Raw genomic sequence first — 95502 nt, 5'->3', positions numbered from 1 at the left:
GCAGCCTGTGACCCGCCGCCTCCCCAGGAGAGGCAGACCAAGCCCGGTGACGACGAACGGCCCCGGTCCATCCATGCGGACCGGGGCCGTTCCAGGCCCTCCGCTCGGATCCCCGTGCGCGGTTGAGCCCGTTGGACGAAGCGCCGTGCCCACGCCGGAACTCCGGCGACCAGGTCAGGGGAACGCATCGAGGCCTTGACCTCTACTGACGCGTTCGGCGGATCTCCGCACCTGTCGGAGCCTCCGGCCGGTGACGGGTGTCGTGGATGGAGCCGGTGGGGTTGGCGTGTGCGAGGATGGCGCTGGTCAAGGCCTCCGCGAGTTCGGAGGGGGCGTGTGGGTTGGTCAGCAGGACGAGGTCGAGTTCGCCCAGTTCGGGTAGTCCGGCACCCTTGGGAAGCTCGACCAGATCGGCGGGCAGCAGGCTGCGGGCGAAGATCGCAACGCCGAGGCCGGCGCGGGTGGCGGCCAGCACGGCGTTGACCCCGCGCGCCGTACAGACCACACGGTGTTTGACGCCTGCCTGCTCCAACGCCTGCACCGCCAACGCCCGGCTGGGGCTGGGCGCCTGGTACACGATCAGCGGCACCCGCTGTCCCTCGTCCCACCGCAGGCCGCTGCCCTCGACGGCAGCCCAGACCAGCCGGTCCCGGCGCACCAGCCGGCCCCGTCCCTCTCCGGCGGTGGTCTGGAGGAAGGCGACGTCGACGTGGCCGGATTCGACTCGGCGTTGCAGTTGCACGCCCTGCTGGACCACGGTCAGGTCCAGCGTGACGCCGGGGTTGAGGTGCCGGAAGTCCCGCAGAATGCGCGGCAGTTGGCTCAGCGCGAGATTGTCGGTCACTCCGAATCGCAGCCGGCCCCGCACTCCGCCGCCGGTGAAATAGTCCGCCGCCTGAGCGTGTGCGGTGAGAATCGAGCGGGCGAAGCCGACCATCGCCTCTCCATCGACGGTCAACGTCACGCTGCGAGTGTCCCGGACCAGCAACGGCCGACCAACCGCTTGTTCAAGCTTGCGTATGTGCTGACTCACTGTGGGCTGACCGAGGCCCAGCGCCGCCGCAGCCCGGCTGAAGCTCAATGACTGCGCCACTACCAGGAAAGTCCGCACCTGCTCGGGAGGAAACATACGACCCGACGCTAGGCCAGCTCATCATGATTCGCAATAAGACTTATTTGATCAATTCCCTTTCGTAAATTGATCGCGGTGCCCAACGATGGAGACACAGCCCCGTTCCTGAAGGAGGAGTTTCGTCGTGACCAGGGCGGCCGCCAGGCCAGAGCCCCCCAGCCCCCGGCCGAAGCCACCTATCCCGCGACGTACCAGGCTTGCCGCGTTGCGTTCCCGGAACTTCCGACTCCTGCTGCTCGGCCAGACAGTGGCGACCACCGGGATGTGGGCGCAGCGCATCGCCCAGGACTGGCTGGTGCTCAGCCTCACCGGAGATGCCACTGCCGTCGGAGTCACCACTGCTCTGCAACTGGCCCCCATGCTGGTCTTCGGCCTGGCCGGTGGGTGGATCGCCGACCACTACCCGAAGCGCCGGGTGTTGCAGGCCACCCAGGCCGCGACCGGCGCCCTGGCCGCGATCCTCGCCGTGCTCACCCTCACCGGCCACGTCACCGCCTGGCACATCCAGCTCCTGGCGGCGGCTCTCGGCATCATCGCGGCGATCGACCAGCCTGCTCGGCTGGCGTTCGTCACCGACCTGGTCGAACGCGATCACCTGCACAGCGCCATCAGCCTCAACTCCTCGACGTACCAACTCGGCGCCCTCACCGGCCCGGCGGTGTCCGGCGCACTGATCAGCGCCGTCGGTCCCGGCTGGGCTTTTGCTCTCAACGCCGTCTCCTACGCTGTCCCGCTCATCGCCTTCGCCTGCATCGACCCGGACCGGCTCCCGCATCCGCGCCCCGCGGCGCGCGCAGCCGCACTCGTTCCAGGTGGGATGCGCGGACTGGTACGGCGACCGGAGATCTGGCGGCCCATCGCGCTGGCCGGCGCGTTCAGCATGTTCACCAGCAGCCTGCCGGTCACACTGTCCGCCTACGCCCGCACCCTCGACATCGGGCCCTCCGGCTACGCGACGCTCACCTTCGTCGTCGCGCTCGGCTCCATGCTCGGCGCGCTGATCGCCGCCGGTCGAACCCGCACCACCATGAACGGACTGACCTGGACCGGGTGCGCGGTGGCCACCACGTATTTACTCGCCGCCGCCATGCCGACACCGTGGAGCCTCGCGTGCGCCCTCGCCGGGATCGGCATGACTACGACACTGTTGTTCACCGCGGTCAACGCCACCGTGCAGGTCGCTGCCGGGACCGAGCTTCGCGGCAGGGCGATAGGCGTCTACCTTCTCGTGTTCTTTGGCTGCGGCGCGCTCGGCGGACCCCTGATCGGCGCCATCAACCAGCACCTCGGCCCCCGGATCGGCCTGGCGCTCGCCGGAGCGGTTCCCGCCGCCGCCCTGCTCCTGCTGTCCCTCTCGTACTTCGTACGCCGTCCTGCTGCGGTGCCACCGTCCGACGCGTCCCGGCGCCCGTCCGGCACCGGCCGGGAACCCACACCGCACACCCGATCGCAACTCCCCTGACCCGCCGGCAGCCTCGGACTCCGGGGCCTCGACTCGCCGGCCGCTGTGGCGCATCACCGGTCCCGCGCTGCCGGGCTCGTGCCGTTGCCTGGCCGGGTGGCTGGGGGCTGAGGGCGGAGGCGACGGACGGACGGCAAGGTCCCTGGCCGGACCGGCACATCGTGCGAGCTCCCTCGATGACGGAGCCGGCTGCCGTACCGGGGTGACCCTTGACCTTGATGGAAAGATCGGTTTGACTGAAAAGTCAAACCGATCTTGTTTGCCCTTGGGGGAACAATGCATCGACGCGTAATCCGCGCGTTGGCGACCATGACAGTGGCGGCGGCCCGAAGGACTTCGGGCCGGACGAGACGCTCGTCGTCGTGATGCACTCCGCCAACGGCGACCTGAACAAGAGCTATGGAGGCGGCGTCGGGGTCATCCGCGGACCGGTCGCACCTTGCGAACTCGTTCCAGCCGAGTTCAGCGGCGCAGACCGCGAGTGATCCGGCCTCACGGCACCCGTTTGCACCGTCCTCAACCGCGACATCCTGAACGCCCGATCGGTGCCCACCCGATGGATGATCGAGCGGCACGGTCTCGGTTACGGTCGCCCGCATTCCAGGCCGTCCGGCCGGCGATCGTGCTGCCCGCCTGACGTCGCCGTCACCGGGGTGCGGGCTCGGGGACGCAGCATGGCATGGGCCAGCACGCCCAGCGCGCCCGCGACCAGCACGGACAGCGCGGCCAGCGTCGCGGACCGCCAGTCGTCGCCGGCCAGCGTGCCGAAGAAGACGGTGCCGGTGATCGTGCAGCCGAGCACGCCCCCGGTCTCCTGAACGGTTCCGAGCACCCCGGCCGTGGCTCCCGCCCGCTCGGGGCGTACGGCCGACAGCACCGAGGAGAGCAGCGGCGACATGATCAGTCCCATCCCGGCTCCGACCACGAGGAGGGCCATGGCCACCTGGTACGGCTGCGCCGCGCGCGCCACGACGTCGTACAGGAGGCACAGCCCGAGCAGCAGTACGGGTGCGCCGAAGCGTCCAGGTCGGAGGGAGGTGGCGAAGAAGCCCGCGTTGAGCGCGGTGCACACGGCTCCGGCGGCGAGCGGGTCGAGGCCGAGGCCGTCCTGCAGGTAGAGGGCGAGCACGAACGACAGCCCGGCCGAGGTGCCGAACAGCAGCGCCACGGCGACCAGGCCCCAGGCGAACGCCCGGTCCGCGAACACGTCGAGGTCGAGCAGCGGGGTCCGCCCCGAGCCCGCCAGCCGCCGCTGACGGCGGACGAACGCGGCCAGGATCGGGCCGGAGGCGGCCAGGCACCACCAGGCCCACGGCGGCCAGCCCTGTTCGCGGCCCTCGATCAGGGGCAGCACGATCGCCACCTGCCCGGCGGTCACGAGCCCGGCCTCGCCCAGGTCGAGCCCGGCTCGGGGCGTGTGGGATACGGCTCGCCGGGGCGGCGACGGCAGGGGCAGGGGGAGCAGCCGTCCCGCCATGGCCAGCGCTGCGGTGCCGAGGGGTACGTTCACCAGGAAGCAGGCCCGCCAGCCCAGCCCCAGCGGATCGCCGGCCACCAGCACGCCGCCGACCACCTGGCCGCTGACCCCGGCCAGGCCGACAGCCGTGCCGTACCAGCGGAAGGCCGTGGCCCGGTCGGCGCCCCGGTAGAGATCCCCGAGCAGCGTGAGGACCTGCGGCGCGAGCAGCGCCGCGGCCACGCCCTGCGCGACCCTGGCGGCCACCAGCCAGGCCGCGTCTCCCGCGAGCCCGCACCCCGCCGACGCCAGCGTGAACAGCGCCAGCCCGGCGCGGAACATCCGCCGGTGCCCGTACAGGTCGCCGAGCCGCCCGGAGGTGATCAGCCCGGCCGCGTACGCCAGCCCGTACCCGGCGACCACGAACTGCACCGCGGCGTCACCGGCCCGCAGGTCGGCGCGGATGGACGGGACGGCCAGGTTCGCGACGAAGAAGTCCAGCGTGGTCACGAACACCGCGACCAGCAGCACGGGCAGTGCCGCCCAGCGGCGGGTAGTCATGAAGGCTCCAGGGGACCGGGGGGAGGGACGTCGGCAAGAACACCGCGGTGCGGTGATCGGTTGACCCTCACCCTGGGGCGGCGGAGTTATGGATTCCTTCGGACCGGCTACGGGTTTGCGTTCGAGCGCGCTCGAAGCCGTAGCGTCGCCGGCATGACGACAAAGACCTGGATCATCACCGGCGCGTCCCGGGGTTTCGGACGCGCGTTGGCGGCGGCGACCGCGAGGGCCGCGCGCAGGGGTGCCCGTCGGTCGGAATGACACGCCTCGGTGCGCGTTCTAGAGTCGGATCATGCGGGCAGCCTTCACTCCGGACGTCATTGATCACGATGCGGCGGCCGCGTTCGTCGAGAGGTTCGCGGACGGCTGGCGGACGCCCGATCTGCGCAAGCACGAGGCTCTGTGGAGTGATCAGATCGTCCTCGTTCAGCCGCTGATGGGCACGCTGCGGGGACGTGACGAGTGCCGCGTCGCGTTCGCCCGGCTCTTCGAACTCGTCCCGGACATTCACGCGACCGTTCACCGCTGGAGCGCCACCGATGACGCGATCTTCATTGAGTTCACTCTCAGCGGGACGTTCGGCGGCCGGGAACTGGCCTGGACGGCGGTCGATCGCTTCGTCCTTGTGGACGGGCTGATCGCCGAGCGGATCTCGTATTTCGACTCGGCTCCGCTCGCCCTGGCGATGGCCGGGCGGCCGCGCGGCTGGCGACGGTTGCTGGGCACCCGCTTCATCCCCCGCTTCCAGCGCTATGTCCAGGACTCCAACGCCTGAACGAGGACTTCCTCCCTGGGGATTCGCGGCCTGGGGAGGCGTGCCTGCGCTGAGCGGGGCCGCCGCGCCGGCACGTGCGAGACTGGGGCCATGGCGACCGGGGTAGGAGGCGCGCAGAAAGGTCGGGCGGGCAGGGGCGCGGGCCGGCTCCCGACGATGAAGGATGTCGCGGACCATCTGGGGGTTTCGCGTCAGTTGGTCTCGCTCGTGATGAGGGGCGTTCCCGGGCCGAGCGAAGAGTCGAGAGAACGGATCCTGGCCGCGGCCGATGAGCTTGGCTACCGGCCGAATGCGTCGGCGCGGCTGCTGCGCCAGAACCGTACGCGTCTGATCGGCGCGCTTTTCTGGATGCGCAACCCGTTCCAGGTGCGTGTTATCGAGCGCCTGTTCGTTCGTGCCGCGGAACGAGGGTTCGGGCTGGTTCTGGGCCCGGCGACGTCGGATCGGCCGACCGACGTGGTGGTCGCGGAGCTGATGGAGGAGCGGGTCGAGGCGCTGGTCGCGTTCAATCCGGATCCGGCGTCGCGCGCCCTCGCGGATGCGCGCGAGCTCGTGCCTGTGGTGTGGCTCGGGGAATGGGTGGACGAGCTCGATGTCGACAACGTCCATGTCGATGAGATCGAGGGGCTTCGTCTGGTGGTCGAGCACCTCGTGGAGCTCGGGCATCGCGACATCATCTATGTCGGCGGACGAGGTGGAACCGTGGGCCGTCTTCGTGCCGAGGCGTACCGGAGCGCGATGGCCGCGGTTGGACTCGCGGAGCGCGCCGAGGTGCTTCAGAGCGACTTCTCCGAGGAGGACGGTGCCAGTGCCGCGCGGCATATCCTGGGACGAAGTCACCGGCCTACGGCTGTGGTGTGTTGCGGTGACCAGTGTGCGGCGGGTGTGCTGGCGGTGCTCGCGCGGGCGAACGTCAACGTGCCGGGCGAGATCTCGGTAGTCGGTTTCGATGACAGCTATGTGGCATCGCTGTCGTATCACCAGCTGACGTCCGTTCAGTCGGGCCGGGTTGGATCGCGGGCGAGTTCGTGAGGGCTCTGCGCGCTCACACGGCGCAGCGGCCGGTGGCGGTGTCGTCGCGCTCGGCCGACCGGGCGCAGGCGTTCGCGACCGAGCACGGAATCGAGTACGTGCTGGGTTCCACCGAGCAGCTCGTTCACCACCCGGAGGTGGATGTCGTCTACGTGGCGACCCCGCAGAGCGCGCATCTCGCGACAGGGCTGGCGGCGATCGCGGCGGGCAAACACGTACTCATCGAGAAGCCGATCACCGTCACCGCGGCGGAGGCGCGCACCCTCGCGGAGGCCGCGCGGGCTGCCGGTGTGCTGGTGATGGAGGCGATGTGGAGCCGGTACCTGCCGCAGACCTCGGTGATCCGCAAGCTCCTCGCCGACGGAGTGCTCGGGGACGTGCGGGCGGTACTGGCCGACCACGGGCAGGCGATCACCGCGGATCCGCAGCACCGGCTCAACCGTCCCGAGCTGGGTGGCGGGGCGTTGCTGGATCTGGGCGTCTACCCGGTGCAGTTCTCCTCGATGGTGCTCGGTGCCCCCACGTGGGTCGTCGCGGTCGGCGGGATGACGGATACCGGGGTGGACGCGTACTCGACGCTCGTGCTCACCCACGAGCAGGGTGCGCTGTCGACGCTGTACTCGTCCATCCAGGCGCGCACTCCGATGACCGGAGCGATCGCCGGGACCGAGGCGACGCTCAGCATCGACGGCCCCTTCTTCACGCCGACCTCGTTCACCCTGTCCGGTGCCGACCACTTCTCGCCGACGCTGCGGTGGAGCGACCCGACCGGGTTGCGCGGCTTCGACGGGCTCTCCTGGGAGGCGACCGCCCTGGCCCGATTCGTCGGCGAGGGCCGCACCGAGTCGCCCGTGCACACGCTGGAGGAGACCGTCTCGATCATCGCCACCATCGACCAGGCCCGCGCCCAGCTCGTAGGGTCCTGAGACCATCCGCGACCCGAGGGAGAGCCTGCCCATGACGGATCTGATCACCGCGCTGGAGCAGCAGGAACAGGAGCTGGTTTTCGACGCGTTCGACCACGCCGACGCCTGGCGGCTGGGCTCCCGCATCACCGCGATCGCGCAGGAAGCCGGGCACAAGGTCGGCATCGACATCCGCCGGCCCGGTCTGATCCTGTTCCGCGCCGCGCTGCCGGGCATCACCCCTGACCAGGACGTGTGGATCGCCCGCAAGGCCGCGGTGGTGCTGCGCATGGAGAGCAGCAGCGCCCTGGTCGATGCTCGCCTGTCCGCTGCCGGTGTGGATCCGGCGGCGGTCGGATGGCTGGGTGCGGACTACGCGGTCACCGGCGGATCGTTCCCCATCCGGGTCCGCGGGGTCGGTGTCGTCGCCGCCGCGACCGCGTCCGGCCTGTCATCGATGGAGGACCATGACCTCATCGTCGCCGGGATCCGGGCTCACCTCGCGGAGGAGGCCGGAAAGTGAGTGACGAGAAGATCCCCCAGCGGGTGCTGCGGCCTGGTCAGTCCGCGCGCATCCGCGTCTGGGACCGCGCGACCCGCACCGTGCGTACCGTGTTCGAGTCCCGCGACCGGCTCTACGAGGCGCCGAACTGGACGACGGACGGGCAGTTGCTCGTCAACGGTGACGGCAGGCTCTGGCTCCTGCCCGCCGACGGCCCCGCTGACGGTTCCGCGCCGCCACGTCAGGTCCCTGTGACGGGCCTGCCCGACGTCAACAACGACCACGTGCTCGCCCCCGATGGCGTCACAGTGTTCGCCTCCGCGAACGACTGGCACATCTGGGAGGCCCCTCTCGCCGGCGGGGCGGCTCGCCGGGTGACCGTCGAGGACGGGGGGATGCACTTCCTGCACGGCATCAGCCCCGACGGGCGGCGCCTCGGCTACGTGCGCCTGGAACCGGAAGGCGACAACTGGTGGGCGTCGGCCACCATCCACACCGTCGGGCTGGACGGGCAGGACGACGTCGCGGTCACCACCGACCCGGGCCCGGCGGACGGGTGCGAGTGGACGCCCGAGGGCGAGTGGATCGTGTTCAACACCGAACAGTTCTCCACCGCCCCGGGGCACGCGCAGCTGGCCCGGGTGCGGCCGGACGGGACCGGGCTGGAGCAGCTCACCTTCGACGAGCGGGTGAACTGGTTCCCGCACGTCGCGCCCACCGGCGATGTCGCCGTGTACCTCAGCTACCCGCCCGGCACGACCGGGCACCCCGCCGACCTCCCCGTCGAGCTGCGGCTCGTGTCGGTCGGCGCCTGGCAGGAGCCGGAGACGCTGGTGGCGCTGCACGGTGGGCAGGGCACGATCAACGTCCCCAGCTGGGCGCCCGACGGGTCGGCGTTCGCGTTCGTGGACTACCCCACAGGCTCCCGGAACGACCTGGAGAACCTCTAGCCTTGGGGTTCTTCCGCCGGGCAGCGGGTGCCCCGCGCGGGCACGGTCAGCGAGATCAGGTAGTCGTCCATGGCGGCCGTGGTGCACTGGGTCATGCCGTAGACGCCGTGGCCCCATCCCTCGTACGTGAGCAGCGTGGCCTTGGAGCCGAGCTGGCGGGCCACGTTGGCCGACCATTCGTACGGTGTGTCGGGGTCGTGCATGGAGGTGCCCACCAGCAGCGGAGCGCTACCCGTGTACCGCAGCCGGTGCTGCGGGTTGTTGACCGGGTGGCCCTGGCAGATCGGCATGTCGCCCATCGGCATCGGGTTGTACCGCAGGTCCGGAGCCACCGCGTTGGAGCTGCGCATCACGTCGGCGTACTCGTCGTAGTTCCGGAGCGACAGGTTGAAGTCCTCGCAGAGGATCGCGGTGGGGAGTTCGGCGAACTCGCCGCCCACGGGCCCGTTGCCGGGAGGCCCCGGCATGTCGTCCGGCACCGGCCCGCCGTCCAGGGCGAGGAGCACCTTGGCCTCCTGCCTCCAGGCGGGCGCCTCGTTGAGCACCACGCCCAGCCAGAGGAGGTTGTGAGCGCTCACCGGGCGGTCGGTGACGCCCGGCCAGTACAGCTCGCCGCGGTCCGCCTTCTCGAGCAGTCCCTTCCACAGCGCCCGGACGTCGCGCCCGTGCAGGACGCAGTCCGTGCTCCGGTCACACCAGGCGACGAACTCGGCGAAGCTGTCCTGGACGGTGGCCGCCTCGGTCACCTGGAACGCCTTGACGTTCAGGCTGTGGTCCATGTTGCTGTCCAGCACCATGGCCCGGATCCGGTTCGGGAAGAGCTCGGCGTACATCTGCTGGGCGAGCGTTCCGTAGGAGACGCCGTACGAGGTCAGCTTCTCCTCGCCGAGCGCGGCGCGGATGGCGTCCATGTCACGCGCCACGTTGGCCGAGTCGATGTGGTCGTACAGGGGGCCGGTGAGCTTGCGGCAGTCCGCGCGCAGCTTCTTGTTGAAGGCGACCCACTTGTCGTAGTCGGCCTGGCTGGTCATGACCGGGTACGGCATCTCGTTGTACACCGAAGCCGAGCAGGTCACCGAGCCGCTGCGGGCAACGCCCCGGGGGTCGTAGCCGACGATGTCGAACCGCCGCTGGACGTCCTCGCTGAAGCCGGAGGGGCGGAGGATGTCGTTCACGCCGGAGTTGCCGGGTCCGCCCGGGTTGGTCAGCAGGGATCCGATCCGCGCGGAGGGGTCGGCGGCCTTGCGCCGGGCGAGGGTCAGGTTGACGGTGGGTCCGTTCGGGTTGGACCAGTCGATCGGCACGGCCAGCAGGCCGCATTCGACGGTGGGCTCCTCCTCGCACGGCCCCCAGGTGATGCCGCGCTTGCCGACGGCATCCGTGACATCCTCTCCGGTCACCGTCGCGTTGGCCATCGGAGCGGTCAACAACGTCGCGAACACCACGAGGGCGGTGGCTAACAGGGAAGTTCTTCTTGGCACAGGGCTCCTATCGTTGATCGGCCGGCTCGGTGACGCCGTTGGCTCCAAAGATCATGAGCCTACTTTCTACAGACTTGCGGCGCTACATCCATTTTTACGCATATCATATTCATTAGTAGCAGCGTAAAGTCGTAGGTCAGCGCCAGTCGCTGATGAGGCGCTGGAGGTCGGCGGCGGCCTGCTCCGGGTCGTATCCGGGAAGGACTTCGCGCAGGAGGGCGTTGACCTGGCGCTCGGCATCGGCGCCCGCCAGGGCGAGGGTCGCCACGACCTCCTCGGCCAGGTCCTGGCTGCTCATGCGCAGGGCGCGGTGGGCGAAGGAGAGGTTCAGCACGCGGCCTTCGGGGTTCACGGACGCCTCGACGTGACCTGACCGGCCCTTGGCCGTGCCGACGATCTTGTCGAGTTCCTCCTGGGCCGCCTCCAACGCGGCCACAGTGACAACGAGGCGGTCGTCCGGACGGGCGCCTGGCTGCTGTCGGAGGTGGTGGAGCTGGCCGCCCCGATGATGGAGGAGCTCCCGGCCCTCCTGTCCAGCCCGATCCGCAACGTCCGATACTTCGCGATCGCCGTCGCGCTGGCGAACGCCGACGAACGGCACGGGCCCATCATCGCGCAGGTCATGAACCTGAGCCTTGATCCCGACAGCGCCGTCCGCTGGAAGGTCCTGGAGTTCCTGACCGACGCCTCGATCGAGCAGCTTGCGGCAGGGGAGTCATGCCTGCCCGTCGGTCAGGTCAAGGAGCTGGCCGAGTGGCTGATCCTCCAGGACGGCGAGGAGCCCGACCTGGCCGGCATCGTCATCCGGCTGGAAGCAGGTGACCCGAGGACCCGGCTGTTCGCCGCGGCGGCCGCCGCGAGCCTGTCCGACGAGGAGGACACGAGCCTCCTGGAGCACGCGCTGATGGTCGAGGAAGGGGAGATCCGCTCGTTCGCCCAGGAACGGCTGGAGCGACTGCGTGAGGGCGGTTCTTGAACCACGTTCGCTCGAGGATCGCCGGGTCGACCGGGTGATGCCGGTGTGCATGGCAAGGGCGACAGGAAGCCGTCGGGGCGCCTGATTTCGCTCCGGGACGGTCCGGACGTTGGGCTCCCGCACAAGCCGGGCAGCGTCGTTCGTCGGGAGCACCGAAGATGCCCGGACGGCGGAGGCTTACGGTTCGTTCATGCCGCATCTCGCGCTCGACGACCTGTACCGCCTCGCCATCCCTTCCGATCCCCAGGTGCGTCCCGACGGGGGAGCGGTGGCGTACACCCTGACGACCGCCGTCCGGGACTCTGACGAGAACCGCACCGAGATCTGGCTGGCCGCTCCCGGCACCGAGCCCCGGCGCCTCGCCACGGGCAGTGCCGCGCGGTGGTCGCCGGACGGCCGGACGCTGGCGTTCCTGCGGCCGGTGGACGGCAGGCCGCAGGTCCACCTGTTGCCGATGGACGGCGGCGAGCCGGCACCGGTGACCTCCGCGAAGCTCGGCGCCGGCGCGCCCGTCTGGTCTCCGGACGGCTCCCGCATCGCGTTCGCCGCACCCGTCGGAACGGGTGAGGACGGCGGGATGCCCGACCCGAACGCCCCTGTCGTGACCGGCCGGCTCGACCACAAAGCCGACGGCGCCGGGCTGCTGCGCGGCCTGACCAGGCACCTGTTCGTCATGGACCTGGCCGGAGGCGAGACCGTCCAGGTCACCCAGGGCGACTTCCACGCGGGCGAGCCGTCGTGGTCGCCCGACGGCCTGCGCCTGGCGTTCGCCGCCGCCATGGACGCCGACCGTGACCTGGAGGCGGGCGGGGCCGCGTACGCCGTCGAAGCGGCCAAGGGTGGTGTGCCTGAGCGGCTGACGGATCCCGGCCTCATCTGCGGCGGCGTCTGGTGGCTCGGCGACCGGCTGGTCGTCGCGGGGCTGAAAGGCGCCGTGGCGGGGCACGAACGGCTGTTCGCGCTCGGCCCTGGCGGGTGGGCCGAGGTGGAGACGGCCCTCGATCGGAATGTCATGACCGGCGCCCCCGGCTACCCCGGCGGCACCCCGGCGCTGCTCGGCGAGGACCTGCTGTTCTGTGCGCGCGATGGTGGCTCGACGCACCTCTACCGTGTCTCCGACGGGGCGCCCGGCGAGCGGGTGGTGCCCGGTGAGGTCAACATCTCGGGGATCAGCACGGCGGCGGGGGCGGTCGCGTACGTCGCGGCGACGCAGCACAGCGCGGGAGACGTCTACCTGACGACCCCAAGCACGAAAAAAGTGACGTCGGGCGAAATATCGGATATATCTGGCGCGTCAGCGCCGGATATATCCCGGCTCACCGACTACGGCCTCGACGACGTCGAGTTGTTCACCGCCCGCCGCCGCACGTTCACCGCCCCCGACGGCACCCAGATCGAGGGTTTCGTCCTGCGCGACGAGACCGCGCGGACGCCCGGCCCCCTGCTGCTCGACGTGCACGGTGGCCCGCACAACGCCTGGTCGCCCGTCTTCGACGGCATCCACCTCTACCACCAGCTCCTCGCCGCCCGCGGCTGGACCGTCCTCACCGTCAACCCGCGCGCCAGCGACGGGTACGGCGAGGACTTCTACACCGCCTCCCTCGGCGCCTGGGGGGTGAGCGACGCCCAGGACCTGCTCGCCCCCATCGACGTCCTGGTCGCCGACGGCGTCGCCGACCCCGACCGGCTCGCCGTCACCGGCTACAGCTACGGCGGCTACATGAGCTGCTGGCTGTCGGCCACCACCGGCAGGTTCAAGGCCGCGATCCCGGGCGGCTGCGTGAGCGACCTGACGAGCCTGAGCGGCACCTCCGACCTCGGCCACCTGATGAAGGTGCACGAGTACGCCGGTGACCTGGCCGCCCAGTCGCCGATCACGCACGTCGCGGAGGTCACCGCCCCGACGCTCATCCTGCACGGCCAGGACGACGACCGCTGTCCCGTCGGCCAGGCCGAACAGTGGTTCACCGCGCTGCGCGAGCGCCGGGTGCCGGTCGAGCTGGTGCGCTATCCCGGCGCGAGCCATCTGTTCATCCTGAGCGGGCGCCCCTCGCACAGGTACGACTACAACGAAAGGATCATCGCGTGGCTGGAGCAATGGGTCAGCGGCTCGCCGAGCTGATCGCCGAGTACGAGGTTCCCGGCTCGGCGCTGGCGTACTGGCACCAGGGCGAGCTGCACGAGTTCGCGGCCGGCACGCTGAACGTCGACACCGGCGTCGAGGCGACCACCGACGCGCTCTACCAGATCGGCTCGGTCACCAAGGTGTGGACCGCGACTCTGATCATGCAGCAGGTCGAGCAGGGCCGCCTCACGCTGGACACGCCGGTCGTCGAGGTGCTGCCCGAGTTCAGGGTGGCCGACCCCGAGGTCACCAAGAACGTGACGATCAGGCACCTGCTCTCCCACACCAGCGGCATCGACGGCGACCAGTTCATCGACACGGGCCGCGGCGACGACTGCGTGGAGAAGTACGTGGAGGCCTGCGCGACCCTGGCACAGAACCACCCGCTCGGCGTCACCCAGTCCTACTGCAACTCCGGGTTCGTCATCGCGGGCCGGGTGCTGGAGCGACTGACCGGCAAGCGCTGGGACGACGTCCTGCGCGAGGGCATCTGCGAGCCGCTCGGCCTCACCCACACCTGGACGCTGTCGGAGGACGTGCTGCGCTTCCGCGCCGCGATGGGCCACGAGGACGGCGAGACCACCCCCGTGTGGGGCCTCATGCGGTCGATGGGCCCGGCCGGGCTGATCTGCGCCCGCCCGGCCGACGTGGTCGCCTTCGGCCGCGCCCACCTGGCGGGCGGCCTGCTGGAGAACCCGGCCGCCATGTGGGAGCCGCAGGTCGACATCCCCAACCCGTACACGCTGGGCAGGCAGTGGGGCATCGGCTGGATCATCGACGAGTGGAGCGGGCACAAGGTCATCTCCCACGGCGGCAACACCATCGGCCAGCACGCCATGCTGTGGGCCGTGCCCGGCACCGGGACCGTCGTCTGCGTGACCGCCAACGGGGGCCGCAGCGGCGAGTTCACCCGAGCCGTGGCCACGGAGTTGTTCGCCGAGCTCGACGGCCTGACCGTGCCGCCCGCGCCGTCCCTGCCGGAGACGCCGGCCGGCGTGGACGTCGCGCCGTACGCGGGCGTCTACGAGCGGGCCGGCGCCCGGATCACGGTGAGCCTGCTCGACGACGGCAAGGCCCGCCTGCGCCTGGAGGCCACCGGCGAGCTGGCCGCCCTGCACGAGCCCGAGGAGTCCGACTTCGTCCCGGTCGACGAGAACCTGTTCCTGTTCCAGGCGCCGGGCACCCGCGACTGGATGGCGGCCGTGTTCTTCGAGCTGGCCGATGGCACTCTGTACATGCACATGGGCGCCCGCGCCACTCCCAAAGTCGGCTGAGGAGATGGACATGGACCTGCGGGATCACCTCGCCGAGGCGGCGCGCGAGCATGGCGTGCCCGGCGCGGCCGTCGCGGTGTGGCACGACGGCGAGCTGCACGAGGCCGCCACGGGCGTGGTCAACACGGCCACCGGCGTGGAGACCACGAAGGACAGCGTGTTCCAGGTCGGCTCCACCACGAAGGTGTGGACGGCGGCGCTGGTCATGCAGCTCGTGGAGGACGGCCTGGTCGAGCTCGACCAACCGGTGGGGGAGCACCTGCCGGACTTCGCGTTCGGCGGCGTCACCGTCCGGCAGCTGCTCATGCACACGGCCGGCTTCGACGGCGACGTGTTCGAGGACACCGGGCGCGGCGACGACTGCCTGGACACGTTCCTCGAGCACCTGCGCACCGCGGGGCACGTGCACGAGCCGGGCGAGCTGTTCTCCTACTGCAACGCCGGCTACTGCGTGCTCGGCGCGCTGGTGGCCAGGCTGCGCGGCGGCACCTGGGAGCAGGTGATGCGCGAGCGCCTGCTCACCCCCTTGGGCGCCACGCACGCGGCGCTGTTCGGTGAGGAGGCCGTGCTCTTCCGCGCGTCGGCGGGGCACGTCGGGCCGGACGCCGCCGTCTACCCCCGCTGGCAGATGCCCCGCTCCAACGCTCCGGCCGGCTCCACCATGTGCCTGGCGCCGCGCGAGCTGGTCGTGTTCGGCCGGGCTCTGGCGGCCGGCGGCCTGGCGCCGAACGGCACCCGGCTGCTGTCGGAGGAGTCGGTGGCCGCGATGCTCACACCGCAGATCCACGTGCCCGGGGTGGGCGGCGCGCTGGCCGACCGCTGGGGTCTCGGAGTGGAGCTGTTCGGCTGGGGCGCGTTCGGCCACGACGGCGGCACGCCCGGGCAGAGCACGTTCTGGCGCGTCGTTCCCGAATCGGGCTTCGTGATCGCGATGAGCGGGAACGGCGGCTCGTTCTTCGGCCTCATGGACGACGTGGCGCGGCCGGTCATCGAGGAGGCGACCGGCCTGACGATGCCCGCGCGGCCCCTGCCGCCGCAGGCGCCGAAGCCCGTGGACGGCGCCTCGTACGCGGGCCGCTACACCGGCCCGCAGCTCGGCTACGAGGTCGCCGCCGCCGGAGACGGCCTGGACGTCACGCTCATCCCCGGCCCGCTCATGGAGAGCATGGGCTCCACCCGCACGACCACCCGGTACGTGCACCTTCACGGCGAGTCGTTCATCGCCGTCGAGGCCGAGGGCGGCCGGTACGATGTGGTCACGTTCGTGATGCGGGACGGGACGGCCGCCTACCTGCACAACGGCCGTGCGGTGGCCCGTGCCTGACCTGCGGGAGGCCTTCGACGAGGCGGGCGTGCGGGGCTTCCTGCACGCCCGAGACGTGGACGGCGACGCCGAGATCGGGCTGGACCCAGACGAACCCGTCGTGCTCGCCTCGGTCTTCAAGATCGCGATCGCGCTGGAGTACGCCCGGCAGGCCGCCGCGGGCGAGATCGCCCGCGGCGAGCGGCTCACCGTCACCGCGGCCGACAAGGACGGCGGCATCGGCACCTCCGGCTGCCTCGACGACGTGTCGCTCACCCTGCGCGACCTGGCCCATTTCATGATCACGATGTCCGACAACGCGGCGACCGACGTGCTGCTCCGCCGCGTCGGGCTCGACCGGGTCAACGGCACCCTCGCCACGCTCGGGTTGAGCCGCACGCGGCTCATAGGCGGGTGCGCGGAGCTTTTCCGGCAGGTCACCGAGGACATCGGCGCGGACTGGGACGCCGCCACCGAGGACGAGCTGCGGGCCATGGCCGTACGCGACCCGGCCCGCACCACCGCCGGCACCCCGCGCGAGATCACCACGCTGCTGAGCCTCATCTGGCGCGACCAGGCCGGCCCTTCCGAGGCGTGCGCCGAGGTGCGGAAGGTCATGGGCGAGCAGATCTGGCCGCACCGGCTGGCCGCCGGCTTCCCCGACGAGGTGAAGGTGTCGGGCAAGACAGGCAGCCTGTGGGGCATCCGCAACGAGTCGGGCGTCGTCGAGTACCCCGACGGCAAGCGGTACGCCGTCGCCGTGTTCGTACGAAGTGACGTCATCCGGTCCCGCCTGCCCGCCGCGGACGCCGCCATCGGCCGTGCCGCCCGCCTGGCCGTCGACCGGCTCCGCTGATGTCGGTTTTCGTGGACTATCGTGACCGTGTGAGGAACCGTCCCCGTGCCAGCCTGGGACGGATCCTGCAGGACCTCGGCACCACCGTCCTCGACGTGGCGGCCTCACCCGGTGACCTGTTCTCGCTGGCCAACGCCGTCTGCGCGCTGCTCGACGCGCCCGTCACCATCGAGGACAGGTCGTCCCGCGTGCTCGCCTTCTCCGGCCGGCAGGACGAGGCCGACCCGGGCCGGGTGGAGACCGTCCTCGGCCGTCAGGTGCCCGAGCGCTACCTGCGGATGCTCGACGAGCGCGGCTTCTTCAAACAGCTCTACCAGAGCCGCGCGCCCGTCTACATGGAGCTCGACGACGAGGGTGTGATCAACCGGGCCGCCGTGGCCGTGCGCAGCGGCGACGAAATTCTCGGCTCGATCTGGGTGGTCGTACGCGAGCCGCTCAGCGAGCAGCGCGAACGCGCGCTCGCCGACGCCGCCAAGATCGTCGCGCTGCAGCTGCTGCGCGAGCGGGCCGGGGCCGATACCCAGCGGCGCCTGCGCGCCGACCTGCTGTCCACCGTGCTGGCCGGCGGCGGCGACGCGCCCGAGGCGGCAGGGCGGCTCGGCATCGCCACCGCCCGGCTCTGCGTGCTGGCCGCCCAGCTCGTCACGGACGACGCCGCCGCCGATCCCGCCCGCGGCGAGAGCGATCGGCAGCGGTTCTGCGACGCGCTGGCGCTCCACGTCGCCGCCATCCACCCCAAGGCCGCCGCCGCGCTCGTCGGCTCCGTCGCGTATGCCGTGCTGCCGCTGCACTCGATGGGAGACGAGGAGGCGCGGGCCGTACGCGTGGCGGAGAGCTTCCTGGCCAGGGTCGGGCCCCGCCATGCCGCCAACATCGGCGTGGGACGCCTGGCCGCCAACCTTTCCCAGGTGGCCAGGTCGCGCGCGGACGCCGACCGGGCGCTGCGCGTGCTGGGCGCCCGCGGCACCACCGGCCAGGTCGCCGGCTACACGACCGTGCACTTCGAGTCGCTGCTGCTGCAGGTCGCCGACGTGGCCGCGGCCGAGGAGCAGACGCCCACCGGTCCCTACCAGCGGTTGCTCGACCACGACGCCGAGCACGGCACCGAGCTGGCCCCTACCCTGCGGGCCTACCTCGACGCGTTCGGCGACGTCAACGCGGCCAGTGCCCAGGTGCACGTGCACGCCAACACCTTCCGCTACCGGCTCAAGCGCCTGGTCGAGATCAGCGGCCTCGACCTGTCCGACCCCGACGCCCGGCTCACCGCGATGCTGCAGATGCGGATCTTCGGTCGCTAGCACGAGCCTTCCCGGCTTTTTCGTGTGCGGGCACATAGAACCGGATCTGCGCAGGCAGGAAGGTTGTGCACACCCCCCGTGCTCGTCTGGAGTCCTCATGACAAAACCAGCAGTCGCGGCCCTGGCCGGGCTCGCTCTGCTCACGGCCGCGTGCGGAGGCACGACGAGCGGTCCCGAGCAGCAGGGCAAGCCGGCCACTGGCGGCACCTTCACGTTCGCGATCCCGGCCGATCCCGGTGTCCTCGACCCGGCCACGGGCGTGCTGACCGTCACCAACAACGTGCTCGCGCTGGCTTACGACACGCTCGTCTCCGTCGACGAATCAGGGAAGATCATCCCCGAGCTGGCCGAGAAGTGGGACGTCAAGCCCGAATCAGTCACCTTCACCCTGCGGAAGGGGGTCACCTGCTCGGACGGCTCCCCGGTGACCCCCTCGAACGTGGCCGACAACGTCAACCACATCGCCGACCCCGCCGCCAAGTCGCCGATCTACGGCGTGCTGGTGCCCACGGGCATGAAGGCGAAGGCCGACGACGGCGCCGGCACCGTGACCCTGTCCATGCCCGAGCCGTTCAGCTTCATCCTGGAGAGCACGCGGACGATGTTCATCGTCTGCGGAAAGGGGGTGAAGGACCGTGCCTCGATCGCTCGGGCCACCTCCGGCAGCGGGCCTTACCAGCTCACCGAGGCCGTCCCCAGCGACCACTACACGTTCAAGGTCCGCCGCGACTACGCCTGGGGTCCCGCCGGCGCCACCGCCAAGGACCTGCCGGAGACGGTCGTGATGAAGGTCGTGCCGAACGAGCAGACCTCCGCCAACCTGCTCATCGCCGGCTCCCTCAACGGCGCCCTCTTCAACGGTGCCGACCGGTCCCGCGTCGAGGCGTCCCCGGGCGTGACCAAACAGTCGATCACGGTGGGCAACGGCCAGTTCTTCTATCACCAGGGCGAAGACCGGCCGGCCCGCGACCCGGAGGTCCGCAAGGCCCTCACACGGGCGCTCAACCTCCAGGAGCTGGTCGGCATCGCCTCCGGCGGCACCGGCAAGCCGGCCACCGGCCTGGTCCTCGCGCCCCGTCCCTGCCCGGGCGACTCCGTAGCCGGGCACGTGCCCGGCTACGACGCCACGGCCGCCGCGGCCGCGCTCGACGCGGCCGGGTGGAAGCTCGGCGCCGACGGTTTCCGGGCCAAGGACGGCAAGCGGCTCAGCCTGCGCTACATGTACGCCACCACCCGCGGCCCCGGCTTCCAGGCCGCCGCCGAGTACATGGCGGAGGCGTGGAAGAAGCTCGGCGTCGAGGTGAAGCTGAACGGCGTGATCGACACCAAGCTGTCGGAGTCGCTCAACGCCACCCAGGACTGGGACGTCGTGTGGCTGCCGATCGGCGTCACCCTGCCCAGCCAGCTCGTCGGCTTCCTGTCGGGGCCGTCCGCCCCCAAGGGCGCCAACTTCGCCCACCTGGCCAACAAGCGCTACGAGGAGCTCGTCTCCAAGGCGAGCAAGCTCCCCGCCGCCGAGGCCTGCCCGGTGTGGCTGGAGTCGGAGTCGGCCCTGTTCGAAAACGCCGACCTGGTGCCCGTGGTGGACAACACGGCGCTGCTGGCCGGCAAGGGCGCCACGTTCCGCACCACGGCCGGGAGCCTGGTGCCCACCTCGATCCGCCTCACGCAAGGAGACTAGTGAGCGACCCCCGGACCACGCGGCGCCCGGGCAGCAAGGCGGGAAGCACGACCGTGCGCAGGACGCTGCGTACGGCCGTGCGCCGGATCGTGCGGTTCGCCGTGTCGCTGGCGGCGCTGCTGGTGGCGGCGTTCGCGATGATCCACCTCATCCCGGGCGACCCGGTGCGCGCCTCGCTCGGGCCGGCCGCCCCGATCGAGCTGATAGAGGCCCGTACGGCCGCGCTCGGTCTCGACCGCCCCCTGCCTGAGCAGTTCGTCACGTACGTCGGCCATGTCCTGACCGGGGACTTCGGCACGTCCTTCCTGACGGGGGAGGCGGTGGGCGACGTCATCGCGGCCCGCCTGCCGAACACCCTGACTCTGGCCCTCCTGGCCACCGCCGTGGCGCTGATCGTGGCGGTGCCGCTGGGCATGTGGGCCGCCGTACGCACCGAGAACGGCCGCAACCGCGGCACCGACCTGGCCTTCGGCACGGTCACCGGCACCGCCGTGGCCGTGCCCGAGTTCCTGTACTCGATCGCGCTGGTGGCCGCGCTGGCCGTCGGCCTCGGCTGGTTCCCGCCCGCGGGCAAGGCCGGGCCGCTGACGTACGTGCTGCCCGTCGCAGCTCTGTCGGCCGGGCCGATCGCCATGATCGCCCGGATCACCCGCGTCGAGACCCTGCGAGAGCTGGGCACCGACTACGTGCGCCTGGCCCGCGCCAAGCGGCTGCCCGCGGCCCGGCTCCACCTGCGGCACGTGCTGCCCAACACGCTCACGGCCACCCTGACCGTGGGCGGCCTGCTGCTGACCTCGCTGATCGCGGGCAGCGTCCTGGTCGAGTACGTCTTCGCCTGGCCCGGACTCGGCCTGAAGATCGTCGAGTCGATCACGCAGAAGGACTACCCGGTCGCGCAGGCGGTGATCCTCGTGTACGGCGCCATCGTGCTGGTCGTGAACCTCGTCGTGGACCTGGTGCTCGGGGCGCTCGATCCCACCTCGGAGATCAAGGAGGTCTCGGCCTGATGTGGGCCAGGACGGCACCGGACGGCCCCCGGGCCGTGGACGGCCACGCGAAGAAGGGGCCGAGGTCCCGGGGCGGCCTGTGGCGCAGTGCCCCGGCGCTGATCGGCGGCGTGCTGGTGCTGCTCATGGCAGTGCTGGCCGTGGCCGGGCCCATCATCTGGGGCGAGGCCGCGGAACGCATCGACGCCGGCGCCATCCTCCAGGGCGCCTCCGCCGAACACCCGCTCGGCACCGACAACCTGGGCCGCGACCTGCTCGCCCGGGTCCTGGTGGCGGGCCGTTACTCGCTGGCCCTGGCGCTGGCGGCCACGCTCATCGGCGCCGTCGGGGGCATCCTGCTCGGCGCGCTCCCGTCCGTGCTGCCCCGCCGGGCCGCCCGGATGGTCACCGGCACGGTCAACGCCCTGGTGGCCTTCCCCGGCCTGCTGCTGGCCATGTTCACGGCGGTGGTCAGCGGGCTCGGCGCGCGTGGTGCGGTGCTCGGGATCGGCGTGGCCATCGCGCCCGGCTTCGCGCGGCTCACCCAGACGCTGGCCGCCTCGGTCGCCGGCGCCGACTACGTGGCCGCGGCCCGCATGCTCGGCGTGCCCCGCCGCCGCATCCTCGCCCGGCACATTCTGCCCAACATCGCCGAACCGCTCATCCTCAACCTCGCCCAGTCGCTCGGCGGCGCGCTGCTCGGCCTGGCCGGCATGTCGTTCCTGGGCCTCGGCGTGCAGCCACCGGAGTTCGACTGGGGGCGCCTGCTGTTCGACGGGTTCGCGCGGATCTACGTCACGCCCGTGGTCGCGGTCGGTCCAGCGGCGGCCGTCGCGCTGGCCGGCATCGGCTTCAACCTGCTGGGCGACACCCTGGCCAGGGCCGCCGCCCGATCCTCGGCCGGGCAGCGCGACGGCGTCGGCCCTGAGCCACCGGAACCGGCCGGGCAGCCGGACCCGGACGCCGTCCTCGAGGTCCGCGACCTGACCGTCTCGTTCCCGGGCGGTTCGACCCCCGTACGCGAGCTGTCTCTGACCGTGACGCCGGGGGAGATCGTCGGCCTGGTGGGAGAGTCCGGCAGCGGCAAGAGCCTGACCGCCGCCGCCATCGGCGGCCTCGTTCCCTATCCCGGATCAGTGACGTACGGCCGGCTGGTCCTCGGCGGCGCCGACGTCGCCACCATGTCCGGCAAGGAACTGGGCACCGCGCTCGCCATGGTGTTCCAGGACCCGATGGCCTCGCTCAACCCCGCGCTGAAAGTCGGCGGCCAGCTCGCCGAGGTGGCCGTCGTCCACCAGGGCGCGAGCCGCGCGGACGCCCGCCGCCGCGCCGTCGACCGGCTGCGCCACGTCCAGCTGCCCGACCCCGCCAAGCACGCCGTCCAGCATCCGCACGAGCTGTCCGGCGGCATGCGCCAGCGCGCGGTCATCGCGATGGGCCTCATGGGCACGCCACGCCTGATCATCGCCGACGAGCCCACGACCGCCCTCGACGTGACCGTGCAGCGGCAGATCCTGCGGCTGCTGCGCGAGGTCGTCGAGGAGACGGGCGCGGCCCTGCTGTTCATCTCCCACGACATCGCCGTCGTCGGCGAGCTGTGCGACCGCGTCGTGGTCATGTACGCGGGCCGGGTGGTCGAGGAACTGCCCGCCGACCGGCTCGCCGACGGTGCCGCGCACCCCTACACCAAGGCGCTCATCGCGTCCCTGCCCGATCTCGACACCGACCGGAGCCGCCCGTTGGCCGGCATCCCCGGCACCCAGCCGGCCCCGGCGCAGGTCGGCGCGGGCTGCGCGTTCGCCGACCGGTGCTCGCTCGCCACCGAACAATGCCGGACGGAACGTCCCGAACTCGTGGTCCATGGCCCGCGGCAGCGGGTCGCCTGCTGGGAGGTCACCTCGTGAGGATCGAAGGGCTGACCGTGCGCTACGGCGGCTTCACCGCGGTCGACGACGTCACCCTGGAGATCCCCGACGGCCACGTCGTGGGCCTCGTCGGCGAGTCGGGATCGGGCAAGTCGTCGCTGGCCAGGGCCGTGAGCGGGCTCGTGCCCTACACGGGCGGGATCGAGGGAGCGCCGCGGATCCAGATGGTGTTCCAGGATCCGTACGCGTCGCTGGACCCGCGCATGACGATCGGCGAGACGGTCGGGGAAGGCATCGAGAAGCGCCGCCGTGCCACGGAGGTGCCGCGGCTGCTCGGTCTCGTCCAACTGCCCGCCGAGCTGGCCGGGCGTTACCCGCGCGAGCTGTCGGGCGGTCAGCGGCAGCGGGTGGCGATCGCCCGTGCCCTGGGCGGCGACCCCGCCCTGCTGGTCGCCGACGAGATCACCGGCTCGCTCGACGTGTCGGTCCAAGGGGCCGTGCTCAACCTGGTCCGCGGGCTGCGCGACGAACTCGGACTGTCGATGTTGTTCATCTCGCACAACCTGGCTGTCGTCCGGTACGTCGCCGACACGATAGCCGTCATGCACCACGGCCGGATCGTCGAGCACGGACCCGCCGAGCAGGTCGTCGGCGAGCCGGCGCATGACTACACGCGCGCGCTGCTGGCGGCGGTGCCGCGACTCAGAGGCTGATCCACGCGGTGGAGGCGGTCACCTCGTCGAGCACCTCCGGGATCGGCGCGACGCCCGGTCCGGAGAGCGATCGCCACCGCGGCGTGCCCGGCCGGCCGACTTCTGACCCCCTTACGTCTCAGGGCCGAGCGCTGTCCGGGCCGGGACCGCGCTCGCCGCTTCCTTGAGCTCGACGAAGATCGCGTACGTTTCGGTGTCGCCGATGTTCTGCCCGGCGTGCTCTTGTGCGCTCAGCCACCGCACCTGCCCCGCCTCCAGCGCGAGCTCGACCTGATGCCCGCCCGAGGTGAGGCGGCGGGTGAAGGACGACAACGTGACCATCACGCTGTCGGGATGCTCGTGCGGGGAGGTCGCATCCCCTGGCCGGTCCCGGTAGCGGAGCACCCTGACCCGCTCGTTCTCGAAGACCACCGTGTACAGATCCGGATTCGTCACCGCGGGATCGGCGCTCATGAACACCTCGCAGAGGCTTCGGCTCATCAACGACTACATGGGATGACGGTACCATGATGGGCATGTCAGTACCATATGAGCTGACCGGCCGCCGACAGCAGAAGGCCCGCACCCGCCGATCCCTGGTCGAGGCCGCCCGCTACCTGCTGGCCGAAGGCGCCGACCCCACCGTCGAAGACGCCGCCGCCGCGGCCGGGATCTCCCGCACCACCGCCTACCGGTACTTCCCCAACCAGCACGCCCTGCTGGCCGCCGCCCACCCCCAGATCGAGCAGGCATCCCTGCTGCCCCCAGATCCGCCTGCCGACCCGGTGGCCCGGCTGGACCTGGTGATGACCGCCTTCACCCAGCTCACCGTCGACTGGGAGCCGCAATTGCGTGCCTCGCTGCGCCTGTCCCTGCAACCCGAGACCGGCCAGCCGGCACTGCGCGGTGGGCGGGCCATCGGCTGGATCGAAGACGCCCTGGCCCCGCTCCGCGACACCCACCCCGGCCTGGACGTCCGCCGGCTGGCCGTGACCATCCGCTCGGCCACGGGCATCGAATCGCTGATCTGGCTCACCGACATCGCCGGTCTCACCCGGCAGCAGGCGGCGGACACCATGCGGTGGTCAGCCCGGGCACTGCTCACCACGGCCCTCGACGAACACCGTCCCCGTTCCTGAACCCTGCGACCCGGTCCCGGTCACACATGGCTCAGGCGCCTGCCGCCAGGGTCATCCCGACGAGCAGCGGCACGGAGGTGAAGCCGGCGAGGGTGATCGCGTCCACCGTGTTCTGCGTCAGGACGGCTGTCCCGTGCGGCGCAGGTACGCCTCGATCCGGTCGAGCGCTCCAACCCAGACCTGCTTGACGAAGAAGTCGCGGATCTCGGGCGCCGGGAAGCCGCTCTGCACGACCGTGAGCAGGGTGCCGCCCTCGTGCTCCTCGAAGGTGACCTCGACAGTGGTGGTCATGGTCATGCCGTCGGGAGTGCTGCCGGTGGACTCGGTGAGCAGGCGGTGCGGGCGGTCGATCTCCAGGAAGGTCTGCGTCTCACGGAACAGGTTGTCGGCGTCCGGTCCCCAGACCGCGGTCTGCCGGCCTCCGACGCGCAGGTCGACCTCGATCTCGACGATGCCGGGCTCCTCGTCGAGGATGCTGAACCAGATCTTCTGCTTCTCGGCGTCGGTGTAGGCGTCGAAGACCTCCTCGGGGGTCGCGGGCAGCACGCGGGTCTTGCGCAACTGGATGGCCTCGGTGTCGTTCCGCGTCATCGCTCGGTGTCCTTCCCGGTGTTCGCCTCAGGGGCGTTCTTGAGGGTGAAGTAGGCGTCGAGGCCGTCGAGCCGGCGCTCCCACAGGCGCTGGTAGAACGTGATCCACGACATGGCGTCCTCCAGGCGCTCGGCTCCCAGCCGGCACTGCCGCGATCGGCCGACCTTCTCCGTCGTGACCAGTCCGGCGTTCTCCAGGACGTGCACGTGCTTCTTCATGCCGGTGAGCGACATGCCGAAGGGTTCGGCCAGCTCGCCGATCGTGGCGGGACCCTGGCCGAGCCGGATGAGTATCTGCCGCCGGGTCCCGTCCGCGAGGGCGGAGAACGTGCGATCGAGGACCTCTTGCTGAACCATATGGTTTACTTTACGACACTGAACCGATTGGTGCAATAAGCGCGGCGATCCGGAAAGCGGCGCCTACGCCGCGGCGGCCCGGACACCGAGGATGACGAGCGCCACCGTCGCAGGCGCTGACGCACCTCAACGCGGCGGCCGCCCGTGAGGCGATCCTGCCTTCGGAAGAACTAGATCAACTCGTGCCGGTGGGCGGCCGTGGCGGCTTGGACGCGGCTGCGTACGCCGAGCTTGGCGAGGATGTTGCTCACGTGCGCGCCCGCCGTCTTGACCGAGATGAACAGCTCCTCGGCGATCTGCCGATTGGTACGGCCGTCGGCGACCAGGCGCAGCACGTCCCGCTCGCGCGGCGTGAGGCCGAACTCGCGCTCCTCGGCCGGCTCGGCCTCGACCTGCACGGCGAGGGGGATCCGGGCCAGGCGCGCCAGCCGTTCGATCCGGGCGCTCAGGGGACCTGCCCGCAGGCGGCCCGCCTCCCGGGAGGCGTCGGTCAGATGGGAGGAGGCCGCGGAGCGGTCTCCCGTCTCCGCGGCGTGTTCCGCGGCCCGCAGCAGGGCCAGAGCCTGGGGGTATGGCTGGCGAAGAGCTCTCCACGCGGCCGCGACGCGGGCCCAGAGGTCCGGCTGTCCGGTCGCGGCGGTGCAGGCGAGGCGGTGGGCCTCCTGGACGGGCCCGATCGCCGGCAACGCGGCCGCGGTCTCGGCCAGGCCGGGTACGGGCAGGGACGCGCCCGCCTCGATCACCGGCCACAGGTAGCGCGGGCTCGTTCTTCCGCTGCCCAGCGCCTCCTCCACGAGTCGCGCGGCGTCGGCCGTGCGCCCCTGCGCTCTGCGCAGATCCACTTCCAGGCGCACCAGCAACAGGTGGTCCTGGGCATAGGACGTGCCTCTGGTGAAGACCTCGCGGGCGTGGGTCGCGGCGTGCTCGGCGCCTGCGAGGTCGCCTCTGGCCAGCGCGATCGTGCCGGTCAGCACCATCAGGTACGCGCGAAGGCTGGGTGTCGGGGTGACCCGCAGGGCGTGTTCGACGATCTCGGCGGCCTCGTCCCACCGGCCCAGCGCGATCAGCGCCTCCGCGAGGTTGCCCGCGTGGATCGGACCCGCTGTGCGGGCGAGACCCGCCCGCGTGGCGGCGGCGAGTCCCTGGCGGGCCGCCTCGGCCGCCTCCGCGTACCTGCCGGCGCCCTGCAGGACGTCCGCCTCACAGCGACAGGCGTGCAGGAGCGCGCCCTCGTCACCGATGCGGCGGGCCGTCGCCTGGGCGGTGATCAGGTGAGGAAGCTGCGCGTCGAGGTCGCCGGCGCGGGCCCGCGCGTACGTCAGGTTGACGGTGGCCATGACCTCGGCCCTGGCATCGCCCGCGGCCCGCGCCGCTTCCAGCGCCTCGCGGGCGGCGACGCGGCCCTCCTCTTCCAGCGGGACCGTGAGGAGGCGATTGGCGAGCAGATTCAGTACGGTCGCGCGTGCCGGATGCGCGCCCGGTGTCAGACGGGCGGCTTCGCGTAGGTCGTCCAGGTCGCCCGGCAGGCCGAGGAGGTGGCGCAGCTCGCCGCGGTGGGCGATCAGCCAGCCGGCCCGCGCGGGCTCGGCATCGGTCGAGAGCGCTGTCTCGACCAGCTGGACGGCGGTCGAGTTCTCGCCTGCGGCGATGGCGGCGCGTATCGCTTCGTCGAGCACGCCGGCCTTGGAGGTGGCCGGATCGGGTGCCTGCTCCCACAGCTCCAGCACGCGAAGCAGCATGTGCAGGTGTTCCGCGTGTGCCAGGGACGCCGCGGCCTCGGCGGCGGCGCGGCGGGCGGCCGCCAGTGTCCTGGCCGGATGGCGTTTGGCGGCGTGCCAGTGCAGGGCGGACTCGTACGCCGCCCGGCCCAGCGGGGCGAGCTCCGGGTCCGTCTCCAGGGCTTCGGCATAGCGTACGTGAAGGTGCCCGCGTTCCCCGGGAAGCACGTCGTCGTGGAGCACCTCCTGGATCAGCGTGTGACGGAACGCGTACACCTCCTCCTCGATCAGCAGGAGGTTCGCGCTCACCGCGGGGCGCAGCGCGTCGGTGAGGCCGGCGTCGTCCAGCCCCGTGACGGTGCGCAGCAGCGCGTGGCCGATCCGGGCGCCGCCGACGGCCGCGGCGTGGACCACCCGGCGGGTCTCCCGCGGGAGCCCGTCGAGCGGCGTGATCAGCAGGTCGCGAATGGACGCGGGCACCGGCGCGCCCGCCCGGGCCGACAGCGCCTCGACGAACAGCGGGTTGCCCTCGCTGCGCCGGACGACGTCCTCGATGACCGCGGGGGCCGGCTCGCCGCCGAGCAGGCCGCGAAGCTGCCCGACCACCTCGCCCCTGCTGAGCCGGCCGAGCTCCATCCGGGTCGTCCACGGCCGGCGATCCCATTCGGCCAGCACGGGGCGGAGCGGATGCGTCCGGTGCAGGTGGTCGCTCCGATAGGTCACGACCATGAGGAACGCCGCCGCCGCCTGCTGGTTCCTGATGAGGAAGTCGAGCAGCTCCCGGCTGGAGCGATCGCTCCAGTGCGCGTCCTCGGCGACGATCACCAAGGGCCGGTCCTCGGCGAGGTTCTCGAACAGGGTGAGGAACTCTTCGAAGAGCCGTGCCTGCGTCAGAGCGGGATCGCCGTCGCCTGCGGGCCGGCCCAGGAGCGGCAGCAGCCTGCCCAGCTCACCGGGCTCGCCACGGGGCAGGAGGCGGAGGAGGCCGTCCGCGCCGATCTCGCGCAGCAGGCGGCGCAGCATGGCGGTGAACGGCGCGAACGCCAGGCCGTTCTCGCCCACCTGGGGGCAGTCTCCCGAGAGCAGCCACGCCTCTCCTGCCAGCGGCGCCGCGAACTCGGCGATCAGCCGGGTCTTGCCCACCCCGGCTTCGCCGCCGAGCAGCACGGTGGCGGGAGAGCCTTCCCGGGCATGCGCGTAGGCCGCACCCAGGGCGGTCAGCTCCGCGTCCCTGCCTACGAAGACCATGGGACACAGGCTCTCAGATCGGGATGAAACCTAGGGATGCCGGATAGGGCATTCGCCCGATGTGTCCGGCGGCCGTTCTGGCGAGGCTGGCCCGGTGATCCCAACCGGTGCGCAACCGCTGCTCAGCCGTCCAATGGTCATCCTGGGGATGACCTCGGTCGCTGCGATGACGAGCTTCTATCTGCTTGTTCCGATCGTTCCGCTGTACACGGCGTCAGGTGGTTCGGGGGACATGGGCGCCGGGTTGTCCACCGGCGTCACCATGCTGGCGACGGTGCTCATGGAGCTGGCCATGCCGGCGTTGCTGGCCCGGTACGGCTACCGCGTCGGCATGGCGCTGGGCGTCCTCCTCCTCGGCGTTCCCCCGGCCCTGCTGGTCCTGTCCTCCGCGTTGCCGATGGTGCTGGCCACGAGCCTGGCGCGCGGGGCCGGCCTGGCCATCGTGGTCGTGGTGGGCCCCGCCATGATGGCCGAGCTGGCCCCGGCCGAACGCCGGGGCGAGGCGCTGGGCGCGTACGGCGTGGCCGTCGGGATCCCCGCGATCCTGGGGCTGCCGACCGGCTTGTGGCTGGTTCCGCTCGTCGGCTACGGACCGGTCTTCCTCGCGGGGACGGGGCTGGCGCTGCTCGCGCTCATCGGGATTCCCGGGCTGCCCGCGAGGGCCGCTCCGGTCGAGCAGCACGGGGGCGTCCTTCGCGCTCTGCGCCACGCCGGTCTCGCCCGGCCCGTCATCGTCTTCGCGACGATCACGCCGGCGGCCGGCGTGCTGCTGACGTTCCTGCCGCTGGCCGTCCCCGCCGGCTCAGCGGGGACGGCCGCGACGGCGCTGCTCGCACACTCCTGCGCGATGCCGCTCGCACGGTGGGCGGCCGGCCGATACGGCGACCGCCACGGCCAGTCCGTCCTGCTGATGCCGGCCGTGCTCGCCGCGGTCATCGGGATGGCCGGGCTGGTCTGGCTCGACAACCCCTACGCGGTGATCGCGGGGGCGGCGCTCTTCGGCGCCGGTTTCGGCGCCGCCCAGAACGTCACCCTGGTGCTGATGCTCGCGCGGTCCTCCTCCTCCGCGTTCGGCCGGGTGAGCGCGCTGTGGAATCTCGCCTACGACGGCGGGATGGGGATCGGCGCCGCCGGGTTCGGGCTCGTGGCCGGGCCCGCGGGATATCCGGCGGGGTTCGCGCTGATCGTCGCGGTGCTGGCTCTCGCCGTTCTCCCCTCCTGGCTCGACACCCGATCGGAAAGGAAGCTCGTCAATGAGCGATGACCTGCGGCGCGCCGTGCAGAAGGTGCTGCCTGGCGTACGGGCCGACCTCGAAGCCCTCATCCGCATCCCCTCGGTGAGCGCCGACCCGGCCGCGGCCGAGGACCTGCGCCGCTGCGCGGAGCTGACGGCACAGCTCTTCCGCGCCGGCGCCGCGCAGGAGGTGGAGATCCTGGACGACGTCCCCGGCGGCCGGCCGGTGGTCCTCGCCCGTTGTCCCGCACCACCCGGCCGTCCCACCGTGCTGCTCTACGCCCACTACGACGTGCAGCCCGCCGGCGATCCGGCCCTGTGGTCGAGCAGGCCGTTCGAGCCGCGCGAAAGCGGCGGGCGCCTGTACGGCCGCGGATCCGCCGACGACAAGGCGGGAATCGCCACCCACCTGGCCGCGTTGCGCGCGCACGACGGGCGTCCGCCGGTCGGGGTCGTCGTCATCGTCGAAGGAGAGGAGGAGATCGGCTCCCCGACGCTCGGCGCCTTCCTCGACCGGCATCGTGACAGGCTCGCCGCCGACGTGATCGTGCTCGCCGACTCGGAGAACATCGACGTCGGCGTCCCTTCGTTCACCACCACGTTGCGCGGCATGGCCAACTGCGTCGTCGAGGTGCGGACGCTGGCGGAGAGCGTGCATTCCGGCACGTACGGCGGGGCCGCTCCCGACGCGCTCACCACGCTGTGCCGCCTGCTCGCCACCCTCCACGACGAGGACGGCCACGTCATGGTGGACGGCCTGGTCACCGGCCGCCCGCCGCGGACGGGCTACCCCGCGGAACGATTCCGGGCCGAGGCGGGCGTGCTCGACGGCGTCCGGCTGCTCGGCTCGGGCGGCATCCCCGAACGGGTCTGGACCGGACCCGCGGCGACCGTCCTGGCCATCGACGCGCCCGCCGTATCCGGAGCCGCCAACGCGCTCACCGCATCCGCCCGGGCCAAGGTGAGCCTGCGCATCGCGCCGGGCGACGACGCGGTACGGGCCCGCGCCGCCCTGGCCAGGCACCTCAGCGACCACGCACCCTGGGGCGCGCAGGTCGAGGTCACCGAGGCGGAGATCGCGCAGCCGTACGCGGTCGACACCCGGGGTCCGGCCTTCGACGCGGCACGCCGCGCCTATCGGCGGGCCTTCGACGCCGACGTGGTCGATCTCGGAGGCGGCGGCGCCATCCCCTTCGTCGCGGAATTCGCCGCCGCGTACCCGGAAGCCGCCGTCCTCATCACGAGCCCCGGAGGCGATCCGGCCGCCCGCGCCCACAGCACCGACGAGAACCTGCACCTGGCCGACTTCGAACGCGCCTGCCTCGCCGAGGCACTCCTGCTCGCCGAACTCGCGGACTGGAGCTCCCGCGCTCAGGAGCAGCTGTCGCGGTACGCAAGGTCCGGGACGTAGGCCCTCCATTCAGCGGTGGTGAGGGAGCCGCCCGCCCGCCGGCAGATCGCCCGGATGACGCCGGCGGGCTCGACGACGTGCGTCCGCGCCACCCCGTTGAGATCAAGGGTGACGACGCCGGCCCCGTCGGCCGTGAAGGCGATCGACTGGAGCTGCCCCATCTCCGGATCCCGACCTCCCCCGAAGTCACGCAGCGTACCGAGGCTCGTTCCCGTGACCGGATCGAACAACCGCACCCTGCCGTCCGTCGCGCCGACCGCGACGACGTCGTCACGCGGAGAGTGGGCGGCGATCGACAGATCGCCGGACTCGTCGCGGACGACCGGCCCGAGACGTTTGCCGGCGGTGTCCCACAGCGTCAGGCGGCCTCGGGAGTCCAGGACCACCACGCCGTCGCCCTTGTGGAGGAAGAAGATCCGGCGGCCGACGGTGTCCTTTCCGCCGGCGCTGAAGGGCCCGGTCACCGGCCGTCCGGTGGCGGCGTCGAGCAGGCGCTGCCCGGCGCCGGCGAACGCCAGCCGCTTGCCGTCGGGGGAGAAGGCCACGTCGTTCGTCTCCGGGAGCGCCGTGCTCCAGAGCTTCCGCTTGGCCTTCCAGTCCCATACCTGGGCGGCGTACTTGAGCACGGCGCGGCCGTCGTCCGGGCTGCGCAGGACGAGCGCGAGGCGGGTGCCGTCCGGGCTGAAGCCCACCACGCGGGGCTCCAGATCTCCAGGGTCGATCTGGCCCAGGGCGGCTCGCGTGGCGACGTCCACGATCTTCACCGTACCCTGGTCCACCGCGGCCAGCAGCTTGCCGTCCTTGCTGAAGTACGCCTCCTCCATGGCGGGCAGAGCGCCCACCGCTTTGCCGCTGCGCACGTCGCGTAGCTGGGTCCGGTCGCCGGTCTGGGTCACCGAGAGCTGCCCGTCCGGGCTCAGTCTGCCGAAATTGGTCGAAGAGTCCGCCGGGGTGACGGAGAGGTCGGAGACGTCGACGGAGAAGACCCGGTCCTCGACGAGGTAGCGGAATGTCCGGCCGTCGAAGGCGCTCTGGGGCTGCTCGCCGTCAGTGTCCGTGTTGCCCAGCAGCGCCACCGCGGTGAGCAGCTGGGCATCGGCCATCCGCCAGAACTGGACCTCCTTGCCGGTGATCGAGGCGAGCAGCTTCCCGTCCCCGCTGACCGTCACCGCGCCGCGGTTCCAGGTTCCCTGTGTGCCGGCGCCGTCCTTGACGCCGATGTCCACGACGGACCTGTCCTCGACATTGGTCAGGCGCACCGACTTCGCCCGCGGCGTCGCCTGCCACCTGCCGTCCGCGCTCGCCGTCGCGCCGACCGTGGAAAGCCGCGTGCGCTCGCCGGTCCGCGGATTCCACTGCCGGTACCTGTCGGGATCACGGATCACCACCGTCCGCTCGTCCGCGCGGATGATCTCCGCCCAGCCGTTCACGAGGTCGAGCGGGCGATCGAAGACCCAGGTCCCGATGGCCGTCCCGCTGGACAGCTCCCAGGCCCGGATCCGCTTGTCCGTCAGGACGACGAGCGTACGGCCCGAAGGGGCCAGGGCCACCGCGGTCACCTGGTCTCCGGTCAGGCCCAGCCGGTTGATCCCACCGATCCGCTTTCCGGTACGCACGTCCCACACCTGGGCGGTGTCCTGGCTGACGTCGGCCAAGGCACGCCCGTCCGCACCGAGGGCCCGGACCGTGTCGCCGGCGCTCACCCGATCCGTGAACGTCGCCGACTCGCGCTGCGCGAGCGCCGTGATCAGCCCTGCCCTGGTGAGCGGCGTGCGGTCCAGGCTCCACGCCGCCACGCTCAGCCGCATCGCCAGCATCGGATCCGTGACGCGTACCTGCGGCACGAGCCCGGCCAGCCGGGTCGCCTCCGACCTGCCGAGCGACGCGGTGACCTCCTCGGCGCGCCGATCGGCGACCAAGCCCTGCTGGACGGCCAGCCCTCCGGCCACCAGCGAGATCACCAGCAGCCCGCCGAGGGCCAGCGACACCAGCCGGGCACGCTTGGCGCCGCGTCTGGACAGGTCCGCACTCGCCTGGAGGAAACCTCGCTCCACCGGGGCCAGCGTGATGTCGCGCCGCGAGTTGGCCGCCCACTGCAGGGCGTTGTCCAGACTGCTGCCGCGGAACAGGTCGCCGTCCCGCCGGCCGGCCCCGTCCCACCGGCGCGCCGCCATGAGGATCTCCCGGTGGACCGCCAGCCCGTCGCGGTTGTTGCCGATCCAGTGCCTGTACCTGGGCCAGGCGTGCGGCAGGGCCGGCCGCGCCAGCCAGATCTCCTCGCCGCCCGTGGCCAGGAGATACGTGAACACCTCCAGAATCCGGTTGATCGCCGCCGTCTCGTGCTGTCCTCTTCCCTGGAGGAGCTCGGCCCGGGCCGCCCGCCGTCCGATCAGCTCCCCATGCTCGTCCACGGTGACCAGCCGCAGGAAGACCTCGGCCACCAGCTCGCGCTCGGCGGGCCCGAGCATCGCGTACGCCTCCTCCGCCAGCGCGCCCAGCGCGGGATCGTCGGCCGTCACCGCGATCCGGGTGGCCTCGCGGCCGCCCACGGCGAGCAGCCCGGCGACATCCAGCTGCCCGCCGCCGCTGACCAGGCCGAGCAGCAGCTCCCGGGAGGTCGGACGGTCGAGCGGATCCTTGGCCAGGGCGGCGGCCACCAGCGGGTGCAGCGACTCCGGCAGCACGCTGAGATCCGGGCTGGCGGACAACACGCGGTGCATGACCCCGCCCAGGCTCTCGGCCTGGAACGGGTCTTCGCCGGTGGTGGCGAACATCATGATGCCGGCCCAGGCGAACACGTCCGCCGGCGCCCCCGCCCGGTGCCCGGTGAACACCTCCGGGGCCATGTACGTGGGCGTTCCCGCGACCAGGCCGGTCTCGGTGAGCGACATCTCCATCGTCCGGGAGATGCCGAAGTCGATCACTCGCGGGCCGTCCGGCCCGAGCAGCACGTTGTCCGGCTTCAGATCACGGTGGATCACGCCCGCCTCATGGACGGCGGTCAGCGCGGTGGCGATGGCGGTGGCCAGCCGGTGCAGGTCACCGCCCACGAACCGGCGGCCGTCGAGGACGACCTGACGCAGGCTCTGCCCTTCGACGTACTCGCTGACGATGTACGGGCGCGTCCCCTCCAACTGGGCGTCGAGCACGCGCGCGGTGCAGAACGAGGCCACCCGCTGCGCGGCCGTCATCTCCCTGCCCAGCTGAGCGGCCTGGTCGCTGTGCAGGACCTTGATCGCGACGCGGCGGGCGTCCTCCGTGTAGGCCTCGTAGACCACCCCCTGGCCGCCCGCGCCCAGCCGCCCCGCCAGCCAGTACTGCCCCAGCCGCTGCGGATCCCCATCCAGCAGTTTCGTCGCCATGCGTCATCCCCGTTTGTCAGTGACTATGCGGGATTCGATGCGTCCGGCCCGGACAAAGTTCGATCACGACAGCTCGCTCGCCCACTGCCGCACCGCCGACCCCCGGCGACGGCGGAGCGACGGCGCGGGTGCGCATCCGCTGCGATGTACACCTCTTGCTGCCATTTGTTACGGATGTAACATGGCGGCGTGACGGATCATGCGAGCGAGTCGGGATGGTTGCTGGTCAGCGTGTCCACGGCCGGGGCCGCGCCGACGCTTCGTGTGCAGGTGTGGCGCAAGCTGCGTTCGCTGGGGGCGTTGTATCTGCAGCAGTCGGTATGTCTGCTGCCCGAGCGGGAGCAGACGTTGCGGCAGGTGCGGCGGTTGCTGGATCGGGTGCGCCAGCAGGGCGGCACGGGCCGCATGCTGCGCCTGACTTTGACCGACGCGGCGGAGGAGCGGCAGGTCATCGGGGAGTTCAACGCCGCCCGCGACGCCGAGTACGCCGAGGTGCTGGAGCGCCTGCCCGCCTTCCGCGACGAGCTGGCCACGGAGCGGGCGCGGGGCCGGGCCACCTACGCCGAGGTCGAGGAGTCGGAGGCGGACCTGGAACGGTTCCGCTCCTGGATGGCCAAGATCGACGCGCGGGACTACTTCGCCGCCCCGACCGGCGCGGCGGCTCGGGCGGCGGTCGAGGAGGCGTCCGCCGACCTGGCCGCCTTCGAACAGGCGGCGCTGGCGGCCGAGGCCCCGATCGGCATCGGGCCGTCTGATGCGCGTGAGGGTGATGAGGCATGACCGGCTCGTGGGGCTGGGACCTGTTGATCGGGATCGTGGTGGCGCTGCTGGTGGCCTGGGTGGTGCTGATCGGCGCGCTGGCGATCGTCCGGCCCCGTGGCGGCCTGTTGCGTGAGGCGTTGCGGCTGCTGCCGGATGTGCTGCGGCTGGTACGCCGCCTGGCGGCCGACCCCGATCTGCCGCGCGGGGTACGGGTCCGGCTGGCGCTGCTGCTGGCGTACCTGGCCCTTCCCATCGACCTGGTGCCCGACTTCATCCCCCTGCTCGGCTACGCCGATGACGCCATCATCGTCACCGCCGTCCTGCGCTCTGTCGTACGCCGCGCCGGGCTGCCCGCCGTACGCAGGCACTGGCCCGGCACCGACGACGGCTTCGCCGTTCTGGCTCGACTTACCGGGCTGGACAGAGCATCCACCGGCCCTCAAGAAGCGGAATGACGGCGCGATCGTGGGCGGGGGTTGCTGTCGTTCCCGCTCGCGGTGGTGCGGCGGCGGCCTGGTCCTCTCGACTCCCCGGCGTCACGGGATGACCTCGGGGTCCTTGACGTTCGCCTGCCAGCGGGCGGCCCACCGGTCGCGTAGTGCGGCGAAGTCGCCGTCGTCCAGGCCGTAGGTGCTGACGATGACGTTGACCTGGGCAGGTTGGGGATCGGCGGGGTCGGCGCCGACCGAGACGAGGTGGCCCTCGTCGGTCACGATGCCGGCCTCGTGCCGGCGGGTGCCCGGGCCGATGATCTCGATCACCTGCGCCCCGGTGGCCTGGCCTGCCAGGTAGATGGTACGGCGGCGCCCCGACGGAGCTCTGTCCAAGTAGAAGCGGAGCTGCTCCAGGTAGAACCGCCATCCCTCGGCGACTCCGCCGTACAGGTCCTGCCAGTCCGCGCCTTCCAGGTCGGGCACCACGAGCCGTACCACCGTGCGCGTACCGTCGGCGGTCAAGGTCAGCTCGGTGCCGTCGTCGAAGGCGACGCGCTCGGGCGGATGCAGCTCGGAGTCGTCGATGAAGGACCGGATCTCCTCCGCCAGGCCCGTGGCAGGCCTGGCCGGAGCGGTGTGGCTCGCGTCGTAGTCGTAGCCGAACCACTCGTGCAATCCCTCCGGCGTGCTGATGGCGCGCCAGACCGCGTCCTGGCGCGCGTCGACGGTCAGCTCGACCAGCGGACGCTTCTGGTGATTCATGGCCTGTCCTCTCGTTCTTGATCGCTTACGGGCGTGGGGTGGCCGCCGATGATGAGGCGGTACCGGCGAGTCGCCTCGGGTGAGTCGTAGGAGGCCACCAGGTCGGCCACACGGGCGGCCAGGTCGGTGGCGAACCGGCTGATGTCGGCCGGTTCGGCGAAGCCCACATCGGTCTCGATGGTGAAAGTGACCAGCCGCTTGCCCTCCTGCGCGGCCCGCTCGCGCATCTCGGCCACGTCGCCGAACGTGCGGGCGGTCACGGCCAGGAGCGTGTCGGCCGCGAAACGGTCCTGCTCGCCGGGAGAGGGCGCGCCGACCACCTCCGGCGCCACCACCACGGTCCGCGCGGTCGCGCGCACGACCCGCTCCTGGCGGCCGCGCCGCTGACGCAGCTCCACCACCTCGACCAGCCCGGCCTTCTCCAGCTCGCGGAGGTGGTAGTTGACCCGCTGCCGGGTTTCCCCCAGCCGCGCGGCGACCGTCGTGGCGGACGCCGGCTCGCGCAGTTCCTCCAGCACCCGCTTGCGCAGTGGTGACAGCGATCCGCGTACCACATCGAGTTCCGCACCCATGGACGCATAGTGGATTTGAAAATTCCGTTTGTCAAATGCCTTCGACGAGCTCCCCCTCCCGCCCCGCACGTTCGCTATCGCCAGTCGGTGTCCGCGATCGGTTTCCGGCCGACGGCGATCCACATGACGATCCCCATGATGATCACCGTGTAGGCGCCGAGCACGGCGAGCCCGGCCCACCAGGGGAGCGGGAAGTAGCCGGCCGACGGCGCGTAGTGCGCGGTCACCTGCGCGTACTCGGTCATCGTCTGCTGGACGGCGAAGCCGGCGGCGGGGGTGAGCCGCAGCAGCCACTCCGAGACGGGGTCGGGCGGCAGCGGGAGCGTGGCGACCGTGTAGGGCAGGGCGATCGATGACAGTCCGATGAGGATCGCCGTCCAGCCGCGGCGCAGCCGCAGACCGAGTCCGAAGGCGAGGACCGCGCAGAGGGCGAGCACGACGGCGAGGCCGGCGACCACGCGGGCGCCGGTCGGCATGGACACCGGCACCAGGATGCCGTTGCCCTTCAAGATCGCCGTTCCCGCCGGCACGACGACACCGACGGCCACGAGACCGGTGACGAAGGTCGCCGCGGCGACGACGGCCGCCCGGGCGGCGATCACCCGCCGGGACGGCGCCTTGAGGGCCGGGCTGACCCTCGGCGCGGACGACTATCTCGCCAAGCCCTTCCACTTCCCGGAACTCGTCCTGCGCATCCACGCCCTGGCCCGCCGCAAGCCCGACGCGCGGCCCCGGACGCTGCGCGCGGCCGGGATCGAACTGGACCCGGTCCGCCGCACCGCCGTTCGCGACGGGCGGCAACTGGACCTCTCGGTGAAGGAGTTCGCCGTGCTGGAGGCGCTGCTGCGGACGAGCCCCGGCTTCCTGAGCGCCGAAACCCTGCTCGACCAGGTGTGGGACGAGAACGCCGACCGGTTCACGAACACCGTCGCGGTGACGATGGGCCGGCTGCGGCGCAAGCTCGGCGACCCGCCGGTCATCGCGACGACGCCCGGAGTCGGCTACCACATCGCCTAGCCGGTGCGCACTCCTCCCGGCCCTAAGGGCCCGTGGCGAATTCGGCGACCAGTTCGAAGCGGCCGCCCCTTTGTGATCCGGCGGTGAGCCGGCCTCCGGTGCGTTCGGCCAGGCCGGTCAGCCCTGACCCGCCCGGGCCCGGTCGCGGAGCTGAGGGCGGGGCTTCGGCGGCTCCGTCGTTGACGACGCGCAGCCGGACCGTGTGGCCCACGGAGACGATGGTGATGGTGCAGGTTCGGGCGGCGCTGTGCCGTACGACGTTGGTGACCGCCTCGCGCAATGCCGCGGCCATCGCCGTGTCCACCTCGGGTGGCAGGGGTCCGGTCTCGACGGTGGCGACGGTCCGTATCCCGGCGGTCTCCAGGACGGTGTGCGCCGCGGCCAGTTCCTGGTCAAGGCTCAGCCCCACGGTCGCGTGGGCCACTGATTCCAGTTCGGCCCGTGCGCGCTCGACCAGTTCGGGCAGCGTGGCCAGTTCGGCGCGGGCGCGTACCGGGTCGATGTCCAGCAGCCGCTCGCACAGCTCTCCCTTGAGCGCCACCGCCGACAGGCTGAAGGACAGCAGGTCGTGCAGGTCGCGGGCGACCCGGGTGCGCTCCTGGATGAGGGCTTCGCGGGTCAGGTCCCGCTCGGCCTGGTGCAGCAGGACCACCAGATTCGACAGCCGGATCAGACCATAGGAGACCCAGGTGAGGATGGTCAGGGATATCAGGTTCGCCGCCATCCCCGCCAGGTTGGGTACCGGCGGCGGGTAGAAGAGGAGTGCGATGTACAGCGCCACCGCCACACCGGTGAGGACCAGGGAGCGCGGCGGCCGCATGCGGGTGAGCACCAGCCCGAGGAGGAAAGGCCACAGGCAGGTGAGGAAGACGAGCTCCCAGAGCAGGTAGCCGAACGGTATGACGGGGACACCCAGCAGCAGCCCGAGAAGGATCATCTGCTTGCGTGACGGCTTCATCAGCAGCTGGACCGCTCCGGCCGCGGCCATCAACGGCACCGTCAGGAGCAGGGTCCACGGCCGATGGTAGGTCATGACGGAGACGACCGCGTGCAGCGTGGCCTGGCAGGCGATCAGCGCGGCCAGCATGAGGCGCGCCACCTTCGGCGACTCAATCGGCGGCGGCAGAGGGGGCGAGACGCGGTAGCCGGCGGCCGTCGCGCGGATGTCGGCCAGCGCCTGCCGGGCGGTGCCGACGGCCACGTGGAGCCGGTCGCGTGCGATGTCCGGTTCGGCGTCGACGGCTTGCGCGAGCCGCTCCGAGACCGCTCGCAGGTGCTCGCCGACGACCGCGCCCAGTTCGCCGCCGAGCCGTCGCCGTTCCCGCTGCAGCTCCAATCGCGCCAGATCCCCGCGCGCCGCGTCGAGCCTGGCCGCCATCACCGTCAGGGCGTACAGGCCGAAGACGATCAGACCGTTGGTGGCGGTCTTCAGCGTTCTCATGATCGTCGTCAGCACGTCGTCGCCGGCCCACAATCCGGCCACGCCCGTGGCGACCAGGAGGAGCCCGAACAGCGGCCAGGCCACCCGCCCCCGGAACGAGCACAGCACCGCGACCGCCAGCGGCCACGGCAGCCACTCCCAGTGCGTGCCCGCGACGGCGAACGGCACGGCGTACAGGATCACCAGCGCCGCCAGCAGGCCGTTGCGGACCCGGCGGCGATGCGGCCCGGTCAGCAGCGCCACCAGCGGCGGGTAGGGAGCCATCGTGACGAGCACGACCGGCCACGCCAGCCCTTCCTCCAACGCCACCATCAGCCGGAAGGTCATGATCAGGCCGAGGGCGGCCCACATCATCGCGCGCACCAACCGCAGCCGCGTATCCCGAGTGTCGTCCAACTCGTCGTCCACCGGGTCGTCCTTCACTGCAGCGTCGGGAAAATGGAGATTTGTGGGACCAATCATCCGGTACCACCTGCCTGACACCACACCCGGCTGCCGGAAGGCCTGGTGGTACTGTTCGGCGTGATCAGGATTCTGCTCGCCGAGGACGTGGAGCTGCTGCGTTCGGCGCTGGTGGGACTGCTGTCCTTGGAAGACGACCTCCAGGTGGTGGCGGAGCTCGCCTCTGGCGCGCTCATCGTGCCGACCGCGCTGGAGGTCCGGCCTGACGTGGCCGTGCTCGACATCGACCTGCCCGAGGTGGACGGTTTGACCGCCGCCGAACGGCTCCGCGAGCGGCTGCCCGGGTGCCGGGTGCTGATCCTGACCGGTCTGAACCGGCCGGGCCAGCTCCGCCGGGCGCTCGCCGCTCAGGTGGCGGGGTTCCTGCCCAAGGATGTCCGGCACGCCGAGCTGACCGGTGCGATCAGGACCGTGGCCTCGGGCGGCCGGGTGCTGGACCCGGCGCTCACGGCGGCGGCGCTGGAGGCGTCGGCAAGCCCCATGTCGCAGCGGGAGACGATGGTGCTCCGCCTGTCGGCCACGGGCGCCTCCCCTGGGGAGATCGCCGAACAGCTGTTCCTCACCCCCGGGACCGTCCGCAACTACCTCACGTCCGCGGCGGCGAAACTGGACGCCCGCAATCGCGTCGACGCCATCAGAATCGCCACCGAGGCGGGCTGGATCTGAGGCCGCCCGTCGCTATGAAAAATTCACATCTCAACAGGTGACGGACACGCTATCGAGCGACCCGTCAGATTTGAAAATCTCCTCTCCGGCAAGCGCCGTACTCCGCAGGTGACGCCTGCGTGAGCATGAAGGAGATTCCTGATGTCGATGGAAAAGGTGGAGTTCGGCAGCGACGGGTACCGGCTGACCGGCGACCTTCACCTGCCCGAGCCCGGGACCGGCCGCGGCGCGGTGGTGCTGACCGGGCCGTTCTCCGGGGTGAGGGACCAGGTCACGGGTTACTACGCGGAGCGGTTCGCGCAGCGTGGATATGTGGCCCTGGCCTTCGACCACCGCAACTGGGGTGACAGCGAGGGCGAACCGCGTCAGCACGAGGACGCCTCCGCGAAGGTCTCGGACCTGCGCAACGCGGTCGGCTTCCTGGCCTCCCGGCCGGAGGTCGACCCCGACAAGATCGCGCTGTGCGGGGTGTGCCTGGGCGGGATCTACTCGGTGCAGCTCGCCGCGTTCGACCCCCGGGTCAAGGCCGTCGCGTTGATCGCGGCCGCCTACAACAACCCCGCGCTGATCCGTGACCGGTTCGGCGCGGAGAACTTCGCGGCGCTGATGGCCCAGTTCGCGCAGATAGCGCAGCGGCAGTCCGACACCGGCGAGATCGAGTACTGGCCCGCCGTCAACCCCGAAGGCATGCCCGCGGGGAACCCCGGCCCGGAACCGTTCGAGTATTACGGGACGGAGCGAGGGGCCCGGCCCGGCTGGGAGAACCGCTGCACCGCGCTGTCGGTGCTGCAGGAGCTGGCGCTGGACGTCGACTCCTACCTGCCGCTGGTCTCCGCTCCTCTGCTGATCGTGCACGGCACCGGCGACCAGGCCATTCCCGTGGCCGACGCGCAGGCCGCCTTCGCGGCGGCGCCCGAGCCCAAGGAACTCTTCCTGCTCGACACCGGCAACCACATCGAGTTGTACGACGACGACCGTTACGTAATCCCTGCCATTGATTGGACTGTCTCGTTCTTCGACAGGAGCATGTGATGCGTTACCGACTGCTTGGCCGCACCGGTCTGCGGGTGTCGGACATGTTCCTGGGAACGATGACCTTCGGACAAGAGTGGGGATGGGGCGCCTCCGTCGAGGAGTGCCGCAAGATGTTCACCGCCTACGCCGAGGCGGGCGGGAACGTGATCGACACCGCCAACCGGTACACCGAGGGCAGCAGCGAGCGGATCGTCGGAGAGCTGCTCGGCTCCGACCGCGACCGCTTCGTGCTGGCCACGAAGTACACCCTGACCATGGACGGCACCGACCCCAACGCCAGTGGCAACCACCGGAAGAACCTGGTCCGTTCGGTCGAGGCCAGCCTGCAACGGCTGGGCACCGACTACCTCGACCTGTTGTGGGTGCACATCTGGGATCCCAACACGCCCGTCGAGGAGACCATGCGGGCCCTCGACGATCTCGTACGAGCGGGCAAGGTGCTGTACGTCGGGATCTCCGACGCGCCCGCCTGGCTGATCGCCCAGGCGAACACCATCGCCGAGTTCCGCGGGTGGACCCCGTTCGCCGGCCTCCAACTGCCCTACAGCCTCGTCAAACGCGACATCGAGCGAGAACTGCTGCCCATGGCCGCAGCCCTGGAACTGTCGGTGGCCGCGTGGTCGCCGCTGGCCGGAGGCGTCCTGTCGGGCAAGTTCACCAGGAGCGGCGCCGAGGGCCCCTCCCGGGTCGAGCGGGCCACCGTCTCCGAACGCGACCTGGCCGTCGCCCGTACGGTGGACGCCGTGGCCGACGAACTCGGCGTGTCCTCGTCGCAGGTCGCCATCGCCTGGACGCGAGCGCACCGGCCCTGGATCCACCCGATCCTCGGCGCCCGCACCCTGGACCAGCTGACCGACAACCTCGCCGCGATCGACCTGGACCTGCCCGAAGGGGCGGTGAACCGGCTGGAGGAGGCCGCCGCGATCGAGCTGGGCTTCCCGATGGAGTTCATCCTGGACACCACGGCCGACTTCGTCTACGGACCCAGCGGGAAACAGGTCGACGGCCGCCACGCGGCAGGTCCCGTTCGTTCCCGCTGACCGATCCCCAATGAAGAGGAGCCTCCCATGAGGTCTGTTCGTCATGCCCTGCTGACCGGCGTCCGCCGGCTCTCCCTGGCCGCCGTGGTGGGTGCCGTTCTGACCACCGTGCCTGCCACCGGCGCGAACGCCGACGATTGCGACCAGGCCTGCCAGATCGACTGGGCCTGGACCGCCCAGCGGCAGAACGCCCTGCCTCGCACCGCCTTCTACGATGCGCCCGACCCGCTGCCGTGGGCACCGGGCGGGACCCTGATCCGCGCGGAGACCACCTCCGACTACGTGGTGGAGGACAAGCCGGTCGAAGCCGTCCGCGTGCTGTACCACTCGCGTACCTCCCGGGGCCGGGACGTGGCGGCCTCCGGCGTCGTCCTGGTGCCGCAGGACCGCCCGCGACCGGCCGGTGGCTGGAAGGTGGTCGTGGACGCGCACGGTGCCAGCGGCATCGCGGCGGGCTGCGCGCCGTCGCTGATGCGCGACCTCTACCACGGCAACCAGATGGTCCGGTTCCTGGAGCAGGGGTACGCGGTGGTCGCCCCGGACTACGCGGGCCTGGGCACGACCGGCCGTCCGGAACTGCTGAACAAGGCCGCCGCGGCGGAGGACATCGCCGGAGCGGTCCGGTCCGCGCGCCAGGCGGTGCCAGGCCTGTCGGGCGAGTGGGTGCTGTGGGGCCACTCGCAGGGCGGCGGCGCCGCACTCGCCTTCGCCGAACGCCAGCTGACCCGCCCGGTGCCGGGCTACCGGGGCGTGGTCGTCACCTCGCCCGCCGCCGACCTGCCCACCCTGGCCGCCCACGTCGCCACGACCGTCCCGTACGGCGGATTCGCCCCGCTGCTGGCTCAGGGCGCCGCGTACAGCGACCCGACGATCGACGCCGGACGCCTGCTGACCCCCGTCGCCGTGGCCCGCATGGACGGCGCCAGGAACGGCTGCCTGGGTGTGGCCACCGCGGTCTACGCGGATCTGACCGGGCCGGCGCTGATCAAGCCGGGCTACTCCGGCGACCCGCGCTTCACCCGATACCTGCGCGACAACAGCGTCGGCCAGAAGCGCGTCGCAGGACCGGTGCTGTTCCTGCAGGGCGGCGCGGACACCGTCACCCCCGAATCGGTCAACACCAAGGTCGCGGCCGAACTCCGCGGTACCGGCACCCAGGTCACCTACCGCGTCTACGACGGCCTGGAGCACGACACCTACGGTGCCGCGACCGGGATCGACGACGGCGCGATGGCCGACATCCTCGCCTGGGTCGGGGCCCGCTTCGCCGCCGGCTGAAGCCCTCCGAGTGCCCGCGGGCAGGCCTGGCCCGGCCGCTCACCGTCGCGGCGAGAACCCGAGGACCAGCCGGAACGGGCCCGGGTAGCGGATCGGAAAGGGCCTGGTGAGGTGGCGGTGTCGGTGGGAACGCTCACCGACAGGCCGGGCAGGAGCCATTCGGCCGACCCGATCTCGGGGCGGCAGTCCGCCTCGAACTCCATCGCGCCGTTCGGTGGCCGTTGGCCACCTCGGGGCGCCGCACGCCGTGCGGGCCCCGGGTGGCTGCGGAGGCCGGGGTTCAGACCCAGGTGGGGAGGGAGGCCTCGGCGTAGCGGCCGCCGAAGCCGCCGGTGGGCAGGATCGCCGCGATGGCGTCCAGGTCGGCGGGGGTGAGGACGAGGTCGGCGGCGGCGGTGTTCTCCTCCACTCGCTCGGGGGTGCGGGTGCCCGGGATCGGCACGATGTCCTTGCCCTGGGCGAGGATCCACGCCAGCGCGAGCTGGGCGACGGTGGCGCCCTTGCCGGCGGCGAGCTCCGACAACTGCCGTACGGCCTCGACGTTCTTCTCGAAGTTGCCCGGCTGCCAGCGCAGGTCGTGGTTGCGCATGTCGCCCTGCTCGTAGGATCCGGCGGGCTGGGCGGTGCCGGTCAGGAAGCCGCGGCCCAGAGGGGAGTAGGCGACGAACCCGATCCCCAGCTCCCGCAGCGTCGGGAACAGCTGCTCCACGTCCCGCTCGAACAGCGAGTACTCGGTCTGCAGGACCGACACCGGCTGCACGGCGTGGGCTTTTCGGATCGTCTCCGGCCCGGCCTCGGACAGGCCGAGGTACTTCACCTTCCCGGCCTCGATCAGCTCCCCGACGGCCCCGGCGACGTCCTCGATCGGCACCTTCGGGTCGACCCGGTGCTGGTAGAGCACGTCCACGTGGTCCACGCCGAGGTGGCGCAGGCTGTTGTCGAGCACCTCGCGGATGTGCTCGGGACGGGAGTCGGTGCCGTAGTCGCGGGTGAACCCGAACTTGGTGGCGATGGTGATCTCGTCCCGGAACGCCGCGACGGTCTTGCCGACCAGCTTCTCGTTCTCGCCCCACCCGTAGAGCTCCGCGGTGTCGAAGTGGGTGACGCCCAGCTCGTGGGCCCGCTGGATCGCGGCCGCCCCACCGGCCTCGTCGGCGGGCCCGTAGGCGAAGGAGATGCCCATCGATCCGAAGCCGATGGCTGAGGCGGCCAGACCCTGACGGCCAAGAGTGCGCTCCTGCACGGCAATCCCTCCAAAATCAAACCAAACCGTTTGGTACGAACGTTTCTCACACTACTCGCCGGATCGGCGAGGTCAAACCGAACGGTTCGGTTGACTACAGTTGGGGCATGGCCAGCACCGATTCCACCCACGACCGGATCATCGCCGCCGCCCGCGCGGAGTTCGCCCAGCACGGGATCGCCGGCGCCCGCGTCGACCGGATCGCCAAGGCCGCCAGCACCAGCAAGGAACGCGTCTACGCCTACTTCCGCAGCAAGGAAGGGCTCTACGAGCACGTCGCCTCCGCCGAACTCGTCGCCGCCGCCGACGCCGCGCATCTGGACCCCGCCGACCTGCCCTCCTATGCCGGCCAGCTGTTCGACTACTTCACCGCCAACCCCGACCGGCACCGGTTCATCCTCTGGGGCCGCCTGGAACGGGCCGCCGCACCCAGTGAGGTTCCCGCCGCCTACACCGGCGCCGTCCTGCGCACGCTCCCCACCAAGATCGAGAAAATCCGGGCCGCCCAGGCCGACGGCGATCTCGATCCCGCCTGGGATCCCATCGACATCCTGGCGCTGGTCGTCCAGATCGCCATGACCTGGATCGACCAGACCGAACTCGGCGCCGTCGCCCCCCGTACCGCCGCCGACCCCAGCCCGGCCGCCCGCCGCGCCGCCGTCATCCGCGCCGTCGCCACGCTCTTCCCGCCCGCCACTCCTCGCGAACGGACAGAGACCCCGACGACCGGCTGACGTGCCTGCCGGCGGCCCGCGCCGCATTGCCCGCGCAAGTGAAAGTTTCACAGAAGTCACCGGTCGGAAACTGCGTAATTTGCGGCGGATAAAGAGTTAATTTGTCGCCTACAGGAAGGGCCGTGCCGCCGCGCCGGTTGACGGGTCGCAGTAAGGGCTTTACGTTCCTGCAGAGATGTTAGCGCGAACAATCAGCGCAGGCCGTACGCGGAAAATCAGCGACTCTGGACACTTTTGCTGCCGATCCTAGGCCGAGGCGCATTCCGAAGATGGGAGCGCTCCCAAAGCACATCAACAGCCACGAGGAGGAGAGATGACGCAAGGTCGGAACGAGCCCGCCGGCGGCGAGCGGCGATCGCTGAGCCGGAGAACCGTCCTGGCGACGATGGGGGCCCTGCCGGTCCTCACGGCCGCGACACCGGCCGCGATGGCTGCCGCCGCCGCGGTCATCGACGCGTCGGTGCAGCGGCAGACGATACGGGGCTTCGGCGGCATGACCCACACGGCCTGGATCGGCGACCTGACGGCTGCCCAGCGGGACACGGCGTTCGGCACCGGTGAGGGGCGGCTGGGGTTCTCCGTGCTGAGGATCCCCGTCCCCGAGAACCAGGCGGACTGGGGCCGCGATCTGGCGACGGCCAGGCGCGCGAGCGAGCTCGGGGCGGCCGTCATCGCGTCGCCGTGGAATCCGCCCGCCCGCATGGTCGAGACCTTCGTCCGCGGCAGTCAGACCAACGCCAGACGCCTCAGATACGACATGTACGGCGCCTATGCCCAGCACCTGAACGACTTCACCACCTACCTGCGGAACAACGGGGTGAATCTGTACGGCATATCGGTGCAGAACGAGCCCGATTACGCGCATGACTGGACGTGGTGGACTCCCGCCGAAATGGTGCGGTTCCTGCGGGAGAACGCCGGCTCGATCGGCACCAGGGTCATCGCGCCCGAATCCTTCCAATACCTGAAGAACATGTCGGACCCGATCCTCAACGACTCCACGGCGCTCGCCAACGTGGACATCATCGGGGCCCACCTCTACGGCACATCGTTCGCGAACTTCCCCTATCCCCTCTTCAAGCAGAAGGGCGCGGGCAAGGAACTCTGGATGACCGAGGTCTACTACCCCAACAGCTCCGATTCGGCGGACCTGTGGCCGCAGGCGCTCGACGTGGGGGAGCACCTCCACCGCGCCATGGTGGAGGCGGAGTTCCAGGCGTACATCTGGTGGTACATCCGGCGCGGCTACGGCCCCATGCGTGAGGACGGCCAGATCAGCAAGCGCGGCGCCAACATGGCGCACTTCGCCAGGTTCGTCCGCCCCGGATACGTGCGGATCGAGGCGACGGCGAGCCCGGCGTCGAACCTCTACGTGTCGGCGTACCGGGGTGGCAGCTCCACGATCGTCGTCGTCGCCGTCAACAAGGGGACCTCCGCGGTGAGCCAGCAGTTCACCCTGAGGAACGGCACCGCGTCCAGGGTCTCCTCCTGGCTGACCGACGCGGGCAGGAACGTCGCACCCCAGGGCACGGCCGGCGTGTCGAACGGTTCCTTCACCGTCACGCTTCCCGCTCGAAGCGTGATGACCTTCGTGACCGCGTGACCCGGACAATCGGCGGAACCGACGCCAAGCCGGGAGGCAGGCTCACACCCGGTCGTGCGCGGCGTCGGTTCCTTCTGCCACGTCGAGCACGATGAGGGCGGCACGGGCGTCGACCACCGCCTGGGACGAGCGGAGGTCGAGGCCGGTGAGGGCTTCGATGCGGCGAAGGCGCTGGCTCACGGTGTTCGGGTGCAGGGTGAGGGCGCGGGCCGTCAGGTGGCGGTCCACGCCCGAGTCGAGGTAGGTGCGCAGGGTCCGCAGCAGCGCGGCTCCGTGGTCGTGGTCGTACCTGAGCAGGGCGCCGAGCGTACGGTCGGCGTACGCCCGCAGCCGCACGGGATCGCCGAGTTGCAGGAGGAGCCCCGCGACGCCGAGATCGTCGAGGGTGATCGTGCTGCCGCTCCGCCCGGCATGGCCGGCGACGGTGAGCGCGCCGCGTGCCGTGCGGTAGGCGTTCAGGAGGTCGCGCTGGGCCGGGTCGGACACGGCGACGGTGGCGTCGTCGACCCCGCGGGCGGAACGCACGCTCCGCCGGAGCGCGTCGGCGGCGGGTCTGCCCGCCGCGGGGCCGGTTGCGACGACGGGCCACAGGGCGACGATGACGTCGCGGTAAACCGCGACGAGCGGTCGGGGACGCACACCGGACGCGAGCGCGACGGCCTCGGTCAGCGCGCGCTGGACGGCGCCCGCCGGAGCCGGGCCCCCGCCCGTGGTCACCTGGGCGACCAGGGTGAGATGGTCCCGGACGAGATCGTGGCCGAGCAGGCCGGCGCGGTCGCGTACGGAGGGTGACATGGGGTCGGCACCGGCGAGGAGGTCGGCGAGGAGGTCGCCGCGCAGGTTCTGCTCGACCTCAAGGGCGGTGCGCCGGCGCAGGAGTTCGAGGGACAGCACGATGGAGGCGTGCTCGAGGGCCCGGCGGTCCAGAGGCGCGAGCGCGCCGGCCCGGCCGGGAACCCAGACCCGGGCGGCCACCTCCCCTTCGAGGACGACGTCGGCGACGACGTGCGGGCCCTGCTCGCGGACGAGCCCGCCCCCCTCGGCGCGCCGGCCGTAACCAGCATCACCAGGGAGATCGGGCGGACCTCCGGCCTCGGCGAGGACCTCGCCGCGTACGCCCTGGACCAGCACGGGAGCGCCGAGAAGATCGTGCAGGGCACCGGCGATGCCCTCGACCCCGCCCGCGCGTACGGCGACGCGCAGCAGGCGTTCGTGGATCTTCTCCGAGCGCATCACGAGGTCGCGCTGGTCGCGCAGATCGTCCAGCACCCGTGCCGAGGTGATGGCGAGGGCCGCGTGCTCGGCGAGCAACTGCAGCCGGTCGATCTCTTCGGGGCCGAACTCGTGCACGGCCGAGCGATAGCTGTTCAACGTGCCGATCACGCCGGAGGCGGTGACCAGGGGGACCGACAGCATGGACCGGTAGCCCTGCTCGCGGGCGACGCCGCCCCAGATGAAGTCGGGTTCGAGGGAGATGTCGGCGACCGCGCACGGCCGGCCCGACCGGTACGCCCGGCTGGACGGGGCGCCGCCGGACGCGTCGGCCTCCAGCCGGACCGGCCGGTCGGAGTTGACCCGGGCGACGTACTCCTCGGTGAGCCCGCTCCAGCCGGCGATCACGAGGTTCCGCTCCGCGGGGTCCGGCACGAGCACGCCGCAGAAGTCGAGCCCGAGCAGCTCCCGGGCGGTCGCGGCGACGAGGTCGAGGACGTCCCGCAGCCCCCTGCCGGCGTTGACCGCCGCCGTCAGGGCGCTGACCGCCGCCAGCCAGCTGCGCAGCTCCGTGGCATCTCCACCGTCCATGTCGTGAATGTACATCGCACCACTCAATGCCCGAAACAGTGTCATTTCGAACATGGTCGTGGCGACACTTCGCCGTAACACTGAGTTCATCGAAGTCGCACCACCGGAGGTCATGGCATGTCGAACTCCCCCGAGGAACCCAGGGACCGGCCGATCCTCGATCCGGCCACCGGCGCCGTGATCCGTACGGTGCCGGACAGCACCCCCGGCGAGGTCGACGCGGCGATCCGCCGGGCGCGGGCGGCGTTCCTGGACGGGCCGTGGCCGGCGCTGACCCGGAGCCGGCGGGGCCGGCTGCTGCTCCGCGCGGCCGACGTGATCGAGGAGGCCGCGGAGTCGCTGTACCGGCTGGAGACCCGCAACAACGGCCGGCCGGTCACGGAGACGCGCGCCCAGCTCTCCAGGGTCCCCGAGTGGTTCCGCTACAACGCCGGCCTGCTCGCCGCACAGCGCGACGCGGTGCTGCCGTCCGACGGCCCTTACCTCACCTACCAGCGCAGGGCGCCGCTGGGCGTCTGCGGCATCATCACGCCCTTCAACCACCCGCTGCTCATCCTGGCGCGCAGCCTCTCCGCCGCCCTGGCCACGGGCAACACGGTCGTGGTGAAGCCGTCCGAACTGACTCCTCTGTCCACGCTCGAACTGGTCGGCCTCCTGCACAAGGCGGGCCTGCCGGAGGACGTGGTCACCGTCGTGACCGGTGGTCGCGAGGTCGGCGAGCGGCTCACCGGACACCCGGACATCGCCAAGATCACGTTGACCGGCGGCACCGAGGCCGGTCGCGCCGCCGCCGTGGCGACCGCGGCGCGGTTCGCGCGCGTCACCGCCGAGCTCGGCGGCAAGACGCCGATCGTGGTCTTCGACGACGTCGATCCCGAGGTGGCCGCGGAGGGCGCGGCGTTCGCGGCCTTCGTCGCGGCCGGCCAGTCCTGCGTGGCCGGATCCCGGTTCCTCGTGCAGCGAAGCGTCTGCGACCGCTTCGTCTCGGCGCTGGCCCGCCGCGCCGAGGCGATCCGGATCGGCGCCCCGTCCGACGCTCGCACCCAGCTCGGCCCGATGGTGAGCGCCGCGCAACGGGACAAGGTCCTGCGGATGATCGCCGTGGGCGTGGAGGAGGGCGCGCGGCTCGTCGCGGGCGGCGGCGTCCCCGAGCTGCCCGAGCCGCTGAGCGGCGGCTTCTTCGTCCGCCCCACCGTCCTGGCCGGCGTCTCGAACGACATGCGGGTGGCGCAGGAGGAGATCTTCGGCCCGGTCGCCGTCGTCGTGCCGTTCGAGGACGAGGCCGACGCCGTCGCGAAGGCCAACGACAACCGGTACGGCCTCGGCGCCGGCGTCTGGACCCGCGATCTCGCCCGCGGACACCGCGTCGCGGACCGGATCGCGGCCGGGATGGTCTGGGTCAACGACCACCACCGCCTGGAGCCCTCGCTGCCCTGGGGCGGGATCAAGGAGTCCGGCACCGGCCGCGACGCGGGCGCCGAGTCCTTCGACGACTTCACCTGGATCAAGACCGTCGTGGCCCGCACCGCGCCCGACGACGTCGACTGGTACGGCGCGGACACGCCCGGCCGCCTCAACTGACCTCCGCACACCCCCCCGGCCAAGGAGAACGTCCATGCCGAACGAATCGCACACATCACCGCCCGGCCACTGGCGCGCCGAGATCACCCGCACGCAGTGGCTGGTCCTGGCGGGCACGACGATGGGCTGGGCCCTCGACGGGTTCGCGGCCAGCCTGTACGGGCTGGTCCTGGGCCCGGCGATGACCGAGCTGCTGCCGCACAGCGGCATCGCCGCGGACGCCGGAAGCATCGGCCTCTACGGCGGCCTCACCGTCGCGCTGTTCCTGCTGGGATGGGGCACGGGCGGCATCCTGTTCGGCATGCTGGCCGACCACTTCGGACGCGTCAAAGTGCTGTCGGCCGGCATCATCACGTACGCCGTGTTCACCGCGCTGGCCGCGTTCGCCGACACCTGGTGGCAGCTCGGCGTGTTCCGGTTCATCGCCGGCCTCGGGTCCGGCGTGGAAGCTCCGGTCGGCACCGCGCTGGTCGCAGAGGCCTGGCGCAACCGCCACCGGGCCCGGGCATCCGGCGTGATGATGTCCGGCTACGCCATGGGCTTCTTCATCGCCGCGCTGGCCTACGCCGTCCTCGGCGGGCACGGCTGGCGGCTGATGATGGGCATCGCCGTCATCCCCGCGCTGCTGGTGTACTTCATCCGCCGGCACGTCCCCGAGCCGCCGGAGATCAGCGGCAGCATCGCCGCGCGCCGGGAGCGGAAGGCCCGCGGGCACCGCACCGCGCAGGACCGGTTCGTGCTGCGGCGGCTGCTGACCCGCCCGTTGCTGAGGCACACGCTGATCGGGACCGGGCTGGCCACCGGTTCCCTGGTCGCCTTCTGGAGCGTCTCGACCTGGTACCCGCAGGTGATCCGGCAGGCGGCCGCGGCCGCGGACCTGCCCGCCGCCGTCGCCAACGAGCGCGTCGCGGTCGCGTCGATGCTGTTCAACGCGGGCGGCATCCTCGGCTACGCCAGCTGGGGCTTCCTCGCCGACGCGATCGGGCGCCGCAGGGCCTTCGCCACCAGCTTCGCGATCTCCGGCGCGAGCGTGGCGTTCCTGTTCCCCTTCTCCCACACCCACACCACGTTCCTGCTGGTCATCCCGATCGTCGGGTTCGGCCTGTACGGAGCCCTGTCGGGGATCCTCGTCTACGGACCCGAGCTCTTCCCGCCGAGCGTGCGGGCGACCGGCATCGCGCTCTACAACGGGATCGGACGCTACATCACCGCGAGCGGCCCGCTGGTCGCCGGCGTCGTCGCCGCCTCCTGGTTCGGCGGGGACCTCGGGCTCGCCACGACCTGCGTCGTCGCCGTCGGGATGCTGGGCTCGCTCGCCCTGTTCGCCGCACCCGAGACCCGCGGCGCCCCGCTCCCGGACGACCCCGTACCGGCCGCCCCGTCTAGCCATCCCGACCGCGACGCGGTCAACGCCGGAGAGGAGACCCGGTGACGTCCCGCTACGAAGGTGCCCGCGCCGCCGTCATCGGCGGCTCCATCGGCGGGCTGACCGCCGCCCTGCTGCTGCGCGACCTCGGGTTCTCGGTCGAGGTGTTCGAGCGCACCCCCATCCCGCTGGACGGGCGGGGCGGCGGGATCGTCCTGCAGCCCGACACCGTACGGTGGTTCACCGAGCGCAGTACGCAGAGCCTCGACGCTCTGAGCACCGCGACGGAGTACGTCCAGTACCTCGACCGCGACAACGGGATCGTGCACCGCGATCGGCGCCGCTGGACCCATACCTCCTGGGGCACCTTCTACCGGGGCCTGCTCGCGGACTTCGGCACCGACCACTATCACCTCGGGGAGTTCGCCTGCGGCGTCGCGCAGGAGGCCGAGCACGCCACCGTCCGGTTCGTCAGCGGCCGCCGGGCCGAGGCCGAGCTGGTCGTTTTCGCCGACGGCATCACCTCGACCGGCCGTCCCCTGCTCGATCCCGGCGCCCGGCTCGAATACTCCGGTTACATCGGGTGGCGGGGCACCGTACCGGAGCACGAGCTGAGCGGGACGACCCGCGCCCTGCTCGGCGACGCCATCTCCTACAGCGTGGTGCCGCACTCGCACATCACGCTCTACCCGATCCCCGGCGAGCGCGGCACGGGCCCGCGGGACCGGCTGATGAACTACGTCTGGTACCGCAACGTGCCGGCAGGCGGACAGCTCGCGGAGATGCTCATCGACAAGCGCGGCTTCACCGGCACCGTGTCCCTGCACCCGGGCCAGGTCCAGGACCGCTACGTCGAGGACATGCGCGAGGCGGCCTCCCGGTCGCTCGCGCCCGCCGCGGCCGAGGTCATCGCGGCCACCGAACACCCCTTCATCCAGGTGGTCTCCGACATCCGCGCCACGCGGATGGCCGAGGGCAGGGTGGCCCTGGTAGGCGACGCGGCCGCGGCGGCACGCCCGCACGCCGCCGCGGGCACCGCCAAGGCGGCCGCGGACGCCTGGGCGCTCGCCGACGCCCTCGCCGACGCCGACGGCGACATCCCCGCCGCCCTGCGCAAATGGGAGCCCGGGCAGCTCGAGCTCAGCGCCAGGCTGCTGGAGCGCGTGGTGGCGATGGGGGAACGCTCACAGGTCCACAACACCTGGACGCCCGGAGACCCCAGCCTGCGCTTCGGGCTCTACGGCCCCGGCCGCTGACACACAACCAGAAGAGGAGATGAGATGTCCGACACCGCTTCCCTGTCCGACCTGCCGCTGGCCGGCGACCTGGTGGCCACCGGCTTCGACGGCTGGTCCGACGATCTGCGCGCCGAGTTCGACGCGCACGCCCACGACGGCGAGGTGGGCTCGAGGCTGCTCAGCGAGACCGACCGGGTCCGGGTCTGGGAGATCAGGCTCGCGCCCGGCCAGCGCTGGCACGCCCATCGGCACGTCCTGGACTACTTCTGGACCGCGGTGAACGCCGGCCGCAGCCGCCAGCACACCAGTGACGGGACCACGCGCGAGGTCTCCTACTCCGCCGGTGAGACACGGCACTTCGTCTTCGGGGCGGGGCAGTACCTGTTGCACGACATCGAGAACGTCGGCGACACCGATCTCGTCTTCACCACCGTGGAGCACCTCGACAGCGCGAACGCGCCGCTCCCGCTGCCCGGGGCCGTTCGATGATCGGTCCCCTCGCGGGCGGCCCGATCGACGTCCACGCGCACTGGCTGCCGCCCGAGTTGTTCGGCCTCCCGCCGGGGGCGCCGTACGGCCCGTTGCACGACCGCGACGGTGAACTCCACCTCGGCGACGTCCCGCTGTCCATCCCGACCCGGGCGATGAGCGACGTGCCCGCGATCCTGGACGACATGGCCGCCGCCGGGATCGGGGTCCGGGTGCTCTCGGCTCCTCCGTTCGCCTTCCCGGTCGCCGGCCCCGCCGCACCGTACGTGGACGCCTTCAACGACGCGCTGGCCGGGGTCGTGAGCGGCTCGGGCGGGGCCCTGGCCGGGCTGGGCCTGGTGTCCCTCGACGACGCGGGAACGGCGACGGCGCAGCTCAAGCGGCTCGCCGCGGTGCCCGGGATCGCCGGGGTGGCCGTCCCGCCCGTGCTCGCCGGCGCTTCGCTCGACCGCGGCGTACTGCGGCACGTCCTCGGCGTCGCCGCCGCGGAGGGGCTGTCCGTGCTGGTGCACCCCATGCAGCTCCCGCGCCCGGAGTGGCGCGACCACTACCTCGCGAACCTGGTCGGCAACCCGGTCGAGACGGCCACCGCGGTCGCGGCGCTGCTGCTCGGCGGGGTCGTCGAGCAACTGCCGGACCTGCGGATCTGCTTCGTGCACGGCGGCGGATGCGCGCTCGGCCTGCTCGGCCGCTGGGACCACGGGTGGCGGACCCGCGCGGACGTGCGGCGCGACTCGGCCCGGCCGCCGGGCGAGACCGTGCGCTCGTTGTGGTTCGACACCGTCACCCACGATCGCGCGCTGCTCGGCCTGCTCACCGCGAAGGCCGGGAAGCAGGCCGTGGTGTGCGGCAGCGACCATCCCTTCGACATGGCGCAGCGCGACCCCGTCGGTTTCGCCGAGGCGGGTGGCCTCGACGCGGCCACGCTCACCGCCAACGCGCGCGCCTTCCTGGGGGCGCCGGCATGAGCACGCTCTTGAGCCCGCTGACGCTGCGCGAGCTCACCCTGCCGAACCGGGTGTGGCTGTCGCCGATGTGCCAGTACAGCGCCGGCCCCGACGGCGTACCGACGGACTGGCACCTCGTCCATCTCGGCGCCCGGGTGACAGGTGGCTTCGGGCTGGTGCTCACCGAGTCCACCGCGGTCTCGCCGGAGGGGCGGATCAGCCCGCGGGACACCGGATCGTGGCGGACTTCGCCGCCGCGACCCGGCGCGCGGCCGCGGCCGGCTTCGACGTCGTCGAGATCCATGCCGGGCACGGGTACCTGTTGCACCAGTTCCTCTCGCCGCGCGCCAACCGGCGGGCGGACCGCTACGGCGGCGGCTTCGACAACCGGGTCCGGCTGCTGCTGGAGGTGGTCGATGCCGTGCGCGGGGCATGGCCGGCCGAGCGCCCCCTGCTCGTCCGGGTCTCGGCCACCGACTGGGTGGAGGGCGGCTGGACGCCGGAGGAGACGGTCGATCTCGCCCGGCTCCTGCACGACCGCGGAGTGGACCTGCTCGACGTCAGCACCGGCGGGCTGGACCCGGACCAGCGGATCCCGGTCGGCCCCGGCTACCAGGTCCCGTTCGCCCGGCAGGTGCGGGACAAGGCGATGCTGCCGGTCGGCGCGGTCGGCCTGATCACCGGCCCGGACCAGGCCGAGACCGTGCTCGGCGAGGGCTCCGCCGACGTCGTCCTCCTGGGGCGGGAGGCACTGCGAGATCCGTCGTGGCCGCTGCGCGCGGCCGCCCGCTTCGAACCGGCCACTCTCCGGGACCGCTATCCGCGGCAGTACCTGCGTGCCGTCTGAGTCAGGTCGTCACACGGCGATCTTCTGCAAGCTCTTCCCCTTGGCGTCGGTGATGTCAAGCCTCAGCACGTCCGTTCCCGGGGATACTTGATGGCCCAGAGCCCGAGCCCCTGACTGACATTCCGGGCGAGGTTCGCCAGAAGCCTCCCCCCGTCCTTGGTGACGGCCGTCACTCCGTCTCACCCTTGCGGGGCGCGTCGCTCACCCACATCATCAGCGGTGGTACGGAGACGATCTTCCCTTGGGGGGATGCTTCTTCTTGGTTTCCGCGAGTCCCTTGTAGACGGGGATCGGCGCGACCGTGATCGTGACCGTGGCGGACGGCGTGGTGGGCAGGGCGGCGACGACGCTGTTCTGGCGCTCCGGCCATGGGTGAACCGGCCAGGCCAGGACAACGGCCGCGTCGGCCCCCACCGCCGACGTCGCGGCGACGGCGGCACGACGGCGTCTGCGCCGGGCGCGTCCCGTCGCCATGGCCCGGTTCACGTTCGTCCTGCTCGGCGGCCCCTCTTGCCGCGCCAGCGAGTCGAACACCTCTTTGACGTCCATCATGATTCCTCCGTACGTGTGAGACGGGACTCCGGCGCGTCGAGCAGCGAGCGCAGGGTGGCCAGGCCGCGGGCGGTCTGGCTTTGACGGTTCCGGCGGAGCAGCCCAGCGCGTGTGCGGTCTGCTCCACGCTCAGGTCGCAGTGGAAGCGCAGCACGAGGGTGGCGCGCTGGCGGGCGGGAACGGCGGCCAGAGCCCGGTTGATGTCCATGACCAGGTCCCGGTCGGCGCCCTCGGCCGGCCGGTCGGACGGAGTGGACGTCAGCCGTGCACCAGATCGTCGGTGCACCCCAGGAGATGCGTCCGGCCCGGGTGCAGGTTGCACCCGCGGAGGGCTTCCTACAGGATCCGGCGCCGATGACGGAACGGCCCCATTCGTCGAATACGGCGGATTCCCTTGAGCGATGCATACTGCATATGCATACTTGGTATCCATGTCGATCAGGCACGGCCTGCTGGCGCTGCTCAGCAGAGGGCCTCGGCACGGCTATCAGCTGCGGGTGGAGTTCGAGGCCTCGACCGGGGCGACCTGGCCGCTCAACATCGGCCAGGTCTACGCGACGCTGTCCCGCATGGAGCGCGACGGCCTGGTCGAGCCGGGCGAGTCGGACGAGCAGGGCCGGGTCGCCTACACGCTCACCGCGGCCGGCCGGGCGGAGCTGGCGCGATGGTTCAGCACCCCCATCGTCCAGTCCGACCGGCCGCGGGACGAGCTGGTCATCAAGCTGGCCATGGCCGTCGAGGCCAAGGAGGTGGACGTCGCCGAGGTCATCCGCCGGCAGCGTACGGCGACCATGCGCGCCCTCCAGCAGCTGACCAAGGCCAAGCGGGCTGTGACGGGAGGCGCGGCTCGGCGGCTGGTGCTCGATTCCATGATTTTCCGGGCCGAGGCTGAGCAACGGTGGCTGGACCACTGCGAGGCCGTTCTCAAGGAGGAAACATGACGGTCGTACGGCTGGCCGAGGTGGCCAGAGTCCACGGCGAAGGGGCGACAGCCGTACACGCTCTCAAGGGCGTGAGCCTGGAGGTCGACGCGGGGGAGCTGGTCGCGGTCATGGGCCCGTCCGGGTCGGGCAAGTCGACCCTGCTCAACCTCGTGGGCGGGCTGGAGCAGCCCACGTCGGGGACGGTGCACGTCGGCGATCAGGACCTGGCCACCGTACGCGACCTCGCGGCATTACGGCGGCGCAGCGTCGGCTACGTCTTTCAGGACCTCAACCTGATCCCGTCGCTGACGGCGGTGGAGAACGTGATGCTGCCGCGCGAGCTCGACGGCGTGCGCCCACGTCTCGCCCGCGAGGAGGCCATGGTCGTGCTGGCGGAGACCGGCGTGGAGGAGCTGGCCGACCGCTTCCCCGACGAGCTGTCCGGTGGCCAGCGCCAGCGGGTCGCGATCGCCCGCGCTCTGGTCGGCGAGCGGCGCCTGGTGCTGGCCGACGAGCCGACCGGTGCGCTCGACACGCGCACCGGCGATGAGATCCTGCAGGTCTTACGCGCCCGCTGCGACGCGGGCGCGGCGGTTTTACTCGTCACCCACGAGCCGCGCTACGCCGCCTGGGCCGATCGGGTGGTGTTCCTGCGTGACGGGATGGTCGCGGATTCCACGGACGTGCCGCTGGAGAGCGCCCGATGAGCGCCGTTCTGGTCGCGCTGCGCCTCGCCCGCCGCAACGCGTGGCGTTCCCGGGGGCGAAGCGCGCTCATCATGGTGATGATCGGCCTGCCTGTCCTGGTGATCACGGCGATGCTCACGCTCGCCGCGACCATGAGCGTCAGTCCGCGGGAGGGGCTGGTGGCCGAGCTCGGCGCCGCTGACGCCCTCCTCATGCAGGCACCCGAGGGTACGGTGCTCCGCCAGGAGCCGAACGGGACGAGCTGGAGCGGGGGCGGTGAAGGAGCGACCGTGCCCGGGCGCGGCGCCGCCGAGGTGGGGGCGCTGCTCGGACCGGGCACCCGGTTGATCCCGTTCGATGCAGGTGTGCTCCAACTGGGGACCGAGCGGGTCGAGGCGCTGCGGACCGACCTGCGCGACCCCCTCACCAAGGGGATGCGGACGCTGAGCGAGGGCAGGTTGCCCGCGGCCGCCCGCGAGGTCGCGGTGACCTCCGCGTTCGGCCTGCGGCCCGGCGATCTCCTGCGGCCGTCCGGCGCGGCGCCGCTGACGGTGGTGGGCGTGATCGAGCATCCGTACCGGCCCTCTCTGCGGCAGGTCGTGGGCCCCGATCTCCCGCTGGCGTCGGTGAATGAGTTCTGGTCTCCGGGCGAGAACGGCACCGGATGGCTCGCCGACACCGCCGAGCCCGTGTCCTGGACCCGCGTGAGCGCGCTGAACAGCGCCGGTCTGTACGTCACCTCGCGCGCGATGTTGACGGACCCTCGCACTTGGGCTCGTACCTCGGGCTTCGACGTCCAGTCCACGGTCGGGATCGGCGCCATGGTGATCATGGTGGTGCTGGTGACCGTGCTGCTGGCCGGGCCCGCTTTCGCGGTCGGGCTCAGGAGGCGGCGCCGGGAACTGGCCGAGATCGCGGCCCAGGGCGGCTCGGCCGCGCAGCTGCGGACGATCGTGGTGGCCGACGGACTGCTTCTCGGCGGGGCCGCCACCTTCGTGGCGACGGTGCTGGGCATCGGGGCGGGAACGCTCGGCGCCCCGATCATGGCGCGCTGGGGCGGACAGGCCGGCCCGCCGGAAGTGCCGTGGCCGCCGGTTCTGGCCGTCGCCGCGCTGGGCCTGCTCACCGGGATCGTGGCAGCGCTGGTGCCCGCCGTACAGGCGGCTCGGCAGAACAGCGCGGCGGTGCTGGCCGGCCGGACGCCCGCGGTGGCCGATCGGCCGGGATGGCCGCTGGCGGGGGCCGCGCTGGTGCTGGCCGGACTGGGGGCGACCGTGGTGGCGCGGCGCCAGCCGGGCTCGGTGTGGGTGCTCGCCTCCGCCGTGCTGGTCCTGCTCGGGCTGGTGGTGTTGACGCCGTGGCTGGTCCGTTGCACGGGGCGGCTGGCCGGGCGGTTGCGGCTCCCGCTGCGGATGTCCGTACGCGACGCGGTCCGCCACCGATCCCGTACGGCGAGCGCCGTGGCGGCGGTCATGGCGGTTACGGCCACCGTCGTGGCGGTGGGCATCGGCACGTACAGCGAGTACATGGACCAGCGCAACGCCTACACCTCGGCGCGCCCGACCGGCATGCTGGCGATCTGGGCCGGAAACATCGGCGACGCGGCCTGGAGCGGGCTTCGCGCCGAAGCCGCCCGCCAGTTGCCGGGCGTGCCCCTCGCCGCCGGTTACCAGGCGAAGGACGCCAAGGGCCACCGCTACGCGTTGCGGTACACGGTGCGATGGAACGGCACCCGCACGCGTCGCACGGCGGCCATCGGAGACCAGACCCTGCTCAGGCTCCTGCAGGGGCGCCATGATCCGCAGGCGGCCGCGGCACTGGCGAGCGGGAAGGCCGTGGTGTTCGATCCGGCCGCGCTGCGGGACGGCAAACTCGCGCTGCGGGCGAGCTCCACGTCCGGCCCCGCGCGCAAGCTCGACGTGCCGGCGGTGCTGGCCACCCCCGCCGACGAGCACCAGGGCGGCGCCCTGCTGCCGCGTGCCCTGGTGGAGCAGGCCGGCTTCGCGACGGCGGAGCGCCAGCTCTACGCCATGTACCGGCCGTCGGCGAACTCGACGCTGGCGCGTGATCTGGCCAAGGTGACCCCCCGCGTCACGGTCGCCTCCGAGGAGGGCTACCGCAACATGCCCGACCCCGCCCCCGGCCTGTGGGGCTGGCTCGGCGGCGCGCTCGTCCTCGTCGTCGGCGGCACGCTGGCCGCCACCCGCCTGGCGGCCGCCGACATGCGACCCGAGCGGGCGACGATGGCGGCCATCGGCGCCACGCCCAGGATGTCGCGGGCGGTCGTGGCAGGGCAGGCCCTCTACATCTCCGGGCTCGGCGCGCTGGTGGGGCTGCTCGCGGGAACGGTGACGGGCCTGGCCCTGACCCGGCCGATGACGACGCAGGGCGCCGGAGATCCCGCCACGATCGCGATACCGTGGCCGTTTCTCGTCGCCGTGGTGATCGGGCTGCCCGTTCTGGCGAGTGCGGCGGCGCTGATCACCCGGACCAGGCTGCCCCTCGCCCGCCGGCTCCTGTGACACGGATCGGCTGGGCGATCGCTCAGCCTTCGGCCAGGGGTGCGCCTCGGTAGGCGCGCCAGAGGGCGAGGTCGTAGCCGAGGCCCAGGGCCGCGCCGAGCAGCAGCGGAGCTCCCAGCGCGGCCAGGGTGCCGGTCAGCAGCGTGGTGGCGGCGATGGGAGCGGCCGAGACGGCGATGCTGCGGGCCATGCTGGTCATGCTGGCGGCGGCCGTGCGGTGTGCGGTGGGAACGACCGCGGCCGTGAAGGCCTGCCGCGCCGGTACGTCGATCTTGGAGACCGTCTGGCGGAGCAGCAGCAGGGTGACGGCGGTGGCGAGGTTCTGGGCGAACGGGATGCAGGCCAGCAGCAGGTTGGCCGCCGTGTGCGGAAGGAGCATGGTGGCCAGCAGGCCGCGCCGGGCGGCCAGCAGCGGCGCGGTGAGCTGGGCCAGGGCCGGCAGCAGGTTGGCGGCGAAGAACACCAGGCCGAGTTGCGTGGTGGTGGCGCCGTAGCGGTGGGCGAACCACCAGGCCAGCACGGCCTGGACGGCCAGCCCGCCGGACAGGGCGTCCAGGGCGGACAGCCCGGCCAGCAGGCGGACCTGGCCCGGCACCCGCACGCGGTGCCCGCTCCGGTCGGGTTGTGCGGCCTCGGGGGCCTCGGCCTGCGGCGACAGGTGCCAGAACAGCGTCACGGTGCCGGCCGCCAGGACCGCGTACAGGGCGAAGGCGGCGTCCGGGGCCGATGTCCACGTCTGGAGCCCGAGGGCGGCGGCGGCCAGCCCGCCCAGCGCGCCGGATGCCATGGCGGTGACGTTGTAGCAGGTGAAGATGGCCGTATGGCGGGCCGGGGGGCAGTTCTGGGCGAGGATCGCCTGCTCCACCCCGGAGAACGGGGTGTTGTCGTTGGTGGAGGGCGAGATCGTCCCGATGAAGGCGGCGGCGACCAGCACGGGGTAGGACTCGCTGAGCGCGAACACGACGCCGGTCACCGCCATCAGGCAGCCGCACGCGATCAGCGTTCGCCGCCGTCCCCACACGTCGGCGAACAGGCCCAGCATCAGGCTCGCGAACACCGAACCCGCGGCGGCCACGGCCAGCAGCAGCCCGGTCTGCCAGGGCGCGTCGCCGTCCTGGGCGAGCAACTCGGCCAGGAGCACGCTGGTGCATCCGTACCCGAAGGTCCGCAGGGCCCGGGCCGCGATGACCAGCAGACCGTTGCGTCCCACTTCGGCGGGAAATCTGCCCCTGAGCTGCGCATTCGGCATGCGGCATGATGGCGCGGGCGATACCCCTGGCACATGGCGAACGCGCGAAAACAGGCAAAGATCTTCCTGCGACTGTCCGCACGCTCACGACCGAGCCGGGCACCCGAGCGGGGGGTGCCCGGCGCCTGGTTCAGCCGTCTTCGGGCTCGGAGGCGTCGCCCTTGCCCTCCTGCTCGTGCTGGTCGTCCGCCTGGCCCTGCTTGCCTTCCTGACCGTTGTCGTCGTTGCCGTCCTCGGCTTCGGACTGCTCGCCGCCCTGGTCGTCGTTGCCGTCCTCGGCCTCGGCCTCGGCCGCCTGGCCCTGCTCGTCTTCCTTGGTGCCCTCGTCGGGCTCCGCGCTCTCCTGGGGCGTGGCGGCCTCGTTCTCGGTGGGGGCGGCGGAGGACTGGGTGGGGGCGGGGCTCTGGCCGGTGGAGGAGGCGAACGCGGCGGCTCCGCCGCCCGCGACGAGGACGGCCACGGTGGCGAGTCCGGGGATGAGCATGGACTTACGCATTGACATATCTCCGATGCGTTGACGTCGTACTGACCCCGTCAGTCTGCGCAAACGTGGGACAGCGGAAGGTTCGGCCATTCATAACGCGGGGTTAATCCTGGTCCGAAGCCGGGCGGAAAGCGTCCCAACAGCGGGTTAGCGGGGCGTTTACCTTGCGTCTGCCACTCTGGAGGGGTGACAGCGCAGGGCGTGCCGCTGCGGCGGCGGGTGCTGGTGGTGATCGTGAGCGTGACCGCCCTGGCCGTCGCGCTCTTCCTGGTGCCGCTGGCGGTCGCGGTGAGCCTGCTCTTCCACGACCAGACCGTGGCGGCCCTGCAACGCGACGCCGCCTGGGTCGCCGCCGCCGTGCCCGACGAGCCGCGGACGCCGTTGAGACTGCCGACGGGCATGTCGGGTGACCTGGCCATCGGCGGCTACAACGTGGCCGGCGCCCGGCTGTTCGGCGACGGTCCCGCCCACTCACGGCTGACCGTCTCCAGCAAGGACGGACGCGTCCATGACGCCGTCGAGGGCGGTTTCCTGGCCGTGTCCGCGCCGGTCCCCTCCGACGAGGGCACCGCCATGGTCATCCGGGTGGCGACACCTAACGCGCAGGTCGAGGAGCGCGTCCACGAGGCATGGTTGCTTCTGGGCGGACTCGCGCTGATCGTGATCGCGTTGGCGGCGGGCGCGGCCGTGCGGCAGTCGGCCAGGCTCGCCGCGCCGCTCGAACGGCTCACCACCGCGGCGCAGGCCCTCGGCGGCGGCGACTTCAGCGTCCGCGCCTCCCCGTCCGGCCTGCGCGAGGCCGACCAGGCCGGGCAGGCCCTGGAGTCGACCGCCCGCCGTCTCGGGGCCGTGCTGTCGCGCGAGCGGGCCTTCAGCGCCGACGTCTCCCATCAGCTCCGCACAGGTCTGACCGGCCTGCTGCTCGGCCTGGAATCCGCCCTGTCCCGCCCCGGGTCAGACCTGGTTCCGGCGGTACGGGCCGCGCTGAGCAGGGGCGAGCGGCTGCAGGAGGTGATCGACGATCTCGTACGACTCAGCCGCGACAGCCGCGTGCCGACCGAACACCTCGACGTCGGCGGGCTGATGGAGGAGGTCCGGCAGGAGTGGCGCGGCCCGCTGGCCGAGCACGGCCGCCGCCTGGCGATCACCGTGGAGCCGGAACTGCCGCCGGCGACGGCTCAGCCCGCGGCCGTCCGGCAGATCCTGCGCGTACTCGTCGACAATGCGGTACGCCACGGCCATGGAGAGGTCGCGGTCACCGTCTCCGACGTCGGCCCCGGGCTGGCCATCGAGGTGGGCGATCATGGGACGGGCGTGGCCGAGGGCGTCGATCCGTTCGTCAGGTCCAGCGGCGACAGCCACGGCATCGGCCTCGCCCTGGCCCGCTCGCTGGCCGAGGCCGAAGGCGGCAGGCTGGTGCTCAGCCGGGCCAGACCGCCGCTGTTCAGCCTGCTGCTGCCCGGCCACGGCATGTGATGGTCATGGCTCGTAGCGGTAGCCGCGCCCCCGTACCGTGACGATCCGCTCCATCCCCTCGCCGTGCTCGGCCAGCTTGCGGCGCAGCGCGAACACGTGCACGTCCAAGGTCTTGGTCGGACCGAACCAGTTCTCGTCCCACACCTCGTCCATGAGCTGCTCGCGCGTCACCACCTCGCCCGCCCGGCTCACCAGCGCCGCCAGCAGATCGAACTCCTTGGGCCGCAGCGCCACCTCCGCCTCTCCGACGTAGGCGCGGCGGGCGGGCAGATCGAGCCGCAGCCGCCCGGCGGTCAGCAGCCGTTCCCCCTGAGCCGGTCCGCGCCGCCGCAGGTGGGCGCGGATCCTGGCCATCAGCTCGGTCAGCCGGAACGGCTTGGTCAGGTAGTCGTCGGCACCCGCGTCGAGTGCCACCACGACCTCGAACTCCTGGGTACGGGCCGTGAGCACGACGATCACCGTGTCCGGCGCCCTTGCCCGGAGCCGCCGGCACAGGGCCACCCCGTCCACGTCGGGCAGCCCCAGATCCAGCAGGACGAGGTCAGGTTGCTGCCGCTCCGCCGCCCGCAGCGCCTCGGCCCCGTCCGCGGCCGGCTCCGCCTCGTAACCCTGGGCGGCCAGCGCCTCGACCAGCTCGGACCGGATGACCAGGTCGTCCTCCACGACCAGCACGCACGTCATGCGCCCGATGGTACGGGCTGCGTCGTCAAGGGCGGTCGAGCTGCGCGGGCGGCCCCCGGATCGGATCTCCGGGGGCCGCGATGGCAGACGACGTCAGGGGCCTATGCCGTCGGAATTTCGCGCACGAGCCGGGAAGACCAGGGGCACCAGACATAGCCGGGCAGGAACGCCCCGCCGGCCTCGTCCAGGTGATCCTCGACGTAGGGGATGGTCGCGTCGCAGACCTCGATCCCGAAGTCGAAGAAGTCGACCGTCTCGGGCCGCAGCTGGTAGCTCCAGGCGGGGTTGTAGGGAGCGGGGCGCGGCGCGATGCGTCCGATGATGTGCGGCCTGTCCGTGGTGTCGCCGCTGAGCAGGTCGCGGGCGTGCTGGATCTTGTCGGGGTCGGTGATCTGGACGATGAACCGTGAGTGGGTGAAGTCGGTGAACTCGAAGTAGGCCGGGGCCGCTGCCTGGGCGGGCATGGGGGCGGCCAAGCCGAGCGTCGCGATGGCGACGATGGCCGTGACGGTCCTGGTCAGGATGCTGCGCATGGAGACCTTTCACCTCGTACGATTACTGTGAGTAGCATTTCCATGCGCTAAGTAATCACAGGAGGGTAAGGGCGGTCCCCTGACGTCACAGTGATAACGCTGTCACCGCGTGCAACGGCCCCAATCGCCGTCTCCGGCTGTCGAACGGGAAACCGCGCCGCCGACCGGCTCACCATGGCGCCGGGATCATCGAGACTGGCACCGAGTCCTGAAAATCGGAAAGCCAGGCGGAGGTCTCGTGCGAAGAGTGATCGCGTGCCTGTCCCTGATGCTGCTCCTCTCCTCCTGCGGTGGGGTCTTTCCGACCGGCGGGTCCGATGAGTTCGAGAGGCGTGCTCGTGAGGTGGCGGAGCGCTGGCAGGGGTCGGCCGACGACCGAGCCTGGCGCAACGGGTTCGTCGCGCCGGACGGCGAGGTCTCGCAGGTGCCGCTCATCACGGCGGAGCGGGCGTACGCGGAGTTCAGCAAACCGGCCGGGCTCATCGAAGAGGAGTGTCCGGCCAAGGGATGCCGCCTCCTCCGGGTGACCGGGGCCAGGCTGGGCAAGGTCCCGCTGGAGACCAGCCGCGGCGCGGTCCAGGTGCCCGCCTGGATGTTCACCGTCGAGGGAGTCGAGCAGAAGAAGGTCCACGTGGCGGTCGACCCCTCGGCCGTCACCGCCCGTCCCGAGCGGGTGCAGGGGAGCGTCGAAGAGGTGATGGCGTTCGACCTCGTCGCCGGCAAGCCAAGAGAGCTGCTGCTCCGCTACGGGTACGGCGCCTGCGACACCGTTCGCGGGGCACGCGCCTACGAGACCGGACAGCTGGTGGTGGTCGACGTGGACGAGGAGGACTCCGGCTCGGGCAAGCCCTGCCCGGCGATGCTCAAGACGGCCACGATCACCGTCACGCTCGCCCGGCCGCTTGGCGACCGCCTCGTGCTCGACTCCGGCACGGGGCTGCCGGTGCTGCGGCGCGCCCGCGACTCGTAGCGCTCTGACGTGCGGTTATGTCCTGATCTGCTGGGTAGCCCGGCCCGAAGGGCACACCCCACAGCGGAGGGTGCGGAGATGGCGCGTTGTCTGGTCACCGGGGCGACCGGCTACATCGGCGGCCGGCTGGCCCCCGAACTGCTCGCGGCAGGTCACGAGGTCCGCTGCATGGCACGGTCCCCGGAGAGGCTGCGGGACCTGCCGTGGGTGGCGCGGACGTCGGTCGTCAAGGCGGACGCCACCGATCCCGGACAGACCCGGGAGGCCCTGGACGGCATCGAGGTGGCCTACTACCTGATCCACACGATGGGCGGGGCCGGGCAGTTCGCCGAGAACGACCGCAGGGCCGCCGAGACGTTCGCGGCGGCGGCGGAGCAGGCGGGGGTACGTCGCATCGTCTACCTCGGTGGTCTCGTCCCCAGCGAGCGGCTTTCCCCTCATCTGCGGTCCAGGGCGGAGGTGGGCGAGATCTTCCTGCGGGCCGGCGTGCCGGCGGTGGTGCTGCGGGCCGCGGTCATCATCGGCTCCGGTTCGGCGTCGTTCGAGATGCTGAGATACCTGACCGAACGGTTGCCGGTCATGACGACGCCCCGCTGGGTGCACACCCGCACGCAACCCATCGCCGTACGGGACGTGCTGCGTTACCTCGCCGCCTGGGCGAGCGTGCCCGACGAGGTCAACCGTGCCTTCGACATCGGCGGCCCGGACGTGCTGACCTACGCCGACATGATGCACGGGTACGCGTCCGTGGCCGGTCTGCCCCACCGCGCGATCATTCCCGTGAGGGTGCTCACCCCGAGGTTGTCGAGCCTCTGGGTGGGTCTGGTCACCCCGGTCCCGTCGGGGATCGCGCGGCCGCTGGTCGAGTCGCTGCGCAATGAGGGGATCTGCGGCGAGCACGACATCGCCCGCTACGTGACCGACCCGGAGGAGGGGTTGATCGGTTTCCGCGAGGCCGTCTCACTGGCGCTCAAGAAGATCAAGGAGGCGGACGTCGCCACTCGCTGGTCCTCGGCCTCCACACCCGGCGCCCCGAGCGACCCGCTGCCGACCGATCCCGACTGGGCGGGCGGCAGCCTCTACATCGACTGCCGCAGCCTCCGGGTGGACGCGGACCCGGAGGCGTTGTGGCAGGTCATCGAGGGTATCGGCGGTCACAACGGCTGGTACTCCCTTCCGGTCGCCTGGCACGTGCGCGGCCTGCTGGACAGACTCTTCGGCGGCGTCGGGCTGCGCCGCGGGCGGCGTGACGCGTACCGGCTGAGGACGGGGGACACGCTCGACTTCTGGCGGGTGGAAGAGGTGCTGCCCGGTCGCCTGCTGCGGTTGCGCGCCGAGATGCGGCTACCGGGCCTGGCCTGGCTGGAACTGAGCGTCTCCCGCTCCGGTGGTGGCACCTTCTACCGGCAGCGGGCGATCTTCCACCCGCACGGCCTGCTCGGGCACCTCTACTGGTGGGCGATCAGCCCGTTCCACGGCCTGATCTTCGGGCGCATGCCCGTCAACGTGGCGGCGGCCGCCACCCGGCGAAAGGCCGTGCCCGCGTAGGACCCCCCGGCGGGAGGTACGGGCCGCCGCCACGGCCGATTCACCGGTAGCCGGCGGCGACGATGTCGGGGTCGTTGAACGCGCCCGGCCTGGCGTACGACGCGAGCGGGACGGTGACGTCGACGATGTTGTGGGTGCTGTTCGGGTTGACGCTGTAGACGATCGGCCGGCCCGGATGAACGAGAGGTCAGGGGCTGGTGCAGGTGGCGGTGGGGGTGGCCGCGGTGCCGTTGGCGGTGAAGCCGAAGGTGGTGGAGGCGTCCGCGGCGATGGAGCCGTTGTAGGGGGCGTTGCGGACCGTCACGGCGGGGCCGGAGCCGCTCTGCGTGCCGTTCCACAGGCTGCTGATGCTCTGCCCGCCGGGCCAGGTCCACTTCACGGTCCAGCCGTCGACCGGTGCGCTGCCCGCCCGGACCGTCACCGTCGACTGGAACCCGCCGTCCCAGCTGTTGGTTGTCTCGATCGCGGCCGAGCACGCCCCCGGAACGGGGGTCGGTGTCGGTGTCGGTGTCGGGCCGCTCTGGAACTGGGTGAAGAACTTCCACACCTCCGCCGGGACCCAGGTCCTGGAGCCGCTGTCGCCGCCGGCCCCGTCCTGCGGCGCGGCGATGTGGCCTTCGTCGAACGCGGCCCAGACAACCGGATGCCCGGCCGAGCATCCGGAATAGGTGGTGACCCGGTGCGTCAGACTGCCCTGTGCCGGCTCGGGCGGGTTCTGGGCGGTGCAGCCGTTGTTCCGGACGAACCGGTCACGCAGGGATCGCCCGCCGGAGATGTTGAGCACGTTGTCCCTGATGCCGTGGATCCCCATGTAGGCGATGGGCTGGCTGCCCCCGCTGCACCCGCTGAGCTGGCCGCCGGACTGGACCGCGACCGCGCGGAAGACGTTCGCCCGGGCGCAGGCGATCGCGTACGACATGGCGCCGCCGTAGCTGAAACCCGTGGCGAACAGCTGCGTGGTGTCGACGCAGAGAGCTCCCTCGATCTGCCTGACCAGGTCGTCGACGAAGGTCAGGTCCTCACCGTTGGAGTTGCCCCAGCCGTTGTTGAAGCCCTGGGGCGCGACGAAGATCGTGCTGTTGTCCGCCAGGCGCTGGAGCCCGTAGTAGGCCCAGACGTCCCGTTGCACGGTCTGGCCGGTGGCGACGTCGGTGGCGGTGCCGCCCAGCCAGTGGAGCCCGAAGATCAGCCGGTAGGGGTGGTTCATGTCGTAGTTGTCGGGGATCTTGAGGATGTAGCTGCGGTTCTTGCCGCTGGTCTGGATCGAACGCGTACCGCTCGCCAGCCCTGGAGCCTTGCCGCATCCCGCGGTCGCCGCGACGGCGCCGGGTGACGTCCCGCCGGAGTCGGCGCTCAGCGCCGGGCCGCCTGTGGCCACCAGGACGACGAGCGCCACAACCGCTAAGGCGGTCAACAAGGGTCTACGTCTGGACATCGCGCAACTCTCTCTGCCGAGCCGATGCATGAGGTGCGTTATCGATAACACCCAACGGTGTAAGGGCGGCGGCCGGCGCATGTCAAGGCAGGGTGAAAGTTTCAGCGTGGCGGGTTGGTGGCCGTCGCAGTCATTGGACGGCCCATGCGTTATCGATCACACACCGTCCTGCTCGCACGCGTACGGTGGCGGACCCACGGTCTCGCGTACGATCACCCGGTTGATCGACCGTGAGGGGGATTCAGGCAGCGGCTCGCCCCGGACCTCCGCGATGAGCTTGGCCATGGCCTCCCGCCCCTGAACCTCGCGATCGACGGCCACCGTGGAGAGCGACGGGCTGGCGAAGCGCCCCAGCTCCTCGTCGTCCCAGCCGAACACGCTGACGTCGTCGGGAACGCGCCAGCCCCGGGAGAGCGCTCCTCGTACGGCGCCCATGGCCACGTGGTCGTTCGCGGCGACGACGGCGGTCACGCCGCTCCCTTCGGGCAGGCCCCGGACGGCGTCGTAGCCGGACTGCGGGCTCCAGTCGCCGAGGGCGATGCCGTACGACGTGAGCCCGTACTGCTTGATCGTCTGCTCGTAGAGCAGTTTGCGATTGCGGGCGGAGGCGAAAGTCTGCGTGCCGGCGATGTGGAAGAAGACTCGGTGCCCCAGCGAGGCGAGATATTCGATGATCTCGCGGATCGGAGAGGCGTCCGCGAGCTCGTTGACGCTGCGGAGGTTGTCGTCGTAGTCACCCGTGACGACGATGGGGACCGGCGACGCCCCGGGGTCGATCTCGAGGGGTGTCAAGGACAGGATGCCCTCGACCTGCCCCGAGCCCGCGAGCTCCAGGATCCGCTCCGCCCTGGCGCGGGGGTCGCCCTCCATGCTGACGACCTCCAGCTGGAAGCCTTCGGCGTGAGCGGCCGTGGAGGCGGCGCTGAGCAGGCGTACCGGCCACAGATAGGTGGAGGCGGGAAGGGTGATCGCCAGCCGGTTGGTGCGCCGGGTGCGCATGGAGCGCGCGACCAGGTTGGGCCGGTAGTTGAGCTCCTGGACGACCAGGTCGATCTTCCTGCGGGTCTCCGGCTTCAGGCCCTCGTTGTGGCGGAAGTAGCGGGAAACCGTCTGGTGGGAAACGCCCGCGCGCCGGGCCACCTCGTGGATCGTGACGCGCGGCGTCTCGGACTCGCCCAAGGGGACCCCCTTTCCTCGCTCCTTGCGGGACAGCCTAGCGTTGACGCTAAAGTGATCGATCACTAATATGCGGTCGCGCCGGCCGACAACCTGGCCGGCCTGCCGCGGCACAGCGCCGGATCCAGGGTTCGGGCAGGATGGTCGCCAGCAAGGTCGTCGCAGTCACATCACATGCTCGGAGCTCCCGTGTTGACCTCCTCCCCCTCGTGAACGAGGGGGATTCCAACCGTCGCCGGTTGGCCTTCCTGCTTCACTGCCGGTCGCCCGCCCGAGAGGACTCTCGTTGAGGTCTTACACCAGCTCCACAGGCGTTTCAGCTCTCCGCCAGCCCGGCGGCGAGCACATTCTTCGCACCGTTGACGTCGCGGTCGTGGACCGCGCCGCAGTCGCAGGTCCATTCCCGGATGGTCAGCGGCATCGCTTCTTGCAGCATCCCGCAGGCCGAGCAGAGCTTGGAGGAGGGGAACCAGCGGTCCACCGCCACCAGTGTGCGCCCGTACCAGGCGGCCTTGTACTCCAGCATCATCCGCAGGTCGCGCCAGGCCGCATCCGAGATGGCGCGGGCCAGCGAGCGGTTCTTGACCATGTTGCGGACGGTGAGATCCTCGATCACGACCGTTTGGTTCTCACGGACGAGCCGAGTCGAAAGCTTGTGCAGGGAGTCACGCCGCCGGTCGGCGATCCGGGCGTACACCTTCGCCACGCGCAGCCGGGCCTTGGCCCGGTTGCTCGATCCCTTCTCCTTACGGGCGAGCGATCGCTGAGCGCGGGCCAGCTTGCGCCGGTCGGCACGTTCGTGACGCGGGTTGACGATCTTCTCGCCGGTCGAGAGCGTGGCCAGCGCCGTGATGCCCGCGTCCACGCCCACCGACGCCTCGACCGGTGGCAGCGGCGAGATCTTCTCCTCGACCAGGATGGACACGAACCACCGCCCGGCCGCGTCTCTCGACACCGTGACCGTGGACGGCCCGGCCCCCTCGGGCAGCGGACGCGACCACACGATGGTCAGCGGCGCGTCCATCTTCGCCAAGGTGAGCCGGCCCTGGCGCCAGCGGAACGCCGAGCGGGTGTACTCCGCCGACGCGCGCGCCTTCTTCTTGCTCTTGAAGGTCGGGTACTTCGCCCTGCGCGCGAAGAAGTTCGCGAACGCCGCCTGCAGGTGGCGCAGGGCCTGCTGCAACGGCACCGACGACACCTCGCCCAGAAACGCCAGCTCGGGCGTCTTCTTCCACGCCGTCAGCGCGGCGGAAGACTCCACATAGGAGACCCGCCTGCCTTCCAGGATGTAGGCGCGGGTCCGCTCTTCCAGCGCCTTGTTGTAGACCAGACGCACGCAGCCGAACGTCCGGGCAAGCTCGTCGGCCTGCTCGGGGGTCGGGTAGAAGCGGTACTTGTAGGCCCGCTTCGCCAGCTGCGCCACGCCTCACATTTTTGCAGGAAGACCAGCTAAGTGCTGCTCGGTTGTCGTAGACGGGGGTCCGCCTGGCGGCGAATCGCCTGCTCCTGCCCTGCTCCGCAGGAGTCCGATTCCTTCCCCGCCTGAAGGCGGGGGTCTCCTCGGAGGTATCAGATGAACAAACCCCGGTCGGCCGATCCATCGGCGATCACGATCGACGATGGAGTCCGGCACCAGACCATCGACGGGTTCGGGATCTCCATGGCGTTCCGGCGGAACGAACTCGTCAGGGCTCTCCCGGAGGACAAGCAGCGGGAGATCCTCGACCTGTGGTTCAGCCGCGAGAGGGGCGCCGGGCTGAGCATTCTGCGGCTCGGCATCGGCTCGGCCCCGGCGGGCAGCCCGTACGACGAGATGGTGTCGATCCAGCCCGAGGACCCCGGCGGCCCGGACGCGCCGCCCGAGTACGTGTGGGACGGCGACGACAACGGCCAGGTGTGGCTGGCCAAGGCCGCGCAGGAGTACGGCGTGCGGCGCTTCTTCGCCGTCGCCTGGAGCGCGCCCGGCTACATGAAGGACACCGGCGAGGACAGGAACGGCGGCAGGCTGAAGCCGGAGTGGCGGCACGCCTACGCGAACTACCTGGTGCAGTACACGAGGTTCTACGCGCGGGAAGGCATCCGGATCACCGACCTGGGGTTCGCGAACGAGCCCGACTGGACGGCCCCGTACGCCTCCATGCGCTTCACCCCCGAGGAGGCCGCCCAGTTCGTCAAGGTGCTCGGTCCCATCGCCTCGGGCGTGCGGGTGGCGTGCTGCGAGTCGGTCGGCTGGACGGAGGCCAGGGCGTACACGGCCGCGATCGAGGCCGACGCCGAGGCCCGTCGCTGGGTGAAGGTCCACACCGGGCACAGCTACGCTACCCCCGTGGACTCCCCGCTGCCGACGGAACGGCCGACGTGGATGTCGGAGTGGCATCCCAACGGCACCAGCTGGAACGAGAGCTGGTACGACGGCAGCGGCTCCGACGGCTTCACGATCGCCCTGGCCGTGCACGACGCGCTCACCCTCGGCCACGTCTCCGGCTACGTGTACTGGCTGGGCGCTTCCGTCGGAAACACCCGGGCGTTGCTGCTGATCGACGAGGCGGCCAAGTCCTACCGGGTCTCCAAGCGGCTGTGGGCGCTGGCCGCCTACAGCCGGTTCGTCAGGCCCGGCGCGGTCAGGCTCGAGACGGCGGTCGCGAAGCCCGCCCTGAAGGTGTCCGCGTTCCGCAACCCCGACGGCTCCCGGGTCGTCGAGGTCCTCAACACCGGCATGACCCCCGTGACCTGGGAGGGAGTGGGCGGCGAGGTCGCGGCCTACCTGACGAACGAGGACGAGTCACTCGGACCCGTCCCCGTGACGGACGGGGTGGTCACGCTCCTGCCGCGTGCCCTGACCACGATCGTTCTCGGTTGACCCCGCTGTCCGCGCCGGGCTCGGCCGTCCAGGTCTGGAGGCGTCCGCACATGCCGAACGCCCGGGGCCCGGGTCTGGGCGTGGTACGGACGACGGCGGCCTGCCCGAGGTGGGCCGGGTCGCCGTCGGCGATGGCCGCGAGCTGCCGGCGGGTGCGTTCGGTCTCGGCCTCGACGGTCCCGCTCCACAGCTCCGCCCACGACCCGGCCCGTGGGCGGACGAGCGCGGCGGCGAGGCGGTGGAAGTCCGCCAGCGCCTGGCCGCCGCGGTCGTCCACGTCCTTCAGGAGCTGCCGGAAGCCGGTGACGGCGAGGTCTCGGCGGGTCCGGGCGGCGGCCGCGCGCTCGGCCTCCGAGCCGTCCGCCGGCAGCGTGGCGGCGGCGAGGTAGGCGTCACGGTCGCGCAGGACGTCGGCGGGGAAGGTGAGGACGGCGTCGCCGGCCTCGGGCAGCCCCGCGTTCTGCATGACCACGATCAGCCGCAGATCCTCCTCGTTGACCAGGCGGTGGATCGTGCCGGGGGAGAACCACAGCACCGTGCCCGCTTCGAGCCGGTCCCGGGCGAAGCCCGCGGCGCTGAGGGTGTGCACCTCCCCGCGGCCCCCGGTCACGACGTAGGCCTCCGTCGAGACGGTGTGCAGGTGCGGGGTGCCGCCTTGGACGCCGTCGGCGCATTCCCAGTCGTAGACCGCCAGGTCGCTGATCGAGGTGCCGCCGGGGAAGAGCGGCGTCATAGGGCGAACTCCGCGCCGAGGTCGTCGAGCTCCGCGCGCTCGCAGACGCGGTCGATGAAGACGTAGCGGTGCGTCAGTTCGAGGGTGTCGCCGTCGGCCAGCGCGATCTCCTCGTCGAAGGAGGGGGAGGGGCTGATCACCGCGAACGCCTCCTTGCGGACGAACCACTTGATCGGCACCGACGCGCTGGAGTGGCCGGCGACGGCCAGCACGGTGCCGCCGCCGTCGATCTCGTCGTGCTGACCCGTGATGGCGAGCCAGGGCGCCTCGGCGCCCATCATCTCCTCGCCGCCCTTCCCGCCGGCGGCGATGATCGTCCCGCCGGTCCAGGACCGGGGGCCGCGCCAGAAGAAGCCCGCGTACCCGGCCAGCGGGCGGCCGTGCGTGGTGGGGCTGCCGAACTCGAGAGTGGCGCCGCGGACGTTGAGCAGCTTCGTCGAGAAGTCCAGCGCCCAGATGCCGCGCTCGGTGTCCACGCCATGGAAGGCCAGGTGGCGCTGCTCGGTGATCCAGTGCTCGCCCGCCGACGAGACCCAGTGCAGGGTCTCGTCGATCGCCACCCGCTCCCCGTCGGCGGAGACGCCGGGGAAGTCGATGTGGTGCATGTGGCCGAGGTTGTCGCGCCAGTGGTAGTTCTTCTCCACCGAGAACGTGGGGCCGCCCCAGAAGTTCTGCCCGGACAGGTGCGCCCAGGTCATCTGCAGGCCCTTGTGCCAGCGGTGGTCCCACGGGCGGTAGACCGACATGGGGGCGCCGGTGAGGCTGCGGAGGGGATGGAGGTACGGCTTGGGCGCCTCGGCGTCGGGCGCGTCCGGCCGGTAGACGTACTGCGCGATGTCCACGTCGCCGGCGGTGACGATCAGGGAGCTGTCCTCGTCGCGGACGCTGAGCTTGGTTTCAGGCATGGTCGGACTCCTGGTGCTGGAGGCGGCTGAGGGCGGTCGGCAGGTCGCCGCCGTTGAGCGAGTGGTAGAAGGGGTTCGTCTCGTCGAGCTCGGCCCGGGTGACGGGCCGCCCCGTGATGGCCGACTGGTACATGGCCGTGATCAGCTCCATGACGCGCCTGCCGTCGGCGCCGCTCACCGGGGGCCGCTCCCCGGCCGACATGGCGGTCAGCAAGGCGGCGAGCTGGGCGCGGTGGGAGCTGCCGGTGTTCTCGGCCGGTGCCCAGCCGGCGATTCTGTCCTGGTCGGTGACATGCGGGGCGGGCGTCCAGCGCCAGTGGGAGTTGTCGTAGCCGTAGAGGTGCTCGACCTCGACGGTGGCGTCGCTGAAGTCGAAGCGCAGGTAGCTCGTCTCGCGGGGGGACAGCACGCTGTTCACGATCGAGCCGACGGCGCCGGAGGCGAACCGGACGATCGCGAACGACACGTCCTCCGTCTCGACCCGGCGGCCGAGCGTCGCGGCCACGGCGTGCACCTCGTGCCAGTCGCCGAGCAGGCTGAGCAGGAGATCCATCTGGTGGATGCCATGGCCCATGGTCGGGCCGCCGCCCTCGGTCTCCCACTTGCCACGCCACGGCACCTCGAAGTAGTCGTGGCCGCGGTACCACAGCGTGTTGCAGACAGCGACGAGCGGCGAACCCAGCTCGCTGTCGCCGATGTGCCGGCGCAGCCGTTGGGCCGCGCTGCCGAAGCGGTGCTGGAAGACGTAGCTGGCGTACGGGCCGCCGTCCTTCTCGTGGGCGGTGATCTCGTCGTACTCGGCCAGCGACAGCGTCGGCGGCTTCTCGCACCAGACCCACGCGCCGGCGTCCAGGCCGGCGATCACCGCCTCCCGGTGCGCCACCGGCGGGGTCGCGACGACGACCAGATCGGGGCTCTCCCGCGCCAGCATGTCGGCCACATCCGTGTAGCGGCCCGGGATGGCGTGGGATTCGGCCAGCTCGTTCGCGCGGGCGGAGTCGACGTCGCACACGGCCACGACCTGCACCGCGTCGCCGGCCGCGGCCAAGGCGGGAAGGTGGCTGATTCTCGCGATGCCCCCGGCGCCGACGACGGCTACGCGGACCGGGGACGGAAACGCAGGCATGGACACTCCCTCGGACGACCCAAAAAGTGATCGATCACTTTTTCTCGGCCAACTTAGTTTCGATCACGCCGGGGTGTCAACGCCCGCCTCGTCTCCCTGGAGGGCCTTCAGTCGAGGAGTGACGGCGCGACGGACTCGCGGCTGCGTACGGGCATCGGAACCCGGTGCACGTCGCCCACCCGATCGCCGTCCGCGCGGTCGCGGTCGATCTCGGTGAACAGCACGTCGACGGCCTTGCGGCCCAGCTCGTAATGGGGCAGTGCGACGGTGGTCAGCTTGGGGCGCATCCACGAGGCGATGGGATGGTCGTCGAAGGAGACGACGGAGACGTCGGCGGGCACCTTGAGCCCGAAATCGTCGAGTGCCTGGTAGGCGCCCATGGCGATGCGGTCGTTGAAGCAGATCAGCGCGCGTGGCTGGGCGGTGTGCAGGAGGTCGCGGGTCGCGGCGAGGCCGTATTCGGGCTGCCAGTCGGGGCAGGTGCGGGCGCCCGCCACCTCGACCCCCGCCTCGCCGAGCGCCTCGCGGATGCCGACGAGCCGTTCCACCGCCGCGACGCTCTCGGCGGGCACGTCGCGCAGGCCAGGACCGGCGCCGATCAGGTAGATGCCGTCGCGGTGGCCGGCCTCGAGCAGGATGCGGGCGGCGCGGCGGCCGGCCTCGACCTCGTCGGGAAGGACGGCGGGCAGGGGAGTGGGCTGCTCGGGCAGCGCGTTGAGCAGCACGGCAGGCGTGGCCGTGACGGTCTTGGGCACCTTGATGGTCCTGGTGAACATCGAGGCCAGGACGAGCCCGTCCACCTGCCGGTCGTGCATGGCCTGCAGCAGGAGGCTTTCGAGCTCGGCGTCGCCCTCGGTCTCGCCGATGAACAGCATGAAGCCGCGGTCGCGGGCGGCCTCGAGCGCTCCCTTGATCATGTCACCGGCCAGCCGCGAGGTGGCGATGGTGTCGGAGATGAAGCCGATCGTCCGGGTGGTGCCCGTGCGCAGGCCGACGGAGACGATGTTGGGCCGGTACTGCAACTCGTCGGCCGCTTTCAGCACCCGCTGCTCGACGTCCTGAGAGATGCGCAGCTCACGGCCACGGCCGGACAGGACAAGCGATGCGGTCGTGCGGGAGACACCGGCAGCCTTGGCCACATCCGCCAAGGTGACCCGTCGTGGGCTCACCCAGAACCTCCGATCGTCAAGAGTGGGTTACGGGGGGTTGACATCGTACGACACGCACCGTGAGACTAACGGGCGCTAACCCGATTTAGCAACGGAGTTGGGACATCAGCCTGCGCCGATTGTCCCAGGCAGCAGAGGAGATGCACATGGCTCGTCGAGGTCGCTCCGGGGCCGCGCTGGTGATCGCCATGGGGACGCTGGCCGCCGCCTGCGCGGCTCCCGGCGGCAACAGCCCGCAGCCCGCGGCCGCCAGCGCGTCGGCCCCGTCCGCGGCGCCCACCTGCGGCACGGCGCCGATCACGATGAACGGCTACTTCGAGACCGGTTTCCCGCTGCCCAAGGCGCTGACCACCGAGTTCACCAAGCAGCACCCCAACGTCACGTGGAACATCCGCGAGGACCAGTTCGCGGTGATCACGCAGAACGCCCCGCGCGTGCTGGCGGACAACCCGCCCGACCTGATGCGCCTGCCCCAGGTCTCCGAGCTGGTCAAGGACAACCTGCTGAAGAACCTCGACGGCTACGCGAAGGTGTTCGGCTGGGACAAGTGGCCGGCCTCCCAGCTTGAGCAGCTGCGCCTCGGCCCGGGCGGGCGGCCGCGCGGCGAGGGCTCGCTGTACGCCCTGGGCCTCAACTCCAGCATGACCGGGATCTTCTACAACAAGAAGCTCGCCGCGAAGATCGGGATGTCCGCGCCGCCCGCCACGCTGGCCGAGCTCGACGCGCTGCTGGACAAGGCCAAGAACGCGGGCATCACGCCCATCGTGCAGTTCAACGGCGGCGCCACCGGCGGCCTGGCGTTCCCGCTGCAGGACCTCATGGCCTCCTACGGCCCGGCCGCCCCGATCAACGACTGGATCTTCCAGAAGCCCGGCGCCACGATCGACACCCCGTCGAACCTGCAGGCCGTCCAGCACCTGGAACGGTGGATCAAGGCCGGATACTTCCAGAAGGACGTCAACGCGGTCGACTACGCGACGATGATGAGCCGCTTCATCGACGGCCAGGGCCTGTTCATGTTCAACGGCGACTGGGAGTCCGGCAACCTCGACAAGCAGATGCCGGGCGACGTCGGCTTCTCCCTGATGCCGCCGGCGCAGCAGGGCGGCAAGCGGGCCGCCATGTCGGCGCCCCTCACCTTCGGCATCGCCGCGAACGCCAAGAACGCCGACTGCGCCGCCTTCTTCCTCGACTGGGTGGCCACCGACAAGCGGGCCCGCGAGATCGGCGTCGAGGTAGGCGGCTCGCGTCCGATGGGTCCCGCCGACGCGTACATGCCCGAGGTGGCCGCGGACAAGGTCACCGCCGGCACGCTGGCGGCCGGAGCGGACATCTCCAAGGACAACGGCGCGATGGACTTCATCGCCAACGCCACCGGCGCCATCTACGCCAAGAGCTGGACGCCCCAGCTGCAGAAGCTGGTGGCCGGGCAGCAGAAGCCGCAGGAGCTGCTGAAGACGGTCCAGGCCGACTACGCCGGCCAGCTCGAAGGGAACTGAAGCAGGTGGTCACCCGTCCTGCCGGCGCCCGAGCCACGCACCGGCGTCCGGTCGCGGCCAGGCTGCGCGACGCGCGCGGCCTGGTCGGCTGGCTGTTCGTCGCGCCGGCGTTCGCCTTCTACGCGGTCTTCGTCCTGCGTCCGATCGCCCTGACGTTCCAGTACTCCCTGTACGAGTGGGACGGCATCGGCCCGTCCACCTGGGTGGGACTGGCCAACTTCGGGAAGGTCTTCACCGATCCTGACCTGTACGACTCGCTGATCAACGCCGTCAAGCTCATCGTCTTCTTCAGCGCGATCCCGGTCCTGCTGGGCCTGGCGATCGCCGCCACCATCCGGCGCATCGCCCAAAGCCGGCTGGCCCTCGTGGCGCGGACCGTTCTCTTCCTGCCGCAGGTCATCCCGCTGGTGGCGGCCGGCATCGCCTGGAGCTGGCTGCTGGCCTCCACCGGCGTGATCAACCAGCTGCTCTCGCTCGTCGGCCTCGGCGGGATCACCCGCGCCTGGCTGGGCGATTTCTCCACCGCGCTGCCGGCGGTCGGGATGATCGGCGCATGGGTGCTCCTCGGCCTGTGCACGCTCCTGCTCCTGGCCGGCATGAGCAAGATCGATCCGGCCCTGTACGAGGCCGCCCGGCTGGACGGCGCCGGCCCGTGGCGGGAGTTCGTCTCGATCACCGTCCCCAGCCTGCGGCAGGAGATCGCGGTCTGCGTCACCGTGACCGTGATCGCGGCCCTGGCCAGCTTCGACATCATCTACATCTCCACCCAGGGCGGCCCGGGCAACACGACCATGGTGCCCGGCCTGCAGATCTACTACCTGGCCTTCTCCGAACGCGAGGTCGGCATGGCCTCGGCCCTGGCCCTGGTGCTCATGGTCCTCGTGATCGCCTGCGCCCTTCCCATCCAGTGGTTCACCAAGGAGGGCAACCGATGATCACCTCGTGGCGGGAGTCCTGGACCGGCAGGGTGCTGCTCATCGCCATGATGGCGATCACCCTCCTGCCGTTCCTCAGCCTGTTCGTCACCGCCCTGCACCCTTCGGGCACCTACCCGGCCGGGCTGGCCTGGCCGGCCGACCCCCAGTGGGGCAACTTCCTCGCCGCCTTCCGGGCCGCGAACATGGGCGAGCTGCTGAAGTCGAGCGTCCTCATCGTGCTCGGCGTGGTCCCGATCTCCATCGTCGTGGCGACGATGGCCGGATTCGCCATCGGCCACCTGCGCGTCATCGGCGGCCGCGTGATCTTCCTGCTGTTCGTGCTCGGCCTGACCCTGCCCTTCGAGGGCATCATCACGCCGCTGTACTACCAGATCCGCGACATGGGACTGCTCAACACGCGCTGGGCGATCATCCTGCCGCTCATCGGCCTGTTCATGCCGTTCTCCGTCTTCTGGATGCGCGCGCACTTCGTCAACATGCCCGGCGAGCTGTCGGAGAGCGCGCGGATGGACGGGGCCAACGTCTGGCAGTTGTTCCGGCGCATCCACGTCCCCCTGGCCATGCCGGCGATCTCGTCCCTGGGCATCCTGCTGTTCCTGTGGACCTGGAACCAGTTCCTGCTGGCCATCGTCCTGGTCGACGACCCGACCAAGCGCACCATGTCCGGCGCGCTGGGCGCCTTCCAGGGGCAGTGGGGCACCGACATCCCGCTGCTGTGCGCCGGGTCGCTGCTGATCCTGACCCCCACGCTCGTGATCTTCCTCATCTTCCAGCGGCACTTCGTCAAGGCCCTGCTCCAGGGCTCCCTGAAGGGCTGACGGCGATGAACGCGACACCGCCGCTCTACGGCGGGATCGAGGCGGGCGGGACGAACTGGGTGTGCGCGCTCGCCGGCACCCACGGGCGGACCCTCGCGACCCGCACGATACCGACGACCACACCCCAGGAGGCCCTCGCGGGCGTCGCGCGGCCACTCGGGAATCACCGGAGCGATCGAACCGGCCCACGCCACCCTGCTCGACCCGCGGGAGCGCAGGCGCGGATGAAAAGGAAGGTTGTCCGCATGCCCACACAAGGGCGACTGAACGCCGCGCCGGATCGGCCGGGAGCCGCATGAGCGCCGGCCGACCCGCGCGCTGGACGCGGCGGCACCTGGAGCTGCTCGTCGACGCCGCCGCGACCACGGCACCCGTCTTCGACCCCGCGGCCCTGCCCCGCATCCTGCCGGACCACGACCTGTGGGACCTGTGGCCCGTCCAGGAGGAAGACGGCTCGACCTGCGTGATCGGCGGCCAGGAGCTGTGGATGGCGCTGTCGGCGCCGATCCTCGGCCACCCCGAGGAGCGCCACGACCAGGCCCGCATCCGCCTGCTCGCCAAGGACGGCGACAGCTGGACGGACCTCGGGCACGCGTTCGCCGACGGCGCCTCGCCGGGCAGCCGCGAATGGTCGGGGTCGGCGGTCCGCCGCCCCGACGACACCGTGTCGGTGTTCTACACGGCCGCCGGACGGCGCGGAGAAGCGCCCCCGACGTTCCGGCAGCGCGTCGTCGAGGCCCGCCCCGCCTTGGTCGCAGACGGCCGCCGGATCCTGCTGGACCCTGGTGCCGAGCACCGCGAGCTCCTCCGCTCGGACGGCCGCAGGTACCTGCCGGCCGAGGAGATCACCGGGGCTCCGGGACGCATCAGGGCGTTTCGCGATCCCGGCTGGTTCCGCGACCCGGCCGACGGGCGCGATTACCTGCTCGTCGCCGCGTCCGTCGCGGAAGGCGACCCCTTCAGCGGTGCGATCGCCCTGGCCGAGCCCCGGGACGGCGCCTGGTCCCTGCTGCCGCCTCTCGTCGTGGCCGAGGGCATCAACCACGAGCTGGAACGGCCGCACATCGTCGTCCACCGGTCGCGGTACCACCTCTTCTTCTCCACCCAGCGCCACACCTTCCACCCGGCCGACTCCGCGCCCACCGGGCTCTACGGCTTCGTCGCCCCCAGCCTGACGGGACCGTACGAGCCGCTCAACGGGTCCGGGCTCGTGCTCCGCAACCCCCGCGCCGAACCGGACCAGGCCTACGCCTGGCTGGTGCTGCCGGACCTCCACGTGGTCGGCTTCGCCAACTACCGATCGTCCCCGGGCGTGGATCTCCGATCCGCGCAGGCCACGCAGGCACGAGCGGCCTTCGGCGGAACCATCGCACCGATCCTCAAGCTCACCCTGAACGGGATGGCGACCTCCGTCGTCCCGGCTGAGGCAGGTGTGCGGCACACCTGACGCACAAGCGGACGGCTCCCTCGCCGAGGGAGCCGTCAAGTAGGCTCTGGACCATGGGAGTTACCGGTCACACGCCACCGAACGACACTCCTCCCGGCCGGTCCGCGAGCATCTGGGACGTCGCCCGAGTGGCCGGCGTCTCCCAGCAGACCGTCTCCCGCGTCATCAACGGCAAGACCCGCGTGAGCGAGTCGACCCGGGCCAAGGTGATGCAGGTCATCGCCGAGCTCGGCTACCGCCCCAACCGGCTCGCCCGGACGCTGGCCGGTGGCCCGGCGAGCTCGGTCACCGTGCTGACCTCCGACACCGCCCTGTTCGGCGCGGCGGCCACGCTGCGCGGCATGGAGGAGGCGGCCAGGGCGGCCGGCTTCTCGGTGGGCATCAGCGTGCTGGAGCCGGGCGCGAACAGCACGGACGTCGCCCTGCGTCTCAACCGGCCCCAGGAGCCCGTCATGGTGATCGCCTACGACGACCCCGGCGAGCGGGCGCTCCGCGAGCTGCCGCCGGACGTGCCGGTGACGGCCGCCGTCGAACGCCCCGACAACGGCGCGGGCGGCGATCCGTGGCAGGTCTGGCTGGACGACCGGGCCGCGGCGGCGCACGCGACGCGCCACCTGCTGAGCCTGGGGCACCAGACCGTCCACTACGTGGCCATCCCGTCCTCCACCAGCGCACTTCCGCAGCGGACCCGTGGCTGGCAGGACGCGCTGCGGGCCACCGGCCGCCCCTTGCCCGACCCCCTGCACGGCGGCTGGACTCCCCGCTCCGGATACCTCGCCGTGCGCTCCCTGCTGGCGGACCGCTCGGTGACCGCCATCCTGTGCGGCAACGACGACCTCGCCCTGGGCGTCATGCGGGCCGCGCGCGAGGCCGGACGCGACATCCCCGGCGACCTCAGCGTGGTCGGCTTCGACGACACGCCGGCGTCGGCCTACCTCCACCCCTCGCTCACCACCGTACGGCTCGACTTCGAGGGCCTCGGCCGCGCGTGCTTCGGCCTGCTGCTGCGCAGGCTGCAGCCGGAGGCCGCACTGTCCCTTCCGACCTGGAACGAGCCGGAGCTCATCGTGCGGGAGAGCAGCGGCCCGCCGCCGGCTGCTCCAGGAACGCCGCGACCGTAGACCTGAACCGGTCGGCGTCGTCGAGCCACGGGAAGTGTCCGGCGCGGGCCTGGATGACGAGTTCGGCGTTCGGGAACAGCCCGGCGAACTCGGCCATGGCCGGCGGAGGAGCTCCCAGATCGACCTCTCCCGCGAGCAACAGGACGGGCGATGCGAACCGGGCGAGCGCGGCGCGGGTGGCCTCAGGATCGAAGGCGCCTTCGGCACCGAAGGCCGTCATGACCTCCGGGTCCTGCCGCTCCGCATCCGCCGCGTGATGGGCCTGCGCCACCCCGTCCCACCGGCCATAGGAGAACGGCGCGACGGCCTGCCAGCTGTCGTTCGTGGCCTGGCCCGCCACGATCGCCTCGAGGGCCGCGAACGCCTCCGGGAACCACGGCTCGTCGCGGCGCAGCCGAGCCGTCTCGCGCCGGAGGTCACCTGAGATCGCGATGCCGACGGCTCGGACGCTCGGGGTGATCAGCGCAAGCCTGCCGACGCGCCGCGGGTGGCGGGCCGCGTACTGCGCGGCCAGATTCGCGCCGGCGCAGTGCGCGAGCAGGTCCATCCGGTCCAGGCCCAGGTGCGCGCGCAGGGCCTCCACGTCGGCGACGAGCCGGTCACAGCGACAGGACGCGGTGTCCTGGGGTTTCGCGGACTGTCCGGTGCCGCGCGAGTCCAGCATGATCAACTGCCGGTGCGCGGACAGGCCGCCGAGGTCGCCGAGATAGGTGGCGGCCGTCGGCCCGCCGGGCAGGCAGACCACCGGCGCGCCGTCCCCGGCCACGTGGTAGCTCAGCTTGGTGCCGTCGTACGAGGTGAAGAATCCCATGCCCCGCAGCCTGAGGGGTGGTGGCGGCGGTGGCTATTGTTTAGCCACAGCTACATGATGGGTGGGACGGATGGCGGTCGAGATCAGGTTCACCGCGGCGTCGGTGGCCAGGGTGCGGTTCGCCGTCTCGCCGCTGGGGGAGACGGTGCTCGCACTCCGGATCCTGCTGGGCACGGGCGGGCACGCGGTGCACCGGCCCTGGGTGCGCGGGGCACGTCCGCTGATCGCGGACGAGCGCGAGCTGCCGCTGCTGCGGGCGCTCGTCGCGGGACCGATGCCGTCGTTCCTGTTCCCGGTGCCGCAGGAGCGGCTGCCGTCGATGGCCAGGGAGCTGGAGCTGCTGCGGGCCACGGAAGAGCCCTTCTTCCGGCGCGAGTACGGAGCGGTGCTGGGCATGCCGGTCGAGGAGGTCCCCGAGCCGGCAACGGTGCTGCCGCGGCTGGCGCAGGCGCTCCACCGGTGCCACGAGCTGCTGATCGCTCCGCAGTGGGGCCGGATGCGGGCGGTGCTGGAAGCCGACGTCGCCAGGCGGGCGCTCACCCTGGTGGACGGCGGGGTACAGGCGCTGTTCGCCGAGCTGCACCGGGACATCGCCTGGGACGGCGGCCAGCTGGTGGTGCACGGCCGGCGCACCTCGCACGCCGTCTACACGGTGGACACCGGTGGGCAGGGCCTGGTCCTGCTGCCCAGCGTCTTCAACTGGCCGAACGTGGGCGTCGACAAGTCCCCCGTCGCCGCCGCGTCGATCCGTTATCCGGCGGTGGGCGTCGGCCTGCTCTGGGAGCCGCCCCCGCCGGCGCTGGCGGGCCTGGCCCCGGTGCTGGGGCACACGAGGACGGCGCTGCTCGCCGCCCTGGCCGAACCCCGGACGACCGCGGCCCTGGCCGCCCGCCTGGGCATCACCCCCAGCGCCGTCTCGCAACACCTGGGCGCGCTGCGAGGGGCGGGTCTCGTCTCGACGCAGCGCAAGGGCCGAACCGCGCTTCACCTGCGCACGGAACGGGCGGATCACCTGTTGGGCAGCTCGGCCCCATAAGGCTGCTCGGGACGCGGGCCGCCCTTCACCCAGAAGAGGGAACCCGGTTTGCGGGCCTCGCGGCGGATCCTCTTCACCGCGAAGTTGCAGGTCACCTCCTTGATCGTCGCGCCCATGCGGCCGCCGACGTAGAGGTTCACCGCGGTGTCGTCCTTGCGGGCGATCTGTCGGATGCCGGTGTGCCGGCCGAGGCTGACACACGCGCCCGAGAAGGCCAGGCTGATCACCGCCGGTTCGGTCCCGGCGATGCGGCTCAGCACGGTGTCGGCGGCCTGCGCCCCGAGCGGGCCGGCGGCGTAGCAGCTCATCCGCAGCGGTTGGCCGGACGGCGCGGCGGCGTCCCCGGTCGCCACGATGCGATCGTCGTCGACGCTGGTTAGCGTCTCGTCGGTGAGCAGCCGGCCGAGCGCGTCGGTGCGCAGCCCGCTCGCGGCCGCCAACCGCGGGACGCCGAAACCGCCCGCCCAGATGGTCAGCGCGCTCGCACGTACCCCACTGTCGGTGAAGACGACCGCGTCCGGCCGGACCTCGCACACCATGCCGTCCTCGAGCACCGTGACACGGTGCCGGGACAGCCACGTGGCCACGGCCCGGCGCGCGGGCGCGCCGAAGGACGGCGCCAGGGCCCGGCCGCACACCAGCGTGACCGCGCGTCCTTGCTCGGCCAGCTCGGCGGCCGTCTCGATGCCGGTCAACCCGCCGCCGACCACGGTGATCGGAGCATCGAGGGGCAGCTCCTCCAGCCTGGCACGCAGCCGCTGCGCGGGCTCGTACTCGGCGATGTCGAACGCGAACTCGGCCGCCCCGGGCACCGAGGACGGTATCGCCCCGGTGCTGCCGACGGCGTAGATGACGTAGTCGTAGTCCAGCGCGCCGCCCGACTCCAGCCGTACGGTACGGGTGGTGGTGTCGATGCGCGTGGCGCTGTCGACGACCAACCGGATGCCGTCGCCGAGCAGCGTGCCGTAGTCCACCGTGGCGTCCCTGGTGCCGGCCGCGAACTGGTGCAGCCGGACCCGTTCGACGAACTCCGGGCGGGGATTGACCACGGTGATGCCGACGTCGTCGCGTATCCGCAGATGGTTGGCCGCGAGTGTTCCGGCGTAACCGCCGCCGATGACGATGACCTTGGTGAGGGTGGGGTTTTCGGACATGGCGAGGTTTCCCTTCTCGATCTCACCGAACCGACAACACAACCCCTCGGAATGTGAGGCGACGCGCCAACCTCACAGTTCACCGCGCTGTCTTGTCGGAGTGGTGAGAGCGGAACGCGACCGAGGGAGCCGGCGACACCATGACCTTCCAGTCCGAGCCAGGAGGCGGCCGGCTCGACCCGGGCCTGAGCGCGATCATGAGCGAGCGGCGCCAGCTGATCAACCTGGCGTACCGGCTGCTCGGCTCCCTGGCCGATGCCGAGGACGTCGTCCAGGAGACCTACGCCCGCTGGTACGCCATGTCCCGGCAGGAGCAGGACGCCATCGCGGTTCCCGGCGCCTGGTTGACCAAGGTCGCCAGCCGCGTCTGCCTCAACGTGCTCTCCTCGGCACGGGCCCGGCGCGAGACCTACGTGGGCGAATGGATCCCCGAGCCGCTACCCGAACCCACGGAGTGGATCAACGGGCGATCGGCCGGCATCACCGCCGACCCGGCCGACCGCGTCACCCTCGACGAGTCGGTCAACATGGCCTTCCTGGTCGTGCTGGAGTCGATGACCCCGGCCGAGCGCGTCGCGTTCATCCTGCACGACGTCTTCCGCTACTCCTTCGCCGAAGTGGCCGAGATCGTCGGCCGCACCCCGGCGGCCTGCCGCCAGCTGGCCTCCTCGGCCCGCCGCCGCATCGGCGCCTCGCAGGCCCCCGCGACGCCGGCGTCCCGGCAGGCCGGCATCGTCAGGAACTTCAAGCAGGCGTGGGAGGCCAAGGACATCAAGGCCCTCATCGACCTCCTCGATCCCGACGCCACGGCCATCGCCGACGGCGGCGGCATCGTCAGCGCCGTGCTGCACCCGGTCCAGGGCGCGGAGCAGATCGTACGCCCGCTGGTCCATTTCACCGGCAGGCTCCGCAACCTGACGCTCCTGGAGCGCACGGTCAACGGCCGGCCCGGCCTGATCGCCCTGCAGGACGGCGCCATCATGGCGGTGATGGCGTTCGACATCGCGGACGACCGGATCAAGCACATCTGGGCGGTACGCAACCCCGACAAGCTCCGGTCGTGGATGACGGGACCGCAGCAGTAGTTCAGGAGGACGTCCCCTCGCCGGCGATCAGGGCGGCGCGCAGCCGTTCGTACGTCGGAGCCAAGCGGCGCAGGCCGGCCGCGAGCGCCACGTCGTCGCCCGACACGACCGGACCCTGCAGTCCTCCGACGAGGCGGGCCTGCTCCGCGGCGACGGCCGCGGCCGCGTCGAGGCCGAGGGATGACAGGCAGGCGGCGAGGTCGTTGAGGCGACGGGCGCCCACCCGTACCGCGAACGCCTGCCACAACTGCCTGATCTCGGGATCCAGCCCTTCCTCGACCAGCCGGGCGGTGCGCTCGGCGGCTTCCGCCTGCCCCAGCGTGCCGGGCGGGACCTCCACGTCCGTCCGCCCGGCCAGCCAGGCCGCCCCGGCGGGCAGCGAGCGGCGCAGCGCCTCCTCCGGGGTGACCACCTCCCGCCGGGTGAACCCGTACCGCATCCGGAACGGCCGATTCAGGTAGGTGATCAGCTCCCCGCGCCACGCCTCGGTAAAGGCGTCGGCGTGCAGCGTGGCGTACGGGTAGCCCTCCGGGTCGTGCATGAGCACGGTGTCGTCGTCCACCTCCAGCACCACCACGTAGTGGTCGGCGCCGATCGCCTTGCCCGACCCCGGCTGGAACGACAGCAGACCGAGCTCGAGCGGCCCGGCGAGCACCGGGCCGTCCTGGCAGGCCCGGCGCAGCCGGTCGAGCGCCGCCGCGGCCGTTCCCCCGTCCGCGCGCTCGCACTCCCAGCCGAGCAGTCCGATCGCGTCGTCGAGCCCGATCTCGGGATCCCAGCCGAACGGGTCGAACAGCGGAAGGCGCCCGCCGATCAGCTCCATTCCGTAGGGGGAGCCCGTCAGGACCTCGATCACGGCCGGAGGCGGCGCCTCGTCACCGAGGAGCATCGCGAGGGAGTTGGAGTAGCAGTACGGCCCGGAGCCGATATAGGTGACATCCATGGCCATACCGTGCCGCCTCACACGATGTCAGGGTCAAGCGCGGCGGCCACCGGCGCGTTCGCCGAGAGCGAGATCAAGAACCGGTCGGCTTGCTGACGCATCTGAACCGTCATCACGGATCACGCAGCAACGGAAGGACTCTCGATGACGCGTTCACGCCTGTTCGGCGCCGTCATGGCGGCACTGGCGCTCACGGCCGGACTCATGGCGGCAGGAGGCGTGCCCGCGCAGGCCGCCGTCCCGGCGCGGACCATCAAGATCATGACGTGGAACGTGTGCGGGAACAACGGCGACTGCCAGTACTACGAGGACCCGGACGGGCTGATCGCGGCCATCAGATGGCACATGCTCGGTCACGGCGCCCCCATGGACGCGGCCATCATCCAGGAGTTCTGCAGCTCCTTCGCCAAGCCGCTCGAACGCGAGCTCGAGGAGCACTACGGCAGCGGATGGGACGTGCGCTTCGCGCCCATCAAGATCAAGCGGGGCGCCGACCCGGCGGCCGCGCCCGACAAGCAGTGCGTCCGCGGCCGCGGCGACTACGGCATCGCGATCGCCGTGCCCGAGGAGAACACCTGGTACGGGATCAACTACCTGCCCTCCGTCGAGGGCACCGAATGGCGGGTGGCCGTGTGCGCCACCGTCGAGTCTTGGCAGGTGAAGCTCTGCAACGCGCACTTCAGCAACGGCGGTGAGGACTCCACCGGCAGCATCCGCGCCCAGCAGGTCACGGCCTACCAGGAGTTCGTCTGGCCGTCCCGATTCCGGGTGATCTTCGGCGGGGACCTCAACAGGACACCGCCCGGAAGCGCCGCCTCCGGTGGTCTCACTCCCCTCTACAACGCGTTCGTCGAGTGTGCGCAGGCCGACCAGTCCTCCCCGCGTACCGGTCCCGGGACGTACTACACGACCACCCCGCACGACAACGACGCGACCGTGAAGCTGGACTACCTGTTCACCCAGCCGGGCATCGCGCACACCTGCGGCGTGCCGGGATCTCCGGTCGCGTCCTCCGATCACCGGCCCATGTGGATGACCGTCAACCTGCCCGCGACGTGAGCCCGGGGCCCTGACTCGGGACAGGAATCCTGAAACGGCAAACTCCGCCCGGACCGTGACGGCCCTGTCCGGCCCCTTCACCCTGGCCGACGCCGAAGAGGCGGTCGCCGACCTGCCGGGCCGATCGGGCGCGGCACTGCTGTCGGACCTGGTGGACCACTCGATGGTGCGGCACGAGGGGGACACCTTCCGGCTGCTGCTGCCGATCAGGCACTACATGAGCGCGCCCGCCGAGGCCCGCGCCTCCCGTCGTGACCGTTACGGCCGCACGCTGTCGGGGAACCCGGTCCAGCGCAGGCCGGGCGGGAGGTGGCTCATGTCGTTGAACATCACGATCGTGGGCGGCAGGCCGTCGCGGTACTCGATGACCGTCAGCGCGGTGTTGGCGCTGTTCAGCCCGAGCCACCGGGACGGCGGCGCGTCCAGCGCGTGCCGGACCAGCCACGCGATCGGGTAGGCGTGCGTCACCAGGACCTCGTGGGTGTCGGGCTCGTGATCGGGGACCTTCGCGAACCGGGCGACCAGGGCCCCGGCGAGCCTGTGGCCGGAGGCCGCCTCGGCCTCGTCGTAGCCGTCGAAGAAGCCCGCCCAGGACCGGGGTGTCTCGGCCGCGCCGGGAACGTAGGGCACGTGGTCGATGAGTTCGGCGGCCTCGGTCACGGGGACGTTCGGCAGGTGCCGGGCGAGTTCGTGCGCGCTCGCCGTGGCGCGTGGCAGCGGGGAGTGCCACACGGCGTCGACCGGGATGCCGGCGAGCCGTTCACCCAGCAGGCTCGCCTGCCGGTGCCCGACGTCGGTGAGCTTCCCGAACGCGTCGGCCGCGCCGTGGCGTGCCAGGTAGAGGTGTCGCGTTGCCATGAGCGGTGAGGGCGCGGTGCCCGTCTCCTTTCCATGAAGTGAACGGTCACGCTTCCGTCGCCGTGACGGCGCCGGTGCTGCCGTCGATGGTGATGACGGTGCCGTCGTGGAGCCTGCCCGTCGCGTCCGGGACGCCGAGGACGGCGGGGATGCCGAGCTCGCGGGCGACGATCGCGGCGTGCGAGAGCACGCCTCCGGTCTCGGTGACGACGCCGGCGGCGATGCGCAGCAGCGGCGTCCACGCCGGGTCGGTGAAGGGGCAGACGAGGATGTCGCCCGGGTGGATGCGCGCGAAGTCGCCGGGACCGCGGACGATCCTCGCGGTGCCGGTCACGGTCCCGCGGCTGCCCGGTGTTCCGGTGAGGGCGCCGGCCGGGGTGTCCGAGGTGCCGGGAGGCGGTGGGAGCGCGGCCGTGACCGGCCGGGCCTGCAGCACCCAGGTGCGGCCGTCGGCGATGGCCCACTCGATGTCCTGCGGTCCACCGCGTAGGGCGGCGATCTCTTCGCCCAGCCGGGCGAGCCGCGTGGCGGTCGCGTCGTCGATCGCCGGCCGGTCCCGGGCGGAGGCGGGCACGTCGCTGACGACGAGCTGCCGGCCGCGCCGGTCAAGGCGGGTCCGTTTGTCGGCGATGGTACGGGTGACCGACCCATCCTGGGCGACGCGGTAGGCGTCGGGGGTGACCGTGCCCCCGACGACGCTGGGGCCGAGGCCCCAGGACGCCTCGATCTCGGTTGCGCCGTTCGGGTCCGCGGGGGTGAACATGACCCCGGACACCTCGGCATCCAGATGGCGCTGGACGATGACGGCCATCGCCAGATCGTCCGAGGGCCGGTCGTCGTGCCGGTCGTCGTGCCGGTCGTCGCGTCGATAGTCGATGGCTCGTGGCGAGAAGAGCGAGGCCCAGCAGGCACGTACGGCGTCGGCGACCTCGCCGGCCCCGCGCACGGCGAGGAAGCTCTCGTGCTGGCCTGCCGCCGAGGCCTGGCCGGTGTCCTCGTTCGCCGCCGATGATCTCACCGCGACGGGCGGATCGCCGAGCTCGTCGAGTGCGCGTCCCAGCGCGTCGATCACGGAGGCGTGGACCGGGCGGGCCTCGATCGCCGGCCGCATCGCGTCAGGATCGTCCGGCCCGTCGAGGTGCAGGTCACGGACGGCGGCGAGGTAAGCGTCGTACGACACGACGAAGCCGTCGGGAACCGGCAGACCCGCGCGGAGCAGCGCGCCGAGCGCGCCGGCCTTGCCCCCGCACGTGCCGGGGACAGCCTCCACCAAGGGTACGATCACGCGTCCTGCCCTTCAACAAAATATTGACAACGTTTCGTTGATTCTGCATCATCGGTCGCATGGTACGCAAGGACGACATCGTTCACACCGGGGACGCCGACCACGTCCAGGCCCGACGTGAGCAGGACGCGAGTAAGCGGCTTCTGAGTTTGGGCGCGGACGCGCTCGACGCCCGCCCGTGGCGGCCCCCGCCCGCCCCGCCGTCGGCGGTCGACCTCGTGCAGTTCGCCGTCTGGCGGCACGCCGACCTGGGCCCGGAGGACGTGCTGAGTGCGCTCGCCCTCCTGCCCGCCGCGCGCGCCGAGGTCGAAGGACTCGAGTCCGGCCTGCTGTTCATGGCCCGGAGCGCGGGGCTGACCTGGGCGCAGATGGCGCACGCGATGGGGTTCAACTCGCCGCAGGCGTGCCAGCAGCACTACAACCGCCTGACGGCACGACAGGAGGACGGCTCGTGACGCGGGACTCGTCGCTCGGCCTCCTGGCCCTGCACTCCGTACGCATCACCGGGTACGCGGACACCCCGGTGATCGCTCGCCGGTACGGGCTCGACGCGGCCGAGACGAAAGAGATGCTGTACGACGCCGAGGCTCGTGGCTGGGTTCAGCACACCGCCTTCGCCGGCTCCGGGGGCTGGTCATTGACGGAAGCGGGCCGGGCCGAGAACGAGCGCCAGCTCGCTGCCGAACTCGCCGGTGTCGGCGGCGCCGACGAGGTCCATGACGTCTACCGCGAGTTCCTCCCACTGAACGCCCTCCTGCTGCGGGCCTGCACCGACTGGCAGCTCCGGCCCACTGACGGCGACCGGCTCGCCCCCAACGATCACTCCGATTTCGCCTGGGACGCCCGGATCCTCTACGAGCTCGGCGGCATCGACCGCGCACTCGCGCCGCTCGCGGACCGGCTCGGGAGCGTCCTGACCCGGTTCCGCGGATACGACACCCGGTTCACCGCGGCGTTGGCGCGCGCCCGAGCCGGGGAGGGCGCCTGGGTCGACCGCACCGACGTCGACTCCTGCCATCGGGTCTGGTTCGAGCTCCACGAAGATCTCATCGCCACGCTCGGCATCGACCGGCGCGCGGAACCCTGACAGACCGGCGCTCGCGAGCGGGTGGCCGACCTCTGACACGCCGGCTCGGCCACCTCGCACCGCGGGCGGGTGACCGACCCTGGCACGCCGGCTGGCCACCTCGCTCGCAGGCGGGTGGCCGACTCTGACACGCCGGCTGGCCACCTCGCTCGCAGGCGGGTGGCCCAGCCGGCATCCGGCTACATCCGCTTCCACGTGCCGTCGATCAACCGCTGCGCGAGCGCGCGGTGAGCGTGGCCGAAGATCTCGATGTGCCGCTGGACCCCGGATCTGCCCATGATCATCGGGTTGGGCGCCGCGGGGTTCGCCTTGAGGGCGCGTAGGTGGCCGAAGATGCCGCCCTGGTAGGCGTGGGTGTTGATGAAGGTGTCCGCGCCCTCCAGACCGGCCAGGCCCTGGACGTAGTCTGCGGAGACGGCGTACTGGGCGGCGACGTCGGCGTTGTCGTTGCCGCTCCAGACCAGGAGCTTGTGGGTCTCTCCCCGGTGGACGACGGGGACGATGACGTGCATCTGCCCTTCGGTGTGGCCGGGGGCGAGGATGGCGACGGCCTCCGTGCGCCGGCCGATCCGGATGCGTCTCATCCCGACGGTGTGGCCGGGAGTGGCCTCGACCGTGATGTCGATCCGGCTGGGGAGGCGCGCCAGGCGGGCCCGGTACTCCTCCTCGGTGTACTCGTGGCGGTGTGCCCGCAGCTCGGCCAGGTCCTTCGCGACGGCGTCGGCATCCCTCCGCCCCATGACGAACTTGGCCCGGCGCGCATGGTTGTCGCGGAGCAGGTTCGCGCCGCCGATGTGGTCGGCGTGGCGGTGGCCGAGGAAGACGTAGCGGATGTCCCTGGGGTCGAGGCCCGCGGCGGCGGCCTGGTCGAGGAACTGGCTCTGCATGTCCTGCGGAGTGGTGAGGGCGTCTAACATGATCAGCCCGTCCGGGGTGCGGACGATCACCAGGCCGGTGTGGTCGGTGCCGAAGTACCAGGCGTTGTCCATGAACTGCACGCCGCCCGCGGGCATCGGCTTGGAGTACTCCGAGTACAGGAAGCCCGTCGGTGAGACGAGGTCCTTGGCCGGATCGACGGGCCGGTCGATGGGCTGGCCGGTGCCCGCGTCCCTCGGGCTGCGGTAGCCGGTCTGGCACCACACCCGGTACTGCCAGCGGATGACCGGATTGTCGTCCACCTCCGCCAGGGCCCTGGCCGCGGTGTCATAGGCCTTGGCCAGCGGCAGGTCGGGGGCGAGCGGACCGCCCCAGGGCACGTCCAGCGCGACCTGGGCCGCGGCGGGGGCGGGTGGGATCAGGGTGGCGGCCAGGCCGCCGATGGCGAGCATGCCGAACGCGCGCCGGGAAGGCGTCATGGTCGGGCGGAGCTCAGGCACGGATTCATTCATCGCAGTCCTGCCTTGTCGGGGGGATGGTTATAACCTATACGTCACCCTGAAGCGGGCGGTCAACAGCCAATTCCTCCCCAATGGCGGAGTCTTGACGCGGAAGGTTATAACGGTGCACAGTGTGTGGCATCGCAAGTGAGGCTGCTTGCTGGACCGTCATGCGCCTCCGTCCGCCCGTAGCGATGCGGCCGGGCGGGGCGATATCCGGATACCGGTCGTGGTGCGGGGGCCGCGCACGCGAGCCTGGAAGGGGCCATGATGGCGCAACGACCTGACGGCGGTGACTGGGGCGCGCTGCTGGTGGCGGCCTCACCTGACTCAACTGGCTCAACTGGCTCGCCGGATTCGCCGGACTCGCAGGTCGAGGTGCGGGACCTGTATGCCTGGTTGCGCCGGGAGCCCGAGCTGCGCGCCGCGCTCCGGCTGATCGAGAAGCCGCCTCCCGACGGGGCGCTGGGGCCGGTGGCCGAGGCGGTACAGGTGCTGGCCGACGCGCCGGAGGTGGTGGCGGCCGTGGCGAGCATGGTGATCGCCTGGCTGCGGTACCGCAGGACCGATGTGAAGATCACCGTGAAGCAGCGCAAGGACGGGCCCGAGGTGCAGGTAACCGCCACTGGCCTGCGGGCGCTGAGCCCGGCGCAGACGCTCACCCTGGCCAGGCAGATCGAGTCGGCGTTACGGGACGGCCACAAGCCTCCGGAACTCCCGGGCGGCTGAGCCCGCCGCCGGGCCGCCCTGGTTGCCGGCCGGATCAGGGCGCGAGCCCTGTCGGCCGCGAACGGCGGGCACATCTTGGGATCGCGGGCCCTGGTGGTCGCGAACGGCACGCGCAGGGCCGCTCCCCCCTCAGCGGTCACAAGGGGCCGGTCTACCAGCCGGCCTTCAGCCCCGACGGGCGCACGCCGGTGAGCGGGGCGGGCAAGGGCACGACGGTGATGTTGTGGGATGTCGGCTTCTTGGTTGATCGCTCCCTGTTCGCATCGGTGTGCGCCGAAGGTCCCGGACGCTGATCACCGTCCTGCACATCTCAGATGCATGTGCATTTGCGAATTTCAGCAAATTGCCGGGGAGGGTTGGGGACCGGCGACGGCGCATCGTACGCTGTGCGATCACGGCGGAATGTTTGTCCGTTGGCGGCGGGGCAAGGATCCTTCTCCCGTACGCCATGGGTGAACGGCACGCAAAGGCCCCAGGACAAGTCGCCACTTTTGTGGACAAGAAGCCCGCGATCTTGCTAAACCGGGCATCTGGTCTCGGGTGGCGACTTAGCCTGGGGCCTGCATCACCGGTGCATCAAGTGGTTACTTGATGAGGAACCACGCCGCGGCGGCAACCGCGATGACGATGCACAGGCGGATGGTCCGGGGGGTACTGTCAACTACATCCCGGACCATCCGCGCCACCTCCCCGATCCAGGTGGAGGGTGGTGGCGTCTCGGGGCTTACCGGCTCGGGCTCGCGGCCCGAGCCAGATTCGGGGGGCGTTTCCGGCATCGTTCTCCTTTCAACCTTTTCGTCAGACGATTTCGTCTGACAACGAGAAAAGGCCCGCTTCGGACATTCCGCCTCATTTGTGACACATGGGACGGTATCCAGCAGCGAGCCGTGACATGTCTCCTTTCGGTTACCCCGACCGTCGCGCAGAAGTGGTGGCCGGTTGCCACCCCTTTCCAGGTCCGGGTCGCCGTTCCGGAGTCTGTCGAGTCACACCTAACCCCGCGGTCCCAACGTTCGCAACCAAATCGCCACAGTCCGAAGCGTCTCACCTTGAGTGACCGTTGAGCTACCAGATGCCCGAGTTTCTCCATTGCTCGACATCGATTGGCCCACCTGTGGAAACCGGCTTCATGCGAAGGATTCGCGGGGATCTCTCGCCCCCGGTGCGGTCAAGTCGCAGTTGCCGTGACTTCGGCGGCTTCGGGCCAGGTCAGGGCTGCGTGCGAGACCGGTGACGCCGGTGCGTCACAGGCCGTGCGACCGCCGTAAGGCGAGACGGGTGATGTTCACCATCCCATGCTCGACGCCCGTCACCGTCGTGACGATCAGGAAGACCGGAACAGACCGATTCGGAACGAGCTGATATCGGAAAGCCCTTTCCTATCACATGAGGCACAGGCGATCGGAAAAGGGATCGTTCCGGATCGTTTCGGACCGCTACCTCTCCTGGGGCTCGCACGCTGTTCCACATCGTTCCGGATCGTTCTGGAACGCCTCCGTCGCGAGGCCGACTCCACGATAAACGCCCAGGTTAAGAC

At 71.4% G+C, this 95502-nt stretch carries 83 protein-coding genes and 3 pseudogenes; 52 read left to right on the top strand and 34 right to left on the bottom strand.

Going from position 1 to position 95502, the window contains the following annotated elements:
* Positions 1-202 precede the first annotated feature (202 nt).
* Entirely contained in the window at positions 203-1129 is a 927-nt protein-coding gene (locus tag AB0L65_RS27325) for a LysR substrate-binding domain-containing protein (RefSeq protein WP_364250444.1), read from the bottom strand.
* Between the two features lie 127 nt (positions 1130-1256).
* On the opposite strand from AB0L65_RS27325, the gene AB0L65_RS27320 reads away from it, so the two are divergent.
* Positions 1257-2594 carry an MFS transporter gene (locus AB0L65_RS27320; protein WP_364250441.1) on the top strand — a complete coding sequence of 446 codons (1338 nt, stop codon included), beginning with the start codon at positions 1257-1259 and terminating at the stop codon, positions 2592-2594.
* Positions 2595-3177: 583 nt separating this feature from the next.
* Here the strand turns inward: AB0L65_RS27320 and AB0L65_RS27315 are convergent.
* Positions 3178-4611, bottom strand: a complete 1434-nt coding sequence (locus AB0L65_RS27315; protein WP_364250438.1) for an MFS transporter — start codon at positions 4609-4611, stop codon at positions 3178-3180.
* 292 nt (positions 4612-4903) lie between these two features.
* Here AB0L65_RS27315 and AB0L65_RS27310 point away from each other — a divergent pair, with 292 nt between their 5' ends.
* The 5 genes from AB0L65_RS27310 to AB0L65_RS27290 all read left to right on the top strand — a co-directional run bounded on the left by AB0L65_RS27310 (position 4904) and on the right by AB0L65_RS27290 (position 8775).
* Entirely contained in the window at positions 4904-5386 is a 483-nt protein-coding gene (locus AB0L65_RS27310; RefSeq protein WP_364250435.1) for a nuclear transport factor 2 family protein, read from the top strand.
* Between the two features lie 156 nt (positions 5387-5542).
* Complete coding sequence (locus AB0L65_RS27305; RefSeq protein WP_364250432.1) at positions 5543-6418, top strand: LacI family DNA-binding transcriptional regulator; 876 nt, start codon at positions 5543-5545, stop codon at positions 6416-6418.
* The gene (locus AB0L65_RS27300; protein WP_364250429.1) at positions 6415-7344 is read left to right on the top strand and encodes a Gfo/Idh/MocA family oxidoreductase; all 930 of its coding nucleotides are present in this window, start codon (positions 6415-6417) and stop codon (positions 7342-7344) included. Before AB0L65_RS27305 ends, AB0L65_RS27300 begins: the two co-directional genes overlap by 4 nt.
* A 31-nt stretch (positions 7345-7375) precedes the next feature.
* Positions 7376-7846: a heme-degrading domain-containing protein gene (locus tag AB0L65_RS27295; protein ID WP_364250426.1), complete on the top strand. Its 471-nt coding sequence runs from the start codon at positions 7376-7378 to the stop codon at positions 7844-7846.
* The gene (locus tag AB0L65_RS27290; RefSeq protein WP_364250423.1) at positions 7843-8775 is read left to right on the top strand and encodes a hypothetical protein; all 933 of its coding nucleotides are present in this window, start codon (positions 7843-7845) and stop codon (positions 8773-8775) included. Before AB0L65_RS27295 ends, AB0L65_RS27290 begins: the two co-directional genes overlap by 4 nt.
* On the opposite strand, the gene AB0L65_RS27285 is transcribed toward AB0L65_RS27290, so the two are convergent.
* Together AB0L65_RS27285 and AB0L65_RS27280 are read right to left on the bottom strand one after the other, a co-directional pair.
* Positions 8772-10256, bottom strand: a complete 1485-nt coding sequence (locus AB0L65_RS27285; protein WP_364250420.1) for an alpha/beta fold hydrolase — start codon at positions 10254-10256, stop codon at positions 8772-8774. The two genes, AB0L65_RS27290 and AB0L65_RS27285, sit on opposite strands and share 4 nt — an antisense overlap.
* Before the next feature lie 136 nt (positions 10257-10392).
* Positions 10393-10692 (bottom strand): YbaB/EbfC family nucleoid-associated protein, encoded by a 300-nt coding sequence (locus AB0L65_RS27280; protein ID WP_364250417.1) that lies wholly within the window; start codon positions 10690-10692, stop codon positions 10393-10395.
* 51 nt (positions 10693-10743) lie between these two features.
* On the opposite strand from AB0L65_RS27280, the gene AB0L65_RS27275 reads away from it, so the two are divergent.
* From AB0L65_RS27275 to AB0L65_RS27230, 10 genes are all read left to right on the top strand, one after another.
* Positions 10744-11232, top strand: a complete 489-nt coding sequence (locus tag AB0L65_RS27275) for a hypothetical protein (protein WP_364250414.1) — start codon at positions 10744-10746, stop codon at positions 11230-11232.
* Between the two features lie 190 nt (positions 11233-11422).
* Positions 11423-13354 carry a S9 family peptidase gene (locus AB0L65_RS27270; protein WP_364250411.1) on the top strand — a complete coding sequence of 644 codons (1932 nt, stop codon included), beginning with the start codon at positions 11423-11425 and terminating at the stop codon, positions 13352-13354.
* Positions 13318-14631 (top strand): serine hydrolase domain-containing protein, encoded by a 1314-nt coding sequence (locus AB0L65_RS27265; RefSeq protein WP_364250408.1) that lies wholly within the window; start codon positions 13318-13320, stop codon positions 14629-14631. The genes AB0L65_RS27270 and AB0L65_RS27265 overlap by 37 nt, the downstream gene beginning before the upstream one ends.
* Positions 14632-14641: 10 nt before the next feature.
* The gene (locus AB0L65_RS27260) at positions 14642-15955 is read left to right on the top strand and encodes a serine hydrolase domain-containing protein (RefSeq protein WP_364250405.1); all 1314 of its coding nucleotides are present in this window, start codon (positions 14642-14644) and stop codon (positions 15953-15955) included.
* Positions 15948-16790 (top strand): serine hydrolase, encoded by an 843-nt coding sequence (locus AB0L65_RS27255; protein WP_364250402.1) that lies wholly within the window; start codon positions 15948-15950, stop codon positions 16788-16790. Before AB0L65_RS27260 ends, AB0L65_RS27255 begins: the two co-directional genes overlap by 8 nt.
* A 29-nt stretch (positions 16791-16819) precedes the next feature.
* Positions 16820-18088 carry a helix-turn-helix domain-containing protein gene (locus AB0L65_RS27250; protein WP_364250399.1) on the top strand — a complete coding sequence of 423 codons (1269 nt, stop codon included), beginning with the start codon at positions 16820-16822 and terminating at the stop codon, positions 18086-18088.
* 97 nt (positions 18089-18185) lie between these two features.
* Complete coding sequence (locus AB0L65_RS27245; protein WP_364250396.1) at positions 18186-19769, top strand: ABC transporter substrate-binding protein; 1584 nt, start codon at positions 18186-18188, stop codon at positions 19767-19769.
* Positions 19769-20776 carry an ABC transporter permease gene (locus AB0L65_RS27240; RefSeq protein WP_364250393.1) on the top strand — a complete coding sequence of 336 codons (1008 nt, stop codon included), beginning with the start codon at positions 19769-19771 and terminating at the stop codon, positions 20774-20776. Before AB0L65_RS27245 ends, AB0L65_RS27240 begins: the two co-directional genes overlap by 1 nt.
* Complete coding sequence (locus AB0L65_RS27235; protein ID WP_364250390.1) at positions 20776-22659, top strand: dipeptide/oligopeptide/nickel ABC transporter permease/ATP-binding protein; 1884 nt, start codon at positions 20776-20778, stop codon at positions 22657-22659. The genes AB0L65_RS27240 and AB0L65_RS27235 overlap by 1 nt, the downstream gene beginning before the upstream one ends.
* Positions 22656-23333 (top strand): ATP-binding cassette domain-containing protein, encoded by a 678-nt coding sequence (locus AB0L65_RS27230; protein WP_355211588.1) that lies wholly within the window; start codon positions 22656-22658, stop codon positions 23331-23333. The genes AB0L65_RS27235 and AB0L65_RS27230 overlap by 4 nt, the downstream gene beginning before the upstream one ends.
* 111 nt (positions 23334-23444) lie before the next feature.
* Here AB0L65_RS27230 and AB0L65_RS27225 read toward each other — a convergent pair whose 3' ends face one another.
* Positions 23445-23813 carry a hypothetical protein gene (locus AB0L65_RS27225; protein WP_363985331.1) on the bottom strand — a complete coding sequence of 123 codons (369 nt, stop codon included), beginning with the start codon at positions 23811-23813 and terminating at the stop codon, positions 23445-23447.
* A gap of 35 nt (positions 23814-23848) precedes the next feature.
* On the opposite strand from AB0L65_RS27225, the gene AB0L65_RS27220 reads away from it, so the two are divergent.
* A complete protein-coding gene (locus AB0L65_RS27220; RefSeq protein ID WP_364250387.1) occupies positions 23849-24451 on the top strand; it encodes a TetR/AcrR family transcriptional regulator in 603 nt (200 codons plus the stop codon).
* Between the two features lie 117 nt (positions 24452-24568).
* Here AB0L65_RS27220 and AB0L65_RS27215 read toward each other — a convergent pair whose 3' ends face one another.
* From AB0L65_RS27215 to AB0L65_RS27205, 3 genes are all read right to left on the bottom strand, one after another.
* Entirely contained in the window at positions 24569-25042 is a 474-nt protein-coding gene (locus AB0L65_RS27215) for an SRPBCC domain-containing protein (RefSeq protein ID WP_364250384.1), read from the bottom strand.
* Positions 25039-25398: a metalloregulator ArsR/SmtB family transcription factor gene (locus AB0L65_RS27210; RefSeq protein ID WP_364250381.1), complete on the bottom strand. Its 360-nt coding sequence runs from the start codon at positions 25396-25398 to the stop codon at positions 25039-25041. The genes AB0L65_RS27215 and AB0L65_RS27210 overlap by 4 nt, the downstream gene beginning before the upstream one ends.
* A 170-nt stretch (positions 25399-25568) precedes the next feature.
* Positions 25569-28364, bottom strand: coding sequence for an AAA family ATPase (locus tag AB0L65_RS27205; protein ID WP_364250378.1), 2796 nt, complete (start codon positions 28362-28364; stop codon positions 25569-25571).
* A 148-nt stretch (positions 28365-28512) separates the two neighbouring features.
* On the opposite strand from AB0L65_RS27205, the gene AB0L65_RS27200 reads away from it, so the two are divergent.
* Complete coding sequence (locus AB0L65_RS27200) at positions 28513-29628, top strand: MFS transporter (RefSeq protein ID WP_364250375.1); 1116 nt, start codon at positions 28513-28515, stop codon at positions 29626-29628.
* Positions 29618-31009 carry a M20/M25/M40 family metallo-hydrolase gene (locus AB0L65_RS27195; protein WP_364250372.1) on the top strand — a complete coding sequence of 464 codons (1392 nt, stop codon included), beginning with the start codon at positions 29618-29620 and terminating at the stop codon, positions 31007-31009. Before AB0L65_RS27200 ends, AB0L65_RS27195 begins: the two co-directional genes overlap by 11 nt.
* Here the strand turns inward: AB0L65_RS27195 and AB0L65_RS27190 are convergent.
* Positions 30970-34371 (bottom strand): serine/threonine-protein kinase, encoded by a 3402-nt coding sequence (locus AB0L65_RS27190; protein WP_364250369.1) that lies wholly within the window; start codon positions 34369-34371, stop codon positions 30970-30972. The two genes, AB0L65_RS27195 and AB0L65_RS27190, sit on opposite strands and share 40 nt — an antisense overlap.
* A 189-nt stretch (positions 34372-34560) precedes the next feature.
* Between AB0L65_RS27190 and AB0L65_RS27185 the strand changes: the two genes are divergently transcribed.
* Positions 34561-35151 carry a Chromate resistance protein ChrB gene (locus AB0L65_RS27185; RefSeq protein ID WP_364250366.1) on the top strand — a complete coding sequence of 197 codons (591 nt, stop codon included), beginning with the start codon at positions 34561-34563 and terminating at the stop codon, positions 35149-35151.
* The gene (locus AB0L65_RS27180; protein WP_364250363.1) at positions 35148-35588 is read left to right on the top strand and encodes a DUF1232 domain-containing protein; all 441 of its coding nucleotides are present in this window, start codon (positions 35148-35150) and stop codon (positions 35586-35588) included. Before AB0L65_RS27185 ends, AB0L65_RS27180 begins: the two co-directional genes overlap by 4 nt.
* 81 nt (positions 35589-35669) lie before the next feature.
* Here AB0L65_RS27180 and AB0L65_RS27175 read toward each other — a convergent pair whose 3' ends face one another.
* The 3 genes from AB0L65_RS27175 to AB0L65_RS27165 all read right to left on the bottom strand — a co-directional run bounded on the left by AB0L65_RS27175 (position 35670) and on the right by AB0L65_RS27165 (position 37449).
* Positions 35670-36329 carry an SRPBCC domain-containing protein gene (locus AB0L65_RS27175; protein WP_364250360.1) on the bottom strand — a complete coding sequence of 220 codons (660 nt, stop codon included), beginning with the start codon at positions 36327-36329 and terminating at the stop codon, positions 35670-35672.
* Positions 36326-36901 carry a helix-turn-helix domain-containing protein gene (locus tag AB0L65_RS27170; RefSeq protein WP_364250357.1) on the bottom strand — a complete coding sequence of 192 codons (576 nt, stop codon included), beginning with the start codon at positions 36899-36901 and terminating at the stop codon, positions 36326-36328. Before AB0L65_RS27170 ends, AB0L65_RS27175 begins: the two co-directional genes overlap by 4 nt.
* A 74-nt stretch (positions 36902-36975) precedes the next feature.
* Positions 36976-37449: a hypothetical protein gene (locus AB0L65_RS27165; RefSeq protein ID WP_364250354.1), complete on the bottom strand. Its 474-nt coding sequence runs from the start codon at positions 37447-37449 to the stop codon at positions 36976-36978.
* Between the two features lie 7 nt (positions 37450-37456).
* Here AB0L65_RS27165 and AB0L65_RS27160 point away from each other — a divergent pair, with 7 nt between their 5' ends.
* Positions 37457-37918 carry a response regulator transcription factor gene (locus AB0L65_RS27160; protein ID WP_364250351.1) on the top strand — a complete coding sequence of 154 codons (462 nt, stop codon included), beginning with the start codon at positions 37457-37459 and terminating at the stop codon, positions 37916-37918.
* Between the two features lie 22 nt (positions 37919-37940).
* On the opposite strand, the gene AB0L65_RS27155 is transcribed toward AB0L65_RS27160, so the two are convergent.
* The gene (locus AB0L65_RS27155) at positions 37941-39767 is read right to left on the bottom strand and encodes a histidine kinase (protein ID WP_364250348.1); all 1827 of its coding nucleotides are present in this window, start codon (positions 39765-39767) and stop codon (positions 37941-37943) included.
* Between the two features lie 114 nt (positions 39768-39881).
* Between AB0L65_RS27155 and AB0L65_RS27150 the strand changes: the two genes are divergently transcribed.
* From AB0L65_RS27150 to AB0L65_RS27135, 4 genes are all read left to right on the top strand, one after another.
* Positions 39882-40487, top strand: coding sequence for a response regulator transcription factor (locus AB0L65_RS27150; protein ID WP_355211647.1), 606 nt, complete (start codon positions 39882-39884; stop codon positions 40485-40487).
* 141 nt (positions 40488-40628) lie between these two features.
* The gene (locus tag AB0L65_RS27145) at positions 40629-41519 is read left to right on the top strand and encodes an alpha/beta hydrolase (RefSeq protein WP_364250345.1); all 891 of its coding nucleotides are present in this window, start codon (positions 40629-40631) and stop codon (positions 41517-41519) included.
* A complete protein-coding gene (locus tag AB0L65_RS27140; RefSeq protein ID WP_364250342.1) occupies positions 41519-42562 on the top strand; it encodes an aldo/keto reductase in 1044 nt (347 codons plus the stop codon). The genes AB0L65_RS27145 and AB0L65_RS27140 overlap by 1 nt, the downstream gene beginning before the upstream one ends.
* Positions 42563-42589: 27 nt before the next feature.
* Positions 42590-43840, top strand: coding sequence for an alpha/beta fold hydrolase (locus AB0L65_RS27135; RefSeq protein ID WP_364250339.1), 1251 nt, complete (start codon positions 42590-42592; stop codon positions 43838-43840).
* Positions 43841-44120: 280 nt separating this feature from the next.
* On the opposite strand, the gene AB0L65_RS27130 is transcribed toward AB0L65_RS27135, so the two are convergent.
* The gene (locus tag AB0L65_RS27130; RefSeq protein ID WP_364250336.1) at positions 44121-45083 is read right to left on the bottom strand and encodes an aldo/keto reductase; all 963 of its coding nucleotides are present in this window, start codon (positions 45081-45083) and stop codon (positions 44121-44123) included.
* A gap of 107 nt (positions 45084-45190) precedes the next feature.
* Here AB0L65_RS27130 and AB0L65_RS27125 point away from each other — a divergent pair, with 107 nt between their 5' ends.
* The gene (locus AB0L65_RS27125) at positions 45191-45817 is read left to right on the top strand and encodes a TetR family transcriptional regulator (protein WP_364250333.1); all 627 of its coding nucleotides are present in this window, start codon (positions 45191-45193) and stop codon (positions 45815-45817) included.
* Positions 45818-46130: 313 nt separating this feature from the next.
* Positions 46131-47420 carry a glycoside hydrolase family 30 beta sandwich domain-containing protein gene (locus AB0L65_RS27120; RefSeq protein ID WP_364250330.1) on the top strand — a complete coding sequence of 430 codons (1290 nt, stop codon included), beginning with the start codon at positions 46131-46133 and terminating at the stop codon, positions 47418-47420.
* Positions 47421-47462: 42 nt separating this feature from the next.
* Here the strand turns inward: AB0L65_RS27120 and AB0L65_RS27115 are convergent, their stop codons facing one another.
* Entirely contained in the window at positions 47463-49223 is a 1761-nt protein-coding gene (locus AB0L65_RS27115) for a GAF domain-containing protein (protein ID WP_364250327.1), read from the bottom strand.
* 117 nt (positions 49224-49340) lie between these two features.
* Between AB0L65_RS27115 and AB0L65_RS27110 the strand changes: the two genes are divergently transcribed.
* From AB0L65_RS27110 to AB0L65_RS27085, 6 genes and pseudogenes are all read left to right on the top strand, one after another.
* Entirely contained in the window at positions 49341-50804 is a 1464-nt protein-coding gene (locus AB0L65_RS27110; RefSeq protein ID WP_364250324.1) for an aldehyde dehydrogenase family protein, read from the top strand.
* A gap of 34 nt (positions 50805-50838) precedes the next feature.
* The gene (locus AB0L65_RS27105; protein ID WP_364250321.1) at positions 50839-52236 is read left to right on the top strand and encodes an MFS transporter; all 1398 of its coding nucleotides are present in this window, start codon (positions 50839-50841) and stop codon (positions 52234-52236) included.
* Positions 52233-53426: an FAD-dependent monooxygenase gene (locus AB0L65_RS27100; RefSeq protein WP_364250318.1), complete on the top strand. Its 1194-nt coding sequence runs from the start codon at positions 52233-52235 to the stop codon at positions 53424-53426. Before AB0L65_RS27105 ends, AB0L65_RS27100 begins: the two co-directional genes overlap by 4 nt.
* Before the next feature lie 24 nt (positions 53427-53450).
* Complete coding sequence (locus tag AB0L65_RS27095) at positions 53451-53897, top strand: hypothetical protein (protein WP_364250316.1); 447 nt, start codon at positions 53451-53453, stop codon at positions 53895-53897.
* Positions 53894-54865 (top strand): amidohydrolase family protein, encoded by a 972-nt coding sequence (locus AB0L65_RS27090; RefSeq protein ID WP_364250313.1) that lies wholly within the window; start codon positions 53894-53896, stop codon positions 54863-54865. Before AB0L65_RS27095 ends, AB0L65_RS27090 begins: the two co-directional genes overlap by 4 nt.
* Positions 54862-55691, top strand: a pseudogene (locus tag AB0L65_RS27085) (NADH:flavin oxidoreductase/NADH oxidase). The gene AB0L65_RS27090 and the pseudogene AB0L65_RS27085 overlap by 4 nt, the downstream one beginning before the upstream one ends.
* 213 nt (positions 55692-55904) lie before the next feature.
* Here the strand turns inward: AB0L65_RS27085 and AB0L65_RS27080 are convergent.
* Together AB0L65_RS27080 and AB0L65_RS27075 are read right to left on the bottom strand one after the other, a co-directional pair.
* Positions 55905-56243, bottom strand: a complete 339-nt coding sequence (locus AB0L65_RS27080; RefSeq protein WP_364250470.1) for a hypothetical protein — start codon at positions 56241-56243, stop codon at positions 55905-55907.
* A gap of 130 nt (positions 56244-56373) precedes the next feature.
* Positions 56374-56451 (bottom strand): annotated as a pseudogene (locus AB0L65_RS27075) (SigE family RNA polymerase sigma factor); the annotation flags it as partial.
* Positions 56452-56674: 223 nt separating this feature from the next.
* Here AB0L65_RS27075 and AB0L65_RS27070 point away from each other — a divergent pair.
* The 3 genes from AB0L65_RS27070 to AB0L65_RS27060 are packed head-to-tail and all read left to right on the top strand — an operon-like array spanning position 56675 to position 60374.
* Positions 56675-57184, top strand: coding sequence for a PadR family transcriptional regulator (locus AB0L65_RS27070; RefSeq protein ID WP_364250310.1), 510 nt, complete (start codon positions 56675-56677; stop codon positions 57182-57184).
* The gene (locus tag AB0L65_RS27065; protein WP_364250307.1) at positions 57181-57873 is read left to right on the top strand and encodes an ABC transporter ATP-binding protein; all 693 of its coding nucleotides are present in this window, start codon (positions 57181-57183) and stop codon (positions 57871-57873) included. Before AB0L65_RS27070 ends, AB0L65_RS27065 begins: the two co-directional genes overlap by 4 nt.
* Positions 57870-60374 carry an FtsX-like permease family protein gene (locus tag AB0L65_RS27060; protein WP_364250304.1) on the top strand — a complete coding sequence of 835 codons (2505 nt, stop codon included), beginning with the start codon at positions 57870-57872 and terminating at the stop codon, positions 60372-60374. The genes AB0L65_RS27065 and AB0L65_RS27060 overlap by 4 nt, the downstream gene beginning before the upstream one ends.
* Positions 60375-60396: 22 nt before the next feature.
* On the opposite strand, the gene AB0L65_RS27055 is transcribed toward AB0L65_RS27060, so the two are convergent.
* Complete coding sequence (locus AB0L65_RS27055) at positions 60397-61584, bottom strand: MFS transporter (RefSeq protein WP_364250301.1); 1188 nt, start codon at positions 61582-61584, stop codon at positions 60397-60399.
* 169 nt (positions 61585-61753) lie between these two features.
* Positions 61754-62119, bottom strand: coding sequence for a hypothetical protein (locus AB0L65_RS27050; protein WP_364250298.1), 366 nt, complete (start codon positions 62117-62119; stop codon positions 61754-61756).
* Positions 62120-62293: 174 nt separating this feature from the next.
* Here AB0L65_RS27050 and AB0L65_RS27045 point away from each other — a divergent pair, with 174 nt between their 5' ends.
* Positions 62294-63583, top strand: a complete 1290-nt coding sequence (locus AB0L65_RS27045) for a HAMP domain-containing sensor histidine kinase (RefSeq protein ID WP_364250295.1) — start codon at positions 62294-62296, stop codon at positions 63581-63583.
* A 3-nt stretch (positions 63584-63586) separates the two neighbouring features.
* On the opposite strand, the gene AB0L65_RS27040 is transcribed toward AB0L65_RS27045, so the two are convergent.
* Complete coding sequence (locus AB0L65_RS27040) at positions 63587-64264, bottom strand: response regulator transcription factor (RefSeq protein WP_363985258.1); 678 nt, start codon at positions 64262-64264, stop codon at positions 63587-63589.
* A gap of 101 nt (positions 64265-64365) precedes the next feature.
* Positions 64366-64797 (bottom strand): calmodulin-binding protein, encoded by a 432-nt coding sequence (locus tag AB0L65_RS27035; protein WP_364250292.1) that lies wholly within the window; start codon positions 64795-64797, stop codon positions 64366-64368.
* 238 nt (positions 64798-65035) lie between these two features.
* On the opposite strand from AB0L65_RS27035, the gene AB0L65_RS27030 reads away from it, so the two are divergent.
* Positions 65036-65767 carry a hypothetical protein gene (locus AB0L65_RS27030; RefSeq protein WP_364250289.1) on the top strand — a complete coding sequence of 244 codons (732 nt, stop codon included), beginning with the start codon at positions 65036-65038 and terminating at the stop codon, positions 65765-65767.
* Positions 65768-65845: 78 nt separating this feature from the next.
* Positions 65846-67315 carry an SDR family oxidoreductase gene (locus AB0L65_RS27025; protein WP_364250286.1) on the top strand — a complete coding sequence of 490 codons (1470 nt, stop codon included), beginning with the start codon at positions 65846-65848 and terminating at the stop codon, positions 67313-67315.
* A gap of 187 nt (positions 67316-67502) precedes the next feature.
* Here the strand turns inward: AB0L65_RS27025 and AB0L65_RS27020 are convergent, their stop codons facing one another.
* From AB0L65_RS27020 to AB0L65_RS27010, 3 genes and pseudogenes are all read right to left on the bottom strand, one after another.
* Entirely contained in the window at positions 67503-68750 is a 1248-nt protein-coding gene (locus tag AB0L65_RS27020; protein WP_364250283.1) for a cellulose binding domain-containing protein, read from the bottom strand.
* A gap of 156 nt (positions 68751-68906) precedes the next feature.
* On the bottom strand, positions 68907-69929 hold the full coding sequence (locus tag AB0L65_RS27015) for a LacI family DNA-binding transcriptional regulator (RefSeq protein ID WP_364250280.1): 1023 nt from the start codon (positions 69927-69929) through the stop codon (positions 68907-68909).
* 167 nt (positions 69930-70096) lie between these two features.
* A pseudogene (locus tag AB0L65_RS27010) lies at positions 70097-71349 on the bottom strand (RNA-guided endonuclease TnpB family protein).
* A gap of 150 nt (positions 71350-71499) precedes the next feature.
* Between AB0L65_RS27010 and AB0L65_RS27005 the strand changes: the two are divergent.
* Positions 71500-72786 (top strand): glycoside hydrolase, encoded by a 1287-nt coding sequence (locus tag AB0L65_RS27005; protein WP_364250277.1) that lies wholly within the window; start codon positions 71500-71502, stop codon positions 72784-72786.
* Here AB0L65_RS27005 and AB0L65_RS27000 read toward each other — a convergent pair.
* The 4 genes from AB0L65_RS27000 to AB0L65_RS26985 form a co-directional block, all read right to left on the bottom strand.
* Positions 72743-73519: a cupin domain-containing protein gene (locus AB0L65_RS27000; RefSeq protein WP_364250274.1), complete on the bottom strand. Its 777-nt coding sequence runs from the start codon at positions 73517-73519 to the stop codon at positions 72743-72745. The two genes, AB0L65_RS27005 and AB0L65_RS27000, sit on opposite strands and share 44 nt — an antisense overlap.
* A complete protein-coding gene (locus AB0L65_RS26995; protein ID WP_364250271.1) occupies positions 73516-74424 on the bottom strand; it encodes a PmoA family protein in 909 nt (302 codons plus the stop codon). The genes AB0L65_RS27000 and AB0L65_RS26995 overlap by 4 nt, the downstream gene beginning before the upstream one ends.
* The gene (locus AB0L65_RS26990; protein ID WP_364250268.1) at positions 74417-75550 is read right to left on the bottom strand and encodes a Gfo/Idh/MocA family oxidoreductase; all 1134 of its coding nucleotides are present in this window, start codon (positions 75548-75550) and stop codon (positions 74417-74419) included. Before AB0L65_RS26990 ends, AB0L65_RS26995 begins: the two co-directional genes overlap by 8 nt.
* Positions 75551-75657: 107 nt before the next feature.
* On the bottom strand, positions 75658-76719 hold the full coding sequence (locus AB0L65_RS26985; RefSeq protein WP_364250265.1) for a LacI family DNA-binding transcriptional regulator: 1062 nt from the start codon (positions 76717-76719) through the stop codon (positions 75658-75660).
* A gap of 146 nt (positions 76720-76865) precedes the next feature.
* On the opposite strand from AB0L65_RS26985, the gene AB0L65_RS26980 reads away from it, so the two are divergent.
* The 5 genes from AB0L65_RS26980 to AB0L65_RS26960 all read left to right on the top strand — a co-directional run bounded on the left by AB0L65_RS26980 (position 76866) and on the right by AB0L65_RS26960 (position 82542).
* Entirely contained in the window at positions 76866-78218 is a 1353-nt protein-coding gene (locus AB0L65_RS26980) for an extracellular solute-binding protein (RefSeq protein ID WP_364250262.1), read from the top strand.
* Positions 78219-78223: 5 nt separating this feature from the next.
* On the top strand, positions 78224-79153 hold the full coding sequence (locus tag AB0L65_RS26975; RefSeq protein ID WP_364250259.1) for a sugar ABC transporter permease: 930 nt from the start codon (positions 78224-78226) through the stop codon (positions 79151-79153).
* Positions 79150-79974 (top strand): carbohydrate ABC transporter permease, encoded by an 825-nt coding sequence (locus tag AB0L65_RS26970; protein WP_364250256.1) that lies wholly within the window; start codon positions 79150-79152, stop codon positions 79972-79974. Before AB0L65_RS26975 ends, AB0L65_RS26970 begins: the two co-directional genes overlap by 4 nt.
* A 295-nt stretch (positions 79975-80269) precedes the next feature.
* Positions 80270-81421, top strand: a complete 1152-nt coding sequence (locus AB0L65_RS26965; RefSeq protein ID WP_364250253.1) for a glycoside hydrolase family 68 protein — start codon at positions 80270-80272, stop codon at positions 81419-81421.
* A 53-nt stretch (positions 81422-81474) separates the two neighbouring features.
* Positions 81475-82542 carry a LacI family DNA-binding transcriptional regulator gene (locus AB0L65_RS26960; RefSeq protein WP_364250250.1) on the top strand — a complete coding sequence of 356 codons (1068 nt, stop codon included), beginning with the start codon at positions 81475-81477 and terminating at the stop codon, positions 82540-82542.
* On the opposite strand, the gene AB0L65_RS26955 is transcribed toward AB0L65_RS26960, so the two are convergent.
* A complete protein-coding gene (locus AB0L65_RS26955) occupies positions 82484-83353 on the bottom strand; it encodes an alpha/beta hydrolase (RefSeq protein WP_364250247.1) in 870 nt (289 codons plus the stop codon). The two genes, AB0L65_RS26960 and AB0L65_RS26955, sit on opposite strands and share 59 nt — an antisense overlap.
* Positions 83354-83423: 70 nt before the next feature.
* Between AB0L65_RS26955 and AB0L65_RS26950 the strand changes: the two genes are divergently transcribed.
* Entirely contained in the window at positions 83424-84389 is a 966-nt protein-coding gene (locus AB0L65_RS26950; RefSeq protein WP_364250244.1) for a DUF5937 family protein, read from the top strand.
* Here AB0L65_RS26950 and AB0L65_RS26945 read toward each other — a convergent pair.
* Complete coding sequence (locus AB0L65_RS26945) at positions 84362-85543, bottom strand: FAD-dependent oxidoreductase (protein WP_364250241.1); 1182 nt, start codon at positions 85541-85543, stop codon at positions 84362-84364. The two genes, AB0L65_RS26950 and AB0L65_RS26945, sit on opposite strands and share 28 nt — an antisense overlap.
* A gap of 140 nt (positions 85544-85683) precedes the next feature.
* Between AB0L65_RS26945 and sigJ the strand changes: the two genes are divergently transcribed.
* The gene (sigJ, locus tag AB0L65_RS26940) at positions 85684-86628 is read left to right on the top strand and encodes an RNA polymerase sigma factor SigJ (RefSeq protein ID WP_364250238.1); all 945 of its coding nucleotides are present in this window, start codon (positions 85684-85686) and stop codon (positions 86626-86628) included.
* Position 86629: 1 nt separating this feature from the next.
* Here sigJ and AB0L65_RS26935 read toward each other — a convergent pair whose 3' ends face one another.
* Positions 86630-87571, bottom strand: a complete 942-nt coding sequence (locus AB0L65_RS26935; protein ID WP_364250235.1) for a hypothetical protein — start codon at positions 87569-87571, stop codon at positions 86630-86632.
* 144 nt (positions 87572-87715) lie between these two features.
* On the opposite strand from AB0L65_RS26935, the gene AB0L65_RS26930 reads away from it, so the two are divergent.
* Positions 87716-88630: an endonuclease/exonuclease/phosphatase family protein gene (locus AB0L65_RS26930; protein WP_364250233.1), complete on the top strand. Its 915-nt coding sequence runs from the start codon at positions 87716-87718 to the stop codon at positions 88628-88630.
* 258 nt (positions 88631-88888) lie between these two features.
* On the opposite strand, the gene AB0L65_RS26925 is transcribed toward AB0L65_RS26930, so the two are convergent.
* Together AB0L65_RS26925 and AB0L65_RS26920 are read right to left on the bottom strand one after the other, a co-directional pair.
* Complete coding sequence (locus AB0L65_RS26925) at positions 88889-89488, bottom strand: histidine phosphatase family protein (protein ID WP_364250231.1); 600 nt, start codon at positions 89486-89488, stop codon at positions 88889-88891.
* 46 nt (positions 89489-89534) lie between these two features.
* Positions 89535-90773: a PEP/pyruvate-binding domain-containing protein gene (locus AB0L65_RS26920; RefSeq protein WP_364250228.1), complete on the bottom strand. Its 1239-nt coding sequence runs from the start codon at positions 90771-90773 to the stop codon at positions 89535-89537.
* 59 nt (positions 90774-90832) lie between these two features.
* Between AB0L65_RS26920 and AB0L65_RS26915 the strand changes: the two genes are divergently transcribed.
* Positions 90833-91228 (top strand): DNA-binding protein, encoded by a 396-nt coding sequence (locus tag AB0L65_RS26915; protein WP_364250225.1) that lies wholly within the window; start codon positions 90833-90835, stop codon positions 91226-91228.
* The gene (locus AB0L65_RS26910) at positions 91225-91860 is read left to right on the top strand and encodes a transcriptional regulator (RefSeq protein WP_364250222.1); all 636 of its coding nucleotides are present in this window, start codon (positions 91225-91227) and stop codon (positions 91858-91860) included. Before AB0L65_RS26915 ends, AB0L65_RS26910 begins: the two co-directional genes overlap by 4 nt.
* Positions 91861-92039: 179 nt before the next feature.
* Here AB0L65_RS26910 and AB0L65_RS26905 read toward each other — a convergent pair whose 3' ends face one another.
* The gene (locus AB0L65_RS26905) at positions 92040-93236 is read right to left on the bottom strand and encodes an MBL fold metallo-hydrolase (protein WP_364250219.1); all 1197 of its coding nucleotides are present in this window, start codon (positions 93234-93236) and stop codon (positions 92040-92042) included.
* A 267-nt stretch (positions 93237-93503) separates the two neighbouring features.
* Here AB0L65_RS26905 and AB0L65_RS26900 point away from each other — a divergent pair, with 267 nt between their 5' ends.
* Positions 93504-93965: a hypothetical protein gene (locus AB0L65_RS26900; protein WP_364250216.1), complete on the top strand. Its 462-nt coding sequence runs from the start codon at positions 93504-93506 to the stop codon at positions 93963-93965.
* The last annotated feature ends 1537 nt before the right edge of the window (positions 93966-95502 follow it).

The sequence above is a fragment of the Nonomuraea sp. NPDC052116 genome (assembly GCF_040680035.1).
In the GTDB taxonomy this organism is placed as follows: domain Bacteria; phylum Actinomycetota; class Actinomycetes; order Streptosporangiales; family Streptosporangiaceae; genus Nonomuraea; species Nonomuraea angiospora_A.
This window is presented reverse-complemented; position numbering and strand designations above follow the sequence as displayed.

Bases quoted from the DNA above. Each gene is read 5' to 3' on its own strand.
- AB0L65_RS27205 (WP_364250378.1), bottom strand. From the start codon at position 28,364: ATGGTCTTCGTAGGCAGGGACGCGGAGCTGACCGCCCTGGGTGCGGCC.
- AB0L65_RS26930 (WP_364250233.1), top strand. From the start codon at position 87,716: ATGACGCGTTCACGCCTGTTCGGCGCCGTCATGGCGGCACTGGCGCTC.
- AB0L65_RS26960 (WP_364250250.1), top strand. From the start codon at position 81,475: ATGGGAGTTACCGGTCACACGCCACCGAACGACACTCCTCCCGGCCGG.
- AB0L65_RS27020 (WP_364250283.1), bottom strand. From the start codon at position 68,750: ATGTCCAGACGTAGACCCTTGTTGACCGCCTTAGCGGTTGTGGCGCTC.
- AB0L65_RS27040 (WP_363985258.1), bottom strand. From the start codon at position 64,264: ATGACGTGCGTGCTGGTCGTGGAGGACGACCTGGTCATCCGGTCCGAG.
- AB0L65_RS27070 (WP_364250310.1), top strand. From the start codon at position 56,675: ATGTCGATCAGGCACGGCCTGCTGGCGCTGCTCAGCAGAGGGCCTCGG.
- AB0L65_RS27220 (WP_364250387.1), top strand. From the start codon at position 23,849: ATGTCAGTACCATATGAGCTGACCGGCCGCCGACAGCAGAAGGCCCGC.
- AB0L65_RS27270 (WP_364250411.1), top strand. From the start codon at position 11,423: ATGCCGCATCTCGCGCTCGACGACCTGTACCGCCTCGCCATCCCTTCC.
- AB0L65_RS26915 (WP_364250225.1), top strand. From the start codon at position 90,833: ATGGTACGCAAGGACGACATCGTTCACACCGGGGACGCCGACCACGTC.
- AB0L65_RS27120 (WP_364250330.1), top strand. From the start codon at position 46,131: ATGACGCAAGGTCGGAACGAGCCCGCCGGCGGCGAGCGGCGATCGCTG.
- AB0L65_RS27115 (WP_364250327.1), bottom strand. From the start codon at position 49,223: ATGGACGGTGGAGATGCCACGGAGCTGCGCAGCTGGCTGGCGGCGGTC.
- AB0L65_RS27005 (WP_364250277.1), top strand. From the start codon at position 71,500: ATGAACAAACCCCGGTCGGCCGATCCATCGGCGATCACGATCGACGAT.
- AB0L65_RS27035 (WP_364250292.1), bottom strand. From the start codon at position 64,797: ATGCGCAGCATCCTGACCAGGACCGTCACGGCCATCGTCGCCATCGCG.
- AB0L65_RS26935 (WP_364250235.1), bottom strand. From the start codon at position 87,571: ATGGATGTCACCTATATCGGCTCCGGGCCGTACTGCTACTCCAACTCC.
- AB0L65_RS27305 (WP_364250432.1), top strand. From the start codon at position 5,543: ATGAAGGATGTCGCGGACCATCTGGGGGTTTCGCGTCAGTTGGTCTCG.
- AB0L65_RS26965 (WP_364250253.1), top strand. From the start codon at position 80,270: ATGAGCGCCGGCCGACCCGCGCGCTGGACGCGGCGGCACCTGGAGCTG.
- AB0L65_RS26995 (WP_364250271.1), bottom strand. From the start codon at position 74,424: ATGCCTGAAACCAAGCTCAGCGTCCGCGACGAGGACAGCTCCCTGATC.
- AB0L65_RS27125 (WP_364250333.1), top strand. From the start codon at position 45,191: ATGGCCAGCACCGATTCCACCCACGACCGGATCATCGCCGCCGCCCGC.
- AB0L65_RS26970 (WP_364250256.1), top strand. From the start codon at position 79,150: ATGATCACCTCGTGGCGGGAGTCCTGGACCGGCAGGGTGCTGCTCATC.
- AB0L65_RS26950 (WP_364250244.1), top strand. From the start codon at position 83,424: ATGGCGGTCGAGATCAGGTTCACCGCGGCGTCGGTGGCCAGGGTGCGG.
- AB0L65_RS26900 (WP_364250216.1), top strand. From the start codon at position 93,504: ATGATGGCGCAACGACCTGACGGCGGTGACTGGGGCGCGCTGCTGGTG.
- AB0L65_RS27105 (WP_364250321.1), top strand. From the start codon at position 50,839: ATGCCGAACGAATCGCACACATCACCGCCCGGCCACTGGCGCGCCGAG.
- AB0L65_RS27295 (WP_364250426.1), top strand. From the start codon at position 7,376: ATGACGGATCTGATCACCGCGCTGGAGCAGCAGGAACAGGAGCTGGTT.
- AB0L65_RS27135 (WP_364250339.1), top strand. From the start codon at position 42,590: ATGAGGTCTGTTCGTCATGCCCTGCTGACCGGCGTCCGCCGGCTCTCC.
- AB0L65_RS27190 (WP_364250369.1), bottom strand. From the start codon at position 34,371: ATGGCGACGAAACTGCTGGATGGGGATCCGCAGCGGCTGGGGCAGTAC.
- AB0L65_RS27310 (WP_364250435.1), top strand. From the start codon at position 4,904: ATGCGGGCAGCCTTCACTCCGGACGTCATTGATCACGATGCGGCGGCC.
- AB0L65_RS27175 (WP_364250360.1), bottom strand. From the start codon at position 36,329: ATGAATCACCAGAAGCGTCCGCTGGTCGAGCTGACCGTCGACGCGCGC.
- AB0L65_RS26980 (WP_364250262.1), top strand. From the start codon at position 76,866: ATGGCTCGTCGAGGTCGCTCCGGGGCCGCGCTGGTGATCGCCATGGGG.
- AB0L65_RS27260 (WP_364250405.1), top strand. From the start codon at position 14,642: ATGGACCTGCGGGATCACCTCGCCGAGGCGGCGCGCGAGCATGGCGTG.
- AB0L65_RS27200 (WP_364250375.1), top strand. From the start codon at position 28,513: ATGACCTCGGTCGCTGCGATGACGAGCTTCTATCTGCTTGTTCCGATC.
- AB0L65_RS26990 (WP_364250268.1), bottom strand. From the start codon at position 75,550: ATGCCTGCGTTTCCGTCCCCGGTCCGCGTAGCCGTCGTCGGCGCCGGG.
- AB0L65_RS27210 (WP_364250381.1), bottom strand. From the start codon at position 25,398: ATGGTTCAGCAAGAGGTCCTCGATCGCACGTTCTCCGCCCTCGCGGAC.
- AB0L65_RS27110 (WP_364250324.1), top strand. From the start codon at position 49,341: ATGTCGAACTCCCCCGAGGAACCCAGGGACCGGCCGATCCTCGATCCG.
- AB0L65_RS27315 (WP_364250438.1), bottom strand. From the start codon at position 4,611: ATGACTACCCGCCGCTGGGCGGCACTGCCCGTGCTGCTGGTCGCGGTG.
- AB0L65_RS27195 (WP_364250372.1), top strand. From the start codon at position 29,618: ATGAGCGATGACCTGCGGCGCGCCGTGCAGAAGGTGCTGCCTGGCGTA.
- AB0L65_RS27325 (WP_364250444.1), bottom strand. From the start codon at position 1,129: ATGTTTCCTCCCGAGCAGGTGCGGACTTTCCTGGTAGTGGCGCAGTCA.
- AB0L65_RS27215 (WP_364250384.1), bottom strand. From the start codon at position 25,042: ATGACGCGGAACGACACCGAGGCCATCCAGTTGCGCAAGACCCGCGTG.
- AB0L65_RS27025 (WP_364250286.1), top strand. From the start codon at position 65,846: ATGGCGCGTTGTCTGGTCACCGGGGCGACCGGCTACATCGGCGGCCGG.
- AB0L65_RS27235 (WP_364250390.1), top strand. From the start codon at position 20,776: ATGTGGGCCAGGACGGCACCGGACGGCCCCCGGGCCGTGGACGGCCAC.
- AB0L65_RS27065 (WP_364250307.1), top strand. From the start codon at position 57,181: ATGACGGTCGTACGGCTGGCCGAGGTGGCCAGAGTCCACGGCGAAGGG.
- AB0L65_RS27000 (WP_364250274.1), bottom strand. From the start codon at position 73,519: ATGACGCCGCTCTTCCCCGGCGGCACCTCGATCAGCGACCTGGCGGTC.
- AB0L65_RS27245 (WP_364250396.1), top strand. From the start codon at position 18,186: ATGACAAAACCAGCAGTCGCGGCCCTGGCCGGGCTCGCTCTGCTCACG.
- AB0L65_RS27225 (WP_363985331.1), bottom strand. From the start codon at position 23,813: ATGAGCCGAAGCCTCTGCGAGGTGTTCATGAGCGCCGATCCCGCGGTG.
- AB0L65_RS27050 (WP_364250298.1), bottom strand. From the start codon at position 62,119: ATGCGTAAGTCCATGCTCATCCCCGGACTCGCCACCGTGGCCGTCCTC.
- AB0L65_RS27170 (WP_364250357.1), bottom strand. From the start codon at position 36,901: ATGGGTGCGGAACTCGATGTGGTACGCGGATCGCTGTCACCACTGCGC.
- AB0L65_RS26955 (WP_364250247.1), bottom strand. From the start codon at position 83,353: ATGGGATTCTTCACCTCGTACGACGGCACCAAGCTGAGCTACCACGTG.
- sigJ (WP_364250238.1), top strand. From the start codon at position 85,684: ATGACCTTCCAGTCCGAGCCAGGAGGCGGCCGGCTCGACCCGGGCCTG.
- AB0L65_RS27180 (WP_364250363.1), top strand. From the start codon at position 35,148: ATGACCGGCTCGTGGGGCTGGGACCTGTTGATCGGGATCGTGGTGGCG.
- AB0L65_RS27095 (WP_364250316.1), top strand. From the start codon at position 53,451: ATGTCCGACACCGCTTCCCTGTCCGACCTGCCGCTGGCCGGCGACCTG.
- AB0L65_RS27080 (WP_364250470.1), bottom strand. From the start codon at position 56,243: ATGATGGACGTCAAAGAGGTGTTCGACTCGCTGGCGCGGCAAGAGGGG.
- AB0L65_RS27145 (WP_364250345.1), top strand. From the start codon at position 40,629: ATGTCGATGGAAAAGGTGGAGTTCGGCAGCGACGGGTACCGGCTGACC.
- AB0L65_RS27090 (WP_364250313.1), top strand. From the start codon at position 53,894: ATGATCGGTCCCCTCGCGGGCGGCCCGATCGACGTCCACGCGCACTGG.
- AB0L65_RS27060 (WP_364250304.1), top strand. From the start codon at position 57,870: ATGAGCGCCGTTCTGGTCGCGCTGCGCCTCGCCCGCCGCAACGCGTGG.
- AB0L65_RS26925 (WP_364250231.1), bottom strand. From the start codon at position 89,488: ATGGCAACGCGACACCTCTACCTGGCACGCCACGGCGCGGCCGACGCG.
- AB0L65_RS27140 (WP_364250342.1), top strand. From the start codon at position 41,519: ATGCGTTACCGACTGCTTGGCCGCACCGGTCTGCGGGTGTCGGACATG.
- AB0L65_RS26945 (WP_364250241.1), bottom strand. From the start codon at position 85,543: ATGTCCGAAAACCCCACCCTCACCAAGGTCATCGTCATCGGCGGCGGT.